Source organism: Patiriisocius marinus (genome assembly GCF_008974325.1).
GTDB classification, from domain to species: Bacteria; Bacteroidota; Bacteroidia; order Flavobacteriales; family Flavobacteriaceae; genus Patiriisocius; species Patiriisocius marinus.
Genome location: NZ_BKCG01000004.1, coordinates 57,672 through 173,014 on the forward strand (window position 1 = coordinate 57,672; position 115,343 = coordinate 173,014).

General features: G+C 33.0%; 110 protein-coding genes and 1 tRNA gene (1 of these 111 only partly in view). 36 read left to right on the plus strand and 75 right to left on the minus strand.

The window, feature by feature from the left end:
• A protein-coding gene (gene truA / locus GBH57_RS08705; protein ID WP_151674106.1) for a tRNA pseudouridine(38-40) synthase TruA crosses the window boundary here: on the minus strand, window positions 1–23 show its beginning. 727 nt of this gene lie to the left of the window's left edge; 23 of the gene's 750 nt are visible here — the first part of the coding sequence; its start codon is at window positions 21–23; its stop codon lies off the left edge, out of view.
• A 123-nt stretch (window positions 24–146) separates the two neighbouring features.
• On the opposite strand from truA, the gene GBH57_RS08710 reads away from it, so the two are divergent.
• Window positions 147–638 carry a metallophosphoesterase family protein gene (locus GBH57_RS08710; protein ID WP_151674107.1) on the plus strand — a complete coding sequence of 164 codons (492 nt, stop codon included), beginning with the start codon at window positions 147–149 and terminating at the stop codon, window positions 636–638.
• A 57-nt stretch (window positions 639–695) separates the two neighbouring features.
• Here GBH57_RS08710 and GBH57_RS08715 read toward each other — a convergent pair whose 3' ends face one another.
• The 3 genes from GBH57_RS08715 to yaaA all read right to left on the minus strand — a co-directional run bounded on the left by GBH57_RS08715 (window position 696) and on the right by yaaA (window position 4,345).
• Window positions 696–2,807, minus strand: a complete 2,112-nt coding sequence (locus GBH57_RS08715) for a T9SS type A sorting domain-containing protein (protein WP_151674108.1) — start codon at window positions 2,805–2,807, stop codon at window positions 696–698.
• 105 nt (window positions 2,808–2,912) lie between these two features.
• Entirely contained in the window at window positions 2,913–3,584 is a 672-nt protein-coding gene (locus GBH57_RS08720; RefSeq protein WP_151674109.1) for a uracil-DNA glycosylase family protein, read from the minus strand.
• Entirely contained in the window at window positions 3,584–4,345 is a 762-nt protein-coding gene (yaaA, locus tag GBH57_RS08725; RefSeq protein ID WP_151674110.1) for a peroxide stress protein YaaA, read from the minus strand. Before yaaA ends, GBH57_RS08720 begins: the two co-directional genes overlap by 1 nt.
• Window positions 4,346–4,655: 310 nt before the next feature.
• On the opposite strand from yaaA, the gene GBH57_RS08730 reads away from it, so the two are divergent.
• Window positions 4,656–6,413: a T9SS type A sorting domain-containing protein gene (locus tag GBH57_RS08730; RefSeq protein WP_151674111.1), complete on the plus strand. Its 1,758-nt coding sequence runs from the start codon at window positions 4,656–4,658 to the stop codon at window positions 6,411–6,413.
• An 84-nt stretch (window positions 6,414–6,497) separates the two neighbouring features.
• Here the strand turns inward: GBH57_RS08730 and GBH57_RS08735 are convergent, their stop codons facing one another.
• From GBH57_RS08735 to GBH57_RS08745, 3 genes are all read right to left on the minus strand, one after another.
• Window positions 6,498–7,520 carry an alpha/beta hydrolase gene (locus GBH57_RS08735; RefSeq protein ID WP_151674112.1) on the minus strand — a complete coding sequence of 341 codons (1,023 nt, stop codon included), beginning with the start codon at window positions 7,518–7,520 and terminating at the stop codon, window positions 6,498–6,500.
• A 79-nt stretch (window positions 7,521–7,599) separates the two neighbouring features.
• Window positions 7,600–8,649 carry an RluA family pseudouridine synthase gene (locus GBH57_RS08740; protein WP_151674113.1) on the minus strand — a complete coding sequence of 350 codons (1,050 nt, stop codon included), beginning with the start codon at window positions 8,647–8,649 and terminating at the stop codon, window positions 7,600–7,602.
• Between the two features lies 1 nt (window position 8,650).
• The gene (locus tag GBH57_RS08745) at window positions 8,651–9,226 is read right to left on the minus strand and encodes a PASTA domain-containing protein (RefSeq protein ID WP_151674114.1); all 576 of its coding nucleotides are present in this window, start codon (window positions 9,224–9,226) and stop codon (window positions 8,651–8,653) included.
• Between the two features lie 140 nt (window positions 9,227–9,366).
• Between GBH57_RS08745 and GBH57_RS08750 the strand changes: the two genes are divergently transcribed.
• Both GBH57_RS08750 and coaD read left to right on the plus strand, forming a co-directional pair.
• Complete coding sequence (locus GBH57_RS08750) at window positions 9,367–10,341, plus strand: D-alanine--D-alanine ligase (protein WP_151674115.1); 975 nt, start codon at window positions 9,367–9,369, stop codon at window positions 10,339–10,341.
• Window positions 10,342–10,354: 13 nt separating this feature from the next.
• Entirely contained in the window at window positions 10,355–10,804 is a 450-nt protein-coding gene (gene coaD, locus GBH57_RS08755; protein ID WP_151674116.1) for a pantetheine-phosphate adenylyltransferase, read from the plus strand.
• A gap of 63 nt (window positions 10,805–10,867) precedes the next feature.
• Here coaD and rpsT read toward each other — a convergent pair whose 3' ends face one another.
• The 3 genes from rpsT to proS form a co-directional block, all read right to left on the minus strand.
• Window positions 10,868–11,119: a 30S ribosomal protein S20 gene (gene rpsT / locus GBH57_RS08760; protein WP_151674117.1), complete on the minus strand. Its 252-nt coding sequence runs from the start codon at window positions 11,117–11,119 to the stop codon at window positions 10,868–10,870.
• Window positions 11,120–11,142: 23 nt separating this feature from the next.
• Window positions 11,143–11,214: transfer RNA gene (locus GBH57_RS08765), tRNA-Glu, on the minus strand.
• A gap of 106 nt (window positions 11,215–11,320) precedes the next feature.
• Window positions 11,321–12,796, minus strand: a complete 1,476-nt coding sequence (gene proS / locus GBH57_RS08770) for a proline--tRNA ligase (RefSeq protein WP_151674118.1) — start codon at window positions 12,794–12,796, stop codon at window positions 11,321–11,323.
• 100 nt (window positions 12,797–12,896) lie between these two features.
• Between proS and GBH57_RS08775 the strand changes: the two genes are divergently transcribed.
• The 3 genes from GBH57_RS08775 (at window position 12,897) to GBH57_RS08785 (ending at window position 17,472) form a co-directional block, all read left to right on the plus strand.
• Window positions 12,897–13,970, plus strand: coding sequence for a hypothetical protein (locus tag GBH57_RS08775; protein ID WP_151674119.1), 1,074 nt, complete (start codon window positions 12,897–12,899; stop codon window positions 13,968–13,970).
• Window positions 13,971–14,003: 33 nt separating this feature from the next.
• A complete protein-coding gene (locus tag GBH57_RS08780) occupies window positions 14,004–15,518 on the plus strand; it encodes a transporter (RefSeq protein WP_151674120.1) in 1,515 nt (504 codons plus the stop codon).
• A 334-nt stretch (window positions 15,519–15,852) separates the two neighbouring features.
• Complete coding sequence (locus GBH57_RS08785) at window positions 15,853–17,472, plus strand: SulP family inorganic anion transporter (RefSeq protein WP_151674121.1); 1,620 nt, start codon at window positions 15,853–15,855, stop codon at window positions 17,470–17,472.
• 62 nt (window positions 17,473–17,534) lie between these two features.
• On the opposite strand, the gene GBH57_RS08790 is transcribed toward GBH57_RS08785, so the two are convergent.
• Window positions 17,535–18,023, minus strand: a complete 489-nt coding sequence (locus GBH57_RS08790) for a DUF6265 family protein (protein ID WP_151674122.1) — start codon at window positions 18,021–18,023, stop codon at window positions 17,535–17,537.
• Window positions 18,024–18,162: 139 nt separating this feature from the next.
• Here GBH57_RS08790 and GBH57_RS08795 point away from each other — a divergent pair, with 139 nt between their 5' ends.
• Together GBH57_RS08795 and GBH57_RS08800 are read left to right on the plus strand one after the other, a co-directional pair.
• Window positions 18,163–19,053 carry a DUF5694 domain-containing protein gene (locus GBH57_RS08795; RefSeq protein WP_235904678.1) on the plus strand — a complete coding sequence of 297 codons (891 nt, stop codon included), beginning with the start codon at window positions 18,163–18,165 and terminating at the stop codon, window positions 19,051–19,053.
• A 46-nt stretch (window positions 19,054–19,099) separates the two neighbouring features.
• Window positions 19,100–19,387: a DUF1272 domain-containing protein gene (locus GBH57_RS08800; protein ID WP_151674123.1), complete on the plus strand. Its 288-nt coding sequence runs from the start codon at window positions 19,100–19,102 to the stop codon at window positions 19,385–19,387.
• Window positions 19,388–19,397: 10 nt separating this feature from the next.
• On the opposite strand, the gene GBH57_RS16015 is transcribed toward GBH57_RS08800, so the two are convergent.
• Complete coding sequence (locus tag GBH57_RS16015; RefSeq protein ID WP_161596084.1) at window positions 19,398–19,574, minus strand: hypothetical protein; 177 nt, start codon at window positions 19,572–19,574, stop codon at window positions 19,398–19,400.
• Between the two features lie 238 nt (window positions 19,575–19,812).
• Between GBH57_RS16015 and GBH57_RS08805 the strand changes: the two genes are divergently transcribed.
• Window positions 19,813–20,976, plus strand: coding sequence for an MFS transporter (locus tag GBH57_RS08805; protein ID WP_151674124.1), 1,164 nt, complete (start codon window positions 19,813–19,815; stop codon window positions 20,974–20,976).
• Here the strand turns inward: GBH57_RS08805 and GBH57_RS08810 are convergent, their stop codons facing one another.
• Window positions 20,977–21,309, minus strand: a complete 333-nt coding sequence (locus tag GBH57_RS08810) for a tRNA-binding protein (protein WP_151674125.1) — start codon at window positions 21,307–21,309, stop codon at window positions 20,977–20,979. It abuts the gene before it with no gap.
• A 72-nt stretch (window positions 21,310–21,381) separates the two neighbouring features.
• Between GBH57_RS08810 and GBH57_RS08815 the strand changes: the two genes are divergently transcribed.
• Window positions 21,382–21,939, plus strand: a complete 558-nt coding sequence (locus tag GBH57_RS08815; protein ID WP_151674126.1) for a thioredoxin family protein — start codon at window positions 21,382–21,384, stop codon at window positions 21,937–21,939.
• Between the two features lie 95 nt (window positions 21,940–22,034).
• On the opposite strand, the gene GBH57_RS08820 is transcribed toward GBH57_RS08815, so the two are convergent.
• Both GBH57_RS08820 and recQ read right to left on the minus strand, forming a co-directional pair.
• Entirely contained in the window at window positions 22,035–22,970 is a 936-nt protein-coding gene (locus GBH57_RS08820) for a peptidylprolyl isomerase (protein ID WP_151674127.1), read from the minus strand.
• Between the two features lie 61 nt (window positions 22,971–23,031).
• Entirely contained in the window at window positions 23,032–25,224 is a 2,193-nt protein-coding gene (gene recQ, locus GBH57_RS08825) for a DNA helicase RecQ (protein ID WP_151674128.1), read from the minus strand.
• 193 nt (window positions 25,225–25,417) lie between these two features.
• Between recQ and GBH57_RS08830 the strand changes: the two genes are divergently transcribed.
• The 3 genes from GBH57_RS08830 to lptB all read left to right on the plus strand — a co-directional run bounded on the left by GBH57_RS08830 (window position 25,418) and on the right by lptB (window position 28,150).
• On the plus strand, window positions 25,418–26,383 hold the full coding sequence (locus tag GBH57_RS08830) for a KpsF/GutQ family sugar-phosphate isomerase (protein ID WP_151674129.1): 966 nt from the start codon (window positions 25,418–25,420) through the stop codon (window positions 26,381–26,383).
• Window positions 26,384–26,405: 22 nt separating this feature from the next.
• On the plus strand, window positions 26,406–27,260 hold the full coding sequence (tatC, locus tag GBH57_RS08835; protein ID WP_151674130.1) for a twin-arginine translocase subunit TatC: 855 nt from the start codon (window positions 26,406–26,408) through the stop codon (window positions 27,258–27,260).
• 143 nt (window positions 27,261–27,403) lie between these two features.
• Window positions 27,404–28,150 (plus strand): LPS export ABC transporter ATP-binding protein, encoded by a 747-nt coding sequence (lptB, locus tag GBH57_RS08840; RefSeq protein ID WP_151674131.1) that lies wholly within the window; start codon window positions 27,404–27,406, stop codon window positions 28,148–28,150.
• On the opposite strand, the gene GBH57_RS08845 is transcribed toward lptB, so the two are convergent.
• The 6 genes from GBH57_RS08845 to GBH57_RS08870 all read right to left on the minus strand — a co-directional run bounded on the left by GBH57_RS08845 (window position 28,147) and on the right by GBH57_RS08870 (window position 36,667).
• Complete coding sequence (locus GBH57_RS08845; protein ID WP_151674132.1) at window positions 28,147–29,892, minus strand: hypothetical protein; 1,746 nt, start codon at window positions 29,890–29,892, stop codon at window positions 28,147–28,149. The genes lptB and GBH57_RS08845 overlap by 4 nt on opposite strands.
• Before the next feature lie 12 nt (window positions 29,893–29,904).
• Window positions 29,905–31,143 (minus strand): DUF4249 domain-containing protein, encoded by a 1,239-nt coding sequence (locus GBH57_RS08850; protein ID WP_151674133.1) that lies wholly within the window; start codon window positions 31,141–31,143, stop codon window positions 29,905–29,907.
• 35 nt (window positions 31,144–31,178) lie between these two features.
• The gene (locus tag GBH57_RS08855) at window positions 31,179–33,947 is read right to left on the minus strand and encodes a TonB-dependent receptor (RefSeq protein ID WP_151674134.1); all 2,769 of its coding nucleotides are present in this window, start codon (window positions 33,945–33,947) and stop codon (window positions 31,179–31,181) included.
• A gap of 260 nt (window positions 33,948–34,207) precedes the next feature.
• Window positions 34,208–35,254 carry an NAD(P)-dependent alcohol dehydrogenase gene (locus GBH57_RS08860; protein ID WP_151674135.1) on the minus strand — a complete coding sequence of 349 codons (1,047 nt, stop codon included), beginning with the start codon at window positions 35,252–35,254 and terminating at the stop codon, window positions 34,208–34,210.
• A 247-nt stretch (window positions 35,255–35,501) separates the two neighbouring features.
• On the minus strand, window positions 35,502–35,921 hold the full coding sequence (locus tag GBH57_RS08865) for a PH domain-containing protein (protein WP_151674136.1): 420 nt from the start codon (window positions 35,919–35,921) through the stop codon (window positions 35,502–35,504).
• 2 nt (window positions 35,922–35,923) lie between these two features.
• Window positions 35,924–36,667 (minus strand): CDP-alcohol phosphatidyltransferase family protein, encoded by a 744-nt coding sequence (locus GBH57_RS08870; protein WP_151674137.1) that lies wholly within the window; start codon window positions 36,665–36,667, stop codon window positions 35,924–35,926.
• A gap of 130 nt (window positions 36,668–36,797) precedes the next feature.
• Here GBH57_RS08870 and GBH57_RS08875 point away from each other — a divergent pair, with 130 nt between their 5' ends.
• Together GBH57_RS08875 and GBH57_RS08880 are read left to right on the plus strand one after the other, a co-directional pair.
• Complete coding sequence (locus tag GBH57_RS08875) at window positions 36,798–37,877, plus strand: putative type IX sorting system protein PorV2 (RefSeq protein ID WP_235904679.1); 1,080 nt, start codon at window positions 36,798–36,800, stop codon at window positions 37,875–37,877.
• A 65-nt stretch (window positions 37,878–37,942) separates the two neighbouring features.
• A complete protein-coding gene (locus tag GBH57_RS08880) occupies window positions 37,943–39,124 on the plus strand; it encodes a lipoprotein N-acyltransferase Lnb domain-containing protein (protein ID WP_162851988.1) in 1,182 nt (393 codons plus the stop codon).
• A gap of 2 nt (window positions 39,125–39,126) precedes the next feature.
• Here GBH57_RS08880 and GBH57_RS08885 read toward each other — a convergent pair whose 3' ends face one another.
• The 29 genes from GBH57_RS08885 to GBH57_RS09025 form a co-directional block, all read right to left on the minus strand.
• Window positions 39,127–40,521, minus strand: coding sequence for a sugar transferase (locus GBH57_RS08885; RefSeq protein WP_151674138.1), 1,395 nt, complete (start codon window positions 40,519–40,521; stop codon window positions 39,127–39,129).
• A gap of 78 nt (window positions 40,522–40,599) precedes the next feature.
• Window positions 40,600–41,622 (minus strand): glycosyltransferase family 4 protein, encoded by a 1,023-nt coding sequence (locus GBH57_RS08890; protein ID WP_151674139.1) that lies wholly within the window; start codon window positions 41,620–41,622, stop codon window positions 40,600–40,602.
• Between the two features lie 14 nt (window positions 41,623–41,636).
• A complete protein-coding gene (locus tag GBH57_RS08895) occupies window positions 41,637–43,232 on the minus strand; it encodes a hypothetical protein (RefSeq protein WP_151674140.1) in 1,596 nt (531 codons plus the stop codon).
• A complete protein-coding gene (locus tag GBH57_RS08900) occupies window positions 43,229–44,167 on the minus strand; it encodes a glycosyltransferase family 2 protein (protein ID WP_151674141.1) in 939 nt (312 codons plus the stop codon). The genes GBH57_RS08895 and GBH57_RS08900 overlap by 4 nt, the downstream gene beginning before the upstream one ends.
• On the minus strand, window positions 44,164–45,129 hold the full coding sequence (locus GBH57_RS08905; RefSeq protein WP_151674142.1) for an O-antigen ligase family protein: 966 nt from the start codon (window positions 45,127–45,129) through the stop codon (window positions 44,164–44,166). The genes GBH57_RS08900 and GBH57_RS08905 overlap by 4 nt, the downstream gene beginning before the upstream one ends.
• A 447-nt stretch (window positions 45,130–45,576) precedes the next feature.
• The gene (locus GBH57_RS08910) at window positions 45,577–46,641 is read right to left on the minus strand and encodes a glycosyltransferase (RefSeq protein WP_151674143.1); all 1,065 of its coding nucleotides are present in this window, start codon (window positions 46,639–46,641) and stop codon (window positions 45,577–45,579) included.
• On the minus strand, window positions 46,638–47,750 hold the full coding sequence (locus tag GBH57_RS08915) for a glycosyltransferase family 4 protein (RefSeq protein WP_151674144.1): 1,113 nt from the start codon (window positions 47,748–47,750) through the stop codon (window positions 46,638–46,640). Before GBH57_RS08915 ends, GBH57_RS08910 begins: the two co-directional genes overlap by 4 nt.
• Complete coding sequence (locus GBH57_RS08920) at window positions 47,750–48,292, minus strand: serine O-acetyltransferase (protein WP_162523881.1); 543 nt, start codon at window positions 48,290–48,292, stop codon at window positions 47,750–47,752. The genes GBH57_RS08915 and GBH57_RS08920 overlap by 1 nt, the downstream gene beginning before the upstream one ends.
• A gap of 4 nt (window positions 48,293–48,296) precedes the next feature.
• Window positions 48,297–49,424, minus strand: coding sequence for a glycosyltransferase family 4 protein (locus GBH57_RS08925; RefSeq protein WP_151674146.1), 1,128 nt, complete (start codon window positions 49,422–49,424; stop codon window positions 48,297–48,299).
• Window positions 49,425–49,453: 29 nt separating this feature from the next.
• Entirely contained in the window at window positions 49,454–49,648 is a 195-nt protein-coding gene (locus GBH57_RS08930; protein WP_151674147.1) for a hypothetical protein, read from the minus strand.
• Window positions 49,649–49,844: 196 nt separating this feature from the next.
• Window positions 49,845–50,819, minus strand: coding sequence for a sulfotransferase family protein (locus GBH57_RS08935; RefSeq protein WP_151674148.1), 975 nt, complete (start codon window positions 50,817–50,819; stop codon window positions 49,845–49,847).
• 22 nt (window positions 50,820–50,841) lie between these two features.
• A complete protein-coding gene (locus tag GBH57_RS08940; protein ID WP_151674149.1) occupies window positions 50,842–52,227 on the minus strand; it encodes a CDP-glycerol glycerophosphotransferase family protein in 1,386 nt (461 codons plus the stop codon).
• Window positions 52,228–52,276: 49 nt separating this feature from the next.
• The gene (gene neuC, locus GBH57_RS08945) at window positions 52,277–53,395 is read right to left on the minus strand and encodes a UDP-N-acetylglucosamine 2-epimerase (protein ID WP_151674150.1); all 1,119 of its coding nucleotides are present in this window, start codon (window positions 53,393–53,395) and stop codon (window positions 52,277–52,279) included.
• 58 nt (window positions 53,396–53,453) lie between these two features.
• On the minus strand, window positions 53,454–54,494 hold the full coding sequence (locus GBH57_RS08950; protein WP_151674151.1) for an N-acetylneuraminate synthase family protein: 1,041 nt from the start codon (window positions 54,492–54,494) through the stop codon (window positions 53,454–53,456).
• Entirely contained in the window at window positions 54,491–55,174 is a 684-nt protein-coding gene (locus GBH57_RS08955; RefSeq protein ID WP_308640235.1) for an acylneuraminate cytidylyltransferase family protein, read from the minus strand. The genes GBH57_RS08950 and GBH57_RS08955 overlap by 4 nt, the downstream gene beginning before the upstream one ends.
• A 9-nt stretch (window positions 55,175–55,183) precedes the next feature.
• Entirely contained in the window at window positions 55,184–56,317 is a 1,134-nt protein-coding gene (locus tag GBH57_RS08960; RefSeq protein ID WP_151674152.1) for a glycosyltransferase family 4 protein, read from the minus strand.
• A 36-nt stretch (window positions 56,318–56,353) separates the two neighbouring features.
• Window positions 56,354–57,361, minus strand: a complete 1,008-nt coding sequence (locus tag GBH57_RS08965; RefSeq protein ID WP_151674153.1) for a glycosyltransferase family 2 protein — start codon at window positions 57,359–57,361, stop codon at window positions 56,354–56,356.
• 25 nt (window positions 57,362–57,386) lie between these two features.
• The gene (locus tag GBH57_RS08970; protein ID WP_151674154.1) at window positions 57,387–58,412 is read right to left on the minus strand and encodes a glycosyltransferase family 47 protein; all 1,026 of its coding nucleotides are present in this window, start codon (window positions 58,410–58,412) and stop codon (window positions 57,387–57,389) included.
• On the minus strand, window positions 58,402–59,319 hold the full coding sequence (locus tag GBH57_RS08975; RefSeq protein WP_151674155.1) for a glycosyltransferase family 2 protein: 918 nt from the start codon (window positions 59,317–59,319) through the stop codon (window positions 58,402–58,404). Before GBH57_RS08975 ends, GBH57_RS08970 begins: the two co-directional genes overlap by 11 nt.
• A 39-nt stretch (window positions 59,320–59,358) precedes the next feature.
• Entirely contained in the window at window positions 59,359–60,186 is an 828-nt protein-coding gene (locus GBH57_RS08980) for a hypothetical protein (RefSeq protein ID WP_151674156.1), read from the minus strand.
• Between the two features lie 6 nt (window positions 60,187–60,192).
• Window positions 60,193–61,308, minus strand: coding sequence for a glycosyltransferase family 4 protein (locus GBH57_RS08985; protein WP_151674157.1), 1,116 nt, complete (start codon window positions 61,306–61,308; stop codon window positions 60,193–60,195).
• Entirely contained in the window at window positions 61,305–62,288 is a 984-nt protein-coding gene (locus GBH57_RS08990; RefSeq protein ID WP_151674158.1) for a glycosyltransferase family 2 protein, read from the minus strand. The genes GBH57_RS08985 and GBH57_RS08990 overlap by 4 nt, the downstream gene beginning before the upstream one ends.
• Before the next feature lie 70 nt (window positions 62,289–62,358).
• Window positions 62,359–63,147 (minus strand): class I SAM-dependent methyltransferase, encoded by a 789-nt coding sequence (locus GBH57_RS08995; RefSeq protein WP_151674159.1) that lies wholly within the window; start codon window positions 63,145–63,147, stop codon window positions 62,359–62,361.
• Between the two features lie 6 nt (window positions 63,148–63,153).
• A complete protein-coding gene (locus GBH57_RS09000; RefSeq protein WP_151674160.1) occupies window positions 63,154–64,386 on the minus strand; it encodes an ABC transporter ATP-binding protein in 1,233 nt (410 codons plus the stop codon).
• Window positions 64,386–65,243 carry an ABC transporter permease gene (locus tag GBH57_RS09005; RefSeq protein WP_151674161.1) on the minus strand — a complete coding sequence of 286 codons (858 nt, stop codon included), beginning with the start codon at window positions 65,241–65,243 and terminating at the stop codon, window positions 64,386–64,388. Before GBH57_RS09005 ends, GBH57_RS09000 begins: the two co-directional genes overlap by 1 nt.
• 22 nt (window positions 65,244–65,265) lie before the next feature.
• A complete protein-coding gene (locus GBH57_RS09010) occupies window positions 65,266–66,246 on the minus strand; it encodes an SDR family oxidoreductase (protein ID WP_151674162.1) in 981 nt (326 codons plus the stop codon).
• The gene (locus GBH57_RS09015) at window positions 66,246–67,529 is read right to left on the minus strand and encodes a nucleotide sugar dehydrogenase (protein ID WP_151674163.1); all 1,284 of its coding nucleotides are present in this window, start codon (window positions 67,527–67,529) and stop codon (window positions 66,246–66,248) included. Before GBH57_RS09015 ends, GBH57_RS09010 begins: the two co-directional genes overlap by 1 nt.
• Before the next feature lie 126 nt (window positions 67,530–67,655).
• Entirely contained in the window at window positions 67,656–70,112 is a 2,457-nt protein-coding gene (locus GBH57_RS09020) for a tyrosine-protein kinase (protein ID WP_151674164.1), read from the minus strand.
• A gap of 3 nt (window positions 70,113–70,115) precedes the next feature.
• A complete protein-coding gene (locus tag GBH57_RS09025) occupies window positions 70,116–70,910 on the minus strand; it encodes a polysaccharide biosynthesis/export family protein (protein WP_151674165.1) in 795 nt (264 codons plus the stop codon).
• Between the two features lie 108 nt (window positions 70,911–71,018).
• On the opposite strand from GBH57_RS09025, the gene GBH57_RS09030 reads away from it, so the two are divergent.
• From GBH57_RS09030 to GBH57_RS09045, 4 genes are all read left to right on the plus strand, one after another.
• Window positions 71,019–72,890 carry an ABC-F family ATP-binding cassette domain-containing protein gene (locus GBH57_RS09030; RefSeq protein ID WP_151674166.1) on the plus strand — a complete coding sequence of 624 codons (1,872 nt, stop codon included), beginning with the start codon at window positions 71,019–71,021 and terminating at the stop codon, window positions 72,888–72,890.
• A gap of 28 nt (window positions 72,891–72,918) precedes the next feature.
• A complete protein-coding gene (locus GBH57_RS09035) occupies window positions 72,919–73,293 on the plus strand; it encodes a group III truncated hemoglobin (RefSeq protein ID WP_151674167.1) in 375 nt (124 codons plus the stop codon).
• A 9-nt stretch (window positions 73,294–73,302) separates the two neighbouring features.
• Complete coding sequence (locus GBH57_RS09040) at window positions 73,303–74,079, plus strand: O-methyltransferase (protein ID WP_151674168.1); 777 nt, start codon at window positions 73,303–73,305, stop codon at window positions 74,077–74,079.
• Between the two features lie 97 nt (window positions 74,080–74,176).
• Window positions 74,177–74,890, plus strand: coding sequence for an ABC transporter ATP-binding protein (locus tag GBH57_RS09045; RefSeq protein WP_151674169.1), 714 nt, complete (start codon window positions 74,177–74,179; stop codon window positions 74,888–74,890).
• Between the two features lie 439 nt (window positions 74,891–75,329).
• Here GBH57_RS09045 and GBH57_RS09050 read toward each other — a convergent pair whose 3' ends face one another.
• The 4 genes from GBH57_RS09050 to GBH57_RS09070 all read right to left on the minus strand — a co-directional run bounded on the left by GBH57_RS09050 (window position 75,330) and on the right by GBH57_RS09070 (window position 80,741).
• Window positions 75,330–76,685, minus strand: a complete 1,356-nt coding sequence (locus GBH57_RS09050) for a T9SS type A sorting domain-containing protein (RefSeq protein WP_161596085.1) — start codon at window positions 76,683–76,685, stop codon at window positions 75,330–75,332.
• A gap of 38 nt (window positions 76,686–76,723) precedes the next feature.
• Complete coding sequence (locus GBH57_RS09055; RefSeq protein WP_151674171.1) at window positions 76,724–77,497, minus strand: hypothetical protein; 774 nt, start codon at window positions 77,495–77,497, stop codon at window positions 76,724–76,726.
• 317 nt (window positions 77,498–77,814) lie between these two features.
• Window positions 77,815–79,188 carry a T9SS type A sorting domain-containing protein gene (locus GBH57_RS09065; protein ID WP_151674173.1) on the minus strand — a complete coding sequence of 458 codons (1,374 nt, stop codon included), beginning with the start codon at window positions 79,186–79,188 and terminating at the stop codon, window positions 77,815–77,817.
• A gap of 20 nt (window positions 79,189–79,208) precedes the next feature.
• Window positions 79,209–80,741 carry a zinc metalloprotease gene (locus GBH57_RS09070; protein WP_151674174.1) on the minus strand — a complete coding sequence of 511 codons (1,533 nt, stop codon included), beginning with the start codon at window positions 80,739–80,741 and terminating at the stop codon, window positions 79,209–79,211.
• 96 nt (window positions 80,742–80,837) lie between these two features.
• On the opposite strand from GBH57_RS09070, the gene GBH57_RS09075 reads away from it, so the two are divergent.
• The 7 genes from GBH57_RS09075 to GBH57_RS09105 all read left to right on the plus strand — a co-directional run bounded on the left by GBH57_RS09075 (window position 80,838) and on the right by GBH57_RS09105 (window position 87,308).
• Window positions 80,838–81,065: a helix-turn-helix domain-containing protein gene (locus tag GBH57_RS09075; RefSeq protein ID WP_151674175.1), complete on the plus strand. Its 228-nt coding sequence runs from the start codon at window positions 80,838–80,840 to the stop codon at window positions 81,063–81,065.
• Between the two features lie 48 nt (window positions 81,066–81,113).
• A complete protein-coding gene (locus GBH57_RS09080) occupies window positions 81,114–81,470 on the plus strand; it encodes a DUF2756 domain-containing protein (RefSeq protein ID WP_151674176.1) in 357 nt (118 codons plus the stop codon).
• A 126-nt stretch (window positions 81,471–81,596) separates the two neighbouring features.
• Window positions 81,597–82,169, plus strand: coding sequence for a cob(I)yrinic acid a,c-diamide adenosyltransferase (locus tag GBH57_RS09085; RefSeq protein ID WP_151674177.1), 573 nt, complete (start codon window positions 81,597–81,599; stop codon window positions 82,167–82,169).
• A 141-nt stretch (window positions 82,170–82,310) separates the two neighbouring features.
• The gene (locus tag GBH57_RS09090; protein ID WP_008272287.1) at window positions 82,311–82,532 is read left to right on the plus strand and encodes a DUF2795 domain-containing protein; all 222 of its coding nucleotides are present in this window, start codon (window positions 82,311–82,313) and stop codon (window positions 82,530–82,532) included.
• A gap of 273 nt (window positions 82,533–82,805) precedes the next feature.
• Entirely contained in the window at window positions 82,806–83,162 is a 357-nt protein-coding gene (locus GBH57_RS09095) for a RuvC family protein (protein ID WP_151674178.1), read from the plus strand.
• Between the two features lie 159 nt (window positions 83,163–83,321).
• Window positions 83,322–86,678: a preprotein translocase subunit SecA gene (gene secA, locus GBH57_RS09100; RefSeq protein ID WP_151674179.1), complete on the plus strand. Its 3,357-nt coding sequence runs from the start codon at window positions 83,322–83,324 to the stop codon at window positions 86,676–86,678.
• Window positions 86,679–86,822: 144 nt separating this feature from the next.
• Window positions 86,823–87,308: a DUF4199 domain-containing protein gene (locus tag GBH57_RS09105; RefSeq protein ID WP_151674180.1), complete on the plus strand. Its 486-nt coding sequence runs from the start codon at window positions 86,823–86,825 to the stop codon at window positions 87,306–87,308.
• A 28-nt stretch (window positions 87,309–87,336) separates the two neighbouring features.
• Here GBH57_RS09105 and GBH57_RS09110 read toward each other — a convergent pair whose 3' ends face one another.
• From GBH57_RS09110 to GBH57_RS09125, 4 genes are all read right to left on the minus strand, one after another.
• Window positions 87,337–88,803: a hypothetical protein gene (locus GBH57_RS09110; RefSeq protein WP_151674181.1), complete on the minus strand. Its 1,467-nt coding sequence runs from the start codon at window positions 88,801–88,803 to the stop codon at window positions 87,337–87,339.
• Window positions 88,775–89,386: a hypothetical protein gene (locus GBH57_RS09115; protein WP_151674182.1), complete on the minus strand. Its 612-nt coding sequence runs from the start codon at window positions 89,384–89,386 to the stop codon at window positions 88,775–88,777. The genes GBH57_RS09110 and GBH57_RS09115 overlap by 29 nt, the downstream gene beginning before the upstream one ends.
• Window positions 89,370–89,921 carry an RNA polymerase sigma factor gene (locus GBH57_RS09120; protein ID WP_151674183.1) on the minus strand — a complete coding sequence of 184 codons (552 nt, stop codon included), beginning with the start codon at window positions 89,919–89,921 and terminating at the stop codon, window positions 89,370–89,372. The genes GBH57_RS09115 and GBH57_RS09120 overlap by 17 nt, the downstream gene beginning before the upstream one ends.
• 394 nt (window positions 89,922–90,315) lie before the next feature.
• A complete protein-coding gene (locus GBH57_RS09125; protein ID WP_151674184.1) occupies window positions 90,316–90,738 on the minus strand; it encodes an organic hydroperoxide resistance protein in 423 nt (140 codons plus the stop codon).
• A gap of 95 nt (window positions 90,739–90,833) precedes the next feature.
• Here GBH57_RS09125 and meaB point away from each other — a divergent pair, with 95 nt between their 5' ends.
• Complete coding sequence (meaB, locus tag GBH57_RS09130) at window positions 90,834–91,913, plus strand: methylmalonyl Co-A mutase-associated GTPase MeaB (RefSeq protein WP_151674185.1); 1,080 nt, start codon at window positions 90,834–90,836, stop codon at window positions 91,911–91,913.
• Here the strand turns inward: meaB and GBH57_RS09135 are convergent.
• The gene (locus GBH57_RS09135; protein WP_151674186.1) at window positions 91,910–92,848 is read right to left on the minus strand and encodes an NAD-dependent epimerase/dehydratase family protein; all 939 of its coding nucleotides are present in this window, start codon (window positions 92,846–92,848) and stop codon (window positions 91,910–91,912) included. The genes meaB and GBH57_RS09135 overlap by 4 nt on opposite strands.
• Window positions 92,849–92,970: 122 nt before the next feature.
• On the opposite strand from GBH57_RS09135, the gene GBH57_RS09140 reads away from it, so the two are divergent.
• The 3 genes from GBH57_RS09140 to GBH57_RS09150 are packed head-to-tail and all read left to right on the plus strand — an operon-like array spanning window position 92,971 to window position 95,949.
• A complete protein-coding gene (locus GBH57_RS09140; protein WP_151674187.1) occupies window positions 92,971–93,681 on the plus strand; it encodes a glycosyltransferase family 2 protein in 711 nt (236 codons plus the stop codon).
• On the plus strand, window positions 93,678–94,310 hold the full coding sequence (locus GBH57_RS09145) for a lipid-A-disaccharide synthase N-terminal domain-containing protein (protein ID WP_151674188.1): 633 nt from the start codon (window positions 93,678–93,680) through the stop codon (window positions 94,308–94,310). Before GBH57_RS09140 ends, GBH57_RS09145 begins: the two co-directional genes overlap by 4 nt.
• A complete protein-coding gene (locus GBH57_RS09150) occupies window positions 94,294–95,949 on the plus strand; it encodes an ArnT family glycosyltransferase (RefSeq protein ID WP_151674189.1) in 1,656 nt (551 codons plus the stop codon). Before GBH57_RS09145 ends, GBH57_RS09150 begins: the two co-directional genes overlap by 17 nt.
• An 8-nt stretch (window positions 95,950–95,957) precedes the next feature.
• Here the strand turns inward: GBH57_RS09150 and GBH57_RS09155 are convergent, their stop codons facing one another.
• Window positions 95,958–96,545: a phosphatase PAP2 family protein gene (locus tag GBH57_RS09155; RefSeq protein WP_151674190.1), complete on the minus strand. Its 588-nt coding sequence runs from the start codon at window positions 96,543–96,545 to the stop codon at window positions 95,958–95,960.
• Window positions 96,546–96,776: a DUF8828 family protein gene (locus GBH57_RS09160; protein WP_151674191.1), complete on the minus strand. Its 231-nt coding sequence runs from the start codon at window positions 96,774–96,776 to the stop codon at window positions 96,546–96,548.
• A gap of 385 nt (window positions 96,777–97,161) precedes the next feature.
• On the opposite strand from GBH57_RS09160, the gene GBH57_RS09165 reads away from it, so the two are divergent.
• Entirely contained in the window at window positions 97,162–97,722 is a 561-nt protein-coding gene (locus tag GBH57_RS09165; protein ID WP_151674192.1) for a hypothetical protein, read from the plus strand.
• A 7-nt stretch (window positions 97,723–97,729) separates the two neighbouring features.
• Here the strand turns inward: GBH57_RS09165 and GBH57_RS09170 are convergent, their stop codons facing one another.
• Window positions 97,730–99,118: an MATE family efflux transporter gene (locus GBH57_RS09170; RefSeq protein WP_235904680.1), complete on the minus strand. Its 1,389-nt coding sequence runs from the start codon at window positions 99,116–99,118 to the stop codon at window positions 97,730–97,732.
• A gap of 112 nt (window positions 99,119–99,230) precedes the next feature.
• Here GBH57_RS09170 and GBH57_RS09175 point away from each other — a divergent pair, with 112 nt between their 5' ends.
• A complete protein-coding gene (locus GBH57_RS09175; protein WP_151674193.1) occupies window positions 99,231–99,686 on the plus strand; it encodes a DUF1801 domain-containing protein in 456 nt (151 codons plus the stop codon).
• Window positions 99,687–99,757: 71 nt separating this feature from the next.
• Window positions 99,758–100,492: a DUF1853 family protein gene (locus GBH57_RS09180; RefSeq protein ID WP_161596086.1), complete on the plus strand. Its 735-nt coding sequence runs from the start codon at window positions 99,758–99,760 to the stop codon at window positions 100,490–100,492.
• A 4-nt stretch (window positions 100,493–100,496) separates the two neighbouring features.
• On the opposite strand, the gene GBH57_RS09185 is transcribed toward GBH57_RS09180, so the two are convergent.
• From GBH57_RS09185 to GBH57_RS09225, 9 genes are all read right to left on the minus strand, one after another.
• Complete coding sequence (locus GBH57_RS09185; protein WP_151674195.1) at window positions 100,497–101,906, minus strand: M20/M25/M40 family metallo-hydrolase; 1,410 nt, start codon at window positions 101,904–101,906, stop codon at window positions 100,497–100,499.
• 61 nt (window positions 101,907–101,967) lie between these two features.
• The gene (locus tag GBH57_RS09190; protein ID WP_151674196.1) at window positions 101,968–102,846 is read right to left on the minus strand and encodes a PPK2 family polyphosphate kinase; all 879 of its coding nucleotides are present in this window, start codon (window positions 102,844–102,846) and stop codon (window positions 101,968–101,970) included.
• A gap of 144 nt (window positions 102,847–102,990) precedes the next feature.
• Window positions 102,991–104,154 (minus strand): sigma-54-dependent transcriptional regulator, encoded by a 1,164-nt coding sequence (locus tag GBH57_RS09195; RefSeq protein WP_151674197.1) that lies wholly within the window; start codon window positions 104,152–104,154, stop codon window positions 102,991–102,993.
• Window positions 104,155–104,157: 3 nt separating this feature from the next.
• Entirely contained in the window at window positions 104,158–105,060 is a 903-nt protein-coding gene (locus GBH57_RS09200) for a DUF6268 family outer membrane beta-barrel protein (RefSeq protein WP_151674198.1), read from the minus strand.
• Between the two features lie 12 nt (window positions 105,061–105,072).
• On the minus strand, window positions 105,073–106,005 hold the full coding sequence (locus tag GBH57_RS09205; protein WP_151674199.1) for a mechanosensitive ion channel family protein: 933 nt from the start codon (window positions 106,003–106,005) through the stop codon (window positions 105,073–105,075).
• Window positions 106,006–106,011: 6 nt separating this feature from the next.
• Window positions 106,012–107,328: an ABC transporter permease gene (locus tag GBH57_RS09210; RefSeq protein WP_151674200.1), complete on the minus strand. Its 1,317-nt coding sequence runs from the start codon at window positions 107,326–107,328 to the stop codon at window positions 106,012–106,014.
• 6 nt (window positions 107,329–107,334) lie between these two features.
• Complete coding sequence (locus tag GBH57_RS09215; protein WP_151674201.1) at window positions 107,335–108,261, minus strand: ABC transporter ATP-binding protein; 927 nt, start codon at window positions 108,259–108,261, stop codon at window positions 107,335–107,337.
• A gap of 250 nt (window positions 108,262–108,511) precedes the next feature.
• Window positions 108,512–109,624: a molecular chaperone DnaJ gene (dnaJ, locus tag GBH57_RS09220; RefSeq protein ID WP_151674202.1), complete on the minus strand. Its 1,113-nt coding sequence runs from the start codon at window positions 109,622–109,624 to the stop codon at window positions 108,512–108,514.
• Between the two features lie 78 nt (window positions 109,625–109,702).
• Window positions 109,703–110,257: a nucleotide exchange factor GrpE gene (locus tag GBH57_RS09225; protein WP_151674203.1), complete on the minus strand. Its 555-nt coding sequence runs from the start codon at window positions 110,255–110,257 to the stop codon at window positions 109,703–109,705.
• Between the two features lie 154 nt (window positions 110,258–110,411).
• Between GBH57_RS09225 and GBH57_RS09230 the strand changes: the two genes are divergently transcribed.
• The gene (locus tag GBH57_RS09230) at window positions 110,412–111,095 is read left to right on the plus strand and encodes a YceI family protein (RefSeq protein ID WP_151674204.1); all 684 of its coding nucleotides are present in this window, start codon (window positions 110,412–110,414) and stop codon (window positions 111,093–111,095) included.
• 67 nt (window positions 111,096–111,162) lie between these two features.
• Here the strand turns inward: GBH57_RS09230 and GBH57_RS09235 are convergent, their stop codons facing one another.
• The 3 genes from GBH57_RS09235 to GBH57_RS09245 form a co-directional block, all read right to left on the minus strand.
• Entirely contained in the window at window positions 111,163–112,071 is a 909-nt protein-coding gene (locus GBH57_RS09235; RefSeq protein ID WP_151674205.1) for a TIGR01777 family oxidoreductase, read from the minus strand.
• A 91-nt stretch (window positions 112,072–112,162) separates the two neighbouring features.
• Window positions 112,163–112,831, minus strand: a complete 669-nt coding sequence (mnmC2, locus tag GBH57_RS09240) for a tRNA (5-methylaminomethyl-2-thiouridine)(34)-methyltransferase MnmC2 (RefSeq protein ID WP_151674206.1) — start codon at window positions 112,829–112,831, stop codon at window positions 112,163–112,165.
• Between the two features lies 1 nt (window position 112,832).
• On the minus strand, window positions 112,833–113,351 hold the full coding sequence (locus tag GBH57_RS09245) for a DUF4920 domain-containing protein (RefSeq protein WP_151674207.1): 519 nt from the start codon (window positions 113,349–113,351) through the stop codon (window positions 112,833–112,835).
• Between the two features lie 115 nt (window positions 113,352–113,466).
• On the opposite strand from GBH57_RS09245, the gene GBH57_RS09250 reads away from it, so the two are divergent.
• A complete protein-coding gene (locus tag GBH57_RS09250) occupies window positions 113,467–114,534 on the plus strand; it encodes a branched-chain amino acid aminotransferase (protein ID WP_151674208.1) in 1,068 nt (355 codons plus the stop codon).
• 59 nt (window positions 114,535–114,593) lie between these two features.
• Here the strand turns inward: GBH57_RS09250 and GBH57_RS09255 are convergent, their stop codons facing one another.
• Complete coding sequence (locus tag GBH57_RS09255; protein ID WP_151674209.1) at window positions 114,594–114,980, minus strand: pyrophosphohydrolase domain-containing protein; 387 nt, start codon at window positions 114,978–114,980, stop codon at window positions 114,594–114,596.
• Window positions 114,981–115,343 lie beyond the last annotated feature (363 nt).

Below are 115,343 nucleotides of genomic sequence, written 5' to 3' on the forward strand. Positions count from 1 at the left end.
ATGTCTAAAAAGTACCGTTTCATAATGAAGTTTTCAAAGTTACGACTTCGAGCGATTATAATCCATCTCTACTATCATAAAGAATGATTTAAGAGTTAAATAGATTCTTATCATTAGCGTACTTTTGCATTCAAATAACATTTCATTTGAAAAAAATACTTCTCCTTAGCGATACTCACAGTCATATTGACGAAACCATTATTAAACATGTTAAGCAAGCTGACGAGGTTTGGCACGCTGGAGATATTGGTGATTTAAAAGTAACTGATGCTATTGAAGCATTAAAACCTTTGAGAGCCGTCTATGGTAATATTGATGATGCAAAAGCTCGTGCTACATTTCCGTTAGACCTTAAGTTTAATTGTGAAGATGTTTCGGTATATATTACTCACATAGGCGGATATCCTGGAAAATATAATCAACGCATTCGTGAAGATATTTATGCAAATACCCCTAAGTTATTTATTTGTGGTCATTCTCATATATTAAAAGTTATGCCTGATAAAAAAACTGGACTTCTACATATGAATCCTGGTGCTATTGGCTTGCACGGTTTTCATAAAGTAAGAACTATGCTACGTTTTGAAATCGATGGTTCAAAAATTCAAAATCTTGAAGTAATTGAATTAAGCCGATAAAAAAAGGCGCTTTCTATTAATAGATAGCGCCTTTAGTTAATTATTAAAATTTCAGAATTACTTAACCGTCAATTTTTTAGTTGTTTGACCGTTATCAGTAGTAATCTTCACCAAATAAGCACCTTGTATTAAGCTGCTTACATCAAAAGTATTTTGATTAGTTTCTAGTACTTTTTGACCTAACATATTAAATACCTCAATAGTACTTATTGTAGCGTTGATTGATACAATAGTTGAAGCTGGATTAGGCGATAAATTTATTTTAGTGATATCGTTAGTTGTAATCCCTAAGACTTCAGTTACCACTACATCAAACGTGCAATCTACTTCATTTCCTGCAGTGTCAGTGACCGTAATTATTACTGTTGTTGTTCCTGCACCCACCATCATTCCAGCTGCTGGAGACTGTGTAATTACTGAGACAGCACAGTTATCAGTTGCAATGACATCACCGCTATAATCCGGTAACGTAAACATTTCACCTGTTGGAACGTCAACTAATTGGTCATCTGGACAAGCTACATCTGGAGCTTCCGTGTCATTCACAACTACATCAAATGAGCACATAGATACATTTCCAGCGGCATCAGATACTTCATAAGTTACGGTTGTTGTTCCTACAGGAAATTCTTCTCCACTTGCTAATCCATCAACAAGTTGAACATTAAAACCTCCAGATTCATAAATGATAGTTCCATTAAAGTTACGTGGAGAAAAGTTTGTCCCAAAAGGATATCCACCTCCGCTACCTTCAAGTATTTCAAGATCTGCATTTGAAACTAAAACATCTCCAGCAACACCTCCATTTGTATAGGCTACTGTTGCTCCCGTTGAAGTTACGTAGAATGCGTACGTTTGTCCAGCTGTTAACATTAAATCTAATGATAAATCTAAAGGTGTTGGAGTGTTAGCTCCCAGACTAACTACACCTGTAGCACTACCTATCAATGTCCAATCTGCAGCATTTGTTTCTGAACCTAAGTAAGTTCCTGTTTTATAATAAACCTCAAAATCTCCAGTTGGATCAACTAGGTTTACATCAAATGACTGAACAGTCATATCATTCAATATATTAACATCGAACATATTTCCATCAAACGTATTCCCACCGTCAAATAACGTTGTTAAAGACCCTTGTACAGATGTTGGCTCTGGGCAATTATCAGTAACGATGGGAGCATCATATGTTACAATTGCACCACAAACACCTGTGTCATTATCCATTGTAATAGGGTCAGGACAAGCAATAACAGGAGCCTCAGCATCAGCAACAGTTATCGTAAATGTACATAAGCTTTCATTTCCTGCAGCATCAATTGCTGTGTATGAAACTTCTGTATCACCCACTGGAAATAATGTACCGCTTAATGGCCCTCCTGTTTGAGTAACTGTAGGGTTTGGATCTGTATCATCAGTTGCTGTAGCATCCATAAATGTAACTATAGCACCACAAACTCCAGCGTCATTATCTTGCACAATAGGACTTGGACAAGTAACTACTGGTGGAGTATCATCAACTACTGCCGTTCCTGTAATTGAAAAACTGTCTACTGCAAAATCCTCATCACCAGAATTTACTGAAATTGTCATTCTTAAATCTAAGGCTGAACCTACTCCTACTATAGCTTTTGTGAAGGTAGCTGCAGCATCTCCTAAGTTTGCTCCATCACCTATTCCATCAAAATCTGTATCTTCTTTAAAAAACCCGTTATTAGTAGTGCTAGAAAAATCTCCTCCAACAAAAGATAGTAAGTTTTGGTATCCACCACCATCAATTTGATATTCAATCAATAAGAAATCTGCTTGATCAATATCTCCTGGAGCATCAAAAGCTTCGGCGAATTGACCACTAAACATTAATGAACCAAATCCATCGATTGCAACTCCAGTCCATTCTATCGAAATAGGTAAAGTTGCTCCTTCACCGTCAAGATCCATTCCTGTTAAAAACCCTCCACTGAAACCTGTATATGGCTTAATAAATGTAGGAACGGGCTCACCATTGTAATCATCAACTCCACCAGAAAGTCCAAAGAAATCACCAAATCCATCTGAGAAAAAGGGATCTGAAGTTGTAAAGTTTGCATTTGAGTCAAAAGTTTCGTCTAAAATTTGTGCGGAAGCAAATGAAGCAACACAAAATAGAAGTAGTGTAAATAGTTTTTTCATAATATGGTTTTATGTAGTTATCTAACAAAGCTACCAAATTATCTGTTTCTAAATACCCTATAATTTAATTATATCATCTCTTTGACTTAATCAATGGATTGATTATTAGAAAAATGGAGTGTATTGTTCTTTTCTAAAATCAATTGTAGTTTTTTCTGGAAATCGCGCTTTCATTTCTTTATAAGCGTCAAGACCTCCCACTGCCCTATTTGCAGCACCAGATGGCGCCGTCAAAGAAACAGTTTTAATAATTCTATTAGGAAATTCATCCTTAGCCGAAATACTAAATTGATGAACACGTGGCACTACATTTGACACTATTTCAAGTTTCAATTTATGTTCTTTTAAAACTTTTCTAAAGAAATATTCAGGTCCGTTTTTACTATTTCCACCAGTAAAAAGCAACGTATCTATTTTCGGATTACTTTTTAAAACTTGTATAATATTCCGAAATGTCACTTGTTCCATTCCTAAATCACTAGCATCAATTTTCTCCCTTTTTGCTGAAGCGACAATATCACACACACCTATTTGACGAGAAATTAAAAAGTTTTTTCGCTGTAAAATTGCATCTTCCGTGTTTTCGTATTTCAAATTAAGTTTGAAAATAGTATCAAGAATGGGCCATAGTTGCCCATCTCTACTTCCGTAGCAAAAGTCAACATCGCGCTCCTTTAAATCACCAATTGTAAAACGTGGAGGCGGTAGTGTACCTACGATTAACTTTGTAGTGCCTTCAGGGATAAATGGCGGATACGGATGCGTATGTATAAACATTATCTAATAAAAACAGGCTCGTTTTTCTTTACTGTATATTCTTCACTAAAACCATATCCATCATAGTCAAAAGCTTTAATATCATCTAAAGTTTGCGCATTAGTATCAATAACATATCGAGCCATACTACCTCTAGCTTTCTTAGCAAAAAATGAAATTATTTTAAGCTTTCCGTTCTTAAAATCTTTAAAAACTGGCGCTATTATTTCGGTTTTAAGGACTTTAGGGTTAATTGCTTTAAAATATTCCTGACTAGCTAAATTTAAAAATAATTCACCATCTTCTAATTCATTATTTAGTGCTTCGGTTATTTTATCTCCCCAAAATTCGTATAAATTATTCTTCCTTCCCATTTTCAAAGAAGTCCCCATTTCAAGTCTGTATGGTTGCATTAAATCTAATGGCTTTAAAATACCATACATTCCCGATAGAATTCGCAAGGTATTATTAAGCAAATCGATTTTAGCTTCAGGAAGTGTGTAAGCGTCTAACCCAGCATAAACATCTCCAGCAAAAGCATATACGCAAGGGCGTGCATTTTCCTTAGTAAATGGAGTTGAAAATTCCTTATAACGCTCATAATTTAACTGCGCTAGTGCATCACTAATATGCATTAATTCACCAATTGCTTTTTTAGACTTCCCTTCTAATTTTTTATTTAAAGTTTCGGCTTCCGTTAAAAAAAGAGGCTGTGTTCCTCTAGTTGTTGGAAGTTCACTTTTATAGTCTAATGTTTTAGCTGGAGATACAACGATTTTCATAACACGTAAAAATTTAAAATTAGCTTTTACAATTTCAGTTTAAACATTCAAAAATAACTTTATTGACAATTGTTTTTTCAAATGAGATAATGGCTAGATTGTTTTAAGCTCTCACAAAGATAGGGCTACGCTTTGATAATAATGCCTTATCAAAATAAGAGATATTTATCAATATATAGCAGGCGTTGATTGATTAAACATTCACTTACAACATTAAACGTAGATGTTAAAGTTGAAAATTTAAGATATACTTAACAAGCTGCAATTCAATTATTAGTCAAATTTATGTACTAATTTAAAACAACTAACTATGAAAACCAATCAACTATGGATTTTGCTAATCGCTTTATCAAGCTCATTTTCTTTATTTTCTCAAGTAGAAACTGGACAAAAAGTTAAACTAAATGAAGATGGAACTTTTACTACAACACCTGTACTAATTAATAGCAACTCCACTAATAGGGATGTACAAACAGCAGATTTACTTTTCTCCTTTGGTAAACCTGCAAATCCGCAAATTAAAAACTCAAGAGGTGTCACATTAGCAGATTTAGATAATGATGGAGTAGAAGAAATTATTTATGGAATAGATACCACACTTTATGCTTTAAAAGGTGATGGCTCTATTTTATTTGAAATTCCAGTTGAAGGTCCTATATTATTACCTCCAAGTATAGCAGACTTAGATGATGACGGAACACCTGAGATCATTTTCAACACAGGATATCCTACTACAATTGGACGAGTGTATGTAATGGACAACACTGGAGTTCCACTTACAGGTTGGCCAGTAAATTTTAATGATAAATGGATGATTAACGCACCAGCTATTGCAGATTTAGATGGTGACGGAACATTAGATATTATTACTGGCGAACGTTTTGGGAGTTCTCAAGGATACTTACACGCTTTAAATATAGACGGAAGTGAGATAAATGCTAACTGGCCAGTTTCATTACCCGCAACACCAGCATTTACTCCTTCAATTGGTGACATTGATAATGATGGAGATATGGATGTTGTTATTGCTGCTTCTGCTGTTGGGATGTTTGCTTTTGACAGTGACGGAACAATACTTCCTGGTTTTCCGCTCGTAGATCCAGATAAAAGCTACTCATATCAATCGCCAACACTTGTTGATTTAGATGGAGATGAAACATTAGAAATTGTAGGTGCAAATCACGGAAATACTCCAGGTTTTTATGTTCTAAATGCTGATGCATCTTATGCTACCGGATGGCCTATTATACTGAATGAATGGACATACACAACCCCTACAGTAGCAGACATTGACGCAGATGGAACTTACGAGTTATTTTTTGGCAACAGAAATACTAGTAACGACGGAACCTTATTACCTACTATTTATGGCCAAGCTCCTGATGCATCTTCTATCGATAATTTTCCAGTAGAAAATTATGGAGGAAATGAAGGTTTTATAACTATTGCAGATATTAACGAAGACGATATTCCTGAAGTTATTTTTTCTAGCGTTATAACTGATTCAAATGCGATGGGTTACATTCATGCATATTCAACAGATGGAAGTGGTGAAATTGATGGATTCCCTTTACGAACTCCTGGATACACATTTTTAAATGGAGCAGTGCTAGGCGATGTAGACAATGATGGAATGATGGACCTTACAGCGAACTCTTACACATTAAATTTTGGAGTAATGACAGATTCAACATTCGTAAACACATTTAACTTAAATGTGCCATATGACGCTTCTAAGATATTAAGAAATGGTTATAAAGGAAGTAACTTGCGTGATGGTTTAATTGAAGAAGAAATATTATCTAATTCTGAAATTTTAATTTCATCTAACATTCTTATCTCTCCTAACCCTTCTAATGGAACTTTAAATCTTTCCATAAATATGGAATTGAACAATGCTCAAATTGAAATATATGATATAACAGGAAAACGTATTATTTCAGAAAATGCAGATTTCAGAAAAAATACAAGTGTTACACTTAATTTGAACCAAGTAGACAATGGTATATACTTAATCAAAGTAAGTAATGGGATTGTAACACACACTTCTAAATGGATTAAAAACTAAAACTTTTTAAAATTTAAAAATCCCGAAACTAGCGTTTCGGGATTTTTTATATCTTTTTTTGAGTTAAAAAAATGATTATTTTAACTATTGGTTAATTGATTCTAAAATAAATTCCAACTCCGTAAGATTACTTTCAATATTTAAATATGGAATTTGAGCATCAACAAATAAACCTGCATTAACAGCTTTATTATAAATTTGAATTGCATGTATTTGATGATGTAAAAGTTCGTTTAAATTCCCTAGAGAATTATACGGTATTCCTTCATTTCCTGCTTTAATCCTCAATGTACCCTCATAAGTATTAAAAGTTTTAGATAACGATACTTCTACTCTATTATTTACGATAATTGGATCATCCTCTAACTGCTCTATTTGTGATCCACCGTAGAAATTGATTACTCTATTTTCTAAATTAGCGAGTGACACGTATTGATATAAATCAAAGTTAAATTCTTGGAATATTTTATTAAATTTTAAAAAATCATAAGTCGATTGTGGAGCATTTAAAGACACCCCTGTAATTCTAGAACTAAAAACTGGATTTGCTATTAAATACTGTGCGATACCAGCACCAGAAGATTCTCCTTTTATGAAAATATTATTAGGGCTTATGTTTACTAGGTTTGATAAATACTGTATAAAACTAAGTACTCTTTCTGAGTCATTAAAGCATTTTAAAACACCTAAACTATCTGGGTTATCTTCTTCAATAAACCTATAATTCATTGAAATAAAAGCAATATTGTTTTCTAGATATTGATATATATCGTTTTCATTTTGATAAATCACTCCTTTATCACCAGCCATAAATCCTCCTCCATGAATATTCAATACTATACCAAGAGGTTCAAAAGAAGCTAAGACAGAAAAATTCTTTGGTAAAAAGAGATCAATAACTTGCCTTTGATTTTCTCCATAAGGGATATTTTGATAAAACAAAGTTCCCTCTGGCACATCAATAACTGGTTTTGCTAAATAGTTATCAAGGTCAATACTATTGTATTGAGTTTCTAAATTTTCTTCTATCAATGGCAAATCAGTTATACCTTCTCTCGAACAAGATATAGCTATAGCGCAAAGAGCAATGTACAATAGAGATTTCATATTCAGATAGTTAAATTTCAACAAATGTAAGTAAACACTTACAAATAACAGACTAAAAGTCAATATTCTCGTTTAAATGTTATTCAACTACGTTTTTTGAATAGTTTCGCCATTTTTCTAAACATTGTTCCATGTCATCGGGAATTTTTGCTTCAAAACGCATCATTTCACCCGTAGTAGGATGGACAAAACCAAGAGTCCTTGCATGTAGTGCTTGTCTAGGCAGTACCTTAAAACAATTATCAACAAACTGCTTATACTTACTGAAGGTTGTACCTTTTAAAATAAGGTTACCTCCATAACGCTCATCATTAAATAAAGTGTGCCCAATATGTTTCATATGCACTCTTATTTGATGAGTTCTACCAGTTTCAAGTTTACAGGAAACTAATGTCACATACCCTAACTGCTCAAGGACTTTGTAATGAGTTACTGCTGGTTTACCCTTATCAAAATCCTCTTCTTTTAAATACACCGTATTTTGAAGTCTGTTTTTAGGATGTCTTCCTATGTGCCCTTCGATTGTACCTTCTTTTTCTTCCATCGCACCCCAAGCAATAGCTACATACTCTCTTTCTGTTGTCTTCTTAAAAAACTGTTTTGCAAGATGCGTCATCGCGGCTTCAGTTTTTGCAACAACAAGAAGTCCGCTAGTATCTTTATCAATTCGATGAACAAGACCAGGACGATTACTACTATTGTTAGGTAAATTATCAAAATGATAAATAAGACCATTTATTAAAGTTCCGCTATAGTTACCATGGCCTGGATGAACCACCATTCCAGCTCGTTTATTAACTACGAGCAAGTCATTATCCTCATAAACAATATCAATATCTAAATCCTCAGGAGTAAGTAACATCTCATAAGGTGGGTGCTCAAATAATACCGTTACAATGTCGTTAGGTTTTACTTTATAACTAGATTTTACAATAGCATCATTGACAAAGATATTTCCGTCTTTTGCAGCTTTTTGTATTTTATTACGCGTAGCATTCTCCACTTTATTCATTAAGTATTTATCTACTCGAAGTGGCTGCTGCCCTTTATCTGCAATAAATCTAAAATGTTCATGTAATTCGTCGCTACCAGATTCTTCGCCCTTTGGACCTATTTGATTATCTATCATGTTATTCGTTATCCATAATTTGTACTTTATTGAGAGAACCATCCCCTGCAATAATATCAATTACTGATGTTTTTTGAATTTGGTCACCAGGCTTAACTCTTTTACCATTGTGTCTAAGCTCTAATACTTGATCACTAATATGTGGTCTTTTAGAAATTTTGCCAATTTTAAAACCAACAGCTAAAAGCGTTGGTTCTGCTTGACGTAATGTCCTACCTACTACTTTAGGTACAGCTATTTTTGTGTATCCAGATGGATTAAGTGCTAAATAAATTTTTCTATTTTCTTTTACCGCTTTACCAGCTTTAGGAACTTGTTCAATTACTGAGTAACGTGGGTAATCTGGATTGTAGTTAGCTGAATCCATTATCTCATATCTTAGATCAGCTTCATCAAGAATTTCTTCCACCTTATCTAAAGTCATTTTACTCAAATCTGGCACCTCAATTTGCTGGCTATGGTTAGTGGTAAATTTCAACCACCACAATAGCAGGAAAGTTAAGATAACTAACACTAATACAGCATATAAAAGTTGCTTTACGAAAGCCTTACTTAATAAAAATTTGATAAATGACATAGTCGAGGATTAATAAGCAAAAATATGAAACCTAATTTAGTATCTTTCTACCTTTAAACAATATTTTTGCGTTAAAGAACACTATAACGTGTGTACTTTTAAAATGTGATACCAAATCTTTATTTATTTATAATTTCAGAATGAAAAAAACAGTGGTTGCCATCGCAATGGGTGGCTATTCAAGCGAAGCCGAAATTTCCATAAAAAGTGGGAATGTAGTTTATGAAAGTTTATCAAACTTAGAATACGAAGTATATTGTGTACACATTTTAAAAGATTCGTGGCAATATGTTACAGAACAGGGTTCTTTTGAGGTTGACAAAGCTAGTTTTGGCTGCATTATCAATAACAATAAAATAGTACCAGATGTTGTTTTCAACACCATACATGGAACTCCTGGTGAGGATGGTTTTCTTGCTGCTTATTTAAAATTGATAGGAATTCCACAAACTAGCACTGGATTTTATGAAGCTGCACTTAGCTTCAATAAAAGAGACTGCTTATCAGTTTTAAAAAATTTCGGTATTAATTGTGCCATATCAGTATATCATAATAAAGGTGAAAAAATTGACGTTGATTCTATTATTCAAAAAGTGGGATTACCTTGTTTTGTAAAACCTAATCGTGCAGGATCAAGTTTTGGTGTAAGTAAAGTTTCCACTGCTGAAATGCTCATTCCCTCAATAGAATTAGCCTATAAAGAAGATCGTGAAATAATTATAGAATCTGCTTTAGTAGGTACTGAAGTTTCTGTGGGTACCTACAAACATAATGGAGAAACAGTTTCTTTCGCTCCTACCGAAATAGTTTCAGAAAACGACTTTTTTGATTATGAAGCTAAATATCAAGGTAAATCTCAGGAGATAACTCCTGCTAGAATTACCAAAGAAGAAACTAATCAAGTTCAACAAGCTGCTATAAAAGTATACAACCTCCTAAATATGAAAGGTATTACTAGAAGTGATTTTATCATACAAAATGGCACACCTTTTTTTATAGAAACTAACACAACTCCTGGATTATCTAAAGAAAGTATTATTCCAAAACAAGCAAAAGAACGAGGACTTAGTTTATCAACATTTTTCAGTCAATTAATCGACGATGCATTAAATTAATAGTATTATACTTATGAGAAAAGCAGTTTTCCCTGGATCATTTGATCCCATAACATTAGGCCACGTAGATATCATTAAGAGAGCTATTCCACTTTTTGATGAAATAATTATTGCAATTGGAGTGAATGCTTCTAAAAAATATATGTATTCGTTAGAGGATCGTATTTCGTTTATTGAAGATACTTTTAAAGATATTAAAAGTATTAGCGTTACATCATACGAAGGCTTAACAGCAAAATTCTGTAAAAAAAATGAAGCTCAGTTTATCATTAGAGGACTAAGAAACACAACAGACTTCAATTATGAACAACCAGTAGCTCAAACTAATTTTAAACTGATGGATGTAGAAAGTATTTTTCTTTTGAGCTCACCAGAAGTTTCTAACATATCTTCTTCAATAGTGAGAGATGTGTTACGTAACGACGGAGACATATCAAGCCTTGTACCAACCTCAGTAAAATAATAGGAAATAAAAAAACGCTTTCAGTAAACTGAAAGCGTTTTTAGTTTGTTGTAAAAAGCAATATTATAGACTCGCTACAAATCTTGTCATATTTGACTTTAAGTTAGCTGCTTTATTATTATGAATAATATTTTTCTTAGCTAGCTTGTCAATTATTCCGTGAACAGATGGTAACATTTTAGTTGCTTCCGCCTTGTCCTGTAAATCTTGAAACTTTTTCATAGCATTACGAGCAGTTTTATGCTGGTAACGATTACGTAAACGTTTCGCTTCATTGCTTCTAATTCTCTTTAACGCTGACTTGTGATTTGCCATAATTTCTTTCTATTAACTTGTTGTAGTCCGTAGGGGAATCGAACCCCTGTTACATGGATGAAAACCATGCGTCCTAACCCCTAGACGAACGGACCATTCTTTTTGCTAGTAGCGTGTTTTGCTGTTAGCGGTTGCAAAGATACATCCTTTTTTGAATGCTCCAAACACTTTTCAAAAAAAAATTAAAAAAATTTGAAAAATTTAATACGCCTTAGCAAAAAGCACTCTTCTTTCTGACGGTTTCCCGCTGAAAATGCAAGTTCCCGGAGTAGTATCTCCTTCAATAGGAATACACCTAATTGTTGCTTTTGTTTCATTTTTAATTCTTTCCTCTGTTTCTATAGTACCATCCCAGTGCGCCGAAATAAACCCACCTTTAGTCTCTAATACATCTTTAAACTCTTCATAACTCTGAACCTCAGTAGTATGCTCTGCTCTATAGTCAAATGCTTTCTTATATAGGTTAGATTGAATCTCTTCTAAGAGCTCCTTAACCTTACTAACAACATCTACAGCATCTACAAACTCTTTTGTTAGCGTATCTCTTCTAGCAAGCTCTACAGTCCCCTTTTCAACATCCTTTGGTCCAATACCAATACGTAAAGGCACACCTTTTAATTCGTATTCATTAAACTTCCATCCTGGCTTATGTGTATCTCTCTTATCAAACTTTACGCGAACACCCTGAGATCTTAAATCTTTCATTAATTTTTCTGAAACTTCACAAACAGCATCAAATTGCTCATCATTTCTATATATAGGAACAATCACAACCTGATCTGGCGCTAAGTTAGGTGGCAAAACCAAACCATTATCATCACTATGAGTCATTATTAATGCACCCATTAATCGTGTAGAAACCCCCCAAGAAGTTGCCCACACATATTCCTGTTTACCTTCTTTATTTGCAAACTTTACATCAAAAGCTTTTGCAAAATTTTGACCTAAGAAATGTGATGTACCAGCTTGTAGCGCTTTTCCATCTTGCATAAGTGCTTCAATACAATATGTCTCTAAAGCTCCTGCAAAACGTTCGCTTTCAGTTTTAGTTCCTCTAACCACTGGAACTGCCATATAATTCTCAACAAAATCAGAATATACATTCATCATTTGCTCTGCCTCTACTAAAGCTTCTTGTTTTGTAGCATGAGCAGTATGCCCTTCTTGCCATAAAAATTCAGTTGTACGTAAAAATAATCTTGTTCTCATTTCCCAACGAACAACATTTGCCCATTGATTAATTAACAACGGTAAATCTCTATAAGATTGAACCCATTTACGATATGTATCCCAAATGATTGTTTCCGAAGTTGGACGAACTATTAATTCTTCTTCTAGTTTAGCAGATTCATCTACAACAATTCCGCTTCCGTCTTCGGCATTTTTAAGTCGGTAGTGTGTTACAACAGCACATTCTTTAGCAAAACCATCAACGTGACTTGCTTCTTTGCTGAAATAAGATTTCGGAATAAATAATGGAAAATAAGCATTTTGGTGACCTGTTTCTTTAAACATACGATCTAACTCTGCTTGTATTCGCTCCCAAATGGCAAATCCATATGGCTTTATAACCATACAGCCTCTTACACCACTGTTTTCTGCTAAATCAGCCTTGACAACCAACTCGTTATACCATTTTGAATAATCCTCTTCTCGCGTTGTTAAGTTCTTAGCCATAAGCTGTAGTTTGGCACAAATGTTGTGACTTTGTTAATAATTAGTTTAGCTCGACAAAACTAATTATTTTTACTATGTTCAACAATAAAATACGATAGTTATGCAAATCAATATTTCCTCTTTAAAATTTATGCTCCCTTCAGCTCTGATAGGGCTTCTACTTATTTCTTGCGGAACGCATAATCAAAATGACTATGGTGAAACTGATGGCATTTACAATTCTAACACCCAAGTAGCAGCAGAAGAGGTCAATGATGGACCTTCAGATAGCTATTACAAACAATACTTTAATTCTAAGACTCAATCGTACGATGAACTGCCTGAAGAAGGAGCAATATTTACAGATATTGAAGCTTATTCAACTACAGAATATTTAGACGAAGACGGATACGTAATAATTGAAGATAGTGAGGTTGAAGAAAATTATGGTGGATGGGGAGACAATGCTTCTAATGTAACGGTAAATGTTTATGGCGGCAATAATTGGGGTGGTTATTGGAATAGACCTTACTGGTGGTATGGGTCTGGTTTTGGATATTATAGCAACTGGTGTAGCCCATATTATGGCGTAGGTTGGGGATGGGGTTATCCGTACTATGGTTATTATGGTTGGGGATATCCTAATTACTATGGTGGATACTATAATAATTTCTATAATCCTTACTACGGAAATGCATACACTGGATACAGTTATACTAGAGGCAGAAGAAACTCAGACTATTACAACGGTAGAACAAGTAATAACGGAAGTCGTTACAGCTATAGAGATGCTCGAAACGGTAGATCCATCGCTAGACAGACAGACAGAGCACGCAACACTAGTTCACTTACGGCAAGAAATGATCGCTTTGACAGATCTACTTCGCCAAGATCCACAAGAGCAACAAGAAACTCTGTAAATACAAGATCTTCTAACACCAGAACTATAAGACCTTCAAGTACAAGAACCACTAGACCTTCTTCTACTAGAACAACAAGACCTTCAAGCACAAGAACAACGAGACCTTCTTCTACTAGAACTACGAGACCTACAACGACTACTAGAAGCACAACAAGGTCTAGTAATAATGTATCTCGCTCAACTAGAAGTAGCAGTCCTTCTACTACAAGAAGTGGATCCACTAGATCTAGCGGAGTTTCAAGAGGTGGTGGTTCAAGAAGAGGTGGCATATAAATTCCTGCGATATATTACAAAGTATTAGACATTATGAAAAAGACACTATTATTATTTGTAGTAGCACTAAGTAGCACACTACTTTCAGCACAAAATATTACAGATGCTTTAAGGTATTCCGTAGAAGACTCAAACGGTACAGCACGATATCAAGGTATGAGCGGAGCATTTGGAGCTTTAGGTGGAGACTTTTCCGCTATGAGAATTAACCCTGCAGGTAGTGCAGTATTTCTAAACTCAGCTGCCAGCGTTTCATTTTCAATTAACGATATTGTTAATGAAACAACTTTCAACTCAAGCCAACAAAAAAGAATTGATACTGATGTCGATTTAAATCAACTAGGCGGAGTATTTGTTATCGATATACAACAAGAAGATAGCGCTTTTAACAAAGTAACAATTGGACTTAATTATGATGTAAACCGAAATTTCAGCAATCAAATAACTGCTAGAGGTACAAGTAACACATCACTAGCAAATTTTTTTGCAGCTCAAGCTGAAGGTATACCACTCGATTTACTACAATTGCAAAATGGGGAAACAATAGGTAGTCTTTATCGCTATTTAGGACAAACTGAAGGAACAGCTGCTCAAAATGCACTGCTCGGATACCAAGGTTTTATTATAGACCCAACCAATCCAGATAATTTAAATAATACTACATATCTTTCTAACGTAGTCGCTGGAGATGTAAACCAGCTTTACACGAAACTAACCGAAGGAGCTAATTCAAAATTTACAGTAAATGTAGGTACGCAAATAGAAAACGACTATTACATTGGTGTTAACCTAAACTCACACTCAATTGACTACAGAGAGCGTACATACAATTTTGAATCAAATAATCTAGCCGGAAGCTCAATAACTAGTATTGGATTTGAAAACAACCTCGCAGTATATGGTAATGGATTTTCAGCTCAAATAGGTGGAATTGCGAAGTTTGATAATATACGAGTTGGATTATCACTTGACACACCTACTTGGTATGACATTTCAGAAGAAACAAGTCAAGCTTTAGAGACAACTAGAAGAGAAGGAGATCAGATATTAAACACTTTTGTCAACCCACAATCAATAAATGTATTTTCAGACTATTACCTTAAAACACCTGGTAAAATTACAGGAAGTGCTGCATACATTTTTGGGAAGTCAGGACTAATTAGTGTTGATTATTCGTATAAAGATTATGCTAACGTAAAGTTTGATTCAGATTTCGATGAAGCAATTTTTGATTTTCAAAATTCTATTATTGAAAATACTTTAAAAGGAGCTTCTTCAATTAAAGTTGGTGGAGAATACAGACTCAATAATTTTAGCTTTAGAGCTGGTGGTCGCTATGAAGAAAGCCCTTATCAAGACGAAACTACAGCAGGAGACTTAACTGGCTTCTCATTAGGATTAGGATATAATTTTGGACGATACAATTTTGACGTTTCATATGCTAGAGCACAACGTGACTCTATTGAATCTGCAATTGGTTTTGCTGATAATTTTACAAACGAACAAATTTTTAACAATGTAGGCTTTACATTTAGTACAAACTTCTAAATACTAAACACATAAACTAAAAAAAGGGGTTGCTCATTTAGCAATCCCTTTTTTTTTTAAGCCATTTTAATTATTAAAAATAAAGTATAAAAAAAAGCCCTTTACTTAGCAGAAAAAGGCTTTTGAATTAAGATGTTTCTTTTTAGTGACATTTGGGACGTTTACTTTATGTTTCATCTTATAAATATTATTATACAAGTACAATGCCAATTTATAAATTTTAGACTTAAAGTTTAATTTTTAGCAGAAAATCTCATCATTAATATTTCTGCTACTCAATCGCTTGACCTTTATGAAATAACCTATCTTTGCGGCTTCAAAAAAATGCACTTATATGTTATTACAAAAAACTATTAAAAATTTTACCCAGAATCCTAAAAACGATATTCTTTCTGGATTAACTGTTGCTTTAGCACTAGTTCCGGAGGCAGTTGCTTTTGCTTTTGTTGCTGGAATAGATCCATTGGTTGGATTGTATGGAGCATTTATGATGGGGATTGTAACAGCACTTTTTGGAGGTCGCCCAGGGATGATTAGTGGTGCAACTGGTGCAATGGCAGTGGTTATGGTTCACTTAATACAAAAAGGTAATGAAGTTGGAGATGCGCTTACCACGCCAATTGACAATTTAGGTTTACAATGGCTTTTCATTACGCTATTATTTGTAGGTGGAATACAAATTCTTGCAGGAGTTCTACGGTTAGGAAAATTTGTTAGATTAATACCACACCCAGTGATGATGGGGTTTGTAAATGGTTTAGCTATTGTAATTTTCTTATCACAATTAGGCCTTTTTAAAGAAAAAGTAGGTGATGAAATGGTATGGATGTCTGGTTCATCATTATGGATGATGCTTGGACTTATTGCACTGACAATGGGTATTATGTTCGGTTTACCTAAAATTACAAAAAAAGTACCAGCTGCATTAGCTGCCATTGTTGTAGTTGCAGCTATTGTAATTTTTGGAAAAATAGACGTTTCAACTGTTGGCTCATTCATACAAGATGGTGGTGGCGAAGGATTACAAGGTGGCCTACCAACGTTTCAAGATCAAATATTTACACTTTTCTATACTATTGGTGATAACTGGAGTCTAATACTGTCAACTGCTATAATCTTAGCCGCTGTTGGGCTTATTGAATCATTAATGACACTTAACCTTATTGACGAAATGACTGAGACACGTGGAAGCGGAAATCGGGAATGCGTAGCTCAAGGCGGTGCTAATATTTTGAACGGTCTCTTTGGAGGAATGGGTGGTTGTGCTATGATTGGACAATCAATTATAAACATAAACTCTGGTGGACGTGGAAGACTATCTGGAGCTGTTGCTGCAATAGCTTTATTATGTTTTGTACTTTTTGGAGCTCCATTAATTGAACAAATTCCTATTGCCGCTTTAGTAGGTGTAATGTTTATGGTTGTAATTGGAACATTCGCTTGGAGTAGTTTCCGAATATTAAATAAAATACCACTTACGGATGCAATTGTATTAATTGCTGTTTCTGCTATTACTGTATGGCAGGATCTTGCTATCGCAGTTATTGCAGGTGTAATAATGAGTGCACTATCATTTGCTTGGAAAAGCGCTACAATGATTAGAGCTCGTAAGCGAATAAAAGAAGACGGAACTAAAGTCTACGAAATATGGGGACCATTGTTTTTTGGATCAACAACTGGTTTCAATAGTAAATTTGATGTTTCAACTGATCCTGAAAATGTTGAAATTGATTTTATCGAATCTAAAGTTGGTGACCATTCTGGAGTAGAAGCATTACGTAATATTGCAAACAAATATAAAGATGCAGGTAAAAATGTAACATTAACACATTTAAGTCCAGACTGTAAAGCAATGTTATTAAAATGGGATCCAGATTTTAACACCATAATTCAAGATGCTATTGATGATCCTCGTTACCATGTTGTGACAGATATGATGGATTCTGAAGTATAAATAAAGGGCGTATTATTATAGAAACATCTATATTAATACGCCCTAAATGTATCTTGTGACTACTAGTCTCTCACAAAGTAAAATTCTTGCTTTTGAGGAATACTATCAATAAACCCTGCAACCCACGCCTTAATTTTATTAGGCTCTGGTTGAGTATAAACTATTTGTGATGGAAATTCATTTCTTGGATTCTCAAAAGTAAATGGATGTTCAGCATCTTCTTTCAAAGAAAAAACAACAGGATTTGGGTTAGCCCCAACCGTTTCTACGTATAATTTTACTGTTCCATTTTCAGGATAGATTTTCATGCGCTCAGCAAAAACGGTATCCTTACCTCTTAAAGTAATACTAGACCCTACTAATTCTGTATCACCATTACGCAACCACGTTTCGTAAGATTCTGTCTCAGCATTAATATTCGTCCACACTCCTACTACCCATTCAAAGTCTGCTATTGGGTTTTCCACAGTAGCTACAACTTCTTTTTTCTCTTTTTGACCGCAGCTTAAAAGCACTACTGAAACTAAGATTGATAAAATAACTTTCTTCATTTTTTCTGTTGAAATATTAGCAAGCTAAGATAAATACTCTCAAACAAATTAAATTTATTTTTAAGCGTTTTTTCATTATTTCATAATTTAGTGTAACAAATTTATCCCAACATTATCTTTATTTTAAAACCTAAACCAAATGAAAACCTTCTTTATACTTACAGCATTAGCATTAACTATTGTCTCTTGCCAAAACAATCAAACAACTAAAAAAGTAGTAAGTAATAATATTTCAGAAGAAAACGAGAAGATACAAATTAAAAATGCTTCAGATTTTTTTCCAACAGAAAAAACTAAAGTCCTTGTTGTAGGAACTTTTCATATGAATTATCCTGGACTTGACGATCACAAAACAACTGACAGCGATAAAATAGATGTTTTAAAAGAACCTAAAAAATCTGAGTTAACTGAATTAGTAGAGTATATCAAGAAATTTAAACCCACTAAAATTGCCGTTGAAGCTGGAACTGATAGAAATATTACTGAGCAACTTCAACAATATAAGGCAGGTACATTAAAAGTGAGCAGAAACGAAACTCAGCAGATAGGTATTCGTATAGCAGCTGAACTTCATCTAGATAGTCTTTACGCAGTAGATGACAATCCATTAAGCGAAGAATGGTACAAAAAAGACTCTATCTCGCTCAATAAAATGATAGGAAATATAGACTGGGAGTTGACAGATAAATTTGATAGCTTATATGCTAAGTGGTATAATTATAATGATAAATCAACTGTTAATACAAAGCTACTTAAACATTTTAAATATATAAATAGTGAGGAATCACACCAATATGGATATGGACATTATTTGACAAATTGGTTCAAAACTGAAGGAAAAGGCGGAGCAGATTTCTTGTCAATCTGGTGGTATAACCGAAACTTAAGAATCTTCAGAAATATTCAAGACATTACAAATAACCCCGAAGAAAGGATTATGGTACTCATGGGGAATGGCCATGCAGCTGTTTTAAGACAATTATTTGAAGCATCACCAGAGTATGAATTTATTGAATTTGATAGCTTATAACAAATAGGTGATAATTTATGTATTTTCGTTTGACAATATTTAAAATATGCTTCAATTAAAACCTTCTTGCGAGAATTGTAAAAAAATGCTTCCTCCTGAAAGCAATGAAGCTTTTATATGCTCATATGAGTGTACTTTTTGTAAAACTTGTGTCACTGAAATTTTAAATAACGTTTGTCCTAATTGTAGTGGCGGTTTTCAAAAAAGACCAATTCGACCTTTAAAAGAATTAGTTAAGAATCCAGCTAGCAAAGCCATTATTTATAAACCTATAAAAGAAAGCTTTAATCAATTAAAAAAAGAAGTTGGATCGATTCCTCCTCGATTAAGGTAAATGGTTCATATTAATCCTTTATAAACAAACGAGAAACAAATTTATACAAAAGGTTGTTTTTAGAAATATCTCTACCCTCTAGCCTAGCTACTAAAATTTTATGCCTTACGGTATAAATAAAAGCAGCTATTGCAAAACCAATTACAATAATTGACAAATAAAAAAGTAATGTTAATTCTATCTTCATAATTATGCTGCAATATAAAACTCTAAAGCACAAAAATTAACACTGAAAATCCTTAATTATCTGAGACCATTAGTGTTTTCGACAAGTTCACAACTTTATAGGTTGAGGAAAATTCCTACAAATTGAATTTGATTTTTTAATTAATGATATTTTAAATTTAATAGTATTAGTTCATTTATCATAGTAAATAATATTGCATTAAGAATTTTTATAATATTGAAAAAGTTTATCATTGTATATGAAATCGAGGAAATACGTTTTAGCAATTATTATCATTGCTCAATTTTTCTGTACCTCATTATGGTTTGCTGGTAATGCTATTCTTGACCAATTAACTGAACAACTAACTTTAGCTAACAATGCACTAGCTAATAGTACCATTGCTGTGCAATTAGGTTTCATAGTTGGTACATTTATTTTCGCACTACTTACACTCGCAGATCGTTATCCTCCTTCAAGAATATTCTTTTATTGTTCAATACTTGGTGCAGTTTGTAATTTTGGACTATTATGGCCTGAAAACACAATTAGTAGTATTCTAATAATACGATTTTTAACTGGTTTTTTTCTGGCAGGAATTTATCCTATTGGAATGAAAATAGCAGCAGACTATTATGAAAAAGGTTTAGGTAAATCTTTAAGTTTACTAGTAGGCGCACTAGTTTTAGGTACAGCGTTACCACATATTATCAATTCGATTCCATCTTTTTCGTCAACACATTTAGTAATTATTGCTACCTCATCACTTGCACTTATTGGCGGAACAATTATGGTTTTGTTTGTTCCTAGAGGACCTTATAGTATTTCCCAGAAACAATTTAAATTTGGTGCGTTAAAAACTATTTTCTTAGACAGAAATTTCAATAGAGCTGCTTTGGGTTATTTTGGACATATGTGGGAATTGTATACTTTTTGGACCTATGTCCCTATTTTAATTACATACTACGCCACTACAAATCAAGCTGCTAATTTTAATATTTCATTAACCTCTTTTTCAATTATTGCTATCGGAAGTTTGGGGTGCATTATCGGAGGTACATTGTCAACAAAGTTTGAAAGCAAAAAAATTGCAATTATAGCATTGAGTATATCAGGGTTTTGTTGTTTGATATCTCCTTTTATATTTCAGCAATCCCCTTTGGTTTTTATTGTTTTCTTAATGATTTGGGGAATGAGTGTAATTGCAGATTCTCCTTTATTTTCGAGTCTCGTAGCTAATAATACAACACCACAACTTAAAGGAACTGCATTAACTATTGTTAATTGTATTGGATTCTCAATCACAATAATTAGCATACAAATGGTATCTTATTTATCCGAAATTTTCAGCATCCAATACCTATTAATTTCATTAGCGATTGGGCCTTTGATAGGACTTTTAGCTATGCGAAAATTTAGGTAATTAACTTATTTTAAGACCATTTTCTACTTCAAGTCCAGGGTGTAATAAAGTTACGTCTTTACCTTCAACCGCTCCAAGAATTAAACATTCGCTCATAAACGGTCCTATTTGCTTCTTTGGAAAGTTGACAACAGCAATAATTTGTCGTCCAATTAATTCCTCTTTATTATAAAGCGTTGTTATTTGAGCAGAAGTTTTTCTAATTCCTAATACAACACCAAAGTCAATTTTCAATTTATATGAAGGATTTCGTGCTTCAGGAAAATCTAATACTTCAAGGATAGTCCCTACACGCATATCAACTTTTTGAAAATCATTCCAATTCAATTCCATAACCTATTTTTATAACTAAGATAGCCTTTTTATGACGTATATTGTACCTTAGCATTTCATAAAAATAGATCTATGTCACTTACTCCATCTACCATGTTACCCCTAGGAACTATTGCCCCAGCATTTACACTTATTGACACTGTTACAAAAAACAGTATTAGCTTAAAAGATGTTCGCGGTAAAAAAGGTACTGTAGTTATGTTTATATGTAATCATTGCCCTTTTGTAAAACATGTAAACCAAGAATTAGTAAGAATGTGTAATGATTACAGAGTAACAGGTTTTGGCTTTGTAGCTATTAGTAGTAATGATATTGTTAATTACCCACAAGACGCCCCCGAATTGATGTGGAAGAATGCTCGAGATGAGGGCTATCCTTTCCCTTATCTTTATGATGAAACTCAATCTGTAGCAAAAGCCTACCATGCAGCTTGTACTCCAGATTTTTATCTATTTGATGACGAACTCAAATTAGTGTATAGAGGACAATTAGATAATTCTAGACCTGGAAATGGGATCCCAGTAAATGGAAGAGATTTACGTGAAGCAATGGACGCAATATTAAGTAACAACCCTCAACATACAGATCAAAAACCAAGTATGGGCTGCAATATTAAATGGAAATCTTAATTTATGAACAACAGTCACATCAAAAAAATACTATAAAAAAAACGCTCTTGTAAACAAGAGCGTTTTTTTTATAATAATATAATGACAGAAAGTTTTTAACTTTTAATGTCCATTAATTCAACATCAAATACTAAAGTAGCATTAGGAGGAATTACTCCACCGGCACCTTGAGCACCGTATCCTAAATGACTAGGAATTACAAAACGAGCTTTATCTCCTTTATTTAGCATCATAATACCTTCATCCCATCCTGCGATAACATGTCCCATTCCTACTGGAAATTCAATTGGGTTTCCTCTCTTGTAAGAAGAATCAAAAACAGTCCCGTCAGGTAGCATCCCTTTATAATGTACAGCTACAGTGTTACCAGATTCAGGTTTAGCACCGTCACCTTTTTGGATAAGCTTGTGGTATAAACCGCTATCAGTTTTATCAAATCCTGCAATTAAATCTGCCATAGCCTCTTCTTGTGCTTTAGCAGCTGCAGCTTCTCTTTCAGCTTTTGCTCCATTAAAACTTCTAAAAGTTTCAACTGCATTAAAGTTTTCAGCATCTGTACCTACACGGATGATTTCTACTTTCTGCATTGTATCACCTTGGGCAATACTATCTACAATATCCTGTCCTTCAACAACGTGTCCAAAAACAGTGTGCTTATTATCCAACCAATCTGTAGGTACATGTGTAATAAAAAACTGACTACCATTTGAAGCTGGTCCCGAGTTTGCCATAGAAAAGATTCCTGGACGATCGTGCTTTAATTCTGGATGAAACTCATCATCAAACTTATAACCTGGGTCACCAGTTCCTGTTCCTTGTGGACATCCACCTTGTACCATAAAATCTGGAATTACACGGTGAAAAATTAATCCATCATAGTAAGGAGTTCCTTGAGGTTTTACTTTGTTCTCTAAGTTACCTTCAGCTAGTGCTACAAAATTAGCAACTGTACCTGGAGTTCTTTTGTACGTTAGTTGTCCTAAAATTTCACCTTTTTCTGTAGTGATTTTAGCGTATATTCCTTCTTGCATTTTTCAGTTTTAAAATTGAAATGCAAAGGTACTAAATTATGATTTTAGAATAGTTAATAAATTAGTTCCCTAATTCACTTATAAACTTAAGTCGATATAATCGAAGTTCCTCAGTATCATAGTCTCCATCAAATTCTTCCATTGCTTCATCTATACCATCACTTTCTGCTTCTAGAAAGTATTCATGAATTTCTTCTTGTTGGTCTTCATCAAGCATTTCGTCTACCCAATAAGATATATTAAGTTTTGTGCCGCTGTATACAATAGCTTCCATCTCCTTAATAAGATCTTTCATCTCAAGGTTTTTAGAATCTGCTATATCAGTTAGAGGTAATTTACGATCAATATTTTGTATAATATACAATTTGTTAGCACTGTTGCTACCTGTAGATTTTACAACAAAATCATCTGGTCGTTCTATATCGTTTTCATCAACATAACGTTGAATCAAAGCGATAAAAGTTTTACCGTATTTTTTAGCTTTTCCTTCTCCTACTCCATGAACATTAGAGAGTTCTTCAATAGTAATAGGATACTTTAAAGCCATATCTTCAATAGAAGGCTCTTGAAAAATTACGTATGGAGGTAAATTTAATTTATCTGCCGTTTTCTTTAGTTCGGCTTTTAATAATTTAAATAGTTTTTCGTCTGCAACGACCCCTCCTTTTTGAGGTGCTATAATATTATCGTCATTTGCAGCTTTGTAGGAGTGATCTTCCGTCATCATAAAAGATGTTGGGTTTTTCAAATATTCCCTTCCTCTCTTAGTAAGCTTGATAACACCATAGGTTTCAATATCTTTTTTCAAGAAACCAGCTACTAAAAGTTGGCGTAAAAGTGCCATCCAATAGTTGTCTTCATGATTTGCACCAATTCCAAAAAACGGTTGCTGATCTGTACGGTGAGATTTGATCATTGCGTTTGCTTTACCTACAACTACATTGACAACCTCTTTACTTTTATATTGCTCGTTAGTTTCATTAACTACTTTTAGTAGCTTTTCAGCCTGAGTTTGAGCCTCTTCTTGTTTTTTCGGATAACGCATATTGTCATCCATGTCACCACCTTCGCCAGTTTTGTTATCAAACTCTTCACCAAAATAATGTAATATGTACTTTCTTCGAGACATTGAAGTTTCGGCGAAAGCCACCACATCTTGTAGAAGTGCGTGTCCTATTTCTTGTTCAGCAACAGGTTTTCCACCCATAAACTTCTCTAGTTTCTCTATATCCTTGTAACTGTAGTATGCTAAACAGTGCCCCTCTCCTCCATCTCGTCCTGCTCTACCCGTTTCTTGATAATAGCTCTCAATACTTTTTGGAATATCATTATGAACAACAAACCTTACATCTGGCTTATCTATTCCCATACCAAAGGCTATTGTAGCAACCACAACATCTGCATCTTCCATTAAAAACATATCTTGATGTTTTACTCTGGTTTTAGCATCAAGTCCTGCGTGATAAGGAACTGCATTTATTCCGTTAACTTGTAAAATTTGCGCTAGCTCCTCTACTCGTTTTCTACTAAGGCAGTAAATAATACCACTTTTGCCTTCAAATTCTTTTACAAAACGTGTGATATCACTATCTACATTTTTTGTTTTGGGACGTATTTCATAATAAAGATTAGGACGATTAAATGATGCTTTAAAAGTATTAGCATCATTCATACCTAAGTTTTTAAGTATATCCTCCTGAACTTTTGGTGTTGCAGTTGCGGTAAGACCTATAACAGGTATATTATCACCTATTCGCTTTATAATTGCACGTAAGTTTCGATATTCAGGTCTAAAATCGTGTCCCCATTCACTTATACAGTGCGCTTCATCAATAGCCACGAAGGAAATTGTTTCAGACTGAAGAAAATCTACATATTCTTCTTTTGTTAACGATTCTGGAGCAACATATAAAAGTTTTGTTACTCCATTGGAGATATCTTCTTTTACTTGTTTTACTTCAGTTTTATTAAGGGAAGAGTTTAGTACATGTGCAATTCCTGTTTCTGAGGATAATGCACGTAATGCATCAACTTGATTTTTCATCAAGGCAATTAGCGGAGAAACTACAATGGCGGTTCCTTCTTGCATCAACGCGGGGAGTTGGTAACAAAGAGACTTTCCACCACCGGTGGGCATTATAACAAATGTATTTTCTTTAGCTAAAATGCTTTTTATGACTTGTTCTTGCAATCCTTTGAATTTAGAAAATCCAAAAAAATGTTTCAGCGCAGCGTATAATTCTGTATCGCTCACAGTTTAGGTTGTTTTTTATTATTATTTATTTGTTAGCAGCTTAATATTGCTTCAACAATTGTAATTTTGCGTATTAAATTTTCTACTGAAACTTTAAAGGCCTGTATTTGTTATGCATCCCTTTTAAGTTATTTATAAAAGTATTAAATATACTAAAATAAAACTCAGTAACAAATTATCTAAAATAACGTTCGTGGATATATCAAAAAAAATAATCGCAGTCGCAAAACAAACCATTAAAACTGAAAGTCAAGCAATTGAAGCGTTAATACCTTTAGTTGATAATGAATTTGCTAATGCAGTTCAGTCTATATATAACAGTAATGGACGCGTAATTATTACTGGAATAGGTAAAAGTGCAAATATTGCAACAAAAATAGTAGCAACATTAAACTCTACAGGAACTCCAGCAATTTTCATGCATGCTGCAGATGCTATTCACGGAGACTTAGGTACAGTTCAAGATAATGATAGCGTTATTTGTATTTCTAAAAGCGGAAATACTCCAGAAATTAAAGTTTTAGTTCCATTGATTAAAGCAATTGGAAATACCTTAATAGCAATCACCTCAAATAAAGAAAGTTTTTTAGGTACGCAAGCAGATTATGTTTTAAACGCTCACGTTTCTCATGAAGCTTGTCCTAACAACCTTGCCCCTACGTCAAGTACAACAGCACAACTAGTTATTGGTGATGCACTTGCAATGAGCCTTTTAGATCTTCGTGGATTTTCAAGCGAAGATTTCGCTAAATTCCATCCAGGAGGTTCTCTAGGGAAACAACTATATTTAAGGGTTAGCAACCTAACAGAAACTAACGAAAAACCTCAAGTTTCACCAGATACAGACATTAAAGATGTAATTATAGAAATCTCTAAAAAGATGTTAGGAGTAACTGCCGTTGTTGAACATGACAAAATTGTTGGGATTATTACTGATGGCGATTTAAGGCGAATGATGTCTACAACAGATACATTTAAAGGCCTTGTAGCTAAAGATATTATGTCTAAAAACCCTAAAATGATTGACAACGACGCTATGGCAGTAGCCGCTATGGAACTGATGGAAACTAATGGTATTACCCAAATACTTGCACATAGTAATGGAATTTATGCTGGTGTGGTTCATATCCATAACTTAACCAAGGAAGGGATTATATAGAAACTTATTATAGAATAATATAATGACAAAAAAAATAGGGACAGCACCCAAAGTAGAAAAAGAGATGTCTTTTTTAGACCATCTTGAAGAGTTGCGTTGGCATTTAATTAGATCTACCATTGCAGTTGTTATTATTGCATTCGTTGCTTTTCTAGCAAAGAGTTTCATATTTGATGTGTTACTGTTTGGACCTAAAAACCCAGATTTCCCTACATATAAGTTATTATGCAAACTGTCTAACTTGATAGGCCTTGAAGAAAACTTCTGCTTTAAAGAAGAAGCTTTCAGAATACAAAGTAGAACGATGGCAGGACAATTTTCTGCACACATATGGACATCAATTACTGTTGGTATTGTTGTCGCTTTCCCATATATTTTGTTTGAATTTTGGCGTTTTATTAGCCCTGGACTGCACGTAAACGAACGACGAAATAGTCGAGGTTTTATTATAATCGCCTCCCTACTATTTTTCACAGGAGTACTATTTGGTTATTACGTTGTAACACCTTTATCCATTAACTTTTTAGGAACCTATCAAGTAAGTGAACAGGTATTTAATGACTTTGATTTAAGTAGTTATACGGGACTTGTAAGAGCATCTGTTTTAGCTAGCGGACTCATTTTCGAACTTCCTATTATTATTTATTTCTTAACTAAAATAGGTGTTGTTACTCCTGAGTTCCTCAAAAAATATCGAAAATTCGCTTTGGTTATCGTACTAATTCTTTCGGCTATAATCACGCCACCAGATATTGCTAGTCAAGTAATTGTAGCAGTTCCAGTATTAATTTTATACGAGATAAGCATTGTAATTTCAGGAAGAGTACTCAAAAAAGAACGTAAAAGATTAAAAGCTGAAAAAGCTGCAAGGAACTAAAATTTCAGATAGTAAATTGAGATTAGCACTGTTTTGATTAAATATGAGCTAATTTTCACTTCGGAAATTTTAATGGTACTTTTAACGTTATAATATTGAAACTAGATTAATTTAAAATGATTTCCGCTCTGTGGAAACTGTAGATGAAACTAAAAGCCGAAAATTTAATAAAGCAATATAAAGGTCGTAAAGTGGTAAAAGGTATTACCGTTGAAGTGAACCAAGGAGAAATTGTAGGATTACTAGGACCAAATGGTGCTGGAAAAACAACTTCTTTTTATATGATTGTTGGACTTATTAAACCAAACGGTGGAACCATTTATCTAGAAGGAAAAGATATCACTACCTACCCTATGTATAAACGTGCACAGCACGGAATTGGGTATTTAGCACAAGAAGCATCTGTTTTTAGAAAACTGAGTATTGAGGACAATATTTTAAGTGTTTTACAGCTTACTAAACTTTCTAAAAAAGAGCAGCTAATGAAAATGGAATCTCTTATTGAAGAATTTGGTTTGGGCCATATTCGTAAATCAAGAGGTGATTTATTAAGCGGTGGAGAACGTAGACGTACCGAAATTGCCAGAGCATTAGCTACTGACCCACATTTTATATTACTTGACGAACCTTTTGCAGGGGTTGACCCTGTTGCGGTTGAAGACATTCAACGTATTGTTGCGCAGTTGAAAAATAAAAACATTGGTATTCTTATTACAGATCATAACGTACAAGAAACGCTAGCAATTACAGACCGCACTTATTTAATGTTTGAAGGTAGTATCCTTAAACACGGTAAACCCGAAGAGCTAGCAGCAGACGAGATGGTTCGTAAAGTCTATTTAGGTCAAAACTTTGAGTTACGTAAAAAGAAATTAGATTTCGACTCTTAATTAGTAACGGTAAAATACGTTTCAGATGAAATAGGTGTACCATTTCTAGTAAACCCTTCTAAGGCTATTTTATAGATTCCATCAACATCTGAAGTATAAAACTCTACCTTTTCCTCAACAGATTTTAATTCCATATTTGGTTGCCAAAGCAATTGCAGGCGATAATCTGGTATTCTATTTAACGTTTCAGAAGTAACATCATCATAACTTTGTTGAAAGTATTGTTTCTGAGTATTGGGAAGAAATAATTCATTTTCTTTGCAAAACGAGTGACCATTACTAGGTTTGTAATCCTTATTTTTAGTGGTTACTAGAATTACCCCTTGGTAATCCGTTTTACCAAAAACATAACCGTTTCTAACAAATTTAATTTTATCGACTTTTAAAGCATCAAAAGCTAAAAAGGCAGCATGATCTGGAATAAAAACACCATCAATAAAAAGCATCGCTAAATCATCGGTTGGTTTTGCAAACTTTCGTTCCACCACTTTAACCACCTTAGCTCCATCATTGCCTTTTGCCGTATAAACTATTTTCATGATTTCAGTAAATACCTCTGTCATTGTTGGAAAACGTTTAAAATGATCTAAATTATAGGTAACCCCTTTTTCATAACGCACAAAGGAATTTGATGGCGCTACAGCTATCAATGTATCTGGCTTTACACTATAATACCCGTTCTCAATTTGGTTATACACACTTCGATTTATAATTGAATTTTCTAACGAAGAAGCTATTTCAAAATCATCAAAATCCAATGAAGAATAATCGACAGCCTCATTTTCATGTACATAAATACTATACAAATAGTTTTGTTTATCAAGCACTTGCAAAATGGCTGAGGTGCCTGGAAAATCTGGATCTATTGTAAAACTAAATGTCCCATCAAGTTTCGTTGTAGCTACAGAAAAATAAAAATCATCTCCAGGAATTGAAATAGCCACATCTATATTTGAGGCAGGAATTTTTGTAGATGTATTTAAAATGTTACCTTTTAAAAAATACCCCTCCCTCTCAGGAGCTAACATGGCATTAGGTGTTAACAAGCCATTTTTTCTGAAATTTTCCTTATTTATTATTTGTGCCTTTGGCGTTTCAAAAGTAGGAATCTCATCTACTTTTCTCACAGATATCGAATAAGAACCATAGCCCAATTCTGCTATATTATTGACTAATAAAGCAGCCACTTTTTCACGTTTCCCGAACGTATTTTTATCTAGTTTAACATCAATCTTAGCGTATGTTTTATGCTCTTTATTTGAATTTTGAAAATGTAATTTTGTATTAAGCGTATACTTTAACGGTGTGCTTTTAGTAGTTTTTAATTTCTCACTTAAATATGGGTTTATCACTTGAACATCTGCTATAAAAACATCAGCTACTCCCGTATTTTGCATCCACTGTGTATAAGCTACAACTTTGTAATTACCTGAAGGCAGTGTTGTAGGGATAAAAAAATCACTAAAACCCTTACCATCTTCTAAACGCACTCGGTGCTTAAAAACGGTCTCTTTTGAAGCTCCTATTAACTCAACATATGCAATAGTACTTAAGCTACTTAGCTTATTCTTTTCTTTATCTAGACAGTATAATTTATAGTTTAAATATTCTCCTGGAAAAAATAATGTTGCATTTAAGTGAGCATACATTACTTCTTGCGAATAATCATACACAACAGGCTTTTGTGCTTTTGCTGAAAACAAAGCCACAGTAACAAAAATAAAGAGGATATATTTTTTCATTTTTTTTTAATTTTATTCAATCCAGAAATCTGGAATTATATTTGTTCCTAAAGCAGTACAATCACCACAGGCTCTGGGTACCAAATAATACGGCCCAGGATCAACAAAAACAGGATCACCATTATATTCTTTAAAAAATATAAGTTCACCATTATTGATAATATTAATTAAACCACTACAAATTTCTCTTTGTGAATCAACCTTTATTGGTGGAGCAGATATAAAGCAATCTTCAATATATGGAGGCAAAGGGGTTGGAGGATAAAAATCGGTATAATTGAAAAATACTCTTTGAGAATCTACCGATGCCACTTCAAAATAACCAATCACTTTTTCACTAACATTTGTATCGCTCTTAATATTTCCGACTAAAAAACCGGTCTGAACTTGTGAAAAAGCACTTCCTTCTGCAGTAAAACGATTCAGGTTTTCTAAGTATTCATAGCCTTCACTTGAGAGTACAAATTGTTTTAATAGCATACTATACCTATGCGACATTTTGTAATTTTTATTGGATAAAAAATGGGCCATATGTCCTTCCACTCTATCTTCTGTTAAAGTTGCTGTAGTCGCTAGATTAAACTGGTTTGAAACTTCTGTACGATAACATACTTTTAGATCCTCAGATCTTGGCACTAGTCCTACATCACAATTAGGATAAACATCTGAAACCACAATAGCATCCTCATCAACCCACATTGGAGCAATTACTTTAAATGTCTCTATAAATTCATACTTATAAAACTTAGCGGTATTCGTTGGGTCAAAACTATCTACTAAAAAAGCAACTCCATCTACATTATCATCGTTCACAATTCTATCTACTCTTATGTTATCAATTTGGGTTTCGGTAGTTAGGCTTTGATTTGTTGAGCTATACGATCTATTGTTTTTAGTAATAACAAGTAACTGGTAGTCCACATTTGGTTCTGCTTTAAATGCTGAAATACTCAGATAAATTCCTGGCTCTGTTTCTTCAAAAAGAATATCACCATCATTACTCAATACTTTCACCATTGCATCTGTTTCAAAACTAGGTTCCTCGCCAAAGGCATAGGTACGAGTTAGTCGCACTTCCTGACGTTGAAATTCATTTGTTATAGTTGCATCGATTACTAATACATCTTCAAATGTTTGATTTTCAAATTCAATATCACTTGTGCAAGACAGCAATGACATAAAACTAAAAAACAACGCGCAAAAAGGTTTAATAAATGACACTACTTGCTTAAATATATTTTCAACTCTCATAATAGTATTTATTTTTAGAGGAACTGTGAATTTTTTTAAAATTTCAGATTATAACTTATAGAAGGTACCGGCACTGTAAATATTGATGTTTGTTTTGCTTTAATTTCGCCACCTTCATTTACAAAAAACACGGAATACGGATTGTTTCTTCCTAAAACATTATACACTGAGATTGTCCAAAAACTGTGGGCTAACTTATTCTTTTTATGGTTCCCTTCTACATTAAAGCCTAAATCTAACCTGTAATAATCCGGAATCCTGAATTCATTTCTATCACTAAATGTAACAGCCTCCACATCATTAATAATGAAGCTTCCCGTTGCAACGGTTACTGGTCTTCCCGTTTGATACACAAAGTTACTTGAGAAACTAAAACGCTCTGTTAATTTAAAGTTTCCAACAAAACTAAAGTCGTGAGGTCTATCGTAATTTGAGGAAAAGTATTCCCCATTATTAACGCGCTCTTCAGCAAAGTCACTGTCTAATTTTAGTAACGATCTTGCATAAGTGTACCCAATCCATCCATTAAATTTTCCGTAGGTTTTTTTTAATAGAAATTCAACCCCATACGCCTTTCCGTCTCCTTGCAAAACCTCTTGCTCTAAGGCTTCATTTAGCAAAAGCTGTGCACCTACTTTATAATCTAAAATATCATTGGACTTTTTGTAGTATCCCTCTAAGCTCACCTCGTACATATTTTCATTTAAGTTTTTAAACAAGCCCAATGAGTATTGTACAGCGCGTTGTGGCTTTATGTTAGCGTCAGATAGTTTCCAAGTATCAATAGGCGATGCTGTTGTATTTGAGGATAATCTATGAATGTATTGAGCCGAAGTATTTACTCCACCTTTTACAGAAAAGCTAGGTGTGAATAAATATCGTCCTGCTATTCTAAACTCAGGATTCCCATATGTTTTAATCGATTCTCCACTGCCATAAGTACGGGTTTCAATAAATGAATCATCACTTTTAGGAATACCATCTTCGTATATATTTTGTGATGCTTCTCCCACTGCCGAAAAGAATGAATAACGCAAGCCAGCTTCTATTTGTAAGTCCTTAGTTACTTTAAAAATATCTGACAAAAATAAAGCTCCTTCTAAAGCCTGCTCATCTGCAATAGTTCTTGATTCAACTTGAGAGTTGGTGCCTAAAGGCCTAATAAAACCTGGACTTATGTCATAACGTTTTAGCTCTAAACCATACTTAAATAAATGCTTAGTATTAAACTTTTTATTGAAAATCAATTTTAGTGCAGTTTCATTTAATGTATAGCCCAATTCAAAATTTCTATTTGTTTGCCCATCAAATTCGATATCAAACTTATACTGGCTATTGGTCAATAATACCGAAGCTGTATTTTCATCATTAAATATGTGTCTCCATTTAATTGAAGCCATTCGGTTACTGTATCCAAAAAGCGAATCGGATGTAATACTGAACTTATCTTTACTGTAATAAGCCGTTACTTTTAGATTGTTTTTATCATTGATTTTATGGTTGTACTTAGCAATGACATCATAAAATGAAGCGCTACTTTTTTCTAGTTCTTCGTTATCTAAATTTTGTAAAATAAGATCAGAATACGTTGTACGACCTCCAATTAGCAAACCAGATTTCTCTTTTACAATAGGCACTTCTACAACAGCATTACTGGTAACTAAACCTATGGAGGCTTCCCCTTTAATTTTATCCACTGAAGCATCTTTAGTAAGTATATCAAAAACCGAAGATAACCTTCCTCCATATTCAGCAGGAACATGTCCTTTATAAATAGTGACTTCTTCTGTAGAAAATGGATTGATTGCTGAGAAAATTCCGAAGAAATGAGCAGGATTATAGATAACCCCATCATCAAGTAATATTAAGTTTTGATCCGTTTTCCCACCACGAACATTAAACCCATTTGCACCTTCACCAGCCGTTGCAATTCCTGGCAAACTCGCAGCCACTTTAAATATATCGCGCTCCCCAAGTACTAAGGGAACATTTTTAGACTTTTCAACATCAATTTTAGTAACTCCGGCCGGAGCATCCTTTACCGCCTTATTCACATTACCCCTAAGCAATACTTCATCCAAGCCCTCTAGAGCTTCAATTAAATCTACATTGAGTGTTCCATTGTTATAAATAATTACTCTTTTAGAAATATCCTGAAATTCTAATGACTGAAATTTTACGAGATTGTGCCCCTTTGCTAATTTTATTGAGAACGAACCATCTTCTTTTGAAACGGTACCAGACCTTCTCCCTTCAATAGTTATTGCAACATTTGCTGCTGGGTATCCATTTTTAGCATTTGCTAATTTACCTTGGAGTATAAACGCATTTTGCTTTACATTTTCTTTTTCTTTCCCAATTCGCACTGTCTGTATTTCACTTATAGTTTGAGCTGTATTTTTATTATAAAAAATCGGATCTTCACTTTCTTCTTTAGGAGCTAGAGTGATCGTATTAGTTACAATTTCAGGTTCAAAAAAAGTGTTTGGCAATTCATCATAAATGCGGTTGTATTTAGTGAGTATTACCTTACCATCTTGCGTAATGTAATAGTTGAGCAATGTGTTGTTGAAAACCTCATCTAATAATTCTGGGAAACTTAAATTATCATAAGTACCTGTCACTTTATATTCCTGCAACCAAGTTTCAATAAAGTAAAATTGATAATCCGTTTGGTTTTCAATTTTAATAATCGCGTCATATAATGATGTTTCATTAAAATTAAATGATACGCGCTTATTTATATCTTGAGCTTTTACAACCAAGGAACCTAAAACGAACAATACAAGTAAAAATTTTTTCATAAACAATTGATACTAGAGTTAATCTAATCACTTTATTATTTCTATAAATGTACATTAAATAGTCACCCTCATAAAAGCCTAATAAACTCGTATTTATAAATTACGAGTTGCTATTACACATTAAAAAACAAAACAAAAGCTTATTAAATAGCCTATTACAATACAACTTAATGACAAACACCAACATAATCAACAACTAGAAAATCCCCTCGAGAATAGTAATTCTAGAGGGGATTTTTACTGTTTATTTTAAAGCTAGTCTATTTCAAAGACTCCATATCAATAACAAATCTATATTTGACATCATTACTTTTAACACGACTAAAAGCTTCATTAATCTCATCCATTTTTATCATTTCAATATCGCAAGTAATGTCATGCTCACCACAGAAATCTAACATCTCTTGTGTTTCTTTAATACCACCTATCAATGATCCTGCTATACGCTTTCTACCCATAATTAAGTTTCCACCGTGCATTGGCTCTAATGGTTCAATTGCTCCCACCATTACCATAGTTGCATCGACTTTTAATAATTGTAGGTAAGGGTTTACATCGTGACCAACAGGAATAGTATTTAACAAAAAATCAAAACTACCCGCATGTTTTTTCATCGCATCGTCCTCCTTTGAAATTAGTACAGCATCAGCGCCAAGTCTTTTAGCATCTTCTTTTTTAGATTCAGAAGTAGTAATCATAACAGTCTCTGCACCCATTGCGTGAGAAAACTTGATCCCCATGTGTCCTAAACCTCCTAAACCTATAACTCCTACTTTATCACCTTTTTTAATACCCCAATGATTCAATGGAGAAAACGTTGTAATTCCAGCACACAATAATGGAGCTGCAGCTGCAGGATCTAAATTTTCAGGTACACTTAAAACAAACTCTTTATCCACCACAACTTTTTGTGAATAACCTCCAAAAGTGTGTCCGCCTAAATGTTTATCTTCACTATTATAAGTCATAGTAGCACCGTTTTCACAAAACTGCTCTAAGTCTTTTTTACACGTATCGCAAGTTTGGCACGAATCAACCATACAACCCACTCCCACTAAATCACCTTCTTTAAATTTAGAAACATTTTTTCCAACTTTAGAAACACGCCCCACAATTTCGTGCCCTGGAACTACGGGATATCTACTCCCACCCCAATCATTCTGAACTTGATGAATATCACTATGACAAACTCCACAGAACAAGATATCAATAGCTACATCATTTTCAGTTACTTCTCGTCTTTCAATTGTTTTTGGTTCTAAATCTGCACTTTGCTGAGGTGCTGCATATGCTTTTACTTCGCTCATAATTTTATTTCCGTCTAAACCGGATATTTTTATAAATGTTAATCTTTGTTTCATATAAAGGTACAGCCAAGGCAGCCCAATCAACAAACATTTACATATACATTAACACAAGCTGTTAGTGTTTTGTGAATACTACTTCGGAAATTTTACGAATTTAAAATTTCAGCTTTTAAAAAAGTTAATAGTCAAGTTCTTAATTGAAGTAATATTATTTCCGAAGAAACAATGAAGAAAAAAGCTTGTAACATTAAAGCTTTACGGTAATTTCTGGATTGTATTTTTTAAGCAATTCTACAAATGCTTTTTGATCTTTAGGTGACACTAATTCACTATTAAAGCTTCCGTAGAAAATTTCTAAACGTTTAAACGAAGGTGCAGGAGCAGACATTAAACTACTTGATCTCTCGATACGTTTAATAGAATTTATAGCGATATTTTTTTTATAAAACGGCTTAACTACAAGTGTTAAATGCTCCCTATCAACTAAATAATAAGTATTTAAAAATGAATATATTATATATTTCAACAACAATACCATTCCTATTAAATAGACTTTCCGTAATGTAGTTAATTTTTGAAAATCGATTCCTTGAAAACATAAAAATCCTATAAAAACAACTAACGCAACAAGCATTAAGTAGTTTACTTTAGACTTAAACTTCTTCATAATTATGATTTCGGTTTAACCACTAATGAAATACTAATGTAAAGTAATAGTATTATTGGGATGGCGATAAACTTAAGTAGTGCGATTAGCGCTATTGCTACTATTAAAAAAATATACTTTATAGCATTCTCTTTAAATCCCCACGTTTTAAATTTAAAAGCGAATAACGGAATTTCAGCATTTAGCAACACACAACTTAGCAATGTAATACCAATTAAAAACCAATGATTTAAAATTACATCTTCAATTGATGTTATATTCTGAAATGTTAAAATAAGCGGAAAACTTAAAATAAGTAAGGTATTTGCTGGCGTTGGCAATCCTATAAAACTAGATGTCTGTCGTGTGTCTACATTAAACTTAGCTAATCTATATGCAGATGCTACTGTTATTAACAACCCAATAAATGGCAGATATCCCACAATTGAGTTATTCCAGCCAAGATCTGAAGTTACATTAGCAATATCCATTGTGTGACCTGTAAACGATTCGCTTAATAACTGGAGCATTACTATTCCAGGTACAACCCCACTTGTAACAACATCAGCAAGGCTATCTAATTCTAACCCTACTTGGCTTTGAGCATTTAAAGCACGAGCTGCAAAACCGTCAAAGAAATCAAAGAATATACCAGTAAAAGCGAAAAAAGATGCTGCTACTAAATCTCCCGATACTGCAAAAATGATAGCCACACACCCACATAATAAGTTAAGAGAGGTGATTAAATTTGGAATCTGCTTTATCATAAAATACGTTATTAAGTAAAATGTATTGCTTTGTGTAAAAATAGTAAAGTATTTTCGTCTAAGGCAGTATCCGTACAATATGTGATTAAAATTGCAGTTTAATAATAATATATTTGCCAAAAATAAAGACTTGAAAAAGAATTTTTTATTCCTAATTTTCCTACTATCTCTAACAACGATAACGGTTTCTGCGCAAACAGTTCGTAAATACTCTAACGAGTTTATGAACATTGGGGTTGACGCAGCTTCGTTTGGTATGTCAAATAGTGTAGTAGCATCCACAAACGATGTTAACTCGGGCTATTGGAATCCTGCAGGATTAGTAAATCTTGAAACTCAGGAACTTTCACTTATGCACGCCTCTTATTTTGCAAATATTGCAAACTATGATTATGCTGCTTTTGCAATGCCATTAGATGATAATAGTGCTGTTGGCTTAAGTATTATTCGTTTTGGTGTAGATGATATTTTAAATACTACACAATTAATCGATTCGCAAGGAAATATCAATTACGACAATATTAGCTTATTCTCTACTGCAGATTATGGCTTCACTTTTAGTTATGCTAAACGCTTGCCTCTAGACGGTCTAAACGTGGGTGTAAATGCAAAAGTGATTAGACGTATTATTGGTGATTTTGCTTCTTCTTGGGGATTTGGTTTAGATGCAGGAATTCAATTTAAAAGGAATAATTGGAATTTCGGATTAATGGCTCGCGATATAACAACAACGTATAACTCGTGGTCAATAGACGAGGAAAAGTTTGCTGAAATTCAAGGAGCAGTTGAAGGACAAAACCAAGACCTTCCAGAAACAACTGAAATCACTATCCCTAAATTACAATTGGGAGTTTCTCGTGAGTTCATTTATCATTACGACTATTCCTTTTTAGCTGAAATAGATCTAAACGTTCGCTTTGCTGAAACAAATGATTTGTTTTCATCTTCAGGATTGAGTTTTACTCCTTCTGCAGGATTTCAATTTGGTTATATTGATATGATTTATCTTAGAGGAGGTATCGGAAATTTTCAAACCATCACACAACTTGACGGAGAAGACAGTACAGGATTTCAGCCCAACATAGGACTAGGATTTAAATACAAAGGAATCCAAATTGATTATGCATTAACAGATATTGGCGACCAAAGTGCGGCATTATACAGCAATGTCTTTTCCCTAAAACTAGATTTGAGTATCTTTAAAAACTAAATTTAAATAGTTTTCTTACTTTTAAATTTAGCTAGTAGTTTTAATCATTTTCAATAGTTCTTCTTGTGTATAAAAGAATATTCCTCTTAATATTTATTCTGAAATTTTCAATAGGTTTTTCACAGTTTCAATTATCTGAAAATGCTGAAATAAGTATTGTTAGTATTGGACCTGGTAAGGAACTGTATGATAGTTTTGGTCATAGTGCCTTTAGAGTAACTGATCCTAGAAACAATAGAGATTTGATATTCAACTACGGTACTTTTGATTTTGAAACGCCAAATTTCATTTTAAAATTTGCTAGAGGCAAACTGCCTTATGCTCTTTCCGTTAGAGATTATCAAGGTTTTCTAAATGCCTACATTAGAGAAAATCGCACTTTTGTAGAACAAGAACTTGATTTAACATATGGCGAAAAAACAACACTCTTCAACTTTCTGTTAAAGAATGCGCAACCTGAAAACAAAGAATATCAGTATGATTTTTTCTACGACAATTGTGCAACAAAAATTAGAGATGTTTTAAAAGAAGCTTTAGGAAATGATCTAACCTACAAGAATGGTTATGCACCTGAGCAATTTACATTTAGACAACTTATCCAGCAACGACTAGACCTTAATTCTTGGGGAAGTCTGGGTATTGATATTGCTCTAGGAGCCGTAATTGATAGAACTGCTACACAGTGGGAACATCAATATTTACCAGAATATGTGCACGACGCAGCTACTTTTGCTATTTTAAACAATGACGGAATTGAACGTCCCTTAGTTAAAAAAGAGACTGTAGTTTTTCAGTCTACTGGCAGTAACAAAACAAAACCATTCTTTCTCTTTACTCCTTTAGCAGTATTTGGGGTTATTGGTTTGTTAATCATAGGGGTTACTTACAGAGATTTTAAAAGAAATAAAAGAACAAGGTGGCTTGACGGTGTATTATTTTTTACAACTGGCTTTGTAGGTGTTTTGCTATTATTACTTTGGGTAGCTACAGATCATACTGCTACAGCTAATAATTACAACATGCTTTGGGCGTTCCCACTCAACTTACTTTTCTTCCCATTAATAAGTAAAACTCAACCTAAAAAGTGGCTTTATAGATATGTGTTTTTCTTAATCCTGATGTTGGCTTTATTAACTTTTCACTGGATAACAGGTGTTCAAGTTTTTGCCATTGGTTTTATACCACTTATTATTGCGCTAGCAATTAGATGGATTTATTTGGCTAGAAGCTTAAAAAAAGAAAATTAATTTTATTGACCTCTAAAGAATATAATGGTACTTAATGTTTTAATTACAATGCTAATATCGAGAAAAAGACTTCGATGTTTAATATAGTACAAATCGTATTGTAGTTTCTCTAAAGCATCTTCTTGAGTAGTACCATACTTTGCGTTAACTTGAGCCCAACCAGTAACTCCTGGCTTTACAATGTGCCTCACCTCGTAGAAAGGGATTTTATCGGAAAGTTGTTTTACAAAAATTGGACGTTCTGGACGTGGCCCTATAACACTCATTTCGCCTTTAACGACATTGATAAACTGAGGAATTTCATCAAAACGCGATTTTCTTAAAAAACGACCAAATTTTGTTACTCTAGTATCACCAACACTAGCAAATTGAGCACCATTTTTTTCTGCATCAGTAACCATCGAACGCAGTTTGAAAATTTTAAATGACTTTCCATTCCTACCTACTCGCTCCTGTGTATAAAACAATGGCCCTCTATTTCCAATTAAATTCCCAACAAGTAATATTGGTAGTATCAAAATACCAAATGACAAACCTAAAAAAGAAAATAAAAAATCTAACACTCTATGAGAAAAGAGGTATAATTTATTGTGATTACTGCGGCTAAAGGGAAAATATCTATAAAAATCCTTATCTACATGTTGCACCGGAACTCGGTGTGTAATTTCCTCGTATACCTGTGTAAACTCTCTTATTGAAACACCATCTTCTAATAAATGAATTAACTTATTATATAAACCAACAGTTATACCATCAGACTGTGGCGTTGCAATAACTACTTCTGAAATTGCCATTTCAAGTATTTCGCGTTCAGCAATAATAGGGTTTAAACGAGTTACCCCTTCTCTAACCGACTCACCTGTTTCGTTAGCTTTAGTACTTATAAAACCTACAACTTTATAATTAGGATCTGATATTTCTAATGAATTAATAATTCGGTTTACATCCTCTTCATTTGCAATTAACAAAACGCGTTTAAAGAATCTAGGTGCTGAAATAAGCACGATATATAAATACCTCCATAGAAGTAACGCTAAGTTAATAGCGATATAGAAATACACAATTTGAAGTCGATTATCTGGAAGTACTGGGGTAAAAAAGGGTGTTAAAAGATAGAACAACACCGTTAATGAAGATGTGAGAATAACATTTTGAACCACAACTTCAAACTTGCTTGCTTTCTGTAAATTATAAAGTTCAAATATGGTTCCAAATATAGTTAGGTATGAAGCCAATACAATAGACCATACCCAAAATTCTGAGTTGATTTTAAAGTAATCAAAATTAAATATTTGACCTAAAAAGTACAGCACACCTAAAACCGAAATAATATCCAAAACACGCAATAAAACTTTACGTTCAGAAATGTCAAAATGGATACTAGATTTTTTATTCATGCTAGGGAGTTAGTCGAGCTAAAAATAACAAAATCAAATTTGTTCGACTATTTAAATAATTCTTATTCCTGTAAGTATTTACTTTAAAATTTCAAACCATTTATGCTTAATTATTTGCCAATCAAATTCTTCAACGCTATTACGAGCTGATTTTGAAATCTCTTTAGCAAAAGTTGGATTATCAACTAACTTTACAATAGCATCTACAAATGCAGTAACATTATTAGGTGCTACGGTTATACCATTTTTCCCATTAGCAACAATATATGGGATTCCCCCTACATTAGTAGTAACAACGGGGAGTCCTAAGGCCATTGCTTCTATAACACTTACGGGAGTATTATCGAAATTAGTGGTATTTATAAAAATATCGTGAGTTACAGATAATTCAATCCATTGTTTTTTAGACAATAAACCGGTAAAATTTACCGGTAAATTATTAGCACTCGCATATTCTTTACAGTTAGCTAAACTTCCATCTTTCTCAGGTCCTACCATCGTAAGCGAAACATCTATATTCCGTGATTTTAAAACCTCAACTAACTTTAAAGCTAACATTGGATTGTAAATTTCAGAAAATGACCGTACCCATAATAATTTAGTGGAAATCTTCTCTCTTTCCAAAAATGGGTAATCATTAATTTTTATTGAATTCGGAATATAATTAGAAACATCATATCCTCTTTTTTCAAACTCATCAATTAAATATTTTGATGGTGCTACTAAAGCTTTAGCATTTGTAAAGTATTGTCTACATAATGTAGGACTATTATCAAGTCTCGCAGGAAGATTTCCGCCGTGAAGTATTGCTATATAAGGAATTTTATATTGCCTACTTAATTTTCCAAGTGTGGTAGCGTAATAAAAGTTTTGAGTACTATACGTATCAATTATCAAAACATCAATTTGTATTTTGTATTTATAGAATGTTTGAATCATATCTATAAAACGTATCAACTTATTTTTCTTAGAAGAAGCTGTATAAACCTTAAACCCCTCATTGACTAAGTTTTCTGATAGAGTTTCTATTACGGTTGTAGTAAAACCTTTACCAGAAAGTTTATTCCCAATGTAAAGAATGCTTTTTTTATTTTTTTGCAAATTTGAGTCTAACACTAGTCGTTTTTAGGGAATTTATATAAAAATAGGCCGTTAACTTCGTGCACTTTTTCAAGCAGAAAAATTTCATCTTTTGTAAGCCAATAATCAATACCTAATGAAGAAATATAAGCATATTTTTCTATTTCAGAATTTATGGACGCTATTTTTTTTCTTTTCAGATACCAATCAATGAGCTTTTTAGGATTTCCCTCAATTATTATTGAAGCTCCTTTACCATCTAGCGCTACCGAACGTTTTGTACTAGGTCTAAAAAAGAAAGTTCTATAAAAAACAGCATCTTCAGGTATATGTTCGTTTATATAATTTGAAATCATATCAAATCGTGCTTGCTTACTTTCAACAGGAGTAAATATGGTGGCAGTTTTAGGGAAAATATCTCTAGAAATATCATCTCCAATTAAGGGAACGTTATTGAAAATATTTTCAGAAGAAAATACTATTATTAAAAGGTAGAAAACTAATGCTATTTGACCAAATCTAATACTAATATTTAATGATTTTGAAAAAAAATAAATCAAATAACCTATAGCAAAATAACCTGGCAAAATTGCTAATTTTTGAATACGAACTAATTGAAACGACATTCTAATATTTGTACCTAACAAATTATTTGCAAGGCTCTCTAATGGAATTGAGATTGTAGGAATAACGACTAATAAACAAGACAATAACGCTAATACCAAACTATTTTTAAAATGTTCTTTATATTTAAAATACGTCCAACACAAAAGCCCAATTAAAGGCAATAAATAAAACAGATATCGCACTTTAAGCCATTGTTTTAAAAAGAGCCCCGTATCAAAGAAAAATGGTGCTATACGATCCCTTATTGCCTCTTGATAAAGAGCTGGATCGTAATCTAATGCAATTTCAGTTTTAGTAAAATAAACAACTACAAAAGGAAGCATCCCCACAACAGTTGCAATTAGACTTAATGCAATTTGAAATAGAGATATTTTATATTTTTTCAGGTATTTAAGCAGCAATAATAGCAAAAACCAAATCAGCACACCTCCTAACCCTGATATTGGATGAAAATTAAGAATAATCCCTAAAACTAAACCACCTATTATATACTTCCACTCAGTCTTTAAAAACAATACTATAAATGGTAAAGGAAGAAAGGCAGCATATAATGTTCTTGGCATCATTGTCCACATGTCTCCAATTCCCCACATTTCTGAGCCTGGTAACCAGACAACTCCTCTAACAAGGACTGACAGAAAAACAGCTAATAAAAAATGATTTTTAAACGCTTTAAAAAATAAGAAAAACCAAGTTAATCCATATAATAAATTAGTTGCAAATAATAGAATATTAAGACCTTTTATATAATCGTAATTAACCCAAGATGAAATTTCACGCAGCGTAGAAATAAAAAACGGCGTATAATATTTAAAATTAGAAATATCGTCCGCAAAAAGATCTCCTTTATATAAATCAGGATTATCTAATTTTAAACACATAGGAATTATATTCTGCAAGTCTGACGAAATTGCACTATACCCTACTCCAATATTTTTAACAAAAAATGAACTTGCTATAATTAAATTTAGTATGATAGCTATTGCCCAATATCTTTTACTCATCGATCATTATTTGGGTTGTTTTGCATATCAAATTGTAATGCTTGCAGTAGTAGTTGAAATCCAACTATAATTAATAAAGCACTAATCATTATCGTACCAACAGGCGTAAACTTTTCTAATAATGCATAATGATACCATTTATAGCTTCCAAAAATAACGCCTCCTAAAAACAAAGGCCAGCCAAAAATTATATAGATAGATCCTATATTAAAATCATACATAAAATAGCTTTTCCAAATTCTCGAAATATATTTTTTAAATAGGTTTACTGAAAACAAAATTGGCATTTGAAAAAGCTTCATATTAGACGCTTCATCTCCATATATTGCAGGCATTCCTATTTCTTTAATTTTCCCTCTTTGAAAGTATAATTCACTAATAAGGGAGGTTTCAAAAAAGTAGTCGTTTGATATTTTATTAAAATCAAAGGCTTTAATATTTTCAGTAGCTATACATAAAAATCCATTATTAAAGTCAAAGCAATTCCAATATCCTGTAGAGATTTTACTTAAAAAAGATAGAAATAAATTACCCATTCGCCTAACAACAGGCATATTTTTTAATGCTTTAAAATCTCTAAATCTATTCCCTTTAGCCATAGCATAGCCATCAACAATTACCGCTTTAGCTAAAGATGGAATATAAGTAGCATCCATTTGATCATCTGCATCTAATTTTACTACTGCTACAATGTGTTCAATACTTGTGGCATAGTTAAAGCCAAATTTAGTAGCACCTCCAACTCCCATATTTTCTGGAGTTTTTATTACTATAACTTGACTAATTTTATCAAGCTCTTTTATAGGTAAAGGTTGTGGGCTATTATCGTTAACAATAATAATTGCATCACTAAACATAAGTGCCTTCTCTACCACCTTCAAGATAAAGTCCTGGGCGTTATAATACGGTATTACAATAGCTATTTTTTCTTTCATTCTTTCTTAAGAAATGTAAGTGGTTTAACAATTAGTGCTGCCATCAATAAAAACAGTCCTAACAATGCGAACAATGGTCTATAAATATACAGGTGTTCTCCAAAATACAAAGACACAATCATAGCGAATACAAGACCGTTTAATGAAGCTCTAATAGATGGTAACTTTCCTTTTACAATTGTAAGATACGAAAGTAACCAAGTCATAAAAAAATAAAGCCCCACGAGTCCTACTTCATTAATTAAAGAAAGGTATTGGTTGTGTGCAGAGAAACCGATTAACAATCTATTATTAAGCCCTATTCCAAAAGGGATTATGTATGGCCTTTCGGCTAAATAAATTACATATTGTTTGTGCAAATAATTTCTTCCCGATCCTAGATCATCATAAATTCCTGTAAAATCTTCTACAGTGTTAACATCTCCTGGGCCTGTAATTTTATTTGTAATCCTACCTTTAATAGTATCATCTATTAATTCAATAATTTGAGGGTTTGTGTATGTTAAAATAAAAAAACCAATTAAAGTATATATTGAAATTTGAAAAGCCCTCCCCATATTTCTCAGAAAAAAGTATACTAAAAAGATGATACCAGCTACATAAGTAGTTCTAGACCCTGTTATCAGTATTACTATAGCAGCAATACCAATAGCACTATAAATGTAGGGCCTAAAGATTTTAAGAGGTTTTATGAAAACTGCAGACATTAAAAAAGCTAATGAAATGAGCATGGTCATTCCTAAAACAATTTTATTAGGGCCAAGGGTGCCAGATAAAAAACCATCATAACTTAATGCATACTCTCTATTCCATAAAAAGGGTATAATACCAAGGTTTTGAAATAACACAATTAAACCCTCTAAAATAACCAATGAAGCTATTAAATAAACAAACTTTTTATAGCGTTTGATGGTGTTTACTGATGTGTAAATTAACACAGCCCCAATAAAAAACACCCACATATGGTATAAGTAGAGAAAACTCTGAATAAACCAAACCATCCTATTTAAGAAAAAAGAAAAAACCAATGTAGCTACCAGCATTATTGCACAATACACAGCAAACCTTTTAAATTTATTAAAAAAAAGTATTCGACTAATTTGAACATTAATTGCATTGAAGAACTTTAAATAATGAACCATTAAAAAAACACCAACTACATCATACAATCTAAATTCATTATTACCCGTTAAAGAATATTTTAGAACCGGCAGATTATAAAAATAACTTACAATCAACAAAAACAACAACACGTTTACGTATGTATTGTTGATAAATGGTAATGCTATATTTTTTTTTGATAAACTCAAATTGAGGAATAAAAGGCTTGTATGTTAGATAAGGTTGCTCTTTCTGTAAAGTTAGTTTGTATATAATTATTATTTATTTAAAAACTAATGAATTATTCTTTAAGCAGTTTTATAAATATTAAAAAGCTGTTTATTGATTTTCTTAAATGAATATTCATTCCTTATATGATTATGAAAACTCTCCCCATCTATTTGAGCTTTTTTATTATTTTCTAAATAATAGATTATTGCATCAGCCAATTCATTACTATTACGTTTCGCAACAACTTTTCCAAAATCTCTAACTACTTCTTTACATTGACCTACATCAGTACAAACAACTGGTAATCCAACAATACCATATTCTAATAAACTTACTGGCAGACCCTCAGAGACTGATGAAAGAACTCCTATTTTAGCCTGTTTTAACAAAGGAGCTACATTCTGCTGTGAACCTAAAACAAAAACATCTTTAATTTTCTCATCCTCAATTTTAGATAATATTGACTCACTTGTAAAATCATTATTGCAATTTCCAATTAAATGCAAACTCGCTTTTTTTATTTTGCTTTTCACTATTACAAATGCATCTAAAAGCGTAATATGGTCCTTTTGAGGTCTCATATTTGCAACACAAACAATTCTAAAGCTTTCGTCGCCATTTAATAATACTGAAAAGTTTGAATTACTATTTAATGAAACAAAATTAGGTAAGTAAAATACATTATTACAAGACAGTCTGCTTTCTGACCAATATTTTAAAACATTATTTACAGCTATAATAGCATTAAATTTTAGTGAGCAAAGCTTAAGTATTCTGTAATTTCTATTTGCTAACATCTCACTATTACCATAATGGTCATGCCAAATTAAGGTTAAAGATGGTATCACTAATTTCAATAGTGTAGCAAAGAAAAAGCTGCTTGAATGTGCGTGTACAATAGTAATCTCATTATTTACAACAAATCTTTTTAATTTTTTAAAAGCTTCAAAGTCAAAAATTCCTTTTTTATCTAAAAATAAATAATTCACTTTTGCTAAAAGATTAATTTTCATATCACCTTCTGCACGTGTTGCACATAAAAAAGAATCTATATTTGATAATGCTAGTTCGTTAGCGAAGGATACTGCCATACGTTCAGCTCCCCCAAGATTTAAACTATCAATTAATTGTAGTACCCTCATTTAAGTAATTTTAAAATTTCAGCTTCAAACGTATCTAAAGTATATTCTTGTGACCATTGCTTAGCTTTATTAGACATTTCTTGCAACTTTTTTGGATATTCAAGTTGCTCTAATAAAACAGCTAAATCTTGTTGCTTTATCGTAGACATTAAAATACCACGTGCTCCAAAATCTAACATCCAAGGAACACAAGATATATGAGTCACTATAGGTATTACTCCCCAAAACATTGCCTCTGCAACCACCTTTGGCCACCCTTCAGATTTTGACGGAAGTATCAGAAAACTACTGTCTTTATATGCCTGTTGCACCTCTGCAGCGGCTTTATTTCCTCTAAACTTAATAACATTGTTTAATTGATGATCCAGCACGTAAGTTTCTAAAATGGCTCTTTCTACTCCATCTCCATATAATTCTAACGTACATTGTGTACCACTTTTAACAAGTGATTCTATAAGTTTAATAGCATATAACGGTCTTTTTCCAGAAACCAAACTACCTACAAATAAAAATTTATATGGTGCTTTAAATACTTTAGGAGGAGTACCTATTATTTCTTTTTTGGTGTATGAAGCTGTAAAAAACGACTTAATGTTTTTAGATTGATTTGGCCAATCTCCATAAACCAAAACGTTCATGTTTTTAGTTAAAAAAGTATTAGCTAATATCCATTTCTGTAGTCGGTAGCTTAAAGGTTGTATCGCTTTAGGATCCCAATTCCCTGCATATTTAGCTGTTTTAATTTTCTTCGGAAATAGCACTTGAACAAAGCATCCTATAAGCCCAATATTTGAAGGGCATCGTAAATGAATATGGTCGGCTCGTTTCATCTGAACCATCATTTTAAAGAAAATAGATGGTAAGACCAATGCACTTTTTAAAAGCCCTAGAATAGAACCTCCGTATATACTTGGTATAGAAACCACCTCTATGTTACTATTATCAAAAGATGATGTAAGCAGTTTCTTCTTGTATTTTGTAGGTGAAAGAATAACAGGTTTCTCAACTTTATCAAACCATAAATTCATTTCTTTCACATAAGGAGCGTAACTATATATAGCACTTTCTTTATGCAATGATGGAGCAAGAGTAATAACTAAAAAACGCATTAGATATACTCATTTGAACTATTAGCACTTACTTGAACTGCAGGAACACCTAAAACAGTAGTTCCATTTTCAACATCACGATGCACTAAACTATTTGCGCCTAATACAGCATTATCCCCTACTTGTATTTTACCAACCACCGTGGTATTTGCACCTATATAAACATTGTTTCCTATTATTGGAACGCCGCGACGCTCTCCCCTGCCACTTACACCTATAGTAACTCCTTGCGAAATATTACAGTTATTACCAATAATAGCTTTTGAATTAATAATAATCTGTCCAAAATGCCCAATATAAAATGAATGACCAATGGAAGCAGCATAAGGAATTGAAATACCTGTAAGTATTTCAATCCATTTTAAATGAATAACACTAAATACGAGAAGTACCTTTTTGATAAGTTTAGGAAGGTTACTTTTATAAATAGCATTCGCAGTTCTATAAGCAAACAATGCCCAAAGACCTTGCTGCGTTATTAAAAGCACTAAAGTACTTTTACCAGAATAATCTTTATATTTTTTTATATCAGTATTAAACAATTTCCTAATTTATTAACGATTTATAAAATGCAGTATTCTCTTCTACTATTTTATGCTTCTCAAATTTCTGCATTACCTGTTGTCTCCCTTTTTTTCCTAAACTATTAGCTGCCTTTTTGTTTTCAATACACCAAAGCATTTTTTCAGCAATATCTACTGGGTCATATACATCGCAAAGCAAGCCTGTATGCATATGTTGTATTGTTTCAGGACCTGGACCATATTGTGAAAATACAACAGGTTTTTCAAGCAGCATTGCTTCTAAAGTAACAAGACCTTGTGTTTCCATATGTGATGGAAATATACAAAATAATGCACTTGCGTATTTGATATTTAACTCGGTTCTAGATATAGCGCCGTGAAAATGAACATTCTCAAAATACGATGCTGAATATTTCTTTTTAAGGGCATCTATAAACGAATCTCCATTTGGATACAACCAATCACGACCATACAAATCTAAATGCATCTTGGGATATTTATCTTTTACTAACTGAAATGCTTCAACCAATTCAAATACTCCCTTTTTTTCGCAAATAGTACCTGCAAAAAGAACCCTATTTTCGGTTACTGAAACATCTGGAATTGTTAATGCAGTATCAATTGGGTTATTAATTATTTTCAAAGGCTTTGTTCCATATGTTATATACTTTTCAGTATGCGTTTTCACATAATTAGAAACCGCTATAAAAGCATCAGCATTTTTAAACGATTTTTTTTCTCTCTTCCCTTTAATTGGATCAATGTCACGTTTTTCTGCTTCCGCAAAAAAATGGTGTCCTCCGTGTAATCTAATAACCTTTTTATAGGATGCATTTTTTGATAAATAAGCACAATCCAACTCAGATGTTTCTACAATATCAATAGCTGTTGTTTTCTGTATTCTTTTAAGCTCTTTATTTATTCGGATAAAATTCTCAATATATCTAGCAACTGGTGAAATAGGTTTTGGTAATCTAATTAATTGTACTCCATTATCTTCTAAAATCACTTTTTTAGAATCCTCACCTATTCCTAACACAATTGCTGTATGCCCATCTTTAACCAGCTCACGTGCAAAGGTTTGTACAAAAGTGCCCTTACCTCCTGGAGCCCAAGTTGGGTATTCGTTAGATATAAAAACTATGTTCACTTATTTAGAATTCTAATTTATTTAACAATTTATTTACGTCCTATATTTATCTGGTTTGTAATAATTTCAGGAACTACTTTACCAGAGTCTGTATGCAAATGATTACCATATGTATAGTCAAAATTATCATTTAGGCCTATAAGGTCTAAATAATTTGAAGAAAACCTTATTACTTCATGTTTTTGTTTATCAAAATCTGGTGATAATTCAAATTCATTTTTCATAATTTCACGGTGAATTGGTAGTCTCACGATATATACCTCACCATACTGTTTTAAAAATTTAATAGTTTTAATTAAATAAGTAATTTTATTTTCTGATATTAACCAATAACAAAAAAATGTTAGTAGAAGAAAAATTAAGAACTCAAAAGAACTAAATATACTCTGAATATTTATACTGAAATTATAAAACTAAATTCTATTTAATTTTTGGAAACCAAATTTTTAAAACATCCTTTTCTAACAACTCATCAATACCTTGCAATTGATTGTAAAAATATTGGTCTAAATACTGCTTTGTTTCTGTATTAATTTTTGGAGGTGATTCTGGAATGTTCGGGTTCACCTTTTTATGAATTTTATTTAGAATTTTTTTAATTATTGGTATTGGTTTTGCCTTGACATTATAAGAAATTGGTAACTGATCTAAATAATGTAAGTTTCCATAATTTCTCAATATGCTATTTTTATACAACTGTAACTTATAATTTTTCGGCATTCTAGATTTGTTCGAATGTTTCTCCAAATATGTTTTGGGGATTTTATTAAAATCTACACCTAAAAAACCACAAACTTCCGCAGTAACTTCGTTAAAATTTTTAATTAAGTCCTCAAACAAAACGACTTTAATATTTGATACTGGAAATAAACTGTAATAATACTCAAGTTGTTCTTTGTATAAACTTCGATTGATAATTTGAAAAGGATTATGTAATAATGTATTCTCAAAAGTTTCAGTAACGCGACCTGTTCTAACTAGGTGCCAATAGTTTGAATAAGCTCTTAAAGAAGGTTGTCTTAAAATAAAAATCATTTTAATTTTTTTTTCTTGTTTTGCTATCCTTTTCGCTGCGATTTTAGATGCTAGATATGTAGTAGAATCCTCTCCTACTAATAGACCTCTACTATCTTTAAATTTATTATAATACCACTCCCATAACTCTTTAGGGTTTTTATCCATAGATTGATAGAACCAGTTTTTGTCTTTATAAAAACTATAATCACTATGTTGTAAAATATTATCAATATCAAAAAAACCAATTTCACCGGGAGGAACATAGATATCGGGATGATTATTTAAAATAGTATGTAATGAGGTTGTCCCACATTTCATGGCACCACCAATTATAAAATCTGGTAAAGTATTAATTTTAGGTGCTATCCAATTATCCATAAATATTATTTTAGTTGAATTTTCAATTAATAATCTTCAACCCTAGTTGTTTTTGAATCGATATAGAAGCTTCTAACTGCTGATCCGCTACAACATCCATCCATTGCCTTATTTTAGTTGGTGATCCTTTATCAATGTCTTCTAAAATTGAAATTAAGTTAGATGGTTCATTTAACCAAAACACCACATCTTTAGAAGGCATAGAGCCGAAATGCTCAAAATTATAAATTGTTTCAACACTTGTATTTGAGTTCTCCACTGGATTATAAGCCAAATAAATACAAGGCTTATTAAACATTCCGAAATCAAACGCCATTGTTGACCCTAAGTTAACAACCACATCTGCATAATAAGCTAAACTCACTAATAGCTTTACATCTTCAAATAATGGGTAAACAGCAGTCCAAATAGCTGAGTTAAAATTCCATTTTGGCGGCATGTCAACAATAAGTTTTGGGTATTTTTTCAACACCCAATCATATCTTCCCGAAACATCAACGGGACATCGTCTAAACACTATTTGATAAGCTTGCTGTTTATTATGTTTTAAAATTTCCGAAGCTATGGCATCTAAATATAGTGGATCGTGTGGTGATGTTAGTGCGTCATCGCCAGAGAAACATATAATTTTTTTTGAGCTATCTAATTTATAATTGCTATAAAAATCTTCTTTAGGTATAATATTAGTTGCATCACCGTAAAATTCAAATTGAGGTGTTCCTGTTATATGAACTTGTTCTTGTGGTATTTCTGAATAAAAATTTTGTAGTTGCTCTTTCATTAATGGAGACCACACCAAATACTTGTCTGCTCTTAATGCTAACCTCGCTTTTGGGAGGTTATCCCAAGAATAAATAACAGTAGTAGTTTTTATATTTAATAACTTTGCTGCTAAAAAATATGTAGCAGCTTTTATAGCTCTTTGATGTGTACAAAATAGGCTATCAATATTAGCCTCTTTAAGTATGTTTTTAATTTCTTTAAAGCTAGGGTTTGCCTGTAAGGCTTTTTGATACTTTTCTTCTAAGCTTAGTATCTGTTTGTAGCTTTTATTTTGCTTTGCATAAAACTCGACAGCAGTATAAAACAATTTGAGTTTACGTGTAGCATGACTCTTTTTCTTAAATTCGAGTATCGTATTATTTCCAGTTTGTTGAATATTATAATTTATCCTGGCTGAGTGGATTACTTCTCTTAAAAACTTCTCCTTTATAGTTTCGGTGTACGTTGGTAGTTTAATTTCATTTGTAAAATGTACTTGCTTCCTAATTTCGGCAAGGGTATCATCATCAAAATTATGAAACAATGTTAATGGAACAGTTGTGTTTTTAAATATTGAAGAATATAAATAATTTTTTATTCCCGTTCCGTCTGGAACAAACAACCCAATGTTTGTAGTTTTTTGCACTTATTAAAGTTTAGTTAGCTTGTATTGTAAAAATACACTATTGTATTAATTAAACATCTCTAAACTGCTTTTGATGATTTAAAGCCCATATTTCATCAGTTTTGAGCGAATCGAGAAACAACTCACTACTATTTCCAGAACCATAAGCAGTTACATCTACTTCTATTTTTTCTTGGGGCTGGTTTAATGCACTTAAAATTTCGGCTGTGCCATATGATGTATTTATAATATGTGAGTGTACCGCTCTATTTTCCTGGCGTGTACCTATGTTTATTGTAGGAATCCCGTAATAAGGAGCTTCTCTAATTCCTGCGCTAGAATTACCCACAATACCATCGGCCTTTTTCAAAAGGGTTAAAAAATACTCGAAGCGCACTGAAGGAATCACTCTAAACCTTGGATGATTTTTAAGTTTATCAAACGATGCTAAAATGTGTGCACTTCCTAAATCGTTATTAGGGTAAATTACCACAAAGTTTCTTTCACTGCTTAGAAGTGCTTCCGTAAAGTTTTCAGCATATTGCGCCATGTTTTCAATTTCAGTTGTAACTGGATGAAACATGGCAACAGTAAAGTTCTCAAATGGTATTTCGTAATGGCTTTTTACTTCTGAAATATTAGGAAGATTAGATGAAAACATAATATCTACATCTGGCGAACCAATTGTATAAATGCTTTTAGGTAATTCTCCCATTTGCACTAATCTATCCCTTGCTTCAGTATTACTTACAAAATGCACGTGGCTCATTTTACTAGTACTGTGTCTAATAAGTTCGTCAATGGTTCCACTAACCTCACCACCTTCAATATGTGAAACTAATATATTATTTAAAGACCCAACAATTGCTCCCGCAAGTGCCTCCACTCTATCGCCATGAACAACAATCATATCTGGCTTAACCTTATTTACAAATGAAGAAAAACCTTCAATTGTTTTAGCTAAGGTTAAATCCATTGTATTTTCACTAGTATCATTTTTGAACGTGTGAATATTTTGAAAACCACTTCGTTCAATTTCTATTAATGTATATCCATAGGTTTCCATTAAATGCATTCCTGTCACAAAAATATGTGCTTCAAATTCTTCTTGATTTTGAAGTATATTTAATAGTGATTTGATTTTTCCGAAGTCTGCTCGGGTACCTGTTAAGAATACTATTTTTTTCATTTAAAAGACTTTCAATAATTACTTGCTATTAACTAAAATAGGTGAATTATTCTTGGAGTTATGCTATATCAGAATACGTTAATTGCTCATCATTCAAAATATCGCTAGCAGCTTTTTTTCCTAATAACCCATTGAATTCTTCTGCTAATATTTCACCAGTTCCAGGACGTTTTACCCAAATATTCTCTTTTGAAAAAACTTCTCCTTTTTTTATAGGCGCTATCGTGCAAACCGTTGCAAAAGCAAAATCTATAGTCACCTGTTCTTCTTTAGCTGGTTTCTTTGTCCCACCTCTCATTTGCCAGATTTCATTACTACTTACAATTAAATCTGCGCACGCTGCTTGATCCATACTGCATACAATATCTGGTCCAGTACGTTGTTTGTGGTCTGTAAAGTGACGTTCTAAAATAGAAGCTCCTAATGCTACTGCACCTAAACAAGCATTGTTATTTAATGTATGATCACTTAAACCGAAAACACACTGCGGAAATGCTTCATGTAATTCCATCATTGCTCCGTACCTTACTAAATGTGTTGGTGTTGGGTATAAATTTGTAGTGTGTAATAATGCAAGTGGCGTCCCTTTTTCTTCAAAAATAGCCACTGCTTTTCGAACACTTTCAATAGTATTCATTCCTGTACTTAAAATAACAGGTTTTCCAAATGACGCTATATGCTCTAATAATGGATAATTATTGCATTCTCCACTTCCTATTTTATATGCTTGAACATTAAATTTCTCAAGTCTTTCAGCTGCAGCTCTTGAGAAAGGTGTAGAAATAAAAATCATTCCGCTGGCTTCCACGTAATTTTTTAAAGCGAGTTCATCTGCTTCATTGAGGGAACAGCGCTCCATAATTTCATAAATTGAAACATCAGCATTACCCGGAATCACTTTTTTTGCAGCACCGCTCATTTCATCTGCTACAATATGTGTTTGATGTTTTACTACCGCAACACCTGCCGCCTTGGCTGCATCAACCATCTCTTTAGCAACAGCAAGGGATCCTTCGTGATTGATACCTATTTCAGCAATAACTAATGGTGGATAATCTGGACCTACTTTTCTACCTGCGATTTCAATATATGGATTCATTGGGCTTTATTCTTAATTTGGTTAAGTACAAACTCGGCATACGCTAAATCTTCTTCAACATCTATATCGACGTTTGCAAAGGGATGATTAATGACAAAAGGAAAATTATTTTTACCTAAAATTTCTTCGTTCGAAATTAATGATGCTTTTGAAATATATAGGAGTCCGTTTTCAAAATACAAGGGTTCTAAATCCTGACTTCGTTGTCCAAAAGTATAATTAAAAGGCACATATTTTCCGTTATTAATTTTTCCGAATTTCTGTTCATTTCTACTTACAGTCATAGCGCTATCAAAATCGCCATTTTTAAATGCTGTAAAACAATCCTGCAGTAAATCACAAGGACGCAATGGGTTAGTAGCTTGTAACAGCACTACAGTTTCAACAGTAGCTGACAATTGTGTAAGCACGTGCTTTAAACTGGTAACAGTGGGCTCTAAATCCCCACTTAGATGATGTGGGCGTTTTATTACTTGGGCTCCATGTTTTAAAGCTACTTTAGAAATTTCATCGGAGTCTGTAGTAACATAAACTTCATCAATGATGTTATTGTTTTTTTTAGCATATTGAATACTATGCACAAGCAACGGTATAGAGTTTAACAACGCTATATTTTTACCAGGAAATCTTTTAGAGCCACCTCGAGCTGGTATAATTGCTATATTTTTTATTATTTTCAAGTACTTTAATTATTGGTTTTCTAGATTTAGCTTAGCGTTTTCAATTTTTAGATTCATCTTTTCTTGCCAAACGTTAATATCGTATAATTTCTTAAAATTAGTAGTGTAGTAAGGATTTTCGAAGTTATTAGTTTTATATTCACTAATACTTTCTTCTATAGTTTGCACCCATTCATCAATAAAATTAGGGTTTTTAATGAGCTTACCGTATTCACCATTACCTAAAACCTCTGGTATTCCTCCTTGGTTAGATGCAATACAATAACAACCACATTTTAAAGCTTCGGCTAAAACAATTCCAAAACCTTCTTTCCATAATGATGGAAATAGGTAGAAATCTGAAATTTGATAATACTTTGCTAGTTCTTTATTAGGTACTCGCCCAATAACAACAACTCCTTCCAAGTCAATTTCCTTTTCGACACCTACCACTATTAATTGCATTTCATCAACATTGGTAAATACTCTATTCCAAACATCTAATATAAGTTGCAAGCCTTTTTTAGGTCTGTCCTGTGAACACCAAATAAAAACAAGTTTAGAAGTTATATGTAACTTCTTTTTTTCGTCTTTCTTTTCTTGAGTATCTAATTTATAAAATTGATTTGAGTCTGTTGCATTGTGCATCACACCACAACGCATGGTTAACTCATTGTAATAATTTTTATAATGATTGTAAGCTAATTCGGTTAAAAAAAACAGTTCATCTATGCCATTTAAAAACGATTGTGACCTTTCATCTTTGAAAATAATGTCAAATCCTTGATAATAATATTGCACGTAAAAATTAGTTCTGTTGTACTTTTCAGAAATAAAATCATTCAAAGGAGCTATAATTCCACTATGATCTATAATGTGTATAACATACTTATTATCAGGCTTAATAATAGCATCAAGTGCTTCAAAATATGGATTGAACCTACTTTTATTATCAAATTTATTTTTGATTTTATCTATAGAGGAAGCTGGAGTAAAATTAGCATACACAACATTAGGTATTTCTTCCTCACCTTTAGGGCAAACTATATAATCAAAAGGATGATAACCACTTCGCAAATAGTGATTATACATGGTTGTCCAACTAGCAATTTTTAAATAAGGTAATGGGTATTGACAAATTAAAATTGTTTTGATTGGGATCATACTTTTGTTATTGCAAGTGCCTACTATATCTGCAATTTAATAACTTCTATGGTCATATTGCGGGAAATAGAAATATTTATACCCTTTTCTGAAATGTGCTGCTAACCAAACACCTTTTCTTAAATTACGAAGGCATTTACGAGGCAATTTTTGCGTGAGTACCATTTCTTCCAACTGTTTAAAATACGTAGTAACAGTATTTGACCGTTCTTTTTTAGATTCTGAAAGAATAATTAATTCATAGAATAATGATGCTTGACGATAGAATAAATATTCAACAAGCTTTTGTTTGTTTGGCATTTCCGAAGTAGAAATAAGATTATACACCTTTTGCCTTACTTTAAAAACTGATGTGTTTGCGATCAGGTTTTTAGCTGAGTTGGTAGTTATGCTTTCATTACCTGTTCGCTTTAATAATAGATTTTCATTACAATACTTATAGTTAAGTCCCTTAAATAATAGCCTAAAATGAAAATCTCTTTCTTGTGAACGTTGTAATGATTCATCAAAAGTTTCGGCTTGTTTCAACAAATATGACTTTCTCCAAAGTGGTATTCCTGTATAGAAAGAAAACCCATGTAACAGATAATTTTCTATTTGGTTATCTGTAAGGTTTTTAAGTTTTTTTTGTTTTTTACTAGGTGTATCATCCTCATAAAAATATGTTGCATAACAAGCAGCCATATCTAAACTAGCATCTTTTTGAAGAAGCTCTAAGCGTTGTTCCAAAAAAGTAGGAGTAGCAAGGTCATCACTATCAAACCAATTTACAAAATCACCTTTACTTATTTCGAAACCATAATTTCTACACGCATTTGCTCCCTTAGGCCTATTGACTGGTCTGCTATGCAATTGGAATCTTAGGTCCTTTTTTACGAAATCTTTAATCACCTGTACGGTTTGATCTGTAGAACCATCGTCAACTAGTAAACACTCCCAATTTATGTAGGTTTGCTCTTGAAAACTTTTTAATGTTTCGGCAAGTACATTTCCTCTATTAAAGGTAGGGATGATAATTGATATTATAGGCTTGTTATTTTCCAAACTACTTTATGAAATTTGTATTGTATTAAGCTTGTATTGTATTCTTATACTTAACAATACTATAACCTTCCGCCTGCAGATAAAACTTATTATTATTACTTTCCACAACTCTTTTAACCAAGGCTTTTTCAGACAAATAAGCATTATAATATGCCATACTTTCCTGTTTTAATAAAGCTATTTGAACAGGAGACATTTGTTCTATTTCTAACAAGATAGCCTTTAAATGATTAACATCCCTATAAACTAGTGCATTTTTTAAATGTTGAAATGGTTCTGGCATTGTATTAGAATATACCTCTTGAAGTATTGGTACACAACCTAAAAAAAGAGCTTCAGTAAGATTGTGACAAAGCGGCATTCCTCTTCCTGGGAGTGCTAAATAAAACGAAAAACTAGATAACTCCTCTAATAACTTAGCTGGAGGAAATGACAATTTATCTCGTTCACAAATAACAATACTCCCATCTTTTAAAGTTGCTTTTAATTCGTGATAGTTCTCTGTACTTACTGGCAGTATAGCTTGAGGTAATTTTTTAAGCTCATCAATTACAGTCACTCTATTTATGACCCCTTCAAACACTTGTTTTTTACTGTGTCCTTGGTTTAATGTAGTTCCAGCAAAGAAGACTGCGTTTTTTCGATTTTCTTTTAAAGCTAAATGTGAGGCATCTAAACCGTACATTAATGGATGTTTAGATATAGGAATTACAGTTTCATTATTAATTGAAGGGTTATAAACAGCAGTAAAATAATCTGGACTGAGATGTATTTTTTTTAAGTATTTTCCATTTTTAGTATTTTTAAAAAGCAGTCTTTCAGACAGAATGTTTTTTGAATACATATCTGTAGTTAAATGCGCTACACTTTCAAAACCAACATCTAACACTGGATAACAGCCTTCTAAATGAAGCATTTTAACAAACGTGTATAAGTACCTGTTAAACTTAAATTCGTCTATAGATATTAATATGGCTTTGTTTTGGTCAAAGTTTCTTACACTATATTTGTAATATAAATAGAAACCTTTTATATTTTTTTTAAAATTCATTATTGAATTTATTTATATTTCGTTTCCTACTTTCATCAATAGGTCTTTCCAATTTTTTAAGTAATCTTAATTCTCTAGTATAACCAACGACTTTATTAAATTTAAGAAAGATTAAATTTCTCAGAACATACTTTCGTAGTTTTTGTTTATTATATAATAATTCTTCGAAAAAGTTATTATTAGTGATGTCTGCAAACTTAATTTTATACTGGTTTTCTTTTATAGTAAAATACTCATCAGAAAACATATGAATTGGATTTTTTACACGATTTTCTCTATCATGAATCATAAAAGCTTTTGGCACGATACCAATTTTAAAATTATGAAATAACATTCTCTGACATAAATTATCATCCTCACCATACAAAAAAAATAAAGGATCAAACATCCCTACTTTATTGATTGCCTCTTTAGTTATCAACCATCCAGCAGCATTTACAAACGGCACTTCATAAATATCTTTTAATTCATTTTTAAATGCATTTCCAATTAGCTCAGGATTTTTATGATAATTTATATAGCTTGAAAAATTCTCATCTAGACATTTTTCATCTCCATCATAATGTATTGGGCTTAGAATGCCAAATATTGGGTTTGAGCCTTGAACTTTAATTAATTTCTCTATTGTATCTGGATATAAATAAGCATCTTGATTTAATAAAAAAACACCATCAGCTCCCAAACTTAATGCATATGTAATTCCAATATTGTTTGCTTTACCAAAGCCCAAATTTTGTTTTTGCTTTAATAAAATTATAGAAGGATAATTGATCTCAATAAATTTAACCGTGTCATCTTTTGAATTATTATCAATTACTATTACATCATAACTACCTACACTATCTAAACACCTTTCTATCCACCTTAAGGCATTATAGGCAACTATTATTATTGAGATTTTTTTCATATCAAGTAATTCATTTAAAACCTACAATTTTGTTTAATACTATTTATCAATTAATTCAAAAAGAATTTTTAACGCTACATCCATTCTATTTGGATCAGTATCATTCTTCCATCTGCCTTTATCTCCATTTATATACAAATTAGGTAAATGATGTATTAAATTATCTTCAAAATCACTTATACATATCATTTTTTTTAAACCTGCATATTCATAAATATCTGAGTTCACTTTACACTTTCGACTATAAACATATTTCCTTTTTGTCTTCAATGAAAAATACCCCCTCATCTTTTTCTTTAACTTAAAATAAAACTCATTCTCAGGTTTTTCTTTATGTAATACGACAAAGTTTATTTTAGAACCAACCTTTATTAATTGATTTTGTGATAGTATAAAAGTTGCTTGATGTAAGTTTGTAAAATGAGCAAAATACTTATCTCCGTGCTTTTCAATTGATTTGTAATCCCAATCAAAATGAGCATGATAACCAGGATAAAACTTTTCTAAATTATTTTGTTCATACTGAATTAGGCCTGATACTCTATTTTTAGGCAATAGCTTTTCATATTTTAAGTGATTATCAATATGTTTTTCAAGAAATAAATGGTCATTTTCCCCATATAAGAATACATCGTAGTTTTTTCTATTTTCCCAAATATCCTTCCTACAAGTTGATGGCAACAATTGATAGTCATCTAATTCATGAATATTCAATATATCAATCCCTTTAATGTTTAATGGTATGTTTGAGTTAACCATAATTGTTACATGGTATTTACGAAAGCTTTTCAACTCATTAATTACTTTTTCTAAATAATTAATTTGTTCATCTCCATAGTTTACCAATACAGCTAAGATTCTATTCATAATACTTTAAATTGTAGATTTGATAATCTCTTGAAGAGAAGTTATATGTCTTTCCATACTAAAATTATTTTTAATATGATTTTTTCCTGCTGCACCCATTTCTTTTGCGTAATCTAAATCGCTTAATACTTTAATCATATTATCTGCCATTAAATCCACATCATGTTCTTTACTCAATAATCCAGTTTTTTTATTTATTATAACATCTGTAATACCTGCATGAAAAGTTGATATAACTGGAATCCCAGACACACTTGCTTCTAAAACTGCAAGTGGCGTACCTTCCATATCACCATTATCAGCTGTTATTGAATGCTGCACAAAAGCACGAGAAGTACTCAAATATTCTTGGTACTGTTCTGGAGTTATTACTCCTATTAATTTTATACTATGTTGTAACCCAAAATAATTTATTAAATTAGTACAAGTATTAAACAATACACCATTACCTGCAATATGAAGTTCAGCATCTTCATGCACATCCAAAACTTTCATAAAAGATAAAATTAAATAATATGGTGCTTTTTTATTAGTAAATCTTCCTATTGCAATAAATCTCTTTTTTGAAAATTTAGGATTGATTTCTTCAAATTCAATTCTTGGCCCATAAACATTGTAAATTAATTTATTTTTTGGACAACCAATATTTAAAAGTTTTTTCTCCATATCTTTTGATACAGCTATGACTTTATTGGATAAACCAAAAACATCTTCGTAGTTGTTACTAAATTCAATAATCTTATTAACAGTAGCATCGGAGCCATGAAAATGAACTGTTATAGGTATTTTAATATTTTTTAGAAAATTTCTTAAATGATGAGCATGTGTACCATATTCAATTAGTATAGCATCAACCTTCAATTTTCTCATTGAATTTGATAATACTCTATCCCTAGCGTAAGAATAACCTTTATTAGTGATTTTACCATATAACTTAAAAAGTAGAAATATTAAATAATTCCTTTTATATTTATCGTCTTCGTTCTTAATATTATCTCCTTTACCGTAAAAATAATGAACTCTACCTTTAAGTAATAATTTATGAGCTTGGATAAATGTCTCTGAATAAGGGTTCTTATTTGGTGAAAATATTGCAATATTTAATTCCTCAAAATCTTTCATATTTGATTTTTCAATTTCTTCAACATTAAAAAATCCCTAACCTTTGAAAAAGTATTATGCTGAGTAAAAAACTTCGCCACGAATTTATGACAAGTCATACCAGGCATTCTTATTTTATAAAAATTAGGTCTAAAAATATTTGAAAATTTCTGATGGCTAAACCATTTTGTATAGAACAATTCTATTTCAACAAACTGATTGACAGATGTATAATTATCTAAATAGCATCTTATAAATTTTTCTTCTTTATACCTTAATAATATTTTATCCGAAGTATCATGGTTTCTTGTCACGTTTGAATGATATCTAAAAAAATTCAAATCTTTAGAAAGAAAACCAACTTGTGCATTTTTTGAAATCTTCAACCAAAATAGCCAATCTCCACAAATCTTCATTTTTAAATGATCTTCGGTCAAAATATTAGATTCAATTAATGATTTTTTAAAAATAACTGCACTTGCATTGGGAATTACAGACTTTACTTTTAAATATTTTCCAATAAATTCATTACCACTAATACTGAAATTATTCTCCCAAATATTAGGTTTAAAGTTTTTTGTAAAATTTACTCTATTACTATTAAATACTCCATTTGAATTAACGTCTATTGATTGAGAATATATAATTGAAAGTTTATTTTCTTTAGTTTTATTAAAATTTATCAAGTCCTCTAAAAAAGTAGGCTCACAATAATCGTCACTTTCTGCTATCCAAACAAAGTCACCAATAGCAAGATCAATTCCCTTTTTCCATTGCTTAAATGGACTACCAGAATTGAAATCATTAATAACTAAGTGAGAAACTTTATCATTTTCTTTATATTTATTGAGTACAAATAAACTATTATCAGTTGAAGCATCGTCTAATAAAATTACTTCAAAATTTTTATAGGTTTGATTAAAAATACTATCAAGCCTAACTTCTAAAAAAACTTCATGATTATAGTTTGGAACTATTATGCTTATTAAAGGTACCCTCATATTAAATCATGAAAATTAATAAATAAATTATTGATTTTTTGATAAAGAAAATCATAATAACAGATTATTTTTAATTAATTACTTTAATGAATTCTTCAAAAGATATTAGTCCTAAATTTTCTGACCTGTTAGCTACAAGCTTTTCATACTCATAAAAGGGATTAGATATTATTGGTCGTATGGCTAATTTAATATTTTTATGCAACACACCTATTCCCCAATCCGTATTTACACAACAACTGTTTATATCCTCTCTACATCTATATTTGAAAAAAGCTTTCCAAGTAGTTCCATTCCAATATCCAGAAGCTGGTGATAGCATATAAGAATAGTTTTCTCTAGCATGAAATTCTGTTGGGGGGTTACAATCGTGTAAAATAATAAACCCATCATCTTTGATAAATTGAAGTGCATTCTCAATATCTCTCTCAACCTGTTCTGCTAAATGAAGTCCATCTATGAAAACTACATCAAAACGAATATCATTCTCTAAAAACTCTCCATTTCTTAATCCATGAAAAAAATGATCACTTGTTACTTTAAAATCAACTGGGTTTTCAACATTTTCAACACCTGGGTCAACACTATATTTAAGAGTTGCATTTATCTTGTCAAAATTATGTTCTGGAAAACGTACTCCTATCTCAAGATAAGTGGTTTCTCTATTTAAAGAATCAAGGCAAGCATTGATAATATCAAAACGTTTAGGTGAAAGTTTAATTTCTTGCAAAGATTTTTTGGCCGTAGAAATGTGAAATGTATCTTCAAAATATTTACTTCCAAGATCATATTTCTTTTTAAATAATTTATCAGGATATAATTTAACTAAATCTAAAACTCTTCTTGCTAACTGTTTCATAATATTTTATTTTATCCAAGTATAATTTCCAAAAACTAAACCGTGATTAAAATCTTTATGTTTTGTAAATTCAGAAGATGTATCAAATACTTTAAAAAATAACACATCAATTAAACTATCAAAACGCTTAATTAGAGGTATATGCAAATACAAATCAACCTTGTAATTACCTTTTGATAAAAACCCTCCATTAATTTTTAGAATGTAATTATTTTTAAACTCATTAAGTGGAGTTTCCGCAGAAAAAACTCTTATACCATCATCATTCATAATTAAAACGAAAAGAGCAGAATTCTCTTGTATTTTATTAATTTCAATAGAAATATTTAAATTAATATCTTCTTCATAATTATAAATAGACTTAGATACATTACTATTGTCATTAATAGTTACAGAATTGAAATATATATCTTTATCTGAAGAAAAACTTTCAACCAAAAATTGATTTTTTTCAAATCCATAATACTTTTGTAATACTTTCTCTACGTTTCCTGAGTAAGTGATTTCGCCATTTTCTATAAGAATAGCTCTCGTGCATAAACTCTTTACAGCAGCCATGTTGTGACTCACAAACAACACTGTCCTTCCTTCCCCTTGGCTTATATCTTGCATCTTACCGATAGCCTTCTTTTGAAATTCAGCATCCCCCACAGCAAGCACCTCATCGATCACTAAAATATCTGGTTCTAAATGTGCTGCTACGGCAAACGCCAGCCGCACTCGCATACCGCTACTGTATCTTTTAACAGGCGTGTCAATATACTTTTCACAACCAGAAAATTCTATAATTTCATCAAGTTTAGTTGCAATTTCTGCTTTACGCATTCCTAGGATTGCACCGTTCAAATACACATTTTCTCTTCCGGTTAGTTCTGGATGAAAACCTGTACCTACTTCTAATAATGAGGCTATAGTTCCTTTAGTTTTAATAGTTCCAGTCGTTGGGCCTGTAACGCGAGAAAGTAGTTTTAATAAGGTAGATTTCCCTGCGCCATTTTTACCAATAATCCCTAAAATTTCGCCTTGCTGTACTTCAAAGTTAATATCTTTTAAAGCCCATACATATTCACTTTCTGCTTTAGTAGCACGATCATTTACAGCGCCCACTTTTAAATAAGGGTCTTCTTTACCGCGAATACGTGCCCAAAACCTATTTAAATCGTGCGACAGAGTTCCTGTACCTACCAGACCTAAACGATATTGTTTACTAACATTTTCAGCTTTTAGAATAACTCCCATTACACAGTGTCTATAAAGTTTTTCTCTGTTTTATTAAAAATAAGTAGCCCTACTATAAAAATAACAATACTTATTACTAAAGTATATGTAAAGCCAAACCACGTAAAAGTTCCATCGTTTAAAAGCATAAAACGAAAGCCTTCAATTATTTGCGTCATGGGATTGTAAACAACAAAATTAGCTACATACGGTGGAAATTTCTTAACCGCCTCTGCCACAGGATAAGGTACAGCACTTAAATACATTAATAACTGAACTGCAAAAGTGAGTAAAATGGTTAAGTCTCTATATTTAGTGGTCCAAGCCGAAAGTATCATCCCCAGCCCTAATCCTAGCATTCCCATCATTATTAAATATATGGGAAATAGAAAGAGTAGTTTATTGGGACTAAGTAAGGCACCTGCCGAAGCATAATACAAATAGAATGCAATGAAAATAAACAGCTGAATCCCGAATTTCAACAGATTAGATATCGTTACGGATAATGGCATAATCGCCCTTGGAAAATACACTTTACCAAAAATATTTTGATTTTTGGTAAAGGTTGTAGAAGTGCCTGTTAAGCAATCTTTAAAATAATTCCAAGCGGTAATACCTGCCAAGTTGAAAAGAAATGGCGGTACACTTCCCGTTGTAATATTTCCTAGGTTATTAAAAACAAGGGTAAAAATAACAGATGTAAAAAGTGGTTGAATTAAAAACCAAAGAGGACCAAGTATCGTTTGTTTATAAACGGTAACAATATCTCGCTTTACAAAAAGCATCAACAAGTCCCTATAGCGCCAGATTTCGGGCAGATTTAAATCAAGCAACTTGTGCTTAGACGTAATTTCATATAACCACTTATCGTCTTTCATTAATTACTTTTCTTCCGAAATATTAATGCGTAAAATATTCCCAAGTAACTTTCAACCCTTGAGCTACTGAAAATTGAGGATCATATCCAATCAACTTTCTCGCTTTATCAATATTTGCTAATGAATCTCGAACATCACCTCTTCTTGGCGGCCCATAAATAGCATCTAGCTTTTTACCTGAAACATCTTTTAAGTCTTTCCACAAGGTGTTTAAGCTTATACGGTCACCGTATGCTATATTAACTACCTCATTATTTGATTCGTCTCCAGAAAGCATGCCGCGTATGTTAGCTTGTACAGCATTTTCTACATAAGTAAAATCTCTCGTTTGCTCTCCATCGCCATTCATAGTAGGTGATTTCTCATCTACTAGAGCTTGCATAAATAACGGAATTACTGCAGCATAAGCCCCTGTAGGGCTTTGTTTTGGTCCAAAAACATTGAAATAACGCATCCCAACAGTTTTTGTTCCATATGTTTTATAAAACACATCTGCATATAACTCATTTACTAATTTAGTAACAGCGTAAGGTGACAAAGGTTTCCCTATTACTTCTTCCACTTTAGGTAATGATGGACTATCCCCATACGTAGAACTAGAAGCTGCATACACCATTTTTTGAACGGTGTCGCTATCTTTTTGAGCAATAAGCATATTTAAAAATCCCCCCACATTTACATCGTTAGATGTTGCAGGGTCATTTATTGAACGTGGTACAGATCCTAAAGCTGCTTGATGACTCACGTAATCAATTCCTTCCATAGCGCGCTTACAATCTTCAATATTACGGATATCACCTTTCACAAACTCGAAAGCTGGATTGTCCATATGTTCTTTTAAATTGTCCATTGATCCAGTTGCTAGATTATCAAGAACACGCACTTTTTTAGCACCGTATTTTAATAAATAGCCTACAATATTAGAACCAATAAATCCTGCTCCTCCAGAAACTAAAAAACTATAGTCAGTGATTTCTCTTGTATGGTATTTGTTTTCAAACATTATAAAGTTCCGTCTGTTTTATTTGTAGGGAAAAATGATTTTACATCAAATACAACTGAGGGGTTACTCGTGTGTTTGTCTAAATCAAAGTTTTTAAATTTATCGTGTGATACAGTTAATACAACCGCATCGTAATCTGATCTTAAAGAAGCTTCATCTGAAAGATCTATGTTAAATTCGTGTTTTACCTCTGCAGCATTTGCCCAAGGGTCATACACATCTATATTTAAGTTATATTTTTTGAACTCATCGTAAACATCAATTACTTTACTGTTACGAATATCTGGACAGTTTTCTTTAAAAGTAACTCCTAATAATAAAATATTAGAGTTTTTTACTTTAGCATCCTTTTGGATCATTAACTTTATTGTTTCTTGGGCAACATAAGCTCCCATTCCATCATTCATTCTACGTCCGGCTAAAATAATTTCAGGATTATATCCTTCTTCCTGAGCTTTTTGAGCCAAATAATAAGGGTCAACACCTATACAGTGCCCTCCAACTAATCCTGGAGTAAACTTGATAAAATTCCATTTAGTTGCTGCTGCATCAAGGACATCATTTGTGTTGATTTCTAAAAGTCTAAATATTTTAGAAAGTTCATTTACAAATGCAATGTTGATATCACGTTGCGAGTTTTCAATTACTTTAGCTGCTTCTGCTACTTTAATTGAAGGTGCAAGGTGTGTTCCTGCTGTAATAACTTCTTTATATAAATCGTCAATATATTTAGCTGCTTCTGGAGTTGATCCAGAGGTTACTTTCAATATTTTAGTTACCGTATGCTTTTTATCACCCGGATTAATTCGTTCTGGAGAATACCCAGCGTAAAAATCGCTATTGAACTTCATTCCAGAAATTTCTTCCAAAATAGGCACACAAACATCTTCTGTAACACCTGGATATACTGTTGACTCGTAAATTACAACATCATCTTTTTTCAAATACTTACCTATTGTTTCGCTTGCTTTTTCTAAAGGAATAAGTACAGGTTGGTTATATTTATTTGTAGGTGTAGGCACTGTTACAATAAACACCGTTGCATCTTTCATATCATCAGCAACATCACTAATATGAAGTTTTGAAGTTTCTGTCCCTTTTAACACAGCAGAAAGTTCTTCATCACTTACTTCTAATGTAAAATCTTTTCCGTTGTTAAGCTCTGTTACACGTTTTTTATTAATATCAAAACCTATAACATTGAACTTCTCTGCGAAAGCAACAGCAAGAGGTAAACCTACATATCCTAATCCTATAATCGCTATTGTTGGTGTTTTTTTCATGTTTTCTATATTTCTACTTTTATACTTGTATCCTTGAACTTATAATTTTAAGTTCATCATTAGCTATTTAACACTAAAGTAAAACTTAATTTATAAAGTTAATGTAAATCAATAACTATCTACTAATTAACCCTTTCTAAACGTATTTAATATTCTTTTAATTAATCCAGGTTTATTGTCATTTTCATGATATCCATTACTATCAACCCCATAACCATATCCATAGCCGTATCCATAACCATAGCCATACTTTGCTTTACTTTCAAAATAATTGAGAACAAAACTAATATTTTTTACTTCGCCTCGTTTATATTTCTCATTAATCATTTGGAACATTCCCTTTCTAGTATAATTTTGACGAACTACATATAAATTCGCATCACTAAATTTCATTAAATCTAATGAATCTGCTACTAATCCTAGTGGAGGTGAATCTAAAATTATATAATCATATTGTTTTTTTAACTGCTCAATCATTTCAGCCATACGGTCTCCCATCAATAACTCTGATGGATTTGGCGGTATTGGCCCAGATACAATTACATCAAGCGAATCAATTGCTGTCTTCTGTATTACACTTTCTAAATCTGCATCTCTAATCAGATAATTAACAACTCCTATATCATTCTCAATATTGAAATCACCAAATATTTTTGGCTTTCTTAAATCCAATCCTAACAATAAGGTTTTCTTACCACTCAATGCAAATACTGATGCAATATTAATAGAACAAAATGTTTTACCCTCTCCACTAATCGAAGAAGTGATTAATAACGTTTTTGCACCATTAATATCATTTTCTTTATAAATGTATTGAAGACTTGATCGTAAAGATCTAAAAGCCTCCGCAATAGATGATTTTGGTTTATTTAATACCGCTAAATTATCTTTATCGTAACTTTTACCAATCGCTCCTAAGATTGGAATTTTAGACAAATGCTCTATCTCTTTTACATTTTGAATTTTGGTATTCAATAAAGTTAACAAAAAGACAAATAGTAATGGTAATAACAATCCAAGTAAAACTGCTATAATATAATTCATTCGAGTATTAGGACCTATTTTACCTCCACCAGTGTCTTTAGCTTCATCAATAATTAATACATCACTTACATTTGCAGCTTTCACTAATTTAGCTTCACTTAATTTAGCTAAGAACATATTATAAGTTTCCTGACTTATATCGTATTTACGTACAATTTTTATTAACTCCTGCTGTGCTTTAGGCAGTTTTTTAGTTTGATATTCTACTTTATTTATTTCACGTTGAATATTAGACAGCTCTCTGTTTAACAATCCCTCTGATGAATTAATATTCTCAAGAAGAACTTGCTTAGTCGCGTCAATATCACGATCAATTTCATTAAAAACAACAGACCCTTCTTTATAACTATACTGTAATCTATTTCGTTCCTCTGCTTTAGTTACAATTCGAGATACTGCCGCCACTACACTTTCTTCATTTATACCGGCTACTGAAGGAGCTGGTATTTGTCTATAATCACTTCTGTTATTCAAGTATTCTTTAAGAGTCGTGTAATAATTTAACTCTCTAACAACATCTTCTTTACGTATATCTAAAACTCCCAATTTCTCTTTAAGCTCAATACTTTCCTCATCAAGACTCAATACGGCATTCTTGTCCTTAAACTTATTTAATTCATCTTCAACACCTGAAAGTTCTTTTGATTTTTGAGTTAAACTACTATCAATAAAACGTATCGTTTTTGTAGCAAACAAATTTTTTCGTTCTAGCATATTGCGTCCTAGAATGTTAACAGAGTTATTTAAGTAATCAACAAGTTCAGCTTTATTAGCACCTGTTTTAGTCAAACTCAATACCGAAGACCCTGCTTTGTTTGGTCGCACAGATAACTTTGAATGATTATAAACTGCGTTATCAAAATCAATAAAGCTAAAAAAGTAAGGCTTTCCAGGAACAACAATTACATTTTCATTTGGCAGTAGTGTTCCTGTAAATAACGGTGTATTTATTTTTTCTCCTAAACGAAACTCTTTTTTAAAATCCTGAGCTGGAACAAATTTTGAAGTCTTTTCTTTTAAACCATCAAATTTCTGAAACGACAAATCGCCGTCTAACTCTTGAAAATAGGACAACTCAAATCTCACACTATCCTTGAAAACTACAGTTAAATCATGACCCAACAACTGCATTTTAGCAGTATCAACATCTACTAAAAACGGTGTTCTCTTGTAAGCGTTTATTTTTTGATATTCTCCCTGCGACTTATAAGATATGTAGTATTTTAAAGCATCTACTACTTCCTCATTATGAGTACGAGAATTTAAAATAATTAATGCTGTATTAACTTTATCTGTTGTCCCCCCCCAATTAAATGTCAGGCTCGTGTTAGAAGTAAAAAAAGGATTTTGATCATCCTTTATTGAGATTAAATTATCAATAGAATAAACTGGAAGTTTTCGAACGTTAAAATAATAAGCTATTCCTAAACCAATACTAAGTGTTACTAAAAACAATGGCCAATAGCTTACTAGTTTATACAGAAAACCCTTAATATCAAATGTAGGTTGTAAATTTTTTATTTCGAACTCATCACTCATAGTTTATAATCGTGTAAATAATAAAACCGTTGTAACAAGTGCTGTAAACACCGTAATAATAGTTGTTAATGATTGCAATCCTGTTGTACCTGTACCTATAGCCTTTTGAGGCAATGGATTTATCAAAATCAAATCGTTAGGCTGTACGAAATAGTACGGCGAATTCATCGCGTCTATAGTTGTTAAATCTATGTGATGCACCTTTTGACCAGATGGATATTGTCTAATTATCACCACATTTTCTCGATCACCTGTTATTGTAATATCACCACTATTAGCAATAGCTTCCATTATAGAAAGTTGATCACGATATACTATATTAGAACCTGTTTGTCCTATTTCACCATTTATAGTATACCTAATTCCAGCTAATTTCACGGTTACAAATAATACCGCATCCTCCCTAAAAAATTCGTCACGTAATTTTTTTTCAATCTTAAGTCGAGACTCCTCTACTGTTAAACCCAAAATATTCACATTTCCTAAAGTTGGAACTCGAATATCCCCATGGACATCAACGACAAAACCATCATAATACAAGCGTTCTTCACCAGTAGCATTTAAATTCTCATCACCTACCGGATTAAATATAGCAACTTTTTCTTGATCGAGCGCCTTAATTCTAACGCTCACTAAATCGTTTACTTGAAGTCTATAAAGTTCGTTTACTTTTCTAATAGGCATTAATGAATCTGACACTATTTCAGACTCCTGTAGATAGGTTAACCGTTTAGTAGGAATACAGGATGTAAAGCTAACTACTAATAGTAGCAAAAAGGCGATACTTAATATTCTCATAGAAGCTTAGGGTTGTTAATGAGCAAATATAGGATTTTGGATAGCAATTATAAAACTATATGAAGGTGAAGTGCTTAAAATGACCTTAATTTGCATAAAAAATAAAACGTGAACTATCTCTCAGTAGAAAACATAGGAAAATCTTACGGCGAACGCATCCTTTTTAAAGGAATTTCCTTTGGTATTAATCAAGGGCAAAAAATAGGATTCGTTGCCAAAAACGGTAGTGGAAAAACTTCACTTTTAAACATACTTGCAGGTACAGACACACCAGATGAAGGTAATGTTGTATTTAGAAAAAATCTAAAAGTTGCCTTCCTTTCGCAAGAACCTAATCTTGACCCTAACCTATCTGTTGAAGAAAGTATTTTCAATGCAGATAGTCCAATCCTTAAAATAATTGAAGCCTACGAAAAAGCTCTTTTAAACCCAGATGACTCTGATGCTTATCAAGCTGCATTTGATAAGATGGATGCACATAATGCTTGGGATTTCGAAACACGCTACAAACAAATACTTTTTAAACTGAAACTTGACGACTTATCACAGAAGGTAAAAAGTTTAAGTGGTGGTCAAAAAAAGCGTTTAGCACTTGCTAATGCCTTATTGACACAACCAGACTTACTAGTTATGGATGAGCCTACTAACCACCTTGATCTAGAAATGATTGAATGGCTAGAAGCCCTTTTTGCTAAAGAAAATTTCACCTTATTTATGGTTACTCACGACCGTTACTTTTTAGAACGTGTGTGTAATGAAATTGTTGAACTCGACGAAGGAAACTTATACAGCTACAAAGGAAATTATAGCTATTATCTAGAAAAAAGAGAAGCAAGAATAGAAACTGAAACAACAGAAACAGGAAAAGCCAAACAACTCTTTAAAAAAGAACTAGACTGGATGCGTCGCCAACCAAAAGCGCGTACCACTAAAAGTAAATCTCGTATTGACGATTTTAGCGAAATAAAAGCAAGAGCTCATAAACGCCGTAACGATCACGAAGTCCAACTCGAACTCAATATGGAGCGAATGGGAACTAAGATTGTTGAAATTCATAAAATTTCTAAATCCTTTGGCGACAAGGAACTATTCACACAATTCGAATACAACTTTTTACGTGGTGAACGCCTTGGAATTATTGGGAAAAACGGAACTGGTAAATCTACGTTTCTAAACATTTTAACTGGCGGTATGCAACCTGACTCTGGTAAAGTGGTTATAGGGGATACTGTTAAATTTGGATACTACACACAATCAGGAATTAACATTAAAGAAGGACAAAAAGTTATTGATGTAATACGTGAATTTGGAGAATACATTCCTTTGAAAAAAGGACGCCAAATAAGCGCAGGTCAATTATTAGAGCGTTTTCTTTTTGACCGTAAAAAGCAATACGACTTTGTTGAAAAATTAAGTGGTGGGGAACGAAAAAGACTTTACCTATGTACTGTTCTAATACAGAACCCTAATTTCTTAATACTCGATGAACCTACAAATGATCTTGACATTGTAACCCTTAACGTACTTGAAAGTTTTCTATTAGATTTCCCAGGTTGTGTAATTGTTGTAAGTCACGATAGGTACTTTATGGACAAAATTGTAGATCACTTATTCGTATTTAGAGGTGAAGGTGTTATTCAAGATTTTCCAGGAAATTACTCAGATTATCGCACTTATGAAGATAGTAAAGTAATAGAGCAAAGAGCCGCAAGTGCCGAAGCAACTTCCGAAAAGAAAAACTGGAAAGAACCAGCTGAAACCACTAAACTTAGCTACCAAGAACAAAAAGAACACAGCAAACTCGAAAAGGAAATAGCAACCCTAGAAAAGAAACGTGAAACACTTCAAAACCTATTCGCTACAGAAAGTTGGGACGGTGATGAAATTGACAAACAATCTAAAAAACTACAAGAAATCATAGACAGTATCGCAGAAAAAGAAATGAGATGGTTTGAACTAAGTGAGAAATTAGAACAATAAAAAAAACACTAATTTAATATCACTATTTATGAAAGATATTGAAACTTTAGAAGATATTACTTTTCTTGTCAATCAGTTTTACAAGAAAGCGATAATAGACCCTACTATCCCACACTTTTTCACAGATGTTGTCCAGCTTAATTTCGAAAAACACATTCCCAATATCAGTTCTTTTTGGGAATCGATACTTGTTAAAAAAGCCACATATAGCGGTAACCCAATGCTCAAACACCTTGAATTAAATGCGCTTTCACCATTAACAAAAGCACATTTTGACCGCTGGTTGTTTTTATGGAAAGACACAATTGAGCATTATTTTTCTGGCGAATTAGCCAATGAAGCAATAAATAGAGCACAACAAATAGGTCAATTAATGCAATTTAAAATTGCAAAACACTCCTAGTTTTTATTTATGATTTATCAATTAAAATCATACATTAAATTTTTATTAAAAAGCACAAATCAACATGGCGTGCACTCCCCTTTTGTGTACGACCTACTCACAAAGTGTGTCTATAAAAAAGCACAAAACGCCTCGTTTGAGATTTTAAAAAAACATCGAAACGGCTTATCAAAAGACACCTCTACGGTAGATGTGACAGATTTCGGGTCTGGATCTCGGGTATTTAAATCTAACACAAGAATTGTCTCTAAAATTGCTAAAGTCGCAGGAATTACACCAAAACGTCAAAAGCTACTTTTTAAACTAATACGCTATTTTCAACCTTCGGAAATATTAGAGATTGGAACTTCGTTAGGGATTGCAACAGTTGCAATGTCCTTAGCAAAATCATCTGCAACAATTAACACTGTTGAAGGTTGCCCTGAAACTTTAAAAAAAGCTACCGAACATTTTTCAAGATTTAACCTAAACAATATTACAACGCACAATGTTTCATTTGACGAATATTTCCGAAGCATTCCAAAAGACAAATACATTGATTTCGCTTTTATAGACGGTAATCACACAGAGCTTGACACGTTAAAGTATTTTGAATCACTTTTACCGCATTGCCACAATAATACTATTCTTATTTTTGACGATATTTACTGGAGCAAAGAGATGACCACTGCTTGGATAAAAATTATCGAAAACGACAAAGTAACGGTTAGTATTGACAGTTATAAATGGGGACTTGTTTTTTTTAGAACCGAACAATTAAAACAACATTTTACATTAAGACTGTAACGATAAACCAATTATCAAGACAAACAATGAGTAGTTTGGTTTTCCTATAATTTTAAGAAAACCACCAACACAAATCAACTAACATTAAATCAACAAAATGAGCTTAGTAATCGACATCAAAGGCATTAGAAGAGATTTTCCACTTGGACAAGAAATTGTAAAAGTGTTAAAAGGAATCGATTTACAAATTGAAAAAGGTGATTACGTTGCTTTAATGGGACCTTCTGGATCTGGAAAATCTACCTTAATGAATTTACTAGGATGCCTTGACACTCCTACTTCGGGTTCATATTTACTAAATGGCCAAGACGTGAGTAACATGACTGATGATGCTTTAGCCGAAATTAGAAACAAAGAAATTGGTTTTGTATTTCAAACCTTTAACTTACTTCCTCGAACTACTGCACTTGACAATGTTGCACTACCTATGATTTATGCAGGTGCTTCAAAAAAAGAACGCACAAAAAGAGCCGAAGAAGTTTTAACAGATGTAGGATTAGCAGACCGTATGGATCACCGCCCTAATCAGCTTTCTGGAGGACAAAGACAGCGTGTTGCCGTGGGAAGAGCTTTAGTAAATAAACCATCTATCATTCTTGCAGATGAACCAACAGGTAACTTAGATTCTAAAACTTCGGTTGAAATTATGGCGCTTTTTGACGCCATTCACGCCAGCGGAAACACGGTTATTCTAGTAACTCACGAAGAAGAAATTGCAGAACATGCCCACAGAGTTATTAGACTCCGTGATGGACTTGTTGAGACAGATATTAGAAATAAAGAATGGAAAGGCGCTAGCGTTAGTAGCTAAGCACTAAACATTATTCAAAACAAAGAAAGTCCAAACCACAAAAAATGATTTGGACTTTCTTTATGTCTCATCTCTAAATAAGAAAAGCTTAGCGACTTTATTCTTACTTGTAATTTGTCATATTATTTCAAAACCGTATCTTCGATATATGAATTCATTGTACATATATATTGGTATTCTCGTTTTACTTCTGGTTGTTTTCTTCACAAATTCTAAACGCAACAAGAGTATTAAACAAGATCGAAAAACACGTAGTTTTAAAGATAGAATTGCCGAAAAAAGAGCTTTAGAGAACAAAAAGAAATGATTCAAGTAATTTCGATTATCACTTCATTTTTAGACTCTTGGAATTGTACAGCTTTCGTTCTAGGCTATTTATTTGTTTTAAAGCAAAATAATATTAGTAGAGAAAAATTGTTAAACGCAAACATTAAAGAGGTCACTCCTTAACAAAGCGCAACATTTCATTACTATTACCAAGACTAATTTTCAAAAAGTAAACCCCAGAAGGTAAATTGCAAATGTCTATGCCACTAGTATGTGTGGTCTCAAAAAGTAACTGCCCCATCAGATCCACACATTGAACTTTTGTTAGGATAGCATGTCGAGGTATTTTTATATTAAGTACAGTTTTTGAAGGATTTGGATAAACAGAAAAAAGTTCTAAAGGATGCTCTTTAGCTTCTAGTATGGTTAGATTTTCATACCAAGCAACCTTATCATCCACTTGTGAGGAAGAAAGCAAATCCATATCACCATCATTATCAAGATCTGCAACGGCAACAGTAGAAATTCCCTCTACAGATGTGGTAATCTCAATAGGTGGACCAAAAGACCCCAAGCCATCTGTATTCTCATACCATAAAATAAGCTCAGATATAAAAAGGTAAGTAACGATCACATCCATGTCACCATCATTATCAACATCTGTTAAAGCTAACCTATAGGCTTCACTCGCCCCTTCATTGACAATAATTTTATCACTGAAATTGCCCTGACCATCTTCATTACGATACCATGCCACCTCGTCCATTGTAGGAGAAGCTGTTACTAGATCATAGTCACCATCACCATCAAGATCTTCTGATAGCACGTGTGTATTTGCTAAAAATGTACTATTTAATGGAATTGGACTTCCAAAAGCACCAAGACCATCTACATTTTCGACCCAAGATAATGTTTCGCTTTGAGCCGAAACCATTGCAGCGTCTAAATCACCATCGCCATCAAGATCCTTCATTACAAATTCTCTTCCAACATTAGAGTCTAATGCAACCACAATAGCAGACGAAAAATTACCTAATCCATCTTCATTTTTATACCAATAAATTTCTTCAAATTGAGAACCAGAAGCTACAACGTCTAAAAAACCATCTCCATTAACATCAACAACCTCGCTATAATAAGCTCCTTGTAGTGTATTTGAAATAGTTTGCCTAGAAGAAAACACCCCAGAACCATTTATATTTTCATACCAAACAACTAAATCAAGTGCAAATGAGACAGCTACAACATCTTCATCACCATCACCATCAAGATCGCCTGTACTTAGATGAATTGTTTGATTCAACAAACCTATAACTTGCTGACCTCCAAAATTACCCGTTCCATCTAAATTTTTATACCAAGCTATTTTATTATCAAACGAAGAAGCACTTAAAACATCTAAAAAACCATCTCCATCCAAATCTGCAGGCTCCACATACCTAATGCCATTTGCTTCTGTAGAAATCACTTGTTGTTCGCCAAATTGGGCGCTAATATTACAACAGAATAATAAGAACAGAAAAATCATAAGAAAATTTCTATTAATTGATCTTGTAGCCTGCATCTTTAATTCTCTTTTATAATAACAGTTTCTTGTTTTGCCCCATTTTCATAGTTCTTCTCAATAGTATACAAGCCAGGCTGTAAATTGTTAATCATATTTGGGCTATTTATCTGTAAACTATCTAGTTCTTGGACAGTTATATTGGTATTAAACACCCCATCATTAAACTTTGTATATCGACCACTTCCTGGTGCCATATTAAAGTTGTTATAACATTTTTGAATGTTTAAATAACCCAATGCAATCTCAACTTGCTTAATTTTTATAGCTGTATGGTTAGGATGGATTATAGCGGTATAATCTTCCTCATATTTAGTATAATGCGCAATTTTATTCTGAAGATTATACGAAAAATTTTCATCATAATCAGCTGGCTGCGGAAAAGAGCCATTACACGCTACAAACCAATAATCAAATCCTGGTTGAAACAAAGGATTCTCTGAAGCTGGCAACAAAGGCCCTCCCTGATAATAAGTTCCTTTATATGGCTCATACAATGCACTTATAGCGGTCTCAGCCGCAAGAAAATCACCGTTAGAATCATTATTAATAGTCTCTCTAATCCGAATTGCCTGTCCAATACTAAAATTATCCTTACATAAATTAGGTGAATATAACATGAAATTCCTTAGGTCTTCAGGAGTTATGACGTATAAAGTACCCTGACAATCAGAACTACCTGTAATATAATCGCAATTTTCGTCAAAAAATGCATACCGTGAATACTCAGAATCTTGTACACAAGCAGCATTCCCCCGCACTGTACATTCATTCAATTCTCACTAACTCTTCATTTTTAGTATCTTCGAGATATGAATTCGTTATACATTTACATTGGCATCATAGCCGTATTACTTGCGGTATTTTTCTTTAATTCTAAACGAAAAAACAAGAATAAAAAAGAACGAAAAGCTCGCAGCTTTAAAGATAGAATTGCCGAGAAAAGAAACCAGAAATTAGAATAACATCTTATGTCACTTTTCTCATTAAATTATTAGTTAATTAGTGCTCTATTTATTGGAAACCTATTTGTTCTGAGGCAAAATAAAATTACTCGAAACGAGTTGTCACAAATTAATATCCACTAAGATATTCACTCCTTAACAAACTTTTGTATAGCAGTAGTTTGACCATCAGTAATTCTTAAAAAATACATGCCGCTTAAAAGGGAAGATACATCTATTTTAGTAGTATTTTTTGATGAAAATAAAAATCTACCATCTAGTGTGTAACAAGTAACATTTAAAATTGGTTGATTATTTGTAAATTTTACATTAATACTTGTGTGAGCTGGGTTTGGAAACACAGTAACATCTTGTAACGTTTGTTCTGGTAAATCCAAAAATAGCTCATTTCTATACCAAGCCAACTTATCATCTAATATAGATGATGACAACACATCTACCGAGCCATCACCGTCTATATCTCCAGTTGCTACAGTAACTAATCCTTGAATATCTGTAGTAATAATTTGTTGTGCACCAAAATTACCTAAACCATCATCATTACTAAACCAAGAAACTTCATGGTCACCAACAGAGCCAACAACAATATCTATTGCACCATCATTATTAAAATCTGAAGCAGCAAGGCTAAATGGATCATCTGCAAGTGTTGATATTAATTGTTCATCACCAAAACCTCCATTACCATTCATATTTTCATACCAAACAACTCTATTAATCCCAGGAAAAATTGCAGCAAAATCAGTAAAATTATCATTATTAAAATCTGCATTAATTATTCTATGTGGCGTACTAGTACCTGTTACAATTGAATTTTTAACACCAAAATTCCCAAAACCATCTAGATTTTCAAACCAACTTAATATAACTTGATCTGCAGATCCGGCTGAGGAGGTGGAGACTACATCAAGATCACCATCGTTTTCTATATCAAAAACAACTACAGAACGAGATACGTTTAAACTAGCATCAATGGCTACAGGACTAGCAAAAGCTATTGTAGTGCCATCAAACAAGTTTTCTATATAATTTAAACCAGAACTATCACTCCCTACAATTAGATCTTCATCACCATCATTATCCATATCACCAGTAGTTACACCGTAAGGGGAATCTAAGGTTTCATCTATAAAAAATACAGAAGTAAAACCTCCTGCACCTGTGTTAAGATATAAATTAATTGAATTTGTATATGTATTAACGCCTATTACATCAATGTCTCCATCTATATCAATATCAACTAATGTAGCTCGCCTAACAGAATCTATAGTTCCAATTACATTTGATGTTGAGAATGTACCTAAACCATCAAGATTTTCAAACCAAATTAATTGATCATCACTTTGTAATGAAGCATATACATCAATATCATTATCGTTATCAAAATCTGCAGTTAATATTAATCTAGGTGCAGCACCTACATCAGATATAATATTTTGATCACCAAATTGTGAAAAAATTATAGTAGGCAACAGAACAATTAAAATATAATTAAAGCGCATTTCAAATTATTTTAAATATATCAATTTTCTTTTATAATAACAGTTTGCTGTTTAGCGCCATTATCATATTCTTTTTCAATATTATATAAACCAGGTTGCAAATTATTAATCATATTAGGATTATTAACTTGTAAGCTATCCATTTCAGTAATAGTTACGTTAGTGTTAAACACGCCATCATTAAAGCGGGTGTATGTACCTCCTTTGGGATTCAAGTTAAAATTATTGTAGCATTTTTGCACATTTGTATGCCCAAGCCCTTCTTCTACCTGCAATATTTGAATAGCACTATGATTAGGATGAGTTAAGATATTATAGTCCTGCTCATAAGCATCATAGGTCTCTATTGTATTTAGCGGATTGTATGAAAAATTCTCATTATACGGTGCTGGTTGTGGATAATAACCGCTACATTCTATAAATTTATAGTCAAATCCTGGCTGAAATAAAGGTTTTTCAGAATTTGGTAATTGAGGTCCCGCAAAATAATAAGTACCTTTGTATGGTTCATATAAAGCCGAAATAGTAGTCATTGCGGGAGCAAAATTATTAAAAGTATCATCACGGATGGTTTCTCGCGCTCTGATACCTTGCCCAATAGTAAATTGATTTCTACAAGATGCAACTGTATATGCCATATAGTTCTGTATGTCGCTTGGGTTAATTTCAAAAAATTCGTCATAAAAATTAACACTATTACCAATATATTCACAATTGTCATCTATATACACATGAGACATATATTTAGGGTCATCAATACAATTTATGTCTAAGGGGTTCGTATAACAATATTCTTTTGCAAAATCTGGCACAGCAGCTGTATCTACAACTTGATCTCCTTTAGTATCTGCATTGAAATTTATGTCATTAGGGTCACGTGTGACGCGCTCACAAGAGGCATTGTTGTAATTATTAAAAGTGTGTTTTAAATAAAAACTATGCCCCATTTCGTGTACCATTCCCCCTGCACTAGCTATATCCGCTCTAATTATAAATTTTGTATCATTAAATCGAGACGCACCTGCAAACTGTCTTGTTCCATAGGGTATATAAATATTAAAAGCGTTAGGATCGTTATAACCATTGTTTTCAGCAAAAAAGTAAAACTCACCTATTTCACAACGATCTATAACCCCATAACCATGTGGATCTGGCGCTACCGCTGTATTACAATTAGGAAACTCTCTTATTGCTAAGTTTGGAGGGCTTTTAATTTCATTTAAGCCTTTATACTTAAAAAACATATTAAATTTATTATATTCTATGTTCATTGCAGCAATACTTTCTAGTACATCCTCTTCTTGTATATCTGTTGCCCAATTAAAACCAATTTCGCCGTGCTCATCAGTTATTTTCCAAAATACTACATTGAATACTACAGGTTCAAAAGTTGCTAAAAAAGCTGGATCAATAGAACCAGACCAATTAGGAGCTGATGATAAATTAGAGTTTGAATAATCAATAAGCTCTTCTTCTGCACAAATAAAAATTTCTTGAGCATTGCTTATAAAGCAAGCTAATGCAAACGCAATGTAAATTACATAATTTTTCATAATAATAAAGAATAATTAAAAATTAGCGGGGAGCGATTATAAATATAGTGATTTATATATCACTATAAAAATTTTATTGTACTACATCTTTATATTGTGGGTAATGAGCAACATGATATACTACTGCAATTTGGAGATTCTCTTAGAAAAATAAGGACTCAAAAGAGGCTTTCGCAAACTCAGCTTGCTTTTGAAACAGATTTAACAAGAGAATATATTAACAGATTGGAAAATGGTAAGGTGAATATATCTTTAATTAATATATCAATTATAGCAAAGGTGTTGGATATTCATATTTCACAGCTTTTACCACAAAATAAATAAAATTGATCAAGCTAAAAACTTATATTTGAGTTTAGAAATAATTTAAACATGAAAGTCTTTTTGCTATTTAGTTACCTCTTATTACCAATCACAGCATTTGCCCAATCCAACAACAGCATTGTAGTAAAAAACAATCCGTTTTATCAGCTTCCAGCGCTACAAACTCAAAATATTGCATCTTTCAAGACCTTTACATTAAAAAATATCCAAACATTTTCAATTTATAACGAAGTAACAGGATTCAATGACACTTTTAACAGTACCAAAAGCAGTTATTATTATAGTGCCCCCACATATATACACGCTAATACATATCGCGGTGTTAAGGTTGACAGCTTTAATCCTCACGGCGCACACGATTTAGGGAATGCGGTGGTTAGTGGCGTGTTTAGTTTATTGTTCTAATTTTAAAAAAGAAAGATTATTCGCTTCACTCGTTGAAAAAAATATGAAACACATCTTTAGAAATTAACAACCATGAAACTTTACTTTTCAAACCACTAGCTATAAACCAAAACTACAAACCAAACTATGAAAATATACACAAAAACAGGAGACGCAGGAACTACCGCACTCTTTGGCGGAACGCGCGTCCCTAAACATCATATTCGCATAGAAAGCTACGGAACTGTAGATGAATTAAACTCTTATATTGGTTTAATTAGAGATCAAAAAATTGACGCTCGCTCTACTGAAATTTTAACACACATTCAAAATAAGTTATTTACTGTTGGCGCTATTTTAGCAACACCACCAGAAAAAGAAACATTGAAAAATGGAAAAGAGCGATTAAACATTCCTAAAATTTCAGAAGAAGAAATTGAATTGTTGGAAAAAGAGATGGACACAATGAATGATGACCTTCCACAAATGACGCATTTTGTATTACCAGGTGGTCACCCAACGGTGTCACATTGTCACATAGCCCGCTGTATATGCCGTAGAGCAGAACGTATGGCCACCTTATTGAATGAAGAAACCCCAGTAGACCCACGAGTTTTAAAATATTTAAATAGACTTTCAGACTACCTATTTGTATTGGCACGAAAGTTGTCCAAAGACTTAAACGCTAACGAAGTGAAATGGATTCCTGAGAAGCTGTAAAATCTCAAGAATAACAAATTATAATTCACTGTAATTTAGTTAGTTAAATACGTTCTTTAAAATAGACTGTAATAAAGTGGTTTTTTTCTTGAGTATTTCAACTAAAAAATTATTTTTGCAGAAATTAAAACACATAGTATTATGTACTGGACATTAGAATTAGCATCTTATTTAAGTGATGCGCCTTGGCCGGCTACCAAAGACGAATTGATTGACTACGCTATTAGAACTGGCGCACCTTTAGAGGTGGTTGAAAACCTACAGGCAATCGAAGATGAGGGAGACTCTTATGACTCTATCGAAGAAATTTGGCCCGACTACCCCACAGATGAAGACTATTTGTGGAACGAAGACGAATATTAAAAAACACGTTGCTTGCAACGATGTAATAAAATCGCGTTGATTGAAACGTAAAAAAAGTCTCTGTATTCAGGGACTTTTTTGGGTTTTAGTATAAATCAATGTTTTTAATTCTGAAATTTTAAATTTGATTAAAATTTCAGCTAAAAGAATGCAACAAACCTTAAATTTACATTTTGGTTCGTAGCAATTATAATTACACCTGAATTTGAGATTTCAAATTCAAACAACAAAAAAATAGTCACTAAAAATAATAGTGACCTCAAATTATTGAAAATGAGAAGTACTTCTTGTACATTAATCTTCTTTTTAACCTTCATTTCTACAATGGAGGCACAAAACTTTGAGCTCTATTCAAGCCCTAACATCAATAAAATTCATCAATCGTATGTTGCTAATGAAAAGCATACAGATGGAAATGAGATTGGGTTTATCAAAATACCACGAACTGACAAGAAGTTCACACAAGCTGAGCTACTTAAATACGAGCAAGTGTTTCTTAAAATGAAACAATATCAAGATCATTTAATTGCTCTTGGGTTTGATTTAAAAATAGCAGGTACTGCTAAACATAAAACAATTAAGGCGTTTCACAATTACCTCAAGAAACGACCTATCGCGTCTATAAGCTAGTGCGCACGCTTCTACTTAGAAGCAATTCTTGGATTTTTACTATTTCTTTTACAAGAAATCACATTCACACCATTATGGTTATTCCAAGTACTACCGCACACACAACGTATTAGACTTAAAACAAAAAAGTAAACGTGCTAAGGCACAAATAAATATACCATGGGATTTTTAGATAACGTATTAAAGGTATTTGTAGGAGACAAATCCAAAAAAGATATAGGAGATATTCAACCTTATGTTGATAAAATAAAAACACACGAAGCAGCGCTTCAAAATTTATCTATAAACGAGTTACGTGCAAAAAGTGACGAGTTTAGAGCTATTATAAAAGATGATCAAAAAGACATTCAACATAAAATTGATGAGCTACAAGCAAAAGCAGATGTAGAAGAAGATATTGATGCTAAAGAAGATTTATACCTTCAAATTGACACATTAAAAGACGAACGTTACGAAGTTGAAAAGGAAACTTTAAATAAAATTCTTCCTGAGGCATTTGCCGTAATGAAAGAAACTGCAAAACGTTTTAAAGAAAACGAAACACTTACAGTCCTTGCCACAGCATTTGATCGTGAACTTTCTGGAACAAAAGATTATGTTTCACTAGATGGTGAAAATGCCATCTGGAAAAACTCTTGGGATGCTGCCGGAAAACAAATTACTTGGGATATGGTGCACTATGATGTGCAACTTGTAGGTGGTGTTGCATTACACCAAGGAAAAGTAGCCGAGATGCAAACGGGTGAAGGTAAAACACTTGTTGCAACCTTACCTGTATATCTAAACGCACTAGCCGGAAATGGAGTACACCTTGTAACTGTTAATGATTACTTAGCAAAACGTGATAGCGCTTGGATGGCACCTATTTTTCAATTTCACGGTATGAGTATTGATTGTATTGACAATCACCGCCCTAACAGCGAAGAGCGTCGTGCAGCCTACAATGCAGATATTACTTACGGTACAAATAATGAGTTTGGTTTTGATTATTTACGTGATAATATGTCGCACAAACCAACTGACTTAGTACAGCGTCCACACCATTATGCAATTGTAGATGAGGTAGATAGTGTATTAATTGATGACGCCCGTACACCGTTAATTATATCAGGACAAGTACCTAATGGTGACCGTCATGAATTTACAGAATTAAAACCGAAAATTGCCGATATCGTTGCAGTACAGCAGAAACATTTAACAGGTGTTTTAGCCGAAGCAAAAAAACTAATTCGTGAAGGTGATGAAAAAGAAGGAGGTTTCCAGCTATTAAGAGTTTACAGAGGTATCCCTAAAAACAAAGCATTAATTAAGTTTTTATCTGAAGAAGGTGTGAAACAAATCCTTCAGAAAACAGAGAACACATACATGGCAGATAACAACCGCGAAATGCCAAAGGTTGATGCTGAATTATACTATGTTATTGAAGAAAAGAACAATCAAATTGACTTAACTGATAAAGGTATTAACTACCTATCTGGTGAAGACAATCCAGATTTCTTTGTAATGCCAGAGATAGGTACAGAAATTGCAAAAATTGAAAGTCAAGGACTGTCTAAAGAAGAAGAAGCAATCAAGAAAGAAGACTTGTTTAGAGACTTTGGTATTAAAAGTGAGCGTATTCATACACTAAACCAATTATTGAAAGCATACTCTTTATTTGAAAAAGACACACAATACGTTGTGATGGACAACAAAGTAATGATTGTTGATGAACAAACTGGACGTATTATGGATGGTCGTCGTTATAGTGACGGATTACACCAAGCCATTGAAGCTAAAGAAAATGTAACCATTGAAGCATTAACTCAAACCTTCGCTACAGTTACATTACAAAACTACTTTAGAATGTACCGCAAGCTATCTGGTATGACAGGTACAGCAGTTACAGAAGCAGGAGAATTATGGGAAATCTACAAATTAGATGTTGTTGAGATTCCTACAAACCGCCCTATCGCACGTGATGATAGAGAGGATAAAATTTACAAAACAAAACGTGAAAAATACAATGCTGTAATCGATGAAGTAACTGAACTTTCTAAAGCTGGTCGTCCTGTATTGATAGGAACAACATCAGTTGAAATTTCAGAATTACTAAGTCGTATGTTGAGTATTCGCCAGATTCCTCACAATACATTGAATGCCAAAATGCACAAGCGAGAGGCTGATATTGTTGCCCAAGCTGGTGATGCTGGAGTTGTTACAATTGCAACGAACATGGCAGGTCGTGGAACAGATATTAAATTAAGTGATGCGGTAAAAGCTGCTGGTGGTCTTGCCATTATTGGTACAGAACGTCACGATTCACGTCGTGTAGATAGACAGTTAAGAGGTCGATCTGGGCGTCAAGGAGATCCAGGTAGTTCTCAATTCTATGTTTCGCTTGAAGATAACTTGATGCGTTTATTTGGATCTGAGCGAATTGCTAAGATGATGGATAGAATGGGATTAAAAGAAGGTGAAGTAATTCAACATTCGATGATTTCAAAGTCTATTGAACGTGCTCAGAAAAAAGTAGAAGAAAATAACTTTGGTATTCGTAAGCGTTTATTAGAGTATGATGATGTAATGAATGCACAGCGCGAAGTAGTTTACAAACGTCGTTACAATGCTCTTTTCGGTTCAAGATTAAGAGTTGATATCGCTAACATGATTTATGATACAGCTGAGGTAATTGCCGAAGGAAACAAAATGGCTCAAGATTTCAAAAACTTTGAGTTTGAGTTAATTCGTTATTTCTCAATGAGCTCTCCTATTACCCAACAAGAGTTTGATAAATTAGGAGCTCAAGATATTGCTGGAAAAGTTTACAAAGCTGCCTATGCACACTACCAGGGTAAAATGGAGCGTAACGCACAAATGGCGTTCCCTGTAATTAAAAACGTATATGAAAACCATAAGGATCAATACAAGCGTATTTTAGTTCCATTTACAGATGGTGTTAAAACACTTAATGTTGCAACAGATCTTGAAAAGGCTTACGAAAGTGAAGGAAAAGAGTTAGTGAAAGATTTTGAAAAAAACATTTCATTAGCAATAATTGATGATGCTTGGAAAACACATTTACGTAAAATGGATGAGTTAAAGCAAAGTGTACAGCTAGCCGTTCACGAACAAAAAGATCCTTTACTTATTTATAAGTTTGAAGCATTTGAGTTGTTTAAGAAAATGGTAGAAAATGTAAATAAAGATGTATTATCATTCTTATTTAAAGGAGAATTACCAGAAGAAAACCAACAGCAAATTAAAGAAGCTAGAGAGGTTAAATCTAGAGAGAAAGTAAGTGAGCAAAAAGATGAAATCCAAAATATGGATGAGTTAGCAGCACAATCTAGAGCTGCTGGACAAACACAACCTCAACAACGTCAAGTAACCGAAACTATCACACGTGAGATGCCTAAAATAGGTCGTAATGATAAGGTTACCATCAAGCACGTAATGAGCGGTGAAACAAAAGATGTGAAGTACAAACAAGCAATCCCTTTAATTACTAAAGGTGAATGGGTGTTGACAGAGTAGTCTTTCTGAAATTTTAATAAAATGAATAATCCCGATATCTTTATTAAGGTATCGGGATTAATTTATTACAGCATATATAGATGGCTATTTTTAATATCTTTATATTCATATAAAACAAATAACTGTATTTAAATACAATACAAAATGAAGCTTTTTAGAAAAGTTAGAATCGAATTAAAATGGGCCATTATATTCACTATAATGATGCTTTCTTGGATGTTATTAGAAAAGACCCTTGGTTATCACGATGAAAAAATTGCAGATCACGAATGGCTCACCATGGTATTTTTACCTTTTGCTATTTTAATGTATGTATTAGCAATACGTGAAACTCGCAGACGTGTTTACGGTAGAAAATTAACTTGGCTACAAGGATTTACTTCAGGATTAATACTTACACTATTTATAGCATTACTTTCGCCTTTAGCGCAGTATATAACGCATAATTACATTACACCTGAGTATTTTGAAAATGTAAAAAACTATTCGATTACTAATAACTTAATGAAGATTGATGAAGCTAATGACTACTTTAGTTTAAATAACTATTTATGGCAGTCGTTCATCGGCGCTATATTGGGTGGGGCTGTTACTTCGGCAATTGTTGCCATATTTATGAGAAGATCGTAGGTATATTTTTAATTATTCAGACTAATTATTATTGTAAAATCAAATTGCTATAGTCAGCATTGATTAGAAAATTTCGGTTTGCATTTTCAGCTCTATTAAAACCTTTTACTAGTACGCGGTCATCTTGTTTGTTTGCACTAAGCTCTAAAGATTTAGGATATTTCAAAGTAGATTTCTTTCCGTTAAACAAAAACGAGAATGACGTTTTTGGTAAAGTGATAGACGCATCTGTATTTTTCAATACAATCTCTAATCTTTTAAAATCATCAGATACAGTACCAATCACTAATGCACCAAAAGAGCCAGTTATAAAAGCCTCTTTATCAATAGCACCTACACGAACATCACTAGAGTTTGCATTAAGCTGAATACTTCCCACATTATTGATATTACACACATCAACAAACTTTACATAAAGAGTACCAAATTTCCAATCCTTAACCACTACAGGAGCATAAGAAGCATTGATGAGGGTTTGCCCCCCATCAATACGTTCTGCTGTAAACGGTGTGTGATTTAGCGTTGCTTTCACATTAAAAGCATCTGCCATTTTAATTTCTCCGTGGCGTACTTTTATTTCTGTCTTCGTATTTTTAGGCATACGAATAATAATAGTTTTTTTAGCTGCAGGTAATTTTTTAGTGTTATTTGATTTAATAACAGTTCTAGTATTACCGTTTTCATCAACTGTTACAGTTTTAGAATAGCTCGATCCATTTCCTTCACCCATATTACGTTCAATAATACGTCCCATTTCCTCCATTTGCTTTCCAAAGTCTTCACCAAAATTCTCTCCCCAAGCTTCCATGTCTTCACCAAATTGGTCACCCCACGCTTCCATGCTTTTACCAAATTTCTCTCCCCAAGCTTCCATTTCAGCTTCCCATTCAGGACCAAAACGATTTTCATATTCAGCTTCGAGTTTCTTTCCCCATTTTTCCATATCGCGCTCAAAATCCTTACCGAAGTTCTTTTCCATACGTTTCTCAAAACGTTTCATGTATCCTTCTTCATCTTTCTTAAACTCATCATAATCGAAGTCCACATTGCTAACTCCTCTTAAAACAGTTTCAGTCAACTCTGGTGTTGCGCTCAATACTGGCATTAATGCATTTTCAAGTAGTGGTCCTAAAAAGTCTAAACCTCCTAGTGATTCTAACCCTGCAACACTATTATCTCTACTCCAGTTACCTTGTGAATTAGAAGAAACAACAACACTTCTACTATTACCAAGTACATTTAAATCCCAAGCTTCAAAAAGCTGTTCTTTTTGATCTTTTGTTAAATCCTTTCCTTCAATAAAGGCTTCTACCTCTACTTTATCCTTATTCCAAGTTTCAAATATTACATTAGTATAATCTGTATTAACAGTTACTACCATATCGTCACCTGCATTAAAGGATTCCACAAACTTCTCCTGAGAGAAACCCGCAGCGACTGCCAGTACTGCAAATGCAGCGACAAGTCTATACTTCAATACTATTAATTTGTTCATCAGTTTGATTTTTTAGTTCTTTTAATTTGTTTTTTAGTTTCATTAGTAATGACATTCTCATTTTAAGATTGTCAAACATTGCGTTGATAATTTCTTCGCTAGGATTATTTGCTAGCTCTTCTCCTAAACTTGCATATTCTTCGTCAAGAATACTCAATTGTTCCATATAGCCATCAATTACGTCCTTATTATCAGGGGTAATTTCAAGCGACGCAATTTGCATATTGATTCCCGCTAAAAGCAACCCTTCAGCTTTCTTCAACTCTGGCGAAATATCTGCCAGACGCAATAGTTTTTCGTTAGCTTTCGTCTCTGTGTCTTTGATAGGAGACTCAGCTTCTACAAAATTATTTGTTCCGTTTTCCTTTGTTAGACTGTTATAGCCAAAAGTCCCTAAAGCAATCATTACGATAGCTATTGCGGCTACTTTCATCCATAGAAAAATCGGTTTTTTCCCCGTGGTTGGTTTTTCACTACCAAAAGCTGCTCCTAGTCGGGCTTCAAAGCGGGCTTCGTGTCCTGCTGGTAATGACGGCTCGCGAGATGGTTTCTGCTTCATAAGCTCTCTAATATCCTGTGCCATATTGTAAATGTTTTAATTGTTCTTTTAATTGTATTTTTCCGCGATGCAAATTTGTTCGCGAAGCGCTCTCAGTAATATCTAATACTTGAGCAATTTCTTGATGGTCGTATCCTTCTAATAAAAATAATTTGACAACCGCTTTATAATTAGGAGACAGTTTTTCGATAGCACTTGTAATTTCGTCCATCGTTGTACCATCTTCCACTTCCCAGCCTGCATCACCTTCATCATCTTCTAATCGAAGTACATCGTCATTAATTTCTTCGAAATGCGCTTTCTTCTTTTTAATGGCGTCTAAACACGTATTTATGACAATACGTTTTAACCACGCCCCAAAAGTTACATCACCACTAAACTGTTCAATTTTCTTAAACGCTTTAATAAATGACTCTTGCATAGCATCTTCTGCTTCCGCGGTATTTTTTAGGTACCTGCTCGCAACGATAAACATACCGTCGCAATACTGCTTATAAAGCGCCATTTGGGCTTTAGCATTATTTGCTCTGCATTGTTCGACAAGTAATGAATTAGACACTCAGTTGATGGTTTTTGCTGGTTGTTGTTAAAAAGACGATACTTTGTTCGCACTGTTGCAAAGGAGCACATTTTTTTTCTATTTTTTTACATCAGGCTTTCGCCGAAATTTTAATGCGGGAATATTAGCACTATTTTATTGAGGTTTGTACTGGGTTTGATTTGTTGAAACAGCATTGTTTTCAATAGTAAATAAGAGGAAATATTAAATATATCATTTTATCTACTTGAGCACAGTCGAAATCTTCCTTTACATTAAAGGTTGTAGAAATAGTAGCTAAAATCAAGAAAACTCTAGACTCTGATCGAGAAGACATAGCTAATACACTGTCTTTTTAATTCATAAAAAAATCCCACCAAATGGCGGGATTTTCAACTTCTTAATATTTCAGAAATTATTCTAAAACCATTAAATTTAATTCTACAGTAATATTATCGCGTGTCGCTCTTGAATAAGGGCAAACTTCGTGAGCTTTGTTAATTAAATCCTCTCCAACCTCAGTATCTACACCAGGAATTGTACAATCTAAAACAACTTCAATTTGCAAATTACCTTTATCTGTTTTACCTAAACTTACTGTTGCTTCAACTTCAATGTCACCATCAAGTTTTACACCTTCGTTTCCAGCAACTAAACCTAAAGCTCCACCAAAACAAGCTGCGTAAGCACTACCAAATAACTGCTCTGGATTTGTACCTTCACCACCTGGACCGCCTAAACCTTTTGGCGTAGATAAAGCTAAATCTATGGGACCACTCTTTACGTGTCCTTTTCTTCCACCTACTGCTGTTGCGCTTGCTGTATATAACGTTTTCATCTCGTTTTAAATTTTAATTAATTATAAGTACTAAATTACGGAGATAGCATTGTATTAAAAAAGATAGATTCATAAAATATTGCTAAATTGTCATCGTGTCAAAACCTACTAAAAATACAAGTGCTTTAAACGAGCAAGCTGGAATAGAACAACCTGATGCTCTTTCTAAAAGTGCCGCGCAAAAACTTCAAGAGGCTCGTAAAAAAAAGCACTCTGTAAAGGAGTTATTACATGGTATTTTAAACGGAAATGTGACAGCATTAAGCCGTGGAATTACATTAATTGAAAGCACTGCCACTAAACACCAAGAAAAAGCCAAAGCACTAGTAGAAGCCTGTTTACCACATTCTAACAACTCCATTAGAGTAGGAATCACTGGAGTTCCGGGCGTGGGAAAAAGCACCTTTATTGAACAATATGGTAACTTGCTTACTACAAAAGGGCACAAAGTTGCAGTACTTGCTGTAGACCCTAGTAGCAGCTTAAGCAAAGGAAGTATTCTGGGTGATAAAACAAGAATGGAATCGCTGGTTACAAATGAAAAAGCATTTATTCGACCATCTGCAAGTGGAGACTCTTTAGGAGGAGTTGCTCGTAAAACTAGAGAAGCTATTATACTTTGCGAAGCTGCAGGATTCACCTATATTATTATTGAAACTGTAGGTGTGGGACAAAGTGAAACAGCCGTCCATTCTATGACAGATTTCTTTTTGTTATTAAAATTGGCAGGAGCTGGTGATGAACTTCAAGGTATCAAACGCGGAATTATGGAGATGGCAGATGCTATTGTTATTAATAAAGCTGATGGCGAAAACATAAGAGCTGCTAAAATTGCTAAAGTTGAATTTAATCGTGCCCTACACCTCTATCCTCCTAAAAGTAATGGTTGGATTGCAAAAACATTAACTTGCAGTGCCTTAAATAATGAAGGTGTCGAAGAAGTTGATACCGTAATAGCTGATTTTGTTTCTGAAATGAAAGAAAGTAATCATTTTGCCTCAAAGAGAAACGAACAGCAAAAATTCTGGTTATTACAAACTATCGAAAGCAGATTGAAAAGTGATTTTTATAATGATGAGAAAATTTCGGCTGAACTAGAAAAACAACTCATCTTACTTTCCGAAAACAAAACTACCCCTTTTGCAGCTGCTGCACTTTTACTTGAATTGTCCTAAAAATTATTTTTATACCAATCAACTTGAGCCTTTAATCCATCTTCTAAACTAGTTTGAGGGTTGTATTTTAAAAGTTGGCGTGCTTTATTAATATTTGCTTTGGTACGAGATTGATCTCCAGGTCTAGCAGGTTTATGATCAATAGCTATTTTCTTACCCAGTATTTTTTCAGTAGTTGCGATTCCCGCAGCAGTTGTATTTTCTTCTTCGGTACCTAAATTGAAAATTTCGCCATCACATACTTCTTGATGATCGATTGTAGAAACAATTCCATCTACAATATCCTGCACATAGGTAAAACTACGAAGGTGTTTTTCACTCCCTTCAAAAAGTGGAAATGCCTCATCATTTAAACCGTTTTTAATTAATCTAGTGTACAACTTATCTGGTCGTTCACGTGGTCCATAAACTGAATACAATCTAAGCGAACATCCTTTAATGATGTTTCTACGTGAATACGCTAACACTAGCTGCTCTGCGCCAAGTTTTGTAACTCCGTACCAAGATGCAGGCAAAGGCGCTTGATCTTCAGTTAAAGTAGCTTCTAGTCCGTAAATAGACGATGTAGCAATGTTTACAATAAATGGTTTGTGCGTTCTAGTTTCAAAAACATCTAATAGACGTTGTGTAGCTATTATATTGTTCGTATAATAATCTTCAAAGCTTGAAGTTGCAGAAATACCTGGGTGTGCCGCAAAATGAAAAAGCACATCTATTTTTTCTGGTAAAATTTCGGCTAAAGGAGCGCTGCGTAGGTCTGCTTCAATAAGCGTTACGCCTACATGTTTAATTGCTTCAGCATTTAGTTGCTTTAAAGCGCGATCATAATATGGTGAAAAATTATCTATTCCAGTTACCGTGTGCCCAAGTTGAACTAATCGTTCGCACGTGTGTGACCCAATAAAACCTGCAGCTCCAGTAACTAAAACATTCATACGCTAATCGCTATTTCTTGTAAAATCTATTGTAAAAATAACATCTTTTTTAAGCTTGTCTTTTAATTTTGCGGCATTCTTCAAAAAAGAAATACTTTTGCACAAAACCTTGAGCATTTAAAATGTACGAATTTACCATAATAGTACCAGTTTATAACGAAGAAGAGAACCTTGATCGTGTAGAGAAAGAGTTACTTGCATATACCAAAATAGCAACCAAACCTACGTGCATATTATTTGTGAATGATGGCTCTAAGGACAACAGCCAGCAAATGATTGAAACTATTTGCAGCCGTAATAAAGCTTTTGGGTTTATTAATTTTAAAGAAAATAGAGGCTTGAGTGCTGCAATTAAAGCAGGATTTGACAATGTAACTACTGAATATGTAGGATACATTGATAGTGATCTACAAACAGCTCCTGAAGATTTTAACTTGCTTTTAGAACATAGCGGCACGTATAATTTAGTTACAGGTGTTCGTGCAGATAGAAAGGACAGTTTTGTGAAAAATATGTCATCAACTATTGCAAATGGTATTCGCCGTGCTTTCACTCACGATGGTATGGACGATACTGGTTGCCCTCTAAAAGTTATCAAAACGGAATATGCAAAACGTATTCCAATGTTTAAAGGACTTCATAGATTTTTACCTGCGATGATTTTATTACAAAACGGAACCGTTTTACAAATACCCGTTAGGCATTTTCCACGTGTAGCTGGAACGGCAAAATTTGGAGTTTGGAATAGGCTTATTGGTCCATTAATGGATTGTTTCGCATATTTATGGATGAAGAAAAAATATATTAATTACGAAATTGAGAATAAAGGATGAGTCCATTTCTCATCTATACCATTGGGTTTGTAGCTCAACTTTTATTTTCAGGGAGATTGCTTGTACAGTGGATTCTTTCAGAAAAAAGTAAACGTATTGTAACACCCTCACTTTTTTGGAAACTGAGTTTAATAGCTTCCTTTTTACTATTTGTTTACGGGTATCTTAGAGATGATTTTGCCATTATGTTAGGGCAAGCACTCACCTATTACATTTACATTAGAAATTTACATTTTCAAGGACAGTGGAAAATTGCTCCTTTTCTATTGCGCTGGTCCCTATTATTATTCCCTATAATTATTGTTATCTATGGATATAACAATGGGCAATACGATATTGATGCTCTTTTTAAGAACGATGCAATACCACAGTGGTTATTAATTTTAGGAGTTGTAGCACAAGTAATTTTTACGCTTCGCTTCGTCTATCAGTGGATCCATAGTGAGAAAAAACAATCAAGCGAATTACCTCTTGGCTTTTGGACTTTAAGTGTTCTTGGAGCTGCTTTAATATTAACCTATGCGATATTACGTAAAGACCCTGTTTTATTTGTAGGGCATTGCGCAGGATTGGTTATCTACGTTCGTAATATATTTATTTGGAAAAAACAGCATGATTCAATTTCTTAAACAAAATCCCGTTGTACTTCTTGTACTTGTTTGCACAGGAATCTTTTTTGTGAATCTTGACGCGATATGGGTAAATATAATGGAGGCCCGAAATTTTGCAACAGCAAGAGAAATGCTGCAAGATGATAATTGGTTACTAACTACTCTTAACGGAGAACCTCGTTATCAAAAACCACCATTACCCACTTGGCTTACGGCAATTTCTGCAGCACTTTTTGGTTTAGAAAGTTTAACTGCAATGAGACTTCCTGCAGCACTAATTACATTAGTTTTAATATTAGCCACTTACAGTATTGCTATTAGATTTACAGCACAGCGCACTTATGCTTTTATTAGCTCATTAGTACTGGCTACATCATTTTACATTATATTTTCTGGTAGAAATGGACAATGGGATATTTTTACTCACGGGTTTATGATGTTGACAATTTATCAACTTTATCGCTTTTTCACAGAGAATACCTACAAATATGGTCGTGCTTTAGCGGCTGCTATTTTCTTTGGCTGCTCGTTTATGAGTAAAGGCCCTGTGTCACTTTACGCTTTATTACTTCCATTTTTAATTGCTTTTGGTTGGGTATATAAGTTCAAGAAAATGAAGACGCGTATCCTCCCATTACTATTATTTTTAGTCGTGAGTTTTATACTATCAGCTTGGTGGCATTATTACACGTATGTTTTTGATGCAGAAACAGTACTTGCAATTACTAATAAAGAAACTGGAAACTGGACAAGTTATAACGTGCGTCCTTTTTACTATTACTGGAGTTTCTTCACACAAAGTGGTATTTGGACAATCCCGGCTTTTGTTGGACTTTTATATCCTTATTTAAAAAATAAAGTACTCGACAAAAAAGGATATCTATTTACATTTATTTGGACAATGACTTCAGTTATTTTACTGTCAATTATTCCAGAGAAAAAATCTCGTTATTTACTGCCTGTGTTAATTCCACTTGCTTTAAATACTGGCTTCTACATTATGTATTTATTCCGAAATTTTCGCCAAATGGAAAATTGGAAAGAGAAATTACCTGTGTATTTTAATTTCGGATTAATAGCTTTAATTGGAATTGCATTCCCTATTGGAGGATATATTTTTCTTAAAGATAATTTAAGTGGAGGCGATTGGTTTTGGTTTATTACTTTATCATTATTATTAGTTGCTATAGCAATAAACATAGTTATTAAACTGAAACAAAAAAGCATTAAACCTGTATTCTATTTAACAATTGCATTTATAATATGCATCACTTGTTTTGGGATGCCTCTTGCAAAACAAACAACGGTAAACCCCGAGTATAAAGCCATGGCAGACTTACGTGAATGGAATAAAACAAAACAACTTCCTATTTACGAATTAACATTTTTTACTCCAGAATTGATTTGGGATTATAAGGCAAACATACCCGTATTACATAACGGAGAAGAAGTTGTGATACCAAATGAAAATAAATTTGGAATTCTTGTAGCCGAACACGATATGGAATTATTTGAAAAAACATTTAATGGGTATCGCATCGAGAAAATTGACAAGTACGATATGAATCCACAACCTCAAGGTAATAGACAACATAAGTCTAGATTATGGCGTGATTTTTATGTAATTACTTCCACAACTTCAGAAGCTTCAAAATAATATCACTATTAATTGGTTTGTAATATTTCAGCATTAAATCTACGCTGTGCCCATTTATTTAAATGGAAGATTCCGTAACCAATCCAAGCTCCAAAAAACATTCCTGTTATAATATCGAGAGGATAATGTACTCCTAGATAAATACGAGAATAGGCTAACACTGCTGCCCAAAAAAGTAATAGAAACGGTAGGTATTTATAATATGGCTTAAGTAGTAGGCCTAAAAACACTGCTGCTGCCATAGAACTTGCTGCATGTGCTGAAAAATAACCGTAACGGCCACAGCCATCAGCAATAAAGCGCATAAGGTTTTGCAATTCCTCTACCCTACAAGGGCGTGGGCGTTTAAATAATACGTATTTAAACAAACTTGCTAGTTGATCACTTGCAGTTATCATAACTGCCGCACAAAGCATTACAATCAATGTTCCTTTAGCCCCTAGATTTTTAAATACTAAATATAAAAGCGCTACATATAACGGAATTGAAGACCATTTTTCTGTAACGACTTTCCAAAATTCGTCCCACGACTCTGTTCCTAAATTATTTAGGAATAAAAAAAGTTGCTCGTCGTATGAAAGTAATTGGTCTAGCATTTATTCTTTTTCGTAAAGAGCTATTTCACGATCATAAAAGGCCGTTGCCTCTTTTATGAAGTTTTCAGTTTCTGCTTCAAGTTCTTTTTGATCGTGTTGATCAAATTCCTCCAACCATTCCACCTCATCATCTTCAAGATTGATTATGAAACGAGGGAATTCTGTGTGTATCACATAGATTGCATTTGGATAATCACTGTTGTCACCTAAAATATATTCTGGAAGTTGCATAATGTAGTTCGTTTTCGAGGGATAAAATTACTGCTTTTTAAATTCACCTTAAAACAAAAAAATCTCGAAGTATACTTCGAGATTTTCAACCAATTAATTAAACAAGATTAAACTTTTCTTTTTCAATAGACATATACTTTATAAATAGAGATATCTTGAAGTTTAAACCTGAAGCTAAAGTATATAGAACTCAAGCATTGTACAAACTAAATCAGTCGGCTTTTATAAATATCGAGTAGCCTAATCATAAATTTAGTTTTCGACAAACATAACGTTTACTTAGGTTTACATTATAAAACTAGTTAATAGTAGTACATTGAAATATACTATCTAAACAGTTACTAATTATTATAGTTATTACTTAAGTGGTAATAGATTTGAATCTATGAAAAGGGCATTTTTTAAAAATTTAGCTAAAACAGAAGGCGGAGAATTTTATTTTAAAGACAAAGATATACTTAGCGGTCACGGTTTAGGAGTAAGGAGTCCCAACGTAACATATCTTGTAAAATTTAATTATAAAGACCATAATTTTTCTGTGATGAATAGTACAGGAAATTCATTTGTGGGGATCATCACTTGTAATTTTTCTTCAACGCTAAAGGTCACAGATTTTAAAATTGATACGATTTCTCATTTCAAAAACTTATTTCTTAGAAGAAAAAGTCGTTTTAAAATAACAGCTAAAAATGAGAACATTAAAAGTTTTTTATTAGCAAATAAATCATTTATAAAATTAGAACTAATTGCTAAAAAAGGAGCTTTTGATCCTTTAATCGTGTGTGAATTTAATGAAAGTAAAAGCATTTCAACTAAATATCACTTAGAATTTGATGACTGGACAGATGTTGTTGAACCTATAATAGAATTGTATAAAAATTTAATTGATGAATTTGAAAAAGGGGTTCTCAATATCTCTAATATTTCTTATCAAAAAACAATGTAGCAATTTTCTAACTTATACTTTTTAATGTACCAGAATTTGCCAATTTCTTAGACAAAGAATGAAATCTTAAAAACAATAAAGCACCTGAAACTGTAAGTCCCGCAAGTAACCCTATCCAGATCCCCATACTACCATAATCAGTAAATAATCCTAAATAATACATAATAGGAAATCCTACCACCCAATAGGCGACAAAAGTAATTATGGTAGGTATTTTTACATCTTGCATTCCGCGAAGTGCTCCCAAAGCAACAACTTGGACTGTATCACTTATTTGAAAAACCGCAGCAACTAATAATAATGTTGCAGCTGTAGTTGCAACTTCAGTATTATCCATTAACTCTAATGGGTTATCATAATTCAAATACAATCCAGGTAATAATTCTCTGAATAATAAAAAGAAAATTGCAAAGACAACAGCTAATATTGTTGAGAGTAAAAATATAGAAAATGCAATACGACGTAATTCATCAAAACGCTGTAACCCCTTTTGATTCCCCACACGTATCATGGCTGCAACACTAAAACCCATTGCGACCATAAATGTCATAGATGATAAATTAAGTGCTATTTGGTTTGCAGCCTGTGGATTTTTACCAAGTATTCCTGAAAGCCAAATAGCAGCTGTGAAAATAGCGACCTCAAAAAACATTTGTAATGCTGAAGGAAAACCTAAATTGAACACTTTTTTAAGCATCGCTTTAGAAAGCGTAAAAAGTTTTATTGAAGTTACATAAGGCTTAGACTTTTCTTTTCTATACAGTAAAAACCATAAATAAAGCACCATAATTACACGAGAAACTAAAGTCCCAATTGCAGCACCAATCATACCTAATTCTGGCGCTCCCCATTTACCAAAAATAAACATATAGTTAAGCACCACGTTTACAACATTAGCAACAACGGTAGCATACATAGGGTATCGAGTAAGTGACAACCCATCACTAAATTGTTTAAAAGCTTGGAATATTATTAACGGAAATAATGAAACCGTAACAAGATTAAGATAAGGCAACGCCAAGTCAACCACCGAAACAGGTTGCTTCATTGCATACATTAATGGCTTAGCAAAAAAAACTCCAGCCACTAAAAAAGCAGCTAAAATAGCACATAGAAAGAGACCGTGTTTAAATGAAGATTTCCCTTTCTCAAAATTGCCTTCCGCATCAGCCTCTGCAATTAGGGGTGTAATGGCCGTTGAAAATCCAATTCCTAACGACATTGCAATAAACATAAAACTGTTCCCTAATGACACTGCAGCGAGTTCAGCAGTACCTAATTGCCCTACCATAATGTTATCGACAAAAGCCACAACAGTATGTCCTAACATTCCCAAAATTACAGGACTTGCAAGGGTAAGGTTATATTTAAATTCCTTTGTGTATTGCTTTAACAACGCTTTTATTTTTTTTAGCAAATTTAGTCAATGGCAACACGCTAAAGCACATATTATTTTATTTTATCATCACTTCTTTTATCTTTAAACCGAAATACTAAAAACTTAAAAAATGCAATCTACAGCCACTACACCCCAAGAATATATAGAAAGCTTACCAGAAGAGCGAAAAGAGGTAATGGAAAACTTAAGAAAAGTGATTTTAAAAAATCTTCCCAAAGGTTTTGAAGAATGTATGAATTACGGGATGTTAGGCTATGTAGTACCACATTCTAAATACCCAGACGGCTATCACTGTGATACAACTAAACCATTGCCGTTTATGAATCTAGCTTCACAAAAAAACAGCATCAACTTTTACCATATGGGGATTTACAGCGACCCAAAACTTTTAGAATGGTTTAAAAATGAATACCCAAAACACGCTACAAACAAGCTAGATATGGGTAAAAGTTGTATTCGGTTTAAAAATATTAAAAAAATTCCCGTAAATCTTCTAGGAGAATTGGTTTCTAAAATGACTGCTGACCAATGGATTGAACGTTATGAAGCTACCATCAAAAAGTAAATAGTATTTCAAATAAACTACTTCAACATTTTTTAAATATTCCGATAATTAAATGTTCTTCGGAAACGTTCTTGTACGAAAATTTCAGCTTTACTATTTCAGAAAATAAACTAACTGAAGATTACAAATTACCAGACATTATTCTAGGAAAACAAGCTGAAGCTATTTTTGAGCATCTGCTTTCAATATCATCCAAATACAAGTTATTAGCTTCCAACAGACAAATTCAAAATGAAAAAATTACCATTGGCGAAATAGATTACTTAGTTCAAAATCTAGAAACTGAAGCTTATATTCACGTAGAAGTTGCTTGTAAATTCTATCTTTTAGACGAAGCAATAGAGAGCGAATTTGAAGGCAAATGGATTGGGCCTAATAGAAAAGACACCTTACTAGATAAACTGAATAAATTAAAAGAAAAACAGTTTCCACTGCTACATCGCCAAGAATCAAAAAGATTACTTTCCGAATTAAATATCAAAGCATCTCAATTTAAACAAGAGCACTGTATTCTTACTTCCCTTTATATCCCTCAAAAAATTGATCTCCACACATTACCAATTGAATATCAAGAATGTGTTGTTGGCACCTGGATTTCATTTGAAGATCTAAAGTTGAAAAGTGATTATAGTTATGCGCTTCCTTCTAAAAAACAATGGCTACTCCCTGCTGAATCTATAGAAAATTGGCTAGACCATAATGAGGCTACAATTCAAATTAATATTTCAATTAAAGAAAAAAGGGCTGTCCAAGTTTACGAAAAGAAGAACGCTATTAATAGAAAATTTTTTGTGGTTTGGTGGTAATGGGTTAATTTTTAATTTGAGTAAATCCATTTTTAACACCGTAAGTATCCATCAAGTAAATAAGACTTGTCATTGTTGCAGCACCCAATTCTAATTCCCTTTTGTTAACTGCATCAAAGGTATCATTCTCTGCATGATGATAGTCAAAATAACGCTGACTATCTGGACGCAACCCGGCTAAGACCATTCCATCTTTTTTCAATGGACCAATATCTGCACCACTACCTCCTTTTTCAAAATAGTGTATTAAATATGGTTTGAATAATGATCTCCAGCTTTCAATTTGAGCAAAGTTTGCTTCGTCACAGTCAAACGAAAAACCTCTAGGAGTAAATCCTCCAGAATCGCTTTCTAAAGCAAACACGTGATTTTCTTTTTTCAATAATGCTTGTTCTGCATATTCACGACCACCGCGTAATCCATTTTCTTCATTCATAAATAAGACAACACGAATGCTGTGTTTAGGCTTGTAACCTATTTCTTTCAATAGTCTAAGGACATCCATTGACTGAACAACTCCTGCACCATCATCGTGAGAACCATCTCCTAAATCCCACGAATCTAAATGTCCTCCAACAACCATATATTTATTAGGATATTGAGTACCTGTAATCTCTCCAATAACGTTGTAAGACTCAACATCAGGGAAAACTTTACAGTTTTGCTTAAAGTAAAAATTTAAATCTGGTATTAGTTTCAATGTATTGCTAAGTTGCTCTGCGCCATTGGTACTAATAGCACAAGCTGGAATACGTTTACTTTCTGGCAAATCACCATAACTCATTGCCCCTGTGTGAGGAAAATCGTCTTGACGTAAATTCATTGAACGCACCACAATACCTACAGCACCATACTTTGCAGCTTCTGCAGCGCCAGAATATCGTTGATCAACACATCCACCATAAGCTTCAAATGTTTGAATAAGATTAGCTTGCATTGGTCTATTAAAAAATACAATTTTTCCTTTTAGTTTTTCAGTTCCTAATGTGGCTAATTCTTCTAAATTTTTCACTTCAACTATATTTGCTTTTAAGCCAGCATTTGGTGTAGCAACAGACCCACCTAAAGCACAAATATCCATTGTTGTTGTTCGCCCAGGACCTGTTTCCATAAAAGCATATTCCTTTAAACCACGAGTCCATTTAGGAACCATTACTGGTTGCAACCACACCTTATCAAGTCCTAATTGGTCAAGCTCAGCTTTAGTGTATTTTACTGCTTTCTCTGCATTTGTTGAACCAGATAATCTACCTCCTATTTTATTAGATAAGTAATCAAGCCAATCATACGATTTACCGTTTAATAATGAAGCATCGTAAATTGCTCTCAACATTGTAGCATCTTTTTGATTTACCTGTTGAGAAAAAATGGTTTGAAAACTACAAACAACAAAAAGTAAAAGTATTTTTTTCATAAATATGGAAATTCGGTATGTGATTTAATAGACGACAAAAAAGTGAAAATATCTCTTAAATTTATTCACTTTCTAGCCTTGCTATAAACTCGTCAATACGAGCTTTAGTTTTATCATCTAATTCAGGTTCTTTAATATCAGTGTATTTCTGTAATTCTTGTAGCATAATTGATGCCACTGTTAGTCTTGCAGACGGCTTATCATCTGACGGAATTACATACCAAGGGGCATGAGGTTTTGAGGTTCTATTAAGTATATCTTCATAGCAACTCATATAATCGCTCCATAAGTCGCGTTCATCAAGATCACCTGCTGAAAACTTCCAGTTTTTTGAAGTTTTATGAAGTCTTCTCAATTGCCTGTTTTTTTGCTCTTCTTTCGATAAGTTCAAAAAGAACTTAAAAATTATAGTCCCATTATCTGCGATGGTTTCTTCAAAGTTATTGATTTGCTCAAAGCGTTTGTCCCAAAATTTATCATCAATATCTTCCACTCCATTAATATGAGGAATATTTTCGCCCATTATATATTCTGGGTGAACTCTTGTTACTAATACATTTTCGTAATGTGTACGATTAAAAACACCAAATTTCCCTCTAGCCGGCAATGCTATATAATGTCTCCATAGAAAATCATGTTTTTTCTCAAGTTCGGTTGGCACTTTAAAGCTATGCACCACAACTCCTCTAGCGTTAAAATCTTTAAAAACTTCACGTATTAAACTATCTTTTCCTGCTGCATCCATTCCTTGTAAACATACCAAAACAGCATATTTTCCGTGAGCATACAAGGTATCCTGTAATTCTCCTAATTGCTCACGCGTTTCTTCTAAAGCATCTTCAATAGCCTTTTCATCTGCCTCTAAATCAACAAAGGTATTTGACTCCTTAATAGCAATTTTACTAGTTACTTTGTATTCAGAAATGTCAATCGATTTCATAATGCTTCGGAAATTTTAATAGTTTTATTATAATTTATTTGTAGCTAAGATACGGATGTTCTAACAATTGTAGTATACTTAAAATTTCGGCATAAAAAAAGGCTTCAGAATATTTCCGAAGCCTAAATAATACTTTAAGTTTCACTATTTAGTAGCGAAGAGCTTTACATCTTTCTCACTCACTTCATCTCCACCAAGGATTATTAATCGCTCAATTACATTACGCAATTCACGAATATTCCCTGTCCAATCATACTCCTGAAGAAGTTTTATTGCCTTATCACTAAACTGCTTAGGTGATGTTCCGTGGTCTGTAGAAATTCTCTTTGCGAAATATGATATAAGTAATGGAATATCTTCACGACGATCATTCAGCGCGGGCACTTTTATAAGGATTACTGCAAGACGGTGATATAAATCTTCTCTAAAGTTGCCTTCTGCAATTTCCTTTTTTAAATCTTTATTGGTTGCTGCAACAACTCGAACATCAACCTTAATATCCTTATCGCTACCTACTCGTTGCACTTTATTTTCTTGAAGTGCGCGCAATACTTTTGCTTGTGCGGAAAGGCTCATATCGCCTATTTCATCAAGAAATATTGTACCGCCATTTGCAGCTTCAAACTTACCTGCGCGATCTTTATTTGCAGAAGTAAAAGCGCCTTTAACGTGACCAAATAATTCGCTTTCAATAAGTTCGCTTGGTATTGCAGCACAGTTTACTTCAATCATAGGACCATTACTACGGTCACTTTTTTGATGGATCCAGTGCGCAACTAATTCTTTTCCAGTTCCGTTTGGTCCTGTAATAAAAACACGGGCTTCAGTAGGCGCTACTTTTTCAATCATTTCTTTGATTTGAAAAATAGCGTCACTATTTCCTATCATTTCGTAGTTTTTACTCACCTTCTTTTTTAGGCGGGTATTTTCTACGACAAGTTCCTTACGATCGAGCGCAATACGTACTGTATTTAATAATCTATTTAAATCTGGTGGTTTTGAAATATAATCAAAAGCACCTAACCTCATTGTGTTAACTGCTGTGTCTAAATCTCCGTGTCCAGAAATCATAACCATAGGAGTTTCTGGTTTAATTTTTTTAACCGCCTCGAGTACTTCTACTCCATCCATTTTAGGCATTTTTATATCGCAAAGTACAAGATCGTAATCTTCGTTTTTTATGAGTTCAATACCTGCTAAACCATCTTCCGCCTCGCTTACTTGGTATGTATTACTTTCTTCACTTAGTATCTTAACAAGCACTCTTCTAATAGCTGCTTCGTCTTCGATTATTAAAATTTTAGGCATACATTATATTTTTACTTTGATTCCTGATCTTCCGTACCAATTATTTTCATCATTGATTACATATACATTATCTCCTGCTGAATCTCTAAATCTTATTTCATTAATTATGGTGTGTCCACCATACACATAAAACACAAAATGGTCCATAAATTCCCATTCATATCCTAAACCAGAAAGCAAGGTTGTCAAAGATATGTTTTCTCCTAACAGTTGGCTATTATCTGGAAGACTAATAGGGGTGTTTTCCTGAATATTAGCATAAAAACCGTCAAGAGTTATGAATGCTTGGAAAGCCATTCCTGGAACAAATTTATATTTTACGTTTGATTTAGGCACTCCCAATGTATGCGACCATTTAGGTGCAAACTCCCTATAATAGTTAATAAACGGTAATGGAAATGGTCTCCCCGCGGTTGTTGAATAGTTTAATCCCATTATTAATCGCCAAGGCTTTTTAGGCATATTTTCCTGTGTAAGCTTAGTTCGATCTTTTATAAAATATGCGCTTCCTCCAAAAATATAATCGTCTCCTGTGATTGAATTATCAAAATTTGATGCTAGTTTTATTTCAGCTTGAACTGCCCAGCGCCAATTATTTTCCATTTTATCTGTAAAACCTAATGATCCTGTAAAAGATTGAAACCTTTCAATATTATTATTGTCAAAAGGTAAGTTATCTCTTAATAATAGATTTACATTTCGGTACTCTACACCTACTACTAAATAGGCATCTTCGTATATCTCATATGGGTAATTAACGAAAGCGCGGAGTCGCTTAAAGGTGTTATCCGAATTATCTTGTGGAAAATACGTATACTCTAAACGCGCAAGATCGGTTAGTTGTGCATTTGAATTCTGCACAAATAAAAACGATACTAAAATAAACACGAGACTCTTGTATATCATAAGGATTGATTATTAATCTTCCGCTAAATTATCTGAATCGTTTTTATTTGTTTCTAATTTTGTGTTAAATATGTGCACATCTCTTTGAGGAAATGGAATTGTGATATTATTCTCTCTAAATAAAGTATCTATCTTAAAACGAATCTCGCTTTTAATACGTGGTTCAACAAAACTGTCATTAATGTAGAAAAGAACGCTAAAATTTAATGAAGAGTCGCCAAAATCTTGAAACAACACAAAAGGTTTTGGAGATTTTAAAACTCCGCGTTGTTCACTCACACTTTTAAGTAGTAATTTTTCAACAAGACGCGTGTCACTTCCATAAGCTACACCAACGTTTACGGACTCTCTTGTTGTTCTATGGTTTTGGGTGTAATTGTATATTGTTTCAGAAATAAATTTATGATTAGGAATGATGATAATTTTATCATCGCGAGTTATCGCTCTAGTAGTCCGAAGTTTAATATCAAAAACTCGCCCTACTTTACCATCTACTTCAACAATATCGCCCACTAGAAGTGATTTGTCTAAGATTATAAAAATCCCTCCTATTACATCTTGAAACAACTCTTGTAGCGCTAAACCTAAACCTACTAATAGTGCTGCTGAAGCCGCTAAAAACGGAGTTACATTTATCCCCGAAGCACTTAAAACCATAAATACAACAACGATATAAGTGATGTATTTTATAAATTTAAATACGCTGATAAATTTGTTTTTATCCTGCGCATCCATTTTTCTAGTAAAGAGCACACGAATCCACTTTAGCAGAAAGCTTGCCATAACAAATGCAAGTACTACTAATAGGATTGCCCAAGGAGTAATCTTTACAAGATTTTCTCCTTCACCAAACGTGATAATCTCGAAGTTGAAAAAGTCCTGTATAGCTCCCCACACATCTTCTTTAACCACCTCTTCTATTTTATCTTTTACGTCTTCTTGCACTAATTATTAGTATTTAAGCCACTTAGCAATTTCTTTGTATGAAGCTTTTTTACCGTACATTAAAATACCAACACGGTAAATTTTTGCAGCAAACCAAACTATTCCTATAAATGTAACAAATAAAATCACCACTGAAAGTATTTGCTGCCAAACTGGAACTCCGAAAGGAATACGCATTAACATAACCACTGGTGATGTAAAAGGTATGTAGCTAAAGACTTGCGATACGGTACCATGTGGATTTTCTATAACAGTGAAAAAACCAACATACACAGCTAAAATTAAAGGCATAAGTATTGGCATCATAAATTGCTGTGTATCTGTTTCACTATCTACAGCAGCACCAATTGCAGCGTATAACGAAGCATATAAAAGGTATCCTCCTATAAAAAACAATAAGAACATAACTATTAAATTAACTAAGGGTAAGCTATTGTAAGCATCCATCACTTGCAACATAAAATCTGGAGAACCACTTTCAACACCTTGACTTTGCAATAGCATTTCTTGTTGTTGTCCTTGCATAGCACCTGGATCAATACCAAACACTAATGCAACTACTGATGATAAGACACCTATTAAAATAACCCAAGCAACAAATTGTGTTACTCCTGCTAGAGAAGTACCTATAATTTTACCTAAGAGCAATTTAATAGGCTTTACTGAAGAAATAATAACCTCAACAATACGACTAGTTTTCTCTTCTATTACACTACGCATTATCATATTTCCATAAATAATAATAAACATAAAAAGAAGGTATCCTGCGGCACCACCAAAAATAAGTTTAGCAATTGACCCTACTTCTGAGGTACGTTCACCTGCAAATGATTCTTGTTTAATTTCAAGATCAACTCGTAATTCTTTTATTTTTTCAGCATCGATATTTGCTTGTTTTAAACGAGCATTATTAACTTTAGTTTCAATTGTACGCTCCATTTTATTCATCACACTTATAGCAGGTGACTCTTCTGAATAAAATGTAGTAGCATTAGCAAGCTGGACTAAATTTTCCGTTTTTGGAATGTGAAGTAATCCATAGCTTTTATCATTTTCAGTAACTTTTTTGGCTTCGTCTAATGTACCACTTGTGAGTATTTTATACTTAACAGTTTCAGTATCTTCAAAGCTATTGATAAACATACCGCTTTCATCATATACTGAAATATTACGAACATTATCATTGTTTACGCTTGATAAATATCCCACTAGGGCAAAAATTCCTACAAATATTAATGGACTCAAAAAAGTCATTATAATAAAAGACTTATTACGAACTTTATTAAGGTATTCTCTCTTTATTATTAATGGAAGATGATTCATAATTGCTTAGTTTTTTTGTACCGTTTCAATAAAAATATCGTTTGCAGAAGGGATTACTTCAACAAAATGATTAAGCTGCCCGTAACTTGTTAAAAAACTTACAAGATCGTTTGCCGAATGCGTTTGAGGTATTTTAACCTTATACTGTAATTCGTCGTTAATACTTTTAAATGTTGTTGGTGTTATTTCAAACTTTTCTTTCAATGCTGCTGAAACAGCTTCTTTATTGTCAGTCAGTAAACCTACTTCAAAAGTGTTAGATTGATAAGCTTTTTTAATGTCTAACAACTTCCCATCAAGAATTTTATTTGATTTATGAATCAAGGCTATATGATCACACATTTCTTCTACAGATTCCATACGGTGTGTTGAGAATATTACCGTAGCTCCATCATCACGAAGTTTTAATATTTCATCTTTAATTAAGTTAGCATTAATAGGATCAAAACCACTAAATGGTTCATCAAAAATTAATAGTTTAGGGTTGTGCATTACTGTCACAATAAACTGAATTTTTTGCGCTTGCCCTTTACTTAACTCTTGTATTTTTTTATTCCACCAGTCACCAATTTCAAGACGTTCAAACCAATACATCAGTCTTTTTCTAGCTTCGTTAGCAGTTAAGCCTTTAAGTTGAGCGAGATATACGCATTGCTCTCCTACTTTCATTGATTTATACAAACCACGTTCCTCTGGCAGGTAACCAATATTTTGAATATGATCTGGACGTAAAGGTTCGCCATCTAAAATTACATTACCAGTGTCTGGCATAGTAATTTGATTAATGATTCTAATAAGAGTTGTTTTTCCTGCTCCATTTGGTCCTAAAAGTCCAAAAACACTTCCTTTTGGTACTTGGATAGTAACATTGTTTAATGCCTTAAATTCCCCAAAGGATTTAGACACATTATTTGCTTGTAATAAATATTCCATTGATTAGATATATGTGTTGTAAAGGTATCAAAATAGCAACGTAAAATTATTGCACTTCTAACAGTATTTATAGTTAGTAGTTAAATTATTGATCTTGTTACATTGTAATGTAAATTGAGAAGTTGCTTTAAAACAAAACCCTCTCCCTGCAAGCAGGAAGAGGGAAAAAAATTGCTATGAAAAAGAAAAATATCACCACTTAAGAAGTAGTGATATTCAAATATAATAAATTTTCTTAATGAAACGTTAATTATGAGAACATATCTTTAACTTTTTCAAAAAAAGATTTGTCTTCTTTTTCAGGTTTCGGCTCGAAATGGCTGTCATTGCTCATTTTTTCGAAAAATTCTTTTTGTTCTTTTGTTAACGTTTTAGGTGTCCAAACGTTAACATGAACTAATAAATCTCCTGTTCCGTACCCATTAATTGATGGAATTCCCTTTTTACGTAAACGTAAAATCTTTCCACTTTGCACTCCACTATCAATAGGAATCCTAACCTTACCAGTAACTGTTTCTATTTCCTTTGAAGTACCTAAAGCTGCTTCAGAAAAACTAATGTACATATCATAGTGAAGGTTATCTCCTTCACGTTGTAAAAACTCGTGTGGAACTTCTTCAATAGCAACTAATAAGTCACCAGAAATACCATTACCTGGAGCATCATTTCCTTTTCCAGAAACCTTTAATTGCATTCCATCAACAACTCCTGCAGGTATTTTTATACTCACAGTCTCTTCTGTAGCTAACATTCCTTGCGCATCAGCATTTGTAGGTTTACTATCAACCATCTGTCCTGCTCCACCACAAGTACTACAAGTAGCTGAAGTTTGCATACGTCCTAAAATAGTATTCTGTATTTTAACCACTTGCCCTTGTCCATTACAAGTTGAACAAGTTTTGTAAGTTGTACCTGACGCTACTTTTTTACGTTTTACTTTTATTTTTTTCTCTACACCATTTGCTATTTCATCTAGTGTAAGTTTTACACGAATACGTAGGTTTGAACCTTTTACAGTACGACGACCGCCGCCACCGCCAAAGCCTCCAAAACCACCTCCGCCGCCACCAAAGATGTCGCCGAACTGACTAAATATATCATCCATATTCATACCTCCACCGAAGCCACCTCCGCCTCCGCCTTCAAAAGCTTGATGACCATATTGATCATAACGCGCTTTTTTATTAGGATCGCTTAAAACTTCATATGCTTCAGCTGCTTTTTTAAACTTTTCTTCAGCAGTAGAATCATCTGGGTTTTTATCAGGGTGGTGCTCAATAGCTTTTTTACGATATGCCTTTTTAATTTCGGCAGCCGTAGCGTTTTTTGATATTCCTAATATGTCGTAAAAATCTTCTTTCATAAAAATCTTTTCTATGCAACGTTTTGATTAGCTCTAAAAAAAAGAGCCATAATGTTTTATTAATATTTCGGCTAGAAATTACTGCCCAATAACAACTTTAGGGTATCTAATTATTTTATCACCTAAAGCATATCCCTTTTCAATGATGTCAATGATTTTTCCTTTCATATCATCTGAAGGTGCAGGAATTTGTGTGATTGCTTCATGAAGATCTGCATTAAAAGTATCTCCAACAGCAGTTTCTGAAACAGTTAAACCTTTTTGCTTTAAAGCTTCATTTAACTTATTATTGATAAGTATCATACCTTGAACGTGAACATCATCCTTATCATCGCTAAAGTCCTTTAACGCTCTTTCGAAATCATCTAAAACTGGCAACATAGAAACCATAACTTCCTGTCCCGCAGTTTTAAAAAGCTCCATACGCTCTTTTGAAGTTCGTTTTTTATAATTTTCAAACTCTGCAAAAAGACGTAAAAACTTCTCCTTTTCTTGTTGTAATTCTTGATTTAATTTTTCTTCTGTTGACATTTCGGCTTCAGCCTCATCTACAGTATTTCCTTCATCTATCGTAACATCATTTAACAGTTCTCCTTCTAAAGCAGCATCTGTATTTTTAGTTTCTTCACTCATTATTATGATAATTTTTCATTTTTGTAAGGGGATGCAAATGTACTGCCATTAATATTATTTTGTCAAAATGTCACTCCTAAAATTTAGTAGTTTGTTAAGAGTTTGCTCCGTTTAGCAATTGTAATTTTGCATTTCAATTCTAATCAAACAAATAATGAAAAAACAAATCTTAACTATTCTTGCTTTAGCGCTTATAACAGTAAGTTTTACTGCTTGTAAAAATGATGCAAAGAATACTGACACTTTAAACGAAGAAGTAACTGAAGTTGCAAACGATTTTAGAGCTACTGACTCTGGAGATCTTTACACTGTGAAAAATGCAAATTCTTCTATAGCTTGGGAAGGAAGTAAGCCTGTAGGCACACATACTGGTACTATTGCTATAAACGAAGGAGCTGTATATATTGACAAAGGAGCAATTACTGGGGGTAAATTTACAATCGACATGAAGTCAATTACTGTAACTGACCTAGAAGCTGGAGATGGCAAAGAAAGCTTAGAAGCTCACTTAATGGGAACTGTTGAAGGTAAAGAAGGTGATTTTTTTAACGTTGAAAAATACCCTACTGCACAATTTGTAATTACAGCTGTAAAATCTGAAAATGGATTGACCGTTTTAGAAGGAGACTTAACTATTAAGGACAAAACTAATCCTGTAAGTATTCCTGTAACTGTTGAGGAAAATAAAAATGCAGTTATGATTAAAAGCGAGCAGTTTGAAATTGACCGTACTCAATGGGGAATCAACTATGGTTCTAAATCTATCTTTGACAACTTAGGAGATAAATTTATTGATGATGCTATGAAACTTAAAGTAAGTATAGTTGCTGCTAAGTAATTATAAAAAAAATTCTTTAAAAAAAGCCACTTCAAATTGAAGTGGCTTTTTGTTTTACCCAAAATTATTACTTTTTTAAAAGGTTTTTCACTGCATTTTCTGCATTGTAATATCTAAATATAAAACCGTGTTTTTCTAATTTTTGAGAACTAACAAGTTGTCCTTCTAAGACCAATACTGCCATTTCCCCTAAAACAAGCTTGAGCATAAAACCAGGAACGTTAGGCAAAAACATTGGTACATTTAAAGTATTAGCTAATAATCTTGTAAGTTTCTTATTATTTACAGCTGTAGGTGCAACAGCATTGTAAACACCCACAAGTGATTTATTTAAAACATAAACATACACTGCTGCTATATCATCAATATGAATCCAAGAAATCCATTGTTTACCAGAACCTAATGGTGCCGGAACACCTAATCTAACAGGCTTTAATAATTCTGGAAACGCCCCCTCCTTTTTAGCAAAAACGACACCTGTTCTAACTTTAGCCACATCAATCCCTAGTGTAGCAAATTGATCTGCGGCTGCCTCCCAAGCAACAACCACTTCACCTAAAAAACCTTTATCAACTTCAGTTGATTCTTCAGTATATAAATGTGTTTCATCATTTGGATAAATACTAATTCCGCTAGCACTTATAAAATGACGCACATTATGGTCTATTCTCTGTAATGTAGTATAAAGTAAATTCGCCGTTTCAGTCCTACTTTCAAGTATAATTTTCTTGTACGACTTTGTCCATCGTTCAGAAATTGAAGCACCAACAAGATTAATAACACTCCCTACATTTTCAAAACAAGCTACATCTATTTCACCTTTTTTAGGCGACCAAAGAAATCCTTTATGATTATGCTCATGTTTAATTTTCTCTTCACGCGTTGTTAAGTAATTAACGTGAATACCTTGCTCTAAAAGTAGTTTAGTGATTTGTGTACCTATAAGTCCTGTTGCACCCGTTATTAATACTTTCATTTTATTTTTTACTTAAAATTAAGCACTTTTCACTTCACTGATATCATGTTTAACTCCTTATTAGGATTAAAATAACGTTTGTCTTAAAATATCAAGATTTTGTAGCTCTTAGCATCTCTCTTTTTCCTGGAGGTCCAGGTAAACGCTCCACCACAAAACCAACTGCTTGCATTGCTCTTCTTACACTACCTTTTGCTGCGTAAGTTACTAAAACACCTTTAGGCTTTAGTGCTTCAAACATAATCTGAAATATTTCCTCAGTCCATAATTCAGGTTGTACTCTAGCGCCAAAAGCGTCAAAATAAATTAATTGATAGCTGTTCTTTTCTGAAATTTTATCAAAAAAAACTTGGTTCTTTTTTAAGCTGAAATTTGAATTTATTACTACAGATTCTTCCCAACTAACATCATGCAACTGTTGAAAAATGGTATCTGAAATTTCAAGTTGTTCAGCGTAATTAAGTCCTTTAACTTCATCACTAGAAATAGGATAAGCCTCAACGCCTGTGTAGTTTATTTTTACTTTTAAAATTTCGGTTTCAAGCAAAGTCAATAAAGCATTTAACCCTGTACCGAAACCTATTTCAAGAATAGAAATTTCAGCACAAGGGTTTAGCTTTAAAAAATGATACAAACCAGTGGCAATAAACACATGATTTGCTTCAGCGATTGCACCGTGTTTAGAATGATATTGTTCATCCCAATCTGGCAAGTGAATAGTCGTAGAACCATCACCTGTTTTTAGAAATTCACGCTTCAAATTATTCTACTTCCTGCTTTTTAGGAATCAAAACTCCTGAAGATGTAAAAGATAATGTTCGTTTTGGCTCAGTGATTTCAAGAACTTCCTCTTTCGATTTACCTCCATCTTCTGCATAATGACGTTGTTCATCAACACTCATCTCTGCAACAAATGCTTTTCCTGCCATTATTACTTCTTCATTTCCTAAATCTGTAGGCATAAAAAATCCGTAATCTTTAAATTTAACCATTGCCTCGGTATCATCACCAATTGCAACTTGCATCCAGCAACCTTTTGCTTGACAAACTTCGTTCACTTTAGCTCTAAACTTAACGTCTATAGTATCTCCTGGCTTTAACGAATTATATTTTGCCAGCATCTCTTCAGCAGACAACACCTCTTTATCTGTGATTTTTTCACCATAAAAATCATAATTAGCCGCTATAGTTTCAGTTGCTACCTCAACATCTTTTTGCTTAGAGTCGCTACAAGCTACAAGCACTGTAGCTATTAGTAATGTGATAAATATTTTTTTCATGTTACTACTATTTTCAAAATTAATATTGTTAATTAATATACTGCAATTTTAGGAAAATTTTGGATTTTATGTAGGGTAAAAAATCGTTATTTTTGCAAAAACAACAATTAACTAAATGAACAACATAACAACACCAGCAATTAAAGTAATTAAAGCCGACACTTCTAAACTGAAGGATGTTGACTTTAACAACCTAGCATTTGGCGCTAATTTCACAGACCATATGTTTGAATGCGACTTTAAGGATGGTGAGTGGCAGACACCTACTATCAAACCTTACGGGAATTTAGTAATGTCTCCAGCAGCAAAAGTATTGCATTACGGCCAAGCTGTTTTTGAAGGAATGAAAGCATATAAGGATGACAATGGAGATGTGCATTTATTCAGACCTCAACAAAACATAGAACGTATAAACAAATCGTCTAAACGTATGGCGATACCTGAGTTTCCTGAAGAAATTATGATGGAAGCCTTAAAACAACTTGTAGCTCTTGATAAAGACTGGGTTCAACCAGGAAGAGGAAACTCATTATACATTAGACCTTTTGTGATAAGCACACAGGTAGGTGTATCTGCATCTCCTTCAAATGCTTACAAATTCATGATCATTATGGCGCCAGTAAATGCATATTACACTGGTGATGTTCGTGTAGTAATAGCTGAGGAATATAGCCGCTCTGCAGATGGCGGTGTTGGTGCTGCAAAAGCTGCTGGTAATTATGGAGCTCAGTTTTACCCTACTAATTTAGCTAAAGAGCAAGGTTTTGACCAAGTTATTTGGACAGACTCTAACGAACATAAATACCTAGAGGAAGCTGGAACAATGAACGTGTTTTTCCGAATAAATGACACTTTAATCACAGCGCCTACAAGTGATCGTATTCTTGATGGTGTTACTAGAAAGAGTGTTCTAAAACTAGCCGAAAGAGCAGGTATCAACACAGAAGTTAGAAAACTAACAGTTACTGAATTAGTAGATGCTGCAAAAGCTGGCGAATTAAAAGAAATTTTTGGTAGTGGAACAGCAGCTGTCATTAGTCCTGTTAGTGCCTTCTCCTACAAAGATGTTGTTTACGATATTGACAAACAAGATGATAGTTATGCTACTAAGTTTAAAAATGACTTAATGGACATACAATATAATGTAAGTGAAGATCCTTTTAGCTGGAGAGTTAAAATCTAAACAAACAATTCCAAATTTAAAAAGCCTTAATAATTATTTATTAAGGCTTTTTTTAATGCTTAAGATTCTAAAACCTTTTTGATATTTGGCTTGAAGTAATCTGGTCCTTTCAAAACTTTTCCATCTTCACGGTAAATAGGTTTTCCATCCTCCCCTAGTTTACTCATATTACTGCGCTGAATTTCGTTGAAAACCTCAACAATTTTATCCTGCATACCGTGTTCAATAATGGTCCCACATAAAATATATAGCATATCTCCTAACGCATCTGCAACTTCAACTAAATCCCCATCTTTTGCTGCCTCTAGGTATTCTTCATTTTCCTCTTTCATTAAATCAAACCTAAGTTGGTTTCTTTTCTCTCCAATATCTGCCGTTGGCTCATAATTAATACCAGCACCAAAGGCTTTATGAAATTCTAATACCGCTGCAATTTTATCTTTCATTCTTTAAGTTTTATTATTCCGAAATATTAATGACTTAACACATGTCAATCAAATCACCCATTAGGAACTTATTTTAGATTTCTGTTGTATTTTTACAAATATAAAACTACACAAATATGTTCAGTACAGGCCAATGGATTTTCGCTTTATTTTTTGTTATTGGCTTCGTGATTTTAATGATCATTAGCTATAGAAAAGACATCAAACTCCATAGAAAATACTACAAAGGTAGCATTTGGGTGCTTGTTGGTTTTCTAGTTTTCATAGCTTTACTCGTTGGCGCTAAATACTTACTCAAGCAGTAAACACCTCTTTTCTAATCATCTATACTTACAATAAAAACTTGTTTTCTACAAGTTGGAT

Bases quoted from the DNA above. Each gene is read 5' to 3' on its own strand.
- GBH57_RS08715 (WP_151674108.1), bottom strand. From the start codon at position 2,807: ATGAAAAAACTATTTACACTACTTCTATTTTGTGTTGCTTCATTTGCT.
- GBH57_RS08720 (WP_151674109.1), bottom strand. From the start codon at position 3,584: ATGTTTATACATACGCATCCGTATCCGCCATTTATCCCTGAAGGCACT.
- yaaA (WP_151674110.1), bottom strand. From the start codon at position 4,345: ATGAAAATCGTTGTATCTCCAGCTAAAACATTAGACTATAAAAGTGAA.
- GBH57_RS08730 (WP_151674111.1), top strand. From the start codon at position 4,656: ATGAAAACCAATCAACTATGGATTTTGCTAATCGCTTTATCAAGCTCA.
- GBH57_RS08735 (WP_151674112.1), bottom strand. From the start codon at position 7,520: ATGAAATCTCTATTGTACATTGCTCTTTGCGCTATAGCTATATCTTGT.
- GBH57_RS08740 (WP_151674113.1), bottom strand. From the start codon at position 8,649: ATGATAGATAATCAAATAGGTCCAAAGGGCGAAGAATCTGGTAGCGAC.
- GBH57_RS08745 (WP_151674114.1), bottom strand. From the start codon at position 9,226: ATGTCATTTATCAAATTTTTATTAAGTAAGGCTTTCGTAAAGCAACTT.
- GBH57_RS08750 (WP_151674115.1), top strand. From the start codon at position 9,367: ATGAAAAAAACAGTGGTTGCCATCGCAATGGGTGGCTATTCAAGCGAA.
- coaD (WP_151674116.1), top strand. From the start codon at position 10,355: ATGAGAAAAGCAGTTTTCCCTGGATCATTTGATCCCATAACATTAGGC.
- rpsT (WP_151674117.1), bottom strand. From the start codon at position 11,119: ATGGCAAATCACAAGTCAGCGTTAAAGAGAATTAGAAGCAATGAAGCG.
- proS (WP_151674118.1), bottom strand. From the start codon at position 12,796: ATGGCTAAGAACTTAACAACGCGAGAAGAGGATTATTCAAAATGGTAT.
- GBH57_RS08775 (WP_151674119.1), top strand. From the start codon at position 12,897: ATGCAAATCAATATTTCCTCTTTAAAATTTATGCTCCCTTCAGCTCTG.
- GBH57_RS08780 (WP_151674120.1), top strand. From the start codon at position 14,004: ATGAAAAAGACACTATTATTATTTGTAGTAGCACTAAGTAGCACACTA.
- GBH57_RS08785 (WP_151674121.1), top strand. From the start codon at position 15,853: ATGTTATTACAAAAAACTATTAAAAATTTTACCCAGAATCCTAAAAAC.
- GBH57_RS08790 (WP_151674122.1), bottom strand. From the start codon at position 18,023: ATGAAGAAAGTTATTTTATCAATCTTAGTTTCAGTAGTGCTTTTAAGC.
- GBH57_RS08795 (WP_235904678.1), top strand. From the start codon at position 18,163: ATGAAAACCTTCTTTATACTTACAGCATTAGCATTAACTATTGTCTCT.
- GBH57_RS08800 (WP_151674123.1), top strand. From the start codon at position 19,100: ATGCTTCAATTAAAACCTTCTTGCGAGAATTGTAAAAAAATGCTTCCT.
- GBH57_RS16015 (WP_161596084.1), bottom strand. From the start codon at position 19,574: ATGAAGATAGAATTAACATTACTTTTTTATTTGTCAATTATTGTAATT.
- GBH57_RS08805 (WP_151674124.1), top strand. From the start codon at position 19,813: ATGAAATCGAGGAAATACGTTTTAGCAATTATTATCATTGCTCAATTT.
- GBH57_RS08810 (WP_151674125.1), bottom strand. From the start codon at position 21,309: ATGGAATTGAATTGGAATGATTTTCAAAAAGTTGATATGCGTGTAGGG.
- GBH57_RS08815 (WP_151674126.1), top strand. From the start codon at position 21,382: ATGTCACTTACTCCATCTACCATGTTACCCCTAGGAACTATTGCCCCA.
- GBH57_RS08820 (WP_151674127.1), bottom strand. From the start codon at position 22,970: ATGCAAGAAGGAATATACGCTAAAATCACTACAGAAAAAGGTGAAATT.
- tatC (WP_151674130.1), top strand. From the start codon at position 26,406: ATGACAAAAAAAATAGGGACAGCACCCAAAGTAGAAAAAGAGATGTCT.
- lptB (WP_151674131.1), top strand. From the start codon at position 27,404: ATGAAACTAAAAGCCGAAAATTTAATAAAGCAATATAAAGGTCGTAAA.
- GBH57_RS08845 (WP_151674132.1), bottom strand. From the start codon at position 29,892: ATGAAAAAATATATCCTCTTTATTTTTGTTACTGTGGCTTTGTTTTCA.
- GBH57_RS08850 (WP_151674133.1), bottom strand. From the start codon at position 31,143: ATGAGAGTTGAAAATATATTTAAGCAAGTAGTGTCATTTATTAAACCT.
- GBH57_RS08855 (WP_151674134.1), bottom strand. From the start codon at position 33,947: ATGAAAAAATTTTTACTTGTATTGTTCGTTTTAGGTTCCTTGGTTGTA.
- GBH57_RS08860 (WP_151674135.1), bottom strand. From the start codon at position 35,254: ATGAGCGAAGTAAAAGCATATGCAGCACCTCAGCAAAGTGCAGATTTA.
- GBH57_RS08865 (WP_151674136.1), bottom strand. From the start codon at position 35,921: ATGAAGAAGTTTAAGTCTAAAGTAAACTACTTAATGCTTGTTGCGTTA.
- GBH57_RS08870 (WP_151674137.1), bottom strand. From the start codon at position 36,667: ATGATAAAGCAGATTCCAAATTTAATCACCTCTCTTAACTTATTATGT.
- GBH57_RS08885 (WP_151674138.1), bottom strand. From the start codon at position 40,521: ATGAATAAAAAATCTAGTATCCATTTTGACATTTCTGAACGTAAAGTT.
- GBH57_RS08895 (WP_151674140.1), bottom strand. From the start codon at position 43,232: ATGAGTAAAAGATATTGGGCAATAGCTATCATACTAAATTTAATTATA.
- GBH57_RS08900 (WP_151674141.1), bottom strand. From the start codon at position 44,167: ATGAAAGAAAAAATAGCTATTGTAATACCGTATTATAACGCCCAGGAC.
- GBH57_RS08905 (WP_151674142.1), bottom strand. From the start codon at position 45,129: ATGTGGGTGTTTTTTATTGGGGCTGTGTTAATTTACACATCAGTAAAC.
- GBH57_RS08910 (WP_151674143.1), bottom strand. From the start codon at position 46,641: ATGAGGGTACTACAATTAATTGATAGTTTAAATCTTGGGGGAGCTGAA.
- GBH57_RS08915 (WP_151674144.1), bottom strand. From the start codon at position 47,750: ATGCGTTTTTTAGTTATTACTCTTGCTCCATCATTGCATAAAGAAAGT.
- GBH57_RS08930 (WP_151674147.1), bottom strand. From the start codon at position 49,648: ATGAAAAATGAATTTGAATTATCACCAGATTTTGATAAACAAAAACAT.
- GBH57_RS08935 (WP_151674148.1), bottom strand. From the start codon at position 50,819: ATGGATAATTGGATAGCACCTAAAATTAATACTTTACCAGATTTTATA.
- neuC (WP_151674150.1), bottom strand. From the start codon at position 53,395: ATGAAAAAAATAGTATTCTTAACAGGTACCCGAGCAGACTTCGGAAAA.
- GBH57_RS08950 (WP_151674151.1), bottom strand. From the start codon at position 54,494: ATGAATCCATATATTGAAATCGCAGGTAGAAAAGTAGGTCCAGATTAT.
- GBH57_RS08960 (WP_151674152.1), bottom strand. From the start codon at position 56,317: ATGATCCCAATCAAAACAATTTTAATTTGTCAATACCCATTACCTTAT.
- GBH57_RS08970 (WP_151674154.1), bottom strand. From the start codon at position 58,412: ATGAATTTTAAAAAAAATATAAAAGGTTTCTATTTATATTACAAATAT.
- GBH57_RS08975 (WP_151674155.1), bottom strand. From the start codon at position 59,319: ATGAAAAAAATCTCAATAATAATAGTTGCCTATAATGCCTTAAGGTGG.
- GBH57_RS08980 (WP_151674156.1), bottom strand. From the start codon at position 60,186: ATGAATAGAATCTTAGCTGTATTGGTAAACTATGGAGATGAACAAATT.
- GBH57_RS08985 (WP_151674157.1), bottom strand. From the start codon at position 61,308: ATGAAAGATTTTGAGGAATTAAATATTGCAATATTTTCACCAAATAAG.
- GBH57_RS08990 (WP_151674158.1), bottom strand. From the start codon at position 62,288: ATGAGGGTACCTTTAATAAGCATAATAGTTCCAAACTATAATCATGAA.
- GBH57_RS08995 (WP_151674159.1), bottom strand. From the start codon at position 63,147: ATGAAACAGTTAGCAAGAAGAGTTTTAGATTTAGTTAAATTATATCCT.
- GBH57_RS09000 (WP_151674160.1), bottom strand. From the start codon at position 64,386: ATGGGAGTTATTCTAAAAGCTGAAAATGTTAGTAAACAATATCGTTTA.
- GBH57_RS09005 (WP_151674161.1), bottom strand. From the start codon at position 65,243: ATGAAAGACGATAAGTGGTTATATGAAATTACGTCTAAGCACAAGTTG.
- GBH57_RS09010 (WP_151674162.1), bottom strand. From the start codon at position 66,246: ATGTTTGAAAACAAATACCATACAAGAGAAATCACTGACTATAGTTTT.
- GBH57_RS09015 (WP_151674163.1), bottom strand. From the start codon at position 67,529: ATGAAAAAAACACCAACAATAGCGATTATAGGATTAGGATATGTAGGT.
- GBH57_RS09020 (WP_151674164.1), bottom strand. From the start codon at position 70,112: ATGAGTGATGAGTTCGAAATAAAAAATTTACAACCTACATTTGATATT.
- GBH57_RS09025 (WP_151674165.1), bottom strand. From the start codon at position 70,910: ATGAGAATATTAAGTATCGCCTTTTTGCTACTATTAGTAGTTAGCTTT.
- GBH57_RS09035 (WP_151674167.1), top strand. From the start codon at position 72,919: ATGAAAGATATTGAAACTTTAGAAGATATTACTTTTCTTGTCAATCAG.
- GBH57_RS09040 (WP_151674168.1), top strand. From the start codon at position 73,303: ATGATTTATCAATTAAAATCATACATTAAATTTTTATTAAAAAGCACA.
- GBH57_RS09045 (WP_151674169.1), top strand. From the start codon at position 74,177: ATGAGCTTAGTAATCGACATCAAAGGCATTAGAAGAGATTTTCCACTT.
- GBH57_RS09050 (WP_161596085.1), bottom strand. From the start codon at position 76,685: ATGATTTTTCTGTTCTTATTATTCTGTTGTAATATTAGCGCCCAATTT.
- GBH57_RS09065 (WP_151674173.1), bottom strand. From the start codon at position 79,188: ATGCGCTTTAATTATATTTTAATTGTTCTGTTGCCTACTATAATTTTT.
- GBH57_RS09070 (WP_151674174.1), bottom strand. From the start codon at position 80,741: ATGAAAAATTATGTAATTTACATTGCGTTTGCATTAGCTTGCTTTATA.
- GBH57_RS09080 (WP_151674176.1), top strand. From the start codon at position 81,114: ATGAAAGTCTTTTTGCTATTTAGTTACCTCTTATTACCAATCACAGCA.
- GBH57_RS09085 (WP_151674177.1), top strand. From the start codon at position 81,597: ATGAAAATATACACAAAAACAGGAGACGCAGGAACTACCGCACTCTTT.
- GBH57_RS09090 (WP_008272287.1), top strand. From the start codon at position 82,311: ATGTACTGGACATTAGAATTAGCATCTTATTTAAGTGATGCGCCTTGG.
- GBH57_RS09095 (WP_151674178.1), top strand. From the start codon at position 82,806: ATGAGAAGTACTTCTTGTACATTAATCTTCTTTTTAACCTTCATTTCT.
- secA (WP_151674179.1), top strand. From the start codon at position 83,322: ATGGGATTTTTAGATAACGTATTAAAGGTATTTGTAGGAGACAAATCC.
- GBH57_RS09105 (WP_151674180.1), top strand. From the start codon at position 86,823: ATGAAGCTTTTTAGAAAAGTTAGAATCGAATTAAAATGGGCCATTATA.
- GBH57_RS09110 (WP_151674181.1), bottom strand. From the start codon at position 88,803: ATGAACAAATTAATAGTATTGAAGTATAGACTTGTCGCTGCATTTGCA.
- GBH57_RS09115 (WP_151674182.1), bottom strand. From the start codon at position 89,386: ATGGCACAGGATATTAGAGAGCTTATGAAGCAGAAACCATCTCGCGAG.
- GBH57_RS09125 (WP_151674184.1), bottom strand. From the start codon at position 90,738: ATGAAAACGTTATATACAGCAAGCGCAACAGCAGTAGGTGGAAGAAAA.
- GBH57_RS09135 (WP_151674186.1), bottom strand. From the start codon at position 92,848: ATGAATGTTTTAGTTACTGGAGCTGCAGGTTTTATTGGGTCACACACG.
- GBH57_RS09140 (WP_151674187.1), top strand. From the start codon at position 92,971: ATGTACGAATTTACCATAATAGTACCAGTTTATAACGAAGAAGAGAAC.
- GBH57_RS09145 (WP_151674188.1), top strand. From the start codon at position 93,678: ATGAGTCCATTTCTCATCTATACCATTGGGTTTGTAGCTCAACTTTTA.
- GBH57_RS09150 (WP_151674189.1), top strand. From the start codon at position 94,294: ATGATTCAATTTCTTAAACAAAATCCCGTTGTACTTCTTGTACTTGTT.
- GBH57_RS09155 (WP_151674190.1), bottom strand. From the start codon at position 96,545: ATGCTAGACCAATTACTTTCATACGACGAGCAACTTTTTTTATTCCTA.
- GBH57_RS09160 (WP_151674191.1), bottom strand. From the start codon at position 96,776: ATGCAACTTCCAGAATATATTTTAGGTGACAACAGTGATTATCCAAAT.
- GBH57_RS09165 (WP_151674192.1), top strand. From the start codon at position 97,162: ATGAAAAGGGCATTTTTTAAAAATTTAGCTAAAACAGAAGGCGGAGAA.
- GBH57_RS09175 (WP_151674193.1), top strand. From the start codon at position 99,231: ATGCAATCTACAGCCACTACACCCCAAGAATATATAGAAAGCTTACCA.
- GBH57_RS09185 (WP_151674195.1), bottom strand. From the start codon at position 101,906: ATGAAAAAAATACTTTTACTTTTTGTTGTTTGTAGTTTTCAAACCATT.
- GBH57_RS09190 (WP_151674196.1), bottom strand. From the start codon at position 102,846: ATGAAATCGATTGACATTTCTGAATACAAAGTAACTAGTAAAATTGCT.
- GBH57_RS09195 (WP_151674197.1), bottom strand. From the start codon at position 104,154: ATGCCTAAAATTTTAATAATCGAAGACGAAGCAGCTATTAGAAGAGTG.
- GBH57_RS09200 (WP_151674198.1), bottom strand. From the start codon at position 105,060: ATGATATACAAGAGTCTCGTGTTTATTTTAGTATCGTTTTTATTTGTG.
- GBH57_RS09210 (WP_151674200.1), bottom strand. From the start codon at position 107,328: ATGAATCATCTTCCATTAATAATAAAGAGAGAATACCTTAATAAAGTT.
- GBH57_RS09215 (WP_151674201.1), bottom strand. From the start codon at position 108,261: ATGGAATATTTATTACAAGCAAATAATGTGTCTAAATCCTTTGGGGAA.
- dnaJ (WP_151674202.1), bottom strand. From the start codon at position 109,624: ATGAAAGAAGATTTTTACGACATATTAGGAATATCAAAAAACGCTACG.
- GBH57_RS09225 (WP_151674203.1), bottom strand. From the start codon at position 110,257: ATGAGTGAAGAAACTAAAAATACAGATGCTGCTTTAGAAGGAGAACTG.
- GBH57_RS09230 (WP_151674204.1), top strand. From the start codon at position 110,412: ATGAAAAAACAAATCTTAACTATTCTTGCTTTAGCGCTTATAACAGTA.
- GBH57_RS09235 (WP_151674205.1), bottom strand. From the start codon at position 112,071: ATGAAAGTATTAATAACGGGTGCAACAGGACTTATAGGTACACAAATC.
- GBH57_RS09245 (WP_151674207.1), bottom strand. From the start codon at position 113,351: ATGAAAAAAATATTTATCACATTACTAATAGCTACAGTGCTTGTAGCT.
- GBH57_RS09250 (WP_151674208.1), top strand. From the start codon at position 113,467: ATGAACAACATAACAACACCAGCAATTAAAGTAATTAAAGCCGACACT.
- GBH57_RS09255 (WP_151674209.1), bottom strand. From the start codon at position 114,980: ATGAAAGATAAAATTGCAGCGGTATTAGAATTTCATAAAGCCTTTGGT.